The sequence below is a fragment of the Arthrobacter sp. 05T45 genome (assembly GCF_056395875.1).
This window is the reverse complement of sequence record NZ_JBFTKI010000004.1, coordinates 57,672-170,643: the sequence shown is the minus strand read 5'-3', so window position 1 is coordinate 170,643 and position 112,972 is coordinate 57,672. Positions and strand designations below refer to the sequence as shown.

Annotated in this window: 102 protein-coding genes and 5 pseudogenes (1 of these 107 running past the window's edge); 63 read left to right on the top strand and 44 right to left on the bottom strand. The window is 64.1% G+C overall.

The features are described from left to right. Nucleotides 1–267: 267 nt before the first annotated feature. The 3 genes from AC1DGD_RS06930 to AC1DGD_RS06920 all read left to right on the top strand — a co-directional run bounded on the left by AC1DGD_RS06930 (nt 268) and on the right by AC1DGD_RS06920 (nt 1,329). On the top strand, nt 268–432 hold the full coding sequence (locus AC1DGD_RS06930) for a hypothetical protein (protein WP_476851078.1): 165 nt from the start codon (nt 268–270) through the stop codon (nt 430–432). A 354-nt stretch (nt 433–786) separates the two neighbouring features. Next, nucleotides 787–948 (top strand): hypothetical protein, encoded by a 162-nt coding sequence (locus tag AC1DGD_RS06925; RefSeq protein WP_476851079.1) that lies wholly within the window; start codon nt 787–789, stop codon nt 946–948. 78 nt (nt 949–1,026) lie between these two features. Then, a complete protein-coding gene (locus AC1DGD_RS06920) occupies nt 1,027–1,329 on the top strand; it encodes a putative quinol monooxygenase (RefSeq protein ID WP_476851080.1) in 303 nt (100 codons plus the stop codon). Between the two features lie 103 nt (nt 1,330–1,432). Here the strand turns inward: AC1DGD_RS06920 and AC1DGD_RS06915 are convergent, their stop codons facing one another. Further along, nucleotides 1,433–2,044 carry an ANTAR domain-containing protein gene (locus AC1DGD_RS06915; RefSeq protein WP_476851110.1) on the bottom strand — a complete coding sequence of 204 codons (612 nt, stop codon included), beginning with the start codon at nt 2,042–2,044 and terminating at the stop codon, nt 1,433–1,435. After that, nucleotides 2,021–2,131, bottom strand: a pseudogene (locus tag AC1DGD_RS06910) (response regulator receiver protein); the annotation flags it as partial. The gene AC1DGD_RS06915 and the pseudogene AC1DGD_RS06910, both read right to left, overlap by 24 nt. 36 nt (nt 2,132–2,167) lie before the next feature. On the opposite strand from AC1DGD_RS06910, the gene AC1DGD_RS06905 reads away from it, so the two are divergent. The 5 genes and pseudogenes from AC1DGD_RS06905 (at nt 2,168) to AC1DGD_RS06885 (ending at nt 5,635) form a co-directional block, all read left to right on the top strand. Next, on the top strand, nt 2,168–2,710 hold the full coding sequence (locus AC1DGD_RS06905; RefSeq protein ID WP_476851081.1) for a hypothetical protein: 543 nt from the start codon (nt 2,168–2,170) through the stop codon (nt 2,708–2,710). A 219-nt stretch (nt 2,711–2,929) separates the two neighbouring features. Continuing rightward, a complete protein-coding gene (locus tag AC1DGD_RS06900) occupies nt 2,930–3,121 on the top strand; it encodes an ANTAR domain-containing protein (protein WP_476851111.1) in 192 nt (63 codons plus the stop codon). Nucleotides 3,122–3,392: 271 nt separating this feature from the next. Then, a pseudogene (locus AC1DGD_RS06895) lies at nt 3,393–3,476 on the top strand (recombinase family protein); the annotation flags it as partial. A 370-nt stretch (nt 3,477–3,846) separates the two neighbouring features. After that, a complete protein-coding gene (locus tag AC1DGD_RS06890; protein WP_476851082.1) occupies nt 3,847–4,695 on the top strand; it encodes a Rieske (2Fe-2S) protein in 849 nt (282 codons plus the stop codon). Nucleotides 4,696–4,885: 190 nt separating this feature from the next. Continuing rightward, on the top strand, nt 4,886–5,635 hold the full coding sequence (locus tag AC1DGD_RS06885; protein WP_476851083.1) for a GTP cyclohydrolase II: 750 nt from the start codon (nt 4,886–4,888) through the stop codon (nt 5,633–5,635). Nucleotides 5,636–5,772: 137 nt separating this feature from the next. On the opposite strand, the gene acs is transcribed toward AC1DGD_RS06885, so the two are convergent. Continuing rightward, nucleotides 5,773–7,752, bottom strand: coding sequence for an acetate--CoA ligase (gene acs / locus AC1DGD_RS06880; protein ID WP_476851084.1), 1,980 nt, complete (start codon nt 7,750–7,752; stop codon nt 5,773–5,775). Nucleotides 7,753–7,758: 6 nt separating this feature from the next. Further along, the gene (locus tag AC1DGD_RS06875) at nt 7,759–8,433 is read right to left on the bottom strand and encodes an acetate uptake transporter (protein WP_476851085.1); all 675 of its coding nucleotides are present in this window, start codon (nt 8,431–8,433) and stop codon (nt 7,759–7,761) included. A 296-nt stretch (nt 8,434–8,729) separates the two neighbouring features. On the opposite strand from AC1DGD_RS06875, the gene AC1DGD_RS06870 reads away from it, so the two are divergent. Next, on the top strand, nt 8,730–9,425 hold the full coding sequence (locus tag AC1DGD_RS06870) for a hypothetical protein (protein ID WP_441410677.1): 696 nt from the start codon (nt 8,730–8,732) through the stop codon (nt 9,423–9,425). A 272-nt stretch (nt 9,426–9,697) separates the two neighbouring features. After that, nucleotides 9,698–10,936, top strand: a complete 1,239-nt coding sequence (locus AC1DGD_RS06865) for an IS256 family transposase (RefSeq protein WP_476851112.1) — start codon at nt 9,698–9,700, stop codon at nt 10,934–10,936. Nucleotides 10,937–11,014: 78 nt separating this feature from the next. Here AC1DGD_RS06865 and AC1DGD_RS06860 read toward each other — a convergent pair whose 3' ends face one another. The 6 genes from AC1DGD_RS06860 to AC1DGD_RS06835 all read right to left on the bottom strand — a co-directional run bounded on the left by AC1DGD_RS06860 (nt 11,015) and on the right by AC1DGD_RS06835 (nt 18,483). Beyond that, nucleotides 11,015–12,781: a glycoside hydrolase family 15 protein gene (locus AC1DGD_RS06860; protein ID WP_476856337.1), complete on the bottom strand. Its 1,767-nt coding sequence runs from the start codon at nt 12,779–12,781 to the stop codon at nt 11,015–11,017. Between the two features lie 82 nt (nt 12,782–12,863). Continuing rightward, nucleotides 12,864–13,970, bottom strand: a complete 1,107-nt coding sequence (locus tag AC1DGD_RS06855; protein ID WP_476851087.1) for an enolase C-terminal domain-like protein — start codon at nt 13,968–13,970, stop codon at nt 12,864–12,866. Nucleotides 13,971–13,975: 5 nt separating this feature from the next. Further along, complete coding sequence (locus AC1DGD_RS06850) at nt 13,976–15,769, bottom strand: thiamine pyrophosphate-requiring protein (protein ID WP_476851088.1); 1,794 nt, start codon at nt 15,767–15,769, stop codon at nt 13,976–13,978. After that, the gene (locus AC1DGD_RS06845) at nt 15,747–17,408 is read right to left on the bottom strand and encodes a GMC family oxidoreductase (RefSeq protein ID WP_476851089.1); all 1,662 of its coding nucleotides are present in this window, start codon (nt 17,406–17,408) and stop codon (nt 15,747–15,749) included. Before AC1DGD_RS06845 ends, AC1DGD_RS06850 begins: the two co-directional genes overlap by 23 nt. After that, entirely contained in the window at nt 17,405–18,055 is a 651-nt protein-coding gene (locus tag AC1DGD_RS06840) for a gluconate 2-dehydrogenase subunit 3 family protein (RefSeq protein ID WP_441410672.1), read from the bottom strand. The genes AC1DGD_RS06845 and AC1DGD_RS06840 overlap by 4 nt, the downstream gene beginning before the upstream one ends. Then, nucleotides 18,052–18,483, bottom strand: a complete 432-nt coding sequence (locus tag AC1DGD_RS06835) for a hypothetical protein (protein ID WP_476856336.1) — start codon at nt 18,481–18,483, stop codon at nt 18,052–18,054. The genes AC1DGD_RS06840 and AC1DGD_RS06835 overlap by 4 nt, the downstream gene beginning before the upstream one ends. 108 nt (nt 18,484–18,591) lie before the next feature. On the opposite strand from AC1DGD_RS06835, the gene AC1DGD_RS06830 reads away from it, so the two are divergent. Further along, nucleotides 18,592–19,077, top strand: a complete 486-nt coding sequence (locus tag AC1DGD_RS06830) for a MarR family transcriptional regulator (RefSeq protein ID WP_476851091.1) — start codon at nt 18,592–18,594, stop codon at nt 19,075–19,077. 357 nt (nt 19,078–19,434) lie between these two features. Here AC1DGD_RS06830 and AC1DGD_RS06825 read toward each other — a convergent pair whose 3' ends face one another. Together AC1DGD_RS06825 and AC1DGD_RS06820 are read right to left on the bottom strand one after the other, a co-directional pair. Next, nucleotides 19,435–20,454, bottom strand: a complete 1,020-nt coding sequence (locus AC1DGD_RS06825; protein WP_476856335.1) for an SDR family oxidoreductase — start codon at nt 20,452–20,454, stop codon at nt 19,435–19,437. A 370-nt stretch (nt 20,455–20,824) separates the two neighbouring features. Next, nucleotides 20,825–20,970: pseudogene (locus AC1DGD_RS06820) on the bottom strand (IS110 family transposase); the annotation flags it as partial. A gap of 623 nt (nt 20,971–21,593) precedes the next feature. On the opposite strand from AC1DGD_RS06820, the gene AC1DGD_RS06815 reads away from it, so the two are divergent. From AC1DGD_RS06815 to AC1DGD_RS06800, 4 genes are all read left to right on the top strand, one after another. After that, nucleotides 21,594–22,208 carry a hypothetical protein gene (locus tag AC1DGD_RS06815; RefSeq protein WP_476851093.1) on the top strand — a complete coding sequence of 205 codons (615 nt, stop codon included), beginning with the start codon at nt 21,594–21,596 and terminating at the stop codon, nt 22,206–22,208. Between the two features lie 394 nt (nt 22,209–22,602). Further along, on the top strand, nt 22,603–22,995 hold the full coding sequence (locus AC1DGD_RS06810; RefSeq protein ID WP_476851094.1) for a GntR family transcriptional regulator: 393 nt from the start codon (nt 22,603–22,605) through the stop codon (nt 22,993–22,995). Next, nucleotides 22,992–23,150 (top strand): hypothetical protein, encoded by a 159-nt coding sequence (locus tag AC1DGD_RS06805; RefSeq protein WP_476851095.1) that lies wholly within the window; start codon nt 22,992–22,994, stop codon nt 23,148–23,150. Before AC1DGD_RS06810 ends, AC1DGD_RS06805 begins: the two co-directional genes overlap by 4 nt. Before the next feature lie 60 nt (nt 23,151–23,210). Further along, nucleotides 23,211–24,038: a DUF1648 domain-containing protein gene (locus AC1DGD_RS06800; protein WP_476851096.1), complete on the top strand. Its 828-nt coding sequence runs from the start codon at nt 23,211–23,213 to the stop codon at nt 24,036–24,038. Between the two features lie 346 nt (nt 24,039–24,384). Here the strand turns inward: AC1DGD_RS06800 and AC1DGD_RS06795 are convergent, their stop codons facing one another. Further along, entirely contained in the window at nt 24,385–24,789 is a 405-nt protein-coding gene (locus AC1DGD_RS06795; RefSeq protein WP_476851097.1) for a VOC family protein, read from the bottom strand. A 98-nt stretch (nt 24,790–24,887) separates the two neighbouring features. Here AC1DGD_RS06795 and AC1DGD_RS06790 point away from each other — a divergent pair, with 98 nt between their 5' ends. Then, nucleotides 24,888–26,075, top strand: a complete 1,188-nt coding sequence (locus AC1DGD_RS06790) for an FAD-dependent monooxygenase (protein ID WP_476851098.1) — start codon at nt 24,888–24,890, stop codon at nt 26,073–26,075. Nucleotides 26,076–26,181: 106 nt separating this feature from the next. Next, entirely contained in the window at nt 26,182–26,412 is a 231-nt protein-coding gene (locus tag AC1DGD_RS06785) for an SRPBCC domain-containing protein (protein WP_476851099.1), read from the top strand. Nucleotides 26,413–26,520: 108 nt separating this feature from the next. On the opposite strand, the gene AC1DGD_RS06780 is transcribed toward AC1DGD_RS06785, so the two are convergent. After that, nucleotides 26,521–27,498 (bottom strand): MIP/aquaporin family protein, encoded by a 978-nt coding sequence (locus AC1DGD_RS06780; protein WP_476851100.1) that lies wholly within the window; start codon nt 27,496–27,498, stop codon nt 26,521–26,523. A gap of 253 nt (nt 27,499–27,751) precedes the next feature. Between AC1DGD_RS06780 and AC1DGD_RS06775 the strand changes: the two genes are divergently transcribed. After that, complete coding sequence (locus AC1DGD_RS06775) at nt 27,752–28,180, top strand: hypothetical protein (protein WP_441410660.1); 429 nt, start codon at nt 27,752–27,754, stop codon at nt 28,178–28,180. A 969-nt stretch (nt 28,181–29,149) separates the two neighbouring features. Here AC1DGD_RS06775 and AC1DGD_RS06770 read toward each other — a convergent pair. Further along, entirely contained in the window at nt 29,150–30,037 is an 888-nt protein-coding gene (locus tag AC1DGD_RS06770) for a response regulator (RefSeq protein ID WP_476856334.1), read from the bottom strand. 25 nt (nt 30,038–30,062) lie between these two features. Then, nucleotides 30,063–30,491 carry a hypothetical protein gene (locus AC1DGD_RS06765; RefSeq protein WP_476851102.1) on the bottom strand — a complete coding sequence of 143 codons (429 nt, stop codon included), beginning with the start codon at nt 30,489–30,491 and terminating at the stop codon, nt 30,063–30,065. 486 nt (nt 30,492–30,977) lie between these two features. Between AC1DGD_RS06765 and AC1DGD_RS06760 the strand changes: the two genes are divergently transcribed. From AC1DGD_RS06760 to AC1DGD_RS06750, 3 genes are all read left to right on the top strand, one after another. Then, complete coding sequence (locus AC1DGD_RS06760) at nt 30,978–31,352, top strand: hypothetical protein (protein ID WP_476851103.1); 375 nt, start codon at nt 30,978–30,980, stop codon at nt 31,350–31,352. Between the two features lie 100 nt (nt 31,353–31,452). Continuing rightward, nucleotides 31,453–31,650: a hypothetical protein gene (locus AC1DGD_RS06755; protein ID WP_476851104.1), complete on the top strand. Its 198-nt coding sequence runs from the start codon at nt 31,453–31,455 to the stop codon at nt 31,648–31,650. A gap of 180 nt (nt 31,651–31,830) precedes the next feature. After that, complete coding sequence (locus AC1DGD_RS06750; RefSeq protein WP_476856333.1) at nt 31,831–31,977, top strand: lmo0937 family membrane protein; 147 nt, start codon at nt 31,831–31,833, stop codon at nt 31,975–31,977. Nucleotides 31,978–32,525: 548 nt separating this feature from the next. On the opposite strand, the gene AC1DGD_RS06745 is transcribed toward AC1DGD_RS06750, so the two are convergent. The 3 genes from AC1DGD_RS06745 to AC1DGD_RS06735 form a co-directional block, all read right to left on the bottom strand. Continuing rightward, on the bottom strand, nt 32,526–34,073 hold the full coding sequence (locus AC1DGD_RS06745; protein ID WP_476856332.1) for a glycoside hydrolase family 32 protein: 1,548 nt from the start codon (nt 34,071–34,073) through the stop codon (nt 32,526–32,528). Nucleotides 34,074–34,294: 221 nt separating this feature from the next. Then, nucleotides 34,295–35,362, bottom strand: a complete 1,068-nt coding sequence (locus AC1DGD_RS06740) for a LacI family DNA-binding transcriptional regulator (protein WP_476856331.1) — start codon at nt 35,360–35,362, stop codon at nt 34,295–34,297. Between the two features lie 11 nt (nt 35,363–35,373). Continuing rightward, on the bottom strand, nt 35,374–36,606 hold the full coding sequence (locus tag AC1DGD_RS06735) for a Gfo/Idh/MocA family protein (protein ID WP_476856330.1): 1,233 nt from the start codon (nt 36,604–36,606) through the stop codon (nt 35,374–35,376). A 155-nt stretch (nt 36,607–36,761) separates the two neighbouring features. On the opposite strand from AC1DGD_RS06735, the gene AC1DGD_RS06730 reads away from it, so the two are divergent. From AC1DGD_RS06730 to galE (AC1DGD_RS06685), 10 genes are all read left to right on the top strand, one after another. Continuing rightward, nucleotides 36,762–37,718: a carbohydrate ABC transporter permease gene (locus AC1DGD_RS06730; RefSeq protein WP_476856329.1), complete on the top strand. Its 957-nt coding sequence runs from the start codon at nt 36,762–36,764 to the stop codon at nt 37,716–37,718. An 11-nt stretch (nt 37,719–37,729) separates the two neighbouring features. Further along, entirely contained in the window at nt 37,730–38,653 is a 924-nt protein-coding gene (locus AC1DGD_RS06725) for a carbohydrate ABC transporter permease (RefSeq protein ID WP_476856328.1), read from the top strand. A gap of 84 nt (nt 38,654–38,737) precedes the next feature. Then, a complete protein-coding gene (locus AC1DGD_RS06720) occupies nt 38,738–40,084 on the top strand; it encodes an ABC transporter substrate-binding protein (RefSeq protein ID WP_476856327.1) in 1,347 nt (448 codons plus the stop codon). Nucleotides 40,085–40,169: 85 nt separating this feature from the next. After that, nucleotides 40,170–40,391: a hypothetical protein gene (locus AC1DGD_RS06715; RefSeq protein ID WP_476856326.1), complete on the top strand. Its 222-nt coding sequence runs from the start codon at nt 40,170–40,172 to the stop codon at nt 40,389–40,391. Nucleotides 40,392–40,493: 102 nt separating this feature from the next. Beyond that, nucleotides 40,494–42,284 carry an alpha-amylase family protein gene (locus tag AC1DGD_RS06710; RefSeq protein ID WP_476856325.1) on the top strand — a complete coding sequence of 597 codons (1,791 nt, stop codon included), beginning with the start codon at nt 40,494–40,496 and terminating at the stop codon, nt 42,282–42,284. Between the two features lie 265 nt (nt 42,285–42,549). Next, entirely contained in the window at nt 42,550–43,605 is a 1,056-nt protein-coding gene (mgrA, locus tag AC1DGD_RS06705) for an L-glyceraldehyde 3-phosphate reductase (RefSeq protein WP_476856398.1), read from the top strand. An 89-nt stretch (nt 43,606–43,694) separates the two neighbouring features. After that, nucleotides 43,695–45,902: an alpha-galactosidase gene (locus tag AC1DGD_RS06700; RefSeq protein ID WP_476856324.1), complete on the top strand. Its 2,208-nt coding sequence runs from the start codon at nt 43,695–43,697 to the stop codon at nt 45,900–45,902. Between the two features lie 19 nt (nt 45,903–45,921). Next, on the top strand, nt 45,922–47,079 hold the full coding sequence (galT, locus tag AC1DGD_RS06695) for a galactose-1-phosphate uridylyltransferase (protein ID WP_476856323.1): 1,158 nt from the start codon (nt 45,922–45,924) through the stop codon (nt 47,077–47,079). Continuing rightward, on the top strand, nt 47,076–48,248 hold the full coding sequence (gene galK, locus AC1DGD_RS06690; protein WP_476856322.1) for a galactokinase: 1,173 nt from the start codon (nt 47,076–47,078) through the stop codon (nt 48,246–48,248). The genes galT (AC1DGD_RS06695) and galK (AC1DGD_RS06690) overlap by 4 nt, the downstream gene beginning before the upstream one ends. Nucleotides 48,249–48,316: 68 nt before the next feature. Further along, nucleotides 48,317–49,330, top strand: coding sequence for a UDP-glucose 4-epimerase GalE (gene galE / locus AC1DGD_RS06685; RefSeq protein WP_476856321.1), 1,014 nt, complete (start codon nt 48,317–48,319; stop codon nt 49,328–49,330). Between the two features lie 353 nt (nt 49,331–49,683). Here the strand turns inward: galE (AC1DGD_RS06685) and AC1DGD_RS06680 are convergent, their stop codons facing one another. After that, nucleotides 49,684–50,295 carry a recombinase family protein gene (locus AC1DGD_RS06680; protein WP_476856397.1) on the bottom strand — a complete coding sequence of 204 codons (612 nt, stop codon included), beginning with the start codon at nt 50,293–50,295 and terminating at the stop codon, nt 49,684–49,686. 671 nt (nt 50,296–50,966) lie between these two features. On the opposite strand from AC1DGD_RS06680, the gene AC1DGD_RS06675 reads away from it, so the two are divergent. Both AC1DGD_RS06675 and AC1DGD_RS06670 read left to right on the top strand, forming a co-directional pair. Further along, complete coding sequence (locus AC1DGD_RS06675) at nt 50,967–51,410, top strand: hypothetical protein (RefSeq protein WP_476856320.1); 444 nt, start codon at nt 50,967–50,969, stop codon at nt 51,408–51,410. Nucleotides 51,411–51,851: 441 nt separating this feature from the next. Next, on the top strand, nt 51,852–52,334 hold the full coding sequence (locus tag AC1DGD_RS06670) for a bifunctional 4-hydroxy-2-oxoglutarate aldolase/2-dehydro-3-deoxy-phosphogluconate aldolase (protein ID WP_476856396.1): 483 nt from the start codon (nt 51,852–51,854) through the stop codon (nt 52,332–52,334). A 74-nt stretch (nt 52,335–52,408) separates the two neighbouring features. On the opposite strand, the gene AC1DGD_RS06665 is transcribed toward AC1DGD_RS06670, so the two are convergent. The 5 genes from AC1DGD_RS06665 to AC1DGD_RS06645 form a co-directional block, all read right to left on the bottom strand. Continuing rightward, entirely contained in the window at nt 52,409–52,771 is a 363-nt protein-coding gene (locus AC1DGD_RS06665) for a histone-like nucleoid-structuring protein Lsr2 (protein ID WP_476856319.1), read from the bottom strand. A gap of 514 nt (nt 52,772–53,285) precedes the next feature. Next, nucleotides 53,286–53,942 (bottom strand): ParB family protein, encoded by a 657-nt coding sequence (locus AC1DGD_RS06660; RefSeq protein WP_476856318.1) that lies wholly within the window; start codon nt 53,940–53,942, stop codon nt 53,286–53,288. Further along, a complete protein-coding gene (locus AC1DGD_RS06655; protein ID WP_441410633.1) occupies nt 53,939–54,763 on the bottom strand; it encodes a ParA family protein in 825 nt (274 codons plus the stop codon). Before AC1DGD_RS06655 ends, AC1DGD_RS06660 begins: the two co-directional genes overlap by 4 nt. 1,520 nt (nt 54,764–56,283) lie before the next feature. Beyond that, a complete protein-coding gene (locus AC1DGD_RS06650) occupies nt 56,284–58,134 on the bottom strand; it encodes a MarR family transcriptional regulator (protein WP_476856317.1) in 1,851 nt (616 codons plus the stop codon). 193 nt (nt 58,135–58,327) lie between these two features. Beyond that, entirely contained in the window at nt 58,328–58,561 is a 234-nt protein-coding gene (locus AC1DGD_RS06645; RefSeq protein WP_011689691.1) for a hypothetical protein, read from the bottom strand. 489 nt (nt 58,562–59,050) lie between these two features. Here AC1DGD_RS06645 and AC1DGD_RS06640 point away from each other — a divergent pair, with 489 nt between their 5' ends. From AC1DGD_RS06640 to AC1DGD_RS06625, 4 genes are all read left to right on the top strand, one after another. Next, on the top strand, nt 59,051–59,581 hold the full coding sequence (locus AC1DGD_RS06640) for a hypothetical protein (RefSeq protein ID WP_476856316.1): 531 nt from the start codon (nt 59,051–59,053) through the stop codon (nt 59,579–59,581). Beyond that, a complete protein-coding gene (locus AC1DGD_RS06635) occupies nt 59,581–60,567 on the top strand; it encodes a hypothetical protein (RefSeq protein ID WP_476856315.1) in 987 nt (328 codons plus the stop codon). Before AC1DGD_RS06640 ends, AC1DGD_RS06635 begins: the two co-directional genes overlap by 1 nt. 569 nt (nt 60,568–61,136) lie before the next feature. After that, on the top strand, nt 61,137–61,718 hold the full coding sequence (locus tag AC1DGD_RS06630) for an alpha/beta hydrolase family protein (protein ID WP_476856314.1): 582 nt from the start codon (nt 61,137–61,139) through the stop codon (nt 61,716–61,718). A gap of 80 nt (nt 61,719–61,798) precedes the next feature. Then, nucleotides 61,799–62,194, top strand: a complete 396-nt coding sequence (locus AC1DGD_RS06625; protein ID WP_441410628.1) for a hypothetical protein — start codon at nt 61,799–61,801, stop codon at nt 62,192–62,194. A 116-nt stretch (nt 62,195–62,310) separates the two neighbouring features. Here the strand turns inward: AC1DGD_RS06625 and AC1DGD_RS06620 are convergent, their stop codons facing one another. Beyond that, entirely contained in the window at nt 62,311–62,625 is a 315-nt protein-coding gene (locus tag AC1DGD_RS06620) for an ArsR/SmtB family transcription factor (protein WP_476856313.1), read from the bottom strand. Nucleotides 62,626–62,726: 101 nt separating this feature from the next. On the opposite strand from AC1DGD_RS06620, the gene AC1DGD_RS06615 reads away from it, so the two are divergent. The 11 genes from AC1DGD_RS06615 to AC1DGD_RS06565 are packed head-to-tail and all read left to right on the top strand — an operon-like array spanning nt 62,727 to nt 74,034. Further along, complete coding sequence (locus AC1DGD_RS06615) at nt 62,727–63,776, top strand: CHAP domain-containing protein (protein ID WP_476856312.1); 1,050 nt, start codon at nt 62,727–62,729, stop codon at nt 63,774–63,776. After that, on the top strand, nt 63,773–64,297 hold the full coding sequence (locus AC1DGD_RS06610) for a putative periplasmic lipoprotein (protein ID WP_476856311.1): 525 nt from the start codon (nt 63,773–63,775) through the stop codon (nt 64,295–64,297). The genes AC1DGD_RS06615 and AC1DGD_RS06610 overlap by 4 nt, the downstream gene beginning before the upstream one ends. Before the next feature lie 35 nt (nt 64,298–64,332). Next, nucleotides 64,333–65,769, top strand: a complete 1,437-nt coding sequence (locus AC1DGD_RS06605; RefSeq protein WP_476856310.1) for a MinD/ParA family ATP-binding protein — start codon at nt 64,333–64,335, stop codon at nt 65,767–65,769. A gap of 34 nt (nt 65,770–65,803) precedes the next feature. After that, nucleotides 65,804–66,415 carry a DUF6668 family protein gene (locus AC1DGD_RS06600; protein WP_476856309.1) on the top strand — a complete coding sequence of 204 codons (612 nt, stop codon included), beginning with the start codon at nt 65,804–65,806 and terminating at the stop codon, nt 66,413–66,415. Between the two features lie 11 nt (nt 66,416–66,426). Then, nucleotides 66,427–66,696, top strand: coding sequence for a hypothetical protein (locus AC1DGD_RS06595; RefSeq protein ID WP_476856308.1), 270 nt, complete (start codon nt 66,427–66,429; stop codon nt 66,694–66,696). Between the two features lie 27 nt (nt 66,697–66,723). Further along, on the top strand, nt 66,724–67,464 hold the full coding sequence (locus AC1DGD_RS06590) for a DUF8175 domain-containg protein (RefSeq protein WP_476856307.1): 741 nt from the start codon (nt 66,724–66,726) through the stop codon (nt 67,462–67,464). Further along, nucleotides 67,461–68,738 carry a TrbL/VirB6 family protein gene (locus AC1DGD_RS06585; protein WP_476856306.1) on the top strand — a complete coding sequence of 426 codons (1,278 nt, stop codon included), beginning with the start codon at nt 67,461–67,463 and terminating at the stop codon, nt 68,736–68,738. Before AC1DGD_RS06590 ends, AC1DGD_RS06585 begins: the two co-directional genes overlap by 4 nt. Then, nucleotides 68,725–70,233 carry an SCO6880 family protein gene (locus AC1DGD_RS06580; protein WP_476856305.1) on the top strand — a complete coding sequence of 503 codons (1,509 nt, stop codon included), beginning with the start codon at nt 68,725–68,727 and terminating at the stop codon, nt 70,231–70,233. Before AC1DGD_RS06585 ends, AC1DGD_RS06580 begins: the two co-directional genes overlap by 14 nt. After that, the gene (locus AC1DGD_RS06575) at nt 70,233–71,822 is read left to right on the top strand and encodes an ATP/GTP-binding protein (RefSeq protein ID WP_476856304.1); all 1,590 of its coding nucleotides are present in this window, start codon (nt 70,233–70,235) and stop codon (nt 71,820–71,822) included. Before AC1DGD_RS06580 ends, AC1DGD_RS06575 begins: the two co-directional genes overlap by 1 nt. Beyond that, nucleotides 71,819–73,591 (top strand): type IV secretory system conjugative DNA transfer family protein, encoded by a 1,773-nt coding sequence (locus AC1DGD_RS06570; protein ID WP_476856303.1) that lies wholly within the window; start codon nt 71,819–71,821, stop codon nt 73,589–73,591. Before AC1DGD_RS06575 ends, AC1DGD_RS06570 begins: the two co-directional genes overlap by 4 nt. Nucleotides 73,592–73,605: 14 nt before the next feature. Next, a complete protein-coding gene (locus AC1DGD_RS06565; RefSeq protein ID WP_476856302.1) occupies nt 73,606–74,034 on the top strand; it encodes a DUF4913 domain-containing protein in 429 nt (142 codons plus the stop codon). A gap of 280 nt (nt 74,035–74,314) precedes the next feature. Here AC1DGD_RS06565 and AC1DGD_RS06560 read toward each other — a convergent pair whose 3' ends face one another. Further along, nucleotides 74,315–75,139 (bottom strand): DeoR/GlpR family DNA-binding transcription regulator, encoded by an 825-nt coding sequence (locus AC1DGD_RS06560; RefSeq protein WP_476856301.1) that lies wholly within the window; start codon nt 75,137–75,139, stop codon nt 74,315–74,317. A gap of 171 nt (nt 75,140–75,310) precedes the next feature. Between AC1DGD_RS06560 and galT (AC1DGD_RS06555) the strand changes: the two genes are divergently transcribed. From galT (AC1DGD_RS06555) to AC1DGD_RS06535, 5 genes and pseudogenes are all read left to right on the top strand, one after another. Then, nucleotides 75,311–76,465, top strand: a complete 1,155-nt coding sequence (gene galT, locus AC1DGD_RS06555) for a galactose-1-phosphate uridylyltransferase (protein ID WP_476856300.1) — start codon at nt 75,311–75,313, stop codon at nt 76,463–76,465. Beyond that, a complete protein-coding gene (galK, locus tag AC1DGD_RS06550; protein WP_476856299.1) occupies nt 76,462–77,634 on the top strand; it encodes a galactokinase in 1,173 nt (390 codons plus the stop codon). The genes galT (AC1DGD_RS06555) and galK (AC1DGD_RS06550) overlap by 4 nt, the downstream gene beginning before the upstream one ends. Then, nucleotides 77,631–78,644: a UDP-glucose 4-epimerase GalE gene (galE, locus tag AC1DGD_RS06545; protein ID WP_476856298.1), complete on the top strand. Its 1,014-nt coding sequence runs from the start codon at nt 77,631–77,633 to the stop codon at nt 78,642–78,644. Before galK (AC1DGD_RS06550) ends, galE (AC1DGD_RS06545) begins: the two co-directional genes overlap by 4 nt. 13 nt (nt 78,645–78,657) lie before the next feature. Continuing rightward, a pseudogene (locus tag AC1DGD_RS06540) lies at nt 78,658–78,894 on the top strand (LacI family DNA-binding transcriptional regulator); the annotation flags it as partial. After that, the gene (locus AC1DGD_RS06535) at nt 78,880–79,434 is read left to right on the top strand and encodes a type II 3-dehydroquinate dehydratase (protein WP_476856395.1); all 555 of its coding nucleotides are present in this window, start codon (nt 78,880–78,882) and stop codon (nt 79,432–79,434) included. The pseudogene AC1DGD_RS06540 and the gene AC1DGD_RS06535, both read left to right, overlap by 15 nt. A gap of 462 nt (nt 79,435–79,896) precedes the next feature. On the opposite strand, the gene pyk is transcribed toward AC1DGD_RS06535, so the two are convergent. The 6 genes from pyk to AC1DGD_RS06505 form a co-directional block, all read right to left on the bottom strand. Then, nucleotides 79,897–81,402 carry a pyruvate kinase gene (gene pyk / locus AC1DGD_RS06530; RefSeq protein ID WP_476856297.1) on the bottom strand — a complete coding sequence of 502 codons (1,506 nt, stop codon included), beginning with the start codon at nt 81,400–81,402 and terminating at the stop codon, nt 79,897–79,899. Continuing rightward, nucleotides 81,389–81,730 (bottom strand): hypothetical protein, encoded by a 342-nt coding sequence (locus AC1DGD_RS06525; RefSeq protein WP_476856296.1) that lies wholly within the window; start codon nt 81,728–81,730, stop codon nt 81,389–81,391. The genes pyk and AC1DGD_RS06525 overlap by 14 nt, the downstream gene beginning before the upstream one ends. 105 nt (nt 81,731–81,835) lie before the next feature. Further along, a complete protein-coding gene (locus AC1DGD_RS06520) occupies nt 81,836–84,055 on the bottom strand; it encodes an alpha-galactosidase (RefSeq protein WP_476856295.1) in 2,220 nt (739 codons plus the stop codon). Nucleotides 84,056–84,148: 93 nt separating this feature from the next. Then, nucleotides 84,149–85,495, bottom strand: coding sequence for an ABC transporter substrate-binding protein (locus AC1DGD_RS06515; RefSeq protein WP_476856294.1), 1,347 nt, complete (start codon nt 85,493–85,495; stop codon nt 84,149–84,151). A gap of 75 nt (nt 85,496–85,570) precedes the next feature. Beyond that, complete coding sequence (locus tag AC1DGD_RS06510; protein ID WP_476856293.1) at nt 85,571–86,470, bottom strand: carbohydrate ABC transporter permease; 900 nt, start codon at nt 86,468–86,470, stop codon at nt 85,571–85,573. 12 nt (nt 86,471–86,482) lie between these two features. Then, on the bottom strand, nt 86,483–87,427 hold the full coding sequence (locus AC1DGD_RS06505) for a carbohydrate ABC transporter permease (protein WP_476856292.1): 945 nt from the start codon (nt 87,425–87,427) through the stop codon (nt 86,483–86,485). A gap of 189 nt (nt 87,428–87,616) precedes the next feature. On the opposite strand from AC1DGD_RS06505, the gene AC1DGD_RS06500 reads away from it, so the two are divergent. The 3 genes from AC1DGD_RS06500 to AC1DGD_RS06490 all read left to right on the top strand — a co-directional run bounded on the left by AC1DGD_RS06500 (nt 87,617) and on the right by AC1DGD_RS06490 (nt 90,316). After that, entirely contained in the window at nt 87,617–88,819 is a 1,203-nt protein-coding gene (locus tag AC1DGD_RS06500; RefSeq protein ID WP_476856291.1) for a Gfo/Idh/MocA family protein, read from the top strand. Between the two features lie 14 nt (nt 88,820–88,833). Further along, nucleotides 88,834–89,853: a LacI family DNA-binding transcriptional regulator gene (locus AC1DGD_RS06495; RefSeq protein WP_476856290.1), complete on the top strand. Its 1,020-nt coding sequence runs from the start codon at nt 88,834–88,836 to the stop codon at nt 89,851–89,853. A 265-nt stretch (nt 89,854–90,118) separates the two neighbouring features. After that, entirely contained in the window at nt 90,119–90,316 is a 198-nt protein-coding gene (locus AC1DGD_RS06490; RefSeq protein WP_476856394.1) for a DUF6480 family protein, read from the top strand. A 326-nt stretch (nt 90,317–90,642) separates the two neighbouring features. Here AC1DGD_RS06490 and AC1DGD_RS06485 read toward each other — a convergent pair whose 3' ends face one another. The 4 genes from AC1DGD_RS06485 to AC1DGD_RS06470 all read right to left on the bottom strand — a co-directional run bounded on the left by AC1DGD_RS06485 (nt 90,643) and on the right by AC1DGD_RS06470 (nt 97,784). Continuing rightward, a complete protein-coding gene (locus AC1DGD_RS06485; protein WP_476856289.1) occupies nt 90,643–91,737 on the bottom strand; it encodes an IS110 family RNA-guided transposase in 1,095 nt (364 codons plus the stop codon). Between the two features lie 372 nt (nt 91,738–92,109). Further along, a complete protein-coding gene (locus tag AC1DGD_RS06480) occupies nt 92,110–93,072 on the bottom strand; it encodes a D-2-hydroxyacid dehydrogenase family protein (RefSeq protein ID WP_476856288.1) in 963 nt (320 codons plus the stop codon). Between the two features lie 1,100 nt (nt 93,073–94,172). After that, complete coding sequence (locus AC1DGD_RS06475) at nt 94,173–96,149, bottom strand: APC family permease (protein ID WP_476856287.1); 1,977 nt, start codon at nt 96,147–96,149, stop codon at nt 94,173–94,175. 96 nt (nt 96,150–96,245) lie between these two features. Continuing rightward, on the bottom strand, nt 96,246–97,784 hold the full coding sequence (locus AC1DGD_RS06470; protein WP_476856286.1) for an APC family permease: 1,539 nt from the start codon (nt 97,782–97,784) through the stop codon (nt 96,246–96,248). Between the two features lie 1,011 nt (nt 97,785–98,795). On the opposite strand from AC1DGD_RS06470, the pseudogene AC1DGD_RS06465 reads away from it, so the two are divergent. Next, nucleotides 98,796–99,581, top strand: a pseudogene (locus AC1DGD_RS06465) (transposase); the annotation flags it as partial. A gap of 88 nt (nt 99,582–99,669) precedes the next feature. On the opposite strand, the gene AC1DGD_RS06460 reads toward AC1DGD_RS06465, so the two are convergent. The 4 genes from AC1DGD_RS06460 to AC1DGD_RS06445 form a co-directional block, all read right to left on the bottom strand. Then, nucleotides 99,670–100,218 (bottom strand): TetR/AcrR family transcriptional regulator, encoded by a 549-nt coding sequence (locus tag AC1DGD_RS06460; protein WP_476856285.1) that lies wholly within the window; start codon nt 100,216–100,218, stop codon nt 99,670–99,672. 1,057 nt (nt 100,219–101,275) lie between these two features. After that, complete coding sequence (locus AC1DGD_RS06455; protein ID WP_476856284.1) at nt 101,276–101,692, bottom strand: aldo/keto reductase; 417 nt, start codon at nt 101,690–101,692, stop codon at nt 101,276–101,278. Between the two features lie 243 nt (nt 101,693–101,935). After that, complete coding sequence (locus AC1DGD_RS06450; protein WP_476856283.1) at nt 101,936–102,322, bottom strand: nuclear transport factor 2 family protein; 387 nt, start codon at nt 102,320–102,322, stop codon at nt 101,936–101,938. 138 nt (nt 102,323–102,460) lie between these two features. After that, nucleotides 102,461–103,927 (bottom strand): aldehyde dehydrogenase family protein, encoded by a 1,467-nt coding sequence (locus AC1DGD_RS06445; protein WP_476856282.1) that lies wholly within the window; start codon nt 103,925–103,927, stop codon nt 102,461–102,463. 213 nt (nt 103,928–104,140) lie between these two features. Between AC1DGD_RS06445 and AC1DGD_RS06440 the strand changes: the two genes are divergently transcribed. Together AC1DGD_RS06440 and AC1DGD_RS06435 are read left to right on the top strand one after the other, a co-directional pair. Further along, nucleotides 104,141–104,554 carry a GFA family protein gene (locus AC1DGD_RS06440; protein ID WP_476856281.1) on the top strand — a complete coding sequence of 138 codons (414 nt, stop codon included), beginning with the start codon at nt 104,141–104,143 and terminating at the stop codon, nt 104,552–104,554. 139 nt (nt 104,555–104,693) lie between these two features. Continuing rightward, nucleotides 104,694–105,959, top strand: a complete 1,266-nt coding sequence (locus AC1DGD_RS06435) for a glutamate-cysteine ligase family protein (protein WP_476856280.1) — start codon at nt 104,694–104,696, stop codon at nt 105,957–105,959. A gap of 118 nt (nt 105,960–106,077) precedes the next feature. Here the strand turns inward: AC1DGD_RS06435 and AC1DGD_RS06430 are convergent, their stop codons facing one another. Continuing rightward, nucleotides 106,078–106,440 carry an ArsR/SmtB family transcription factor gene (locus tag AC1DGD_RS06430; RefSeq protein WP_476856279.1) on the bottom strand — a complete coding sequence of 121 codons (363 nt, stop codon included), beginning with the start codon at nt 106,438–106,440 and terminating at the stop codon, nt 106,078–106,080. 160 nt (nt 106,441–106,600) lie between these two features. On the opposite strand from AC1DGD_RS06430, the gene AC1DGD_RS06425 reads away from it, so the two are divergent. The 3 genes from AC1DGD_RS06425 (at nt 106,601) to AC1DGD_RS06415 (ending at nt 109,572) form a co-directional block, all read left to right on the top strand. Further along, complete coding sequence (locus tag AC1DGD_RS06425) at nt 106,601–107,710, top strand: NADH:flavin oxidoreductase/NADH oxidase (protein ID WP_476856278.1); 1,110 nt, start codon at nt 106,601–106,603, stop codon at nt 107,708–107,710. Nucleotides 107,711–107,719: 9 nt separating this feature from the next. Beyond that, nucleotides 107,720–108,463 (top strand): SDR family oxidoreductase, encoded by a 744-nt coding sequence (locus AC1DGD_RS06420; RefSeq protein ID WP_476856277.1) that lies wholly within the window; start codon nt 107,720–107,722, stop codon nt 108,461–108,463. 68 nt (nt 108,464–108,531) lie between these two features. After that, complete coding sequence (locus tag AC1DGD_RS06415) at nt 108,532–109,572, top strand: NAD(P)-dependent alcohol dehydrogenase (protein ID WP_476856276.1); 1,041 nt, start codon at nt 108,532–108,534, stop codon at nt 109,570–109,572. A gap of 815 nt (nt 109,573–110,387) precedes the next feature. Here AC1DGD_RS06415 and ahlD read toward each other — a convergent pair. Continuing rightward, nucleotides 110,388–111,206 (bottom strand): N-acyl homoserine lactonase AhlD, encoded by an 819-nt coding sequence (gene ahlD / locus AC1DGD_RS06410; RefSeq protein ID WP_476856275.1) that lies wholly within the window; start codon nt 111,204–111,206, stop codon nt 110,388–110,390. A 281-nt stretch (nt 111,207–111,487) separates the two neighbouring features. Between ahlD and AC1DGD_RS06405 the strand changes: the two genes are divergently transcribed. Further along, complete coding sequence (locus AC1DGD_RS06405) at nt 111,488–112,750, top strand: ABC transporter substrate-binding protein (RefSeq protein WP_476856274.1); 1,263 nt, start codon at nt 111,488–111,490, stop codon at nt 112,748–112,750. An 85-nt stretch (nt 112,751–112,835) separates the two neighbouring features. Here the strand turns inward: AC1DGD_RS06405 and AC1DGD_RS06400 are convergent, their stop codons facing one another. After that, nucleotides 112,836–112,972, bottom strand: partial view of a transposase gene (locus AC1DGD_RS06400; protein ID WP_476856273.1) — the 3' portion only. The gene runs 223 nt beyond the window's last position; the window shows 137 of its 360 coding nt (coding positions 224–360); the start codon falls outside the window, past its right edge; the stop codon is at nt 112,836–112,838.

Sequence of the window (112,972 nt, the reverse complement as noted above, 5' to 3'; positions counted from 1 at the left end):
ATGTCGCAGACACAGTCAGTGCCCGATTTGGACCGAGCCTGCGTCGGACACCATTGGAACCTCTAGCTGGCCGCGCCAGCAGAGGCCGTCACAGGTTGGAGCGCGGCGGAAACCACCATCTGAGTTCGGCGGGAGTGTCTTGGGTGGGCTTCTCGCAACCGAGTTGGGCCGCCTGACCCGACGTTCCCTCGCGCCAGGCGGCCATCTGCTGTCGGCTCAGTGCGCGCCCGGACCGGGATGGACCGCAGCTTTGCCTAGACTCGGTGAATGTCTGAGATCGCAAATCTGAAGGACAGCGCCGAACACCGCTGGCCGGCCGTAATCGGGCTGCTCATCGCGCTGGGCCTCTATGCCGCCCTTCCCAGCGCCTTCCTGCCGGCCATCCGCTACACGGTGGTGGGAATCGGACTCCTGATGCTGATCCCCCGCTGATCCTCAACCCCCGCCGCCTGCACAAAGAGACACGCTGGTCCAAACGATTAGCGACGAGCCAGGCACTCCTCCTCGTCGCCGCCAACGGCGTCGCCCTGGTGCAGCTCATCATTCTTCTGACCGACTCCGGCAGCGGCGACGGGCGGCGCACGCTCCTTCTGGCAGCACTGCAGATCTGGGTAACGAACATCATTGCGTTCGCCTTGGTTTCTGGGAAATGGACCGCGGCGGACCGGTCGCACGGCGCAATACCCACCGGGGCAACCTCCCGGCCGCGGACTTCCGGTTCCCCCAAGACGAAGACCACGACGCCGTCACGGAAGTTGCGACACGGTCCGCTGGGTCGCTTCTTTCGTGGATTACACCTACTTCTCCCTGTCCAACTCCATGGCCTTCAGCCCCACCGACACCATGCCCCCGTCGCCGCGGACCAAAATGATGATGGGACTCGAAGCCGCCGGAGGCTTCGTTCTCCTGGCCCTCGTGATCGCCCATGCCGTCCCCCTGCTGGGCTAAGCCTCGATCCGACGCATTCCGGGCGCTGCGGGAGGGGCGCAGCAGGCCATATCTGCAGCCTTCGATGAGTATGGACTCATGACACACGCACGTTTGGCGACTCTCGGCACCAAGCCGGGCGCGCGCGATGGCCTCATAGAACTCCTCACCAGGCGAGCCGACGGGCTTGCGGAACTGGGTTGCCTCCTCTACGAAGTAGGGGTAAACGACGACCAACCCGACACGGTGTTCGTTGCCGAGTTGTGGATATCCGAGAGCGCCCACAGGGCCTCCCTGGAACTAGACTCGGTCCGGAGCAGCATTGCCGAAGCGATGCCGCTGCTGTCGGGATCGATGAGCAGCCAGGGTTTCGAAGTCGTCGGATCTCCACTGCACGATTGAGGTTCGGATTTTTCGATACCGGTTCCTGATCAAAACGACGCTAGGCCACTTTCTGTGGTGCCTCGGCACAGCCTTGCGCGAAGGCTTCCCAATACGCACGCCGCTAAAAAGCCGGCCCGGAACTTCGGTGTTCCTGGCGACGCGGCTTTCGTGATCGTTCGAGGGTGTCGCGCCGGATGGCCCCCCGCTGGAGCGTGACTGCAGTGGTTGGCCCAGCGGCGGACCGCCCGGAATTTCCAGGTTCGATGACTCTGGGAACATGAGTTACCGGACGACTGTATTGGGGGATCCAGCCGCCCGGACTCACTTCAACGTTACTCCGTTTCGTCGGTGAATAGGGTGAAGTGGATCTGCCCACGTCGCTACCGTGCAGGCCCAGCAGGCAGGCGTCGCAGTACGGCCGGACTGTCGGGTCTTGTGAAAGAGAGGCGACCACTGATGCGGCGATGTCCCGGAGTTTGACGTATCTGGTGCTGGAAGCAATTTTTAGGATTTTTATGGCCGTGTCCTGACTGCAGCGGTTTTGCGCCATGATGGCGCCGGTTGCCAGGTCGATGATCGTCCGGGATTCTATGGCAGCGGTGGGGTTTGTTTTCGCCTCGGCCAGTTGGCTGATCCGGACCGCGAGGCGGAGTGCTTTGGACGCGTGGTATGAGTACGCTTCGACCGTGTCGATATCCTCATCGGTGAAGCCATGGGACCGGGTGGAATACAGGTTCAGGCCCGCTTCTGCTTCTCCCTCAAGGACCAGTGGTACAGACAGGCCGGATCCCACACCCGCCTCCAGCGCGGGCGCCGTGTAGGCGGCCCAGCGGTGCTCGTTGGTTAGGTCCGGAACATGTACGACGACTTGGTTGCGGGCGCTACCTGCGGCGTCTCATCGCAAACCGCCCGACGCCGGGTGGAACGGTTTCTCGCTTCCGGTTACATCACGCTGAGGTGCGACGCGTCCTCCGCAGCGAACCGGGGCCTCCGGGAGGTGACGTTGATGCTCAATGTCCCGGCGCAATACGTTGACGATGCCGGCCGTTACTTCGCCGCCCAAACAAATTGCCGGCTGAGCGCCCAGGTTCTCGGCGCACAGAACCTGGAGGTCACGCTGTGGGTCCGCGACTACTTGGAGGCGCCGGCGTTTGAACGGGAACTGGCCGAGCGCGCGCCCGGCAGCATAGTCATCTCACGTCAGGCTGTGGTCCGGGCGTACACGCGACTTGGCCATATCCTCGATGAATCCGGACGGAGCCTCAGCGTGGTGACGCCGCCGCCGTGGAGGCACGACACACCACAGAATGCCACTGGCTTGCCTCGGGCTGCACAAAAACATTGGGCTGCACGGCGGGAAGAGGAAGCGTCGGCGACCGGCCGTCGGCGGCGGGTTTGACCGCGGCTCACCATGGAGCGAGACGCTGATGGGCCGACGGCGGGGTCAGGTCTACGATTTTGAGAGCCGGCCGCACGTGGGTTGAGGTTGGACGTGCGGCCGGGGCCTGCAACGACGCCAGAGGGCCAGATCTACAGCGTCCAGATACTAATCTCCCCCCTCGGCCTGAGAACAGCCTGAAAGTCTTTGGGCGCGTAAACCAATCCCCCCACTGCAGCCATCGAATCCCGGACCATTATCGACCTGGCGACCGGCGCCATCATGGCGCAGAACCGCTGCAGCCAGGAGACCGCCATCAAGATCCTGAAAAACGCTTCCAACACGCGAAACGTCAAACTCCTGGACATCGCCGCCTCGGTCGTCGCTTCACTATCCCAGGACCCGAGAGTCCGGACGCACTTCGACGCGTAAGCACGTTGCTCAAAAGGCCGGAAGCGCACCGGTGCGGGAGGTAAAACAGCGGTATCGACAGTGCGGCGCGGCAACGCCGCACCTGCGGCTTCGATGTAGGTGGCGATAGGGTCTACAAGCCCGCGGGGAAACGTCCCCCGCGAGGGTGTCCCGCACCTGTCAGGCCCCCAGACCAAGGTCCCGCCCGCGAACACCGGCAAATCCTGAGGTCGGCATAGGACCCGCCCGAGAAAATGCCCGGTGGCTGGGGATAAACGGTACGGGCACGACCATGACCGGACTGCTGATCGGATATGCGCGCGTATCCACCAACGACCAAGACCTCACCGCCCAGAACAATACCCTGGCCGCTCTGACGACGCCGAGCTCCGCGGCTACTGGGAGAAACTCTCAGCACCGGCATGAGAGTTGCGGTCTCCAGTGACTCCTTCCTCGCCTCGGGACCCGACTCTGGACCTGAGTTCGGGCATCTGACTCCGCCAGGCGGGCGTCCGGCTGGGGCGGGCCATGACGTCGGCGCTTCGTGAGGATCGAAGACGTATCCACGCGGCTCACGTACGCCGCTCATTCACGCCCCGGCGGCTCGGACACCTTGTCACGACGGCCGTTTCGGTGGAAAGCTTTGACCATTCGCCACCCGGACTTCCGCCGCTTCAGTGAAGACCGGTTGTAGACACAGTCCTGAACACTCCAGATTCAAGAACTGACGAGACAGAGGAGCTGCCGTGAACCCGCTGAATTCCGTGGTCGCCGCCATAGAACATTCCGAGCGGCTTGACGGGGTGGCTTCAGCCGTTGCCGCCGCGGTCGGGCGGGCAGTGCGGGCGCGCACTGTTCGAAACATCGTCAGCGGCACCGCCCTGGGCCATCCGCTGCATCCGGTCCTCACGGATCTGCCCATCGGAGCGTGGACCATGGCAATGCTCCTTGACACGATAGGGGGCGTGGATTCCGCCCCCGCCGCCGACATCCTGGTGTGCGCGGGCATTGCCGCTGCTGTTCCCACTGCGGCAGCCGGGCTCAACGACTGGTCGGACACCCAGGGGAAGGCAAGGAGAACAGGGCTAGTTCACGCGGTCGCAAACAGCACAGCCCTCTGCCTCTACACAATCTCCGCTGTGGCCCGCGCGCGCGGACACCGCGGTGTCGGAAAGTCACTGGGCATGGCTGGGTTCGGGATCCTGATGTTCGGCGGTTTCCTCGGCGGACATCTCACCTATGCCAGCGCCGTGAACGTCAACAAGACCGCAGACAGGAACGGCCCTACGAAGTGGACACCTGCGCTCAGTGAGAATGACTTGCCCGACGGCGACCAGCGCAAGGTGGACATTGCCGGCGTCTCCCTGCTGCTGCACCGCGCAGGCACCCAGATTCACGCCCTGGACAGCATGTGCAGCCACATGGGCGGCCCACTGGATGAAGGGAAAATCGCCGACGGCTGTGTCACCTGCCCCTGGCACGGAAGCACCTTTCGCCTCAACGACGGGAGCGTCGTGCGCGGGCCAGCCAGCCACCCGCAGCCCGCATACGAAACGCGGCTCAACGACGGTCAAATCGAGGTCCGCCGACGATAGGGCCGGCACTACGCACGCCTCAACCCGCAGCGCTCCGGGGAGCGTGAGGGCCTGCGGACGTCGGTCCAGGCCTGAGGCCGCGCCACCTCGCGACGATGTGCGCGGACCAGGAGCGCAATCGAATTCACGACGGAAAGGTCATCGCCAAAAACCAGACGCCGCGATTCCAAATCCCAGAAGGAGGGGCTCAATGTCCACGGAACGACTCACTGCAACAGGACCGGGGGCTGGAATGGACGGTGTCGGCACGGCGTCCGCCGACTCAGCCTCGTTTGGATCCGCCGGACGGGAGCGCTCGGTTCCCCCTGGGGCCCTGGTGCGTACCCGGGTGCGTATCCCTCTCAGGTTCACCGACGGCTTCGCCACGACCGCAGATGCGTTCACTTTCCGGGATCTGGTGGACCGCAAGGAGCACCTGCTGCTGGGGCTCGGTGATTGGCACGGCGCCCTCGCCGCGGCTGCCGCCCCCTTGGTGCGCCCTCACAGCGAATGCCTCACCGGGGACGTCCTGGGATCGCAGAGGTGCGACTGCGGCCCACAGCTCCGCGAGGCGGCCGAGCGGATCGCCGGTGAGGGCGGCTTCCTGCTGTATCTGAGGCAGGAAGGCCGGGGCATCGGACTCTACGAGAAGCTCGACGCCTACTCCCTTCAGGACCGCGGGCTCGACACCTACGCCGCGAACGTCGCCCTCGGCCACGGTGAGGACGAGCGGGACTATCGTGCAGCGGCCCAGATGCTGCTCGCCGTCGGAGCGCACCGGATCCGGCTGCTGAGCAACAACCCCGACAAGGCCCTCCAGCTCGAGGCCAACGGCGTCGCTGTGGCCGAACGCGTGCCCACCCGGGTCCACCTCTCCTCCGCAAATGCCCGCTACCTGGCCACCAAACGCGACCACACCGCCCACACCATCGTCCTGGGACCGATCCCGACCGACATGTGAAGGAATTCCGTCGCCTCCGGCCACTACCAGTTCCTCAAGTTTGCCGGAGCGGACCTCCGAAGTATCCAGGTAAGCGAGGAAGTCATCCATGTCATCTCTCCCGTTGAAGGCCCCGGCTGAACGCCTCGACCTGGCAATTAGTGCGGGCCGGCGGCGCCGCCTGGCATGCCGGCTTTGATCAGATCCATCACTGAGGAGTCGGCCAGGGTGGTGACATCCCCGATCGGCCTGTCCTGCGCCACGTCTTTGAGGAGCCGTCGCATGATCTTCCCGGACCGGGTTTTAGGCAGCTCGGTGACCACCATGATCTGCCGGGGCCGGGCGATTTTGCCGATTTCCTTGGCTACATGGTCGCGCAGCTCCTGCACGACCTCCGGTCCGCCGTCGCCCGCATCGCTGCGCAGGATGACGAAGGCGACGATGGCCTGCCCGGTGGTGTCGTCGAGGGCGCCGACGACGGCGGCTTCGGCCACCTTCGGATGGGCGACGAGCGCCGATTCGATCTCCGTCGTCGAGAGCCGGTGTCCTGCCACGTTCATCACGTCGTCCACCCGGCCGAGAAGCCAAATATCCCCGTCCTCGTCCTTCTTCGCGCCGTCCCCGGCAAAGTAGAGCCCCGGGAACCGTGACCAATACGTCTCCACGTACCGGTCGTTGTCACCCCAGATGGTGCGCAACATGGATGGCCAGGGTTCCCTGAGGACCAGATAGCCGCCGGAGCCGTTGGCAACCGGTGCGCCCGCGTCATTGACGACGTCGGCCACGACCCCGGGCAACGTCCTCATGGCGGCGCCCGGTTTACCCGCTGTGACTCCCGGGAGCGGACTGATCATGATGGCTCCGGTCTCGGTCTGCCACCAGGTGTCCACCACGGGCGTGTGGTTGTGCCCGATGTTCTCGCGGTACCAGATGTAGGCCGCCGGGTTGATCGGTTCGCCCACGGTTCCGATCACGCGCAAACTCCTGAGACTGTACTTGGCCGGTATCTGGGCGCCCCATTTCATGAAGGTACGGATGGCGGTCGGGGCGCAGTAGAGAATCGAGACTTTGTACTTGTCGATGATTTCCCACCAGCGGCCCTGGTGCGGGGTATCCGGCGTGCCCTCGTACAGCACGGAGGTGGCACCGTTGGCCAAGGGACCGTACACGATGTAGCTGTGCCCGGTGACCCAGCCGATGTCCGCGGCTGTCCAGAAAATATCGGTCTCGGCCTTTAGGTCGAACACCGCCCAGTGGGTGTAGGCGCACGCCGTGAGGTAGCCCCCAGTGGTGTGCAGGATGCCCTTGGGCTTGCCCGTGGTGCCGGAGGTGTACATCACGTACAGGGGATGGTCAGCGTCGAAGGCCTCGGCGTCGTGATCGGCGGAAGCCAGCTCAACCGAGTCATGCCACCAAATATCACGGCCCGGTGTCCAGTCGACCTCCTGGGCTGTGCGGCGGACCACCAGGACGTTGCGAACGTCCGGACAGTCCAGCAGGGCCTCGTCGACGGCGGGCTTCAACCCATTGGCCTTGCCGCGGCGGTAGGCGCCGTCGGTCGTTATGACGATCCGCGCGTCGCAGTCGTGGATCCGCGTCCGGAGCGCGTCCGCGGAAAACCCGCCGAACACGACGGTGTGCGGTGCTCCAATTCGTGCGCAGGCCAGCATAGCCACGACGGTTTCCGGGATCATCGGCATGTAAATGGCAACCCGGTCTCCCGGCTTGACGCCCAGATCGGTCAGCGTGTTCGCCGCCTGGCAGACCATGTGGGTGAGCTGGGCATAGGTGATGGCACGGGTGTCCCCGGCTTCTCCTTCAAAGTAGTAGGCGACCTTGTCCCCGCGGCCGGCAGCTACATGCCGGTCAAGGCAGTTGTACGCGGCATTGAGCCTGCCCCCGACGAACCATTTGGCAAATGGCGGATTCGACCAGTCCAGGACCTCACTCCATTTTTGGGACCAGTCCAGCCGCTCCGCCTGCCGCGCCCAAAACGCCAGCCTGTCGCCGGCAGCTTCGTCATAGTCCGACGATGTAGCGTTGGCCTGCGCCGCAAAGCCGGCGTCCGGAGGAAAGCGCCGCTGCTCGTGCAACAGGTTTGCGAGGGTCTCATCCGATTCTGTTGGGTCTGCTGCCATGGCCTGTCACCGTCGTCCCACCGGAAGCACAGTCCGCTTGTAGGTGGAGTTCGCGACCACCGCGAGGGAGCAGTACCAGGCAATCAGCGCCGTCACGATGCCCAGCCAGCCGCCCAGCATCGACAGCCCGGCTGCCCCGAAGAAGGCGCCGAGAAACAGCGCAATGAAGGTCAGGGTCAAGAAGACAAAAACGGCAAAGACACCCATGCTGACGCGCCAAGCTGAAACGGTCATATAGGCGGTAAAGATTGCCCAGCCCAGAAGATAGAGGCCGACAGCTTTGCCGGCGTCCGCTGCCGGAAGACTGCCCGCGCTGAACTGGCTCAGGAACCAGAAGGACAGCCAGAAGGCTCCGTACGAGCAGAACGCCGTCGCGCCGAAAACGTTGCGGTTGGCAAATTCCCAGATTCCGGCGGCGAACTGCGCCATGCCGCCGTAGAACAGTGCCAGTCCCAGGACAACGGGTTCGACTGCTTTGGGGATCAGGCCGGCATTGATGACACTGAGGACAAACGTGGTCATTGCGAAAGCGCCCAGACCCAAAGCTGCCGGATCGGCAAAGGGTGGGCTGGTGCTCCCCTGTGGAGAAACAACTGCGTCTTGGGCTGGTACGGGATTTTCAGCCCTGCGACCACCTCCCGCCGGGACGGTCCCCGCCGCGGAGCTTGATTCGACACTCATGGCACGACTCCTTGGTCAACACCAGCACCATTGCTGGTGACGTATAACAGGCTACTCCTGAATGCGCAAGGAAATTGTCTGAATTTGTTGTGATTCAGGTCGCGCACCCTTGTGTCGCAGATCACATTGCTTGGCCCAGTGGTGAAGTGCCGGCAGGACCATGCCCCCTCTTGGCCTGAACCGTACCGCCTAGGGTCGAGCATGCGTGTACCGTTCGAACCGAACGGCGCCACGCCGGGCGGACCAAAAGTCGACTCTGCGGCTCCCGTCCCGGCCCAGGACCTACACTCCTGACCATGACCACCCACAATGAACGGCAGGCCCGGGCGGAACACCGTTGGCCTGCCGTCATCGGCCTTCTCATCGCACTGGCGCTATACGCCACGCTGCCCACGACGTTCCTTCCGGCGGTACGCTACTCCGTTGTTGTCGTCGGCCTGGCCCTGCTGATTCCGCTCATTATCCTGAATCCACGCAGGTTGGTCCGCGAAACCCGCTGGTCAAGGCATCTTTCCGTCGGCCAGGCGTTGTTGCTTGTCGTGGCCAACGAGGCAGCACTCGTCCAACTGGTCATTCTCCTCACGAACTCCGGAAACAGCAACGGGCCAACGCTGCTGCTCGCGGCCCTTCAGGTATGGGTGACAAACGTCATCGCGTTCGCCTTGGTCTACTGGGAACTGGACCGGGGCGGTCCGGTCACCCGGCGCCACGCCACGCGCCATGAGCTGCCCCGGGCAGACTTCCGGTTCCCCCAGGACGAAGACCACGACGCAGTGCAGGAAGTTGCCGCCCGGTCCTCCGTGAAGACGGACTGGACGGCTTCATTTGTCGACTACGTCTACTTCTCCCTTTCCAACTCGATGGCATTCAGCCCCACAGACACGATGCCCCTTTCGGCCCGGGCAAAATCCCTGATGGGACTGGAGGCCTTCGGAGGATTCGTGCTGCTCGCACTCGTCATCGCCCACGCCGTCTCCCTGCTTGGCCAGTAGGCCGCCGGGCAGCAAAGGGCCGGACACGAACGACAGCCGTTCCACGATCGAAGCGCCCTGCCCCTATATGTCACACACACCGGTTCACAACGAACAACTGCTCCCCGCCAGCCAATTTTCCGCAAGGTGACTTGCGGCTGGTCTCAGTTTTCGTCGAAATATCTCGGCCTCCGTATGGTCAGTGGCGGGGAGTGTCTGAATAACGGTGGATTCAGGGTTGGCCAGACACACCGGGCGATGCCTGGCGGGGAGGACTGATCATGAGCGGAACCATGGATCCCATGGCGACTGAATTGGATCAGCAAGAGTTAGCGCAGCAGCTCCTGGCCCAGGCCAAAGAGCAGGGTATCGATCTCGTCGGCCCGGACGGGCTGTTGAACCGGCTGACGAAAAACGTCCTGGAGACCGCTCTGGAAGCGGAGATGGACGAACACCTCGGATACGAAAAACACGACGTGTCCGGGCGCGGGAGCGGGAACTCCCGCAACGGCACCCGCACCAAGACCGTCATGACGGAGATCGGGCCGGTGGAGATCGACGTGCCGCGGGACACCGGTGCGACGTTCGATCCGCAGACCGTGAAGAAACGCCAGCGCCGGCTGACGGGAGTCGACGAGATCGTGTTGTCGCTGAGCGCGAAAGGGCTCACGACCGGAGAAATCGCAGCCCACTTCGCCGAGGTGTTCGGCGCCAGGGTCTCGAAGGACACGATCTCGAGGATCACCGAGAAGGTCATCGGCGAGATGACCGAGTGGCAGAACAGGCCGCTGGACCGCGTCTACCCGGTGGTGTTCATCGACGCTATCCACGTCAAGATTCGTGACGGGCAGGTCACGAACCGGCCGGTCTATGTCGCTATCGGTGTCAGCGTCAACGGTGAACGCGACATCCTCGGGCTATGGGCCGGGGACGGCGGCGAAGGCGCAAAGTTCTGGCTCTCGGTGCTGACCGAGATCAAGAACCGCGGCGTGGAGGACGTCTGCATCACGGTCTGCGACGGACTCAAAGGCCTGCCGGAGGCCATCAACACCGTGTGGGAACTCGCCGTCGTCCAGACCTGCATCGTGCATCTGATCCGGAACACCTTCCGGTATGCGGCCCGGCAGTACTGGGACGAGATGTCCCGTGATCTGCGCCCGGTCTACACGGCACCGTCCGAGGCCGCGGCCAAGGAAAGGTTCGTAGAGTTTTCGACCAAGTGGGGCCGGCAGTACCCGGCGGTGACCCGGCTGTGGGAGAACGCCTGGAGCGAGTTCGTGCCGTTCCTGGACTACGACGTCGAAATCCGGCGGGTCATCTGCAGCACCAACGCCATCGAATCCCTCAATGCCCGCTACCGGCGCGCGGTCCGGGCCAAGGGCCATTTCCCCACCGAGCAGGCGGCCCTGAAATGCCTGTACCTGGCGACCCGGGCACTGGACCCGACCGGCAAAGGCAGGGCACGATGGGCCTCACGGTGGAAGCCGGCCCTGAATGCCTTCGCCATCAGCTTCGACGGAAGAATCAACTAAATGCCAACGGTGAATCCACCGTTAAACGGACACTCCCCAGTGGCGGTGTCCTCCTGCAAGAGGGTGTGTTAACTGTCGTCATGGTGCCGCCGGCCGGGCGAGGCGGTGAGCTGTTTCGAGCATGGCGGCGTGGACGAACGCCTGGGGGAAGTTGCCGCGCAGCTGGCGCTGTTCGACGTCGTATTCTTCGGTGAACAGTCCCGGGGAACCGCAGGCGGCCCGGTTGCGTTCAAAGAGTCTGAATGCGTCTGTGGTGTTGCCCTGCTCATGTTCGGTCAGGGCCAAGAAGAAGCCGCACAGGAGGAAGGCGCCTTCGGCGTCCGCCAGGGGGCCTGGCCCGTGCCTGAACCTGTAAACGTATCCATCATCGAGGAGTTCTTTCCTCACGGCCGCTGCCGTGGCGAGGGAGCGGCCGTCGCCGGTGGGGACGGCTCCGCGGATGGCGGGAAGAAGCAGTGCCGCGTCGATCCTCTCGTCGTCGGCCGATCGTTGCCATCTGCCGCTGGGGTGCGTGCAGGTGTCGGCTGTATGTGCCAGAATCCTGTCTGCCAGTGGTCCCCAGGCAGAGGCCAGGGTGGCGGGGGCATACCGGGAGACGGCTTTGAGGCCGGCGACGCACATCAGCCGTGAATGGGTCCACCGTTCGTTCTCGAGTTCCCAGATGCCGGCATCCGGCTCGGCCCACTTCTCCTCTATGGCCGCCACCGCCTGCTCCACTGCGTGCCAGTGCCTGTTGTCGAGGTGGTCATGGCGGGCGGCGGTGGCGAAAAGCAGCAGGGCTTCGCCGAGACTGTCCAGCTGGAATTGCCCGTTTACCCAGTTGCCGACCTTGTCCGTCCCGCCCGGGTAACCCGGAAGGTCGAGTGTGTGCTCGTCCGGGACCCTGCCGCCGCGGACGGTGTAAGCGGGTTTGAGGCTGGTTCCGTCCGCCAGCAACCGTTCGCTGACGAAATGCACCGCACTGTCGAGGAGGCCGGTGGCTCCGCCGGCACCGGCGGCCTGGCCGGCAATGCATTGATCCCGGATCCAGGCGTAGCGGTAGTCGTAGTTGCGTTTTGCCTCGTCACGCTCCGGCAGGCCCATGGTGGCGGCTGCGGCCATGGCACCGGTTGCGCCCGTCATCCCGCGCATGACCGCGTAAGCCCGGCGGGCGTCGGCAGGGGCAACAGTCCCGTTCATTGCAGGTACCGTCGTGGCCCAGGCGCGCCCGGTGGCCGTCCAGAGATCCGCAGGGACGGGCGGCCGGGCCGGCAGCGGCCCGGTGGAAAGCTCCATCACGACGTGGTGTTCCTCCCCGGGCCTAAGCTGAACATCCTGTTGCAGCACGCCATCGTTCGCGTTTGCCCGGCCCATCCCGCTGACGCGAAGGTGCAGTCCGCCGCCCTCACCTGACCACACACCGTCCCCGCCGTTGGAAAGGTCCACCCGGCACCGGCCGAAGCCCGGCCGGGGGTGCAGGAGGACCCGGACCGGCGCGGTGCCCGAGATGACCCGGATATGACGCATCAGCACCGCCAGGGCGGGGTCCCCCGGCATCGCGAGGGCCTCGCGGCATTCGACGATGCCGTCCGTGGTGACCCAGCGACTGTTCCAGATCAGTGTGCCGTCGTCGTAGTGCCCTCCCCACACATAGCGCGGGTTCAGGGGTGTCACGGAAAATGCCCCGGCGCCGCCCACCAGGGACGAGAACACGGCGGGGTCATCCCATTGCGGGGCACACAGCCAGACAACGTCACCGCGCGGGCCGATCACCGCGCCCCGTTCACCGTCCGCCAGCAGGGCATAGTCGCGCAGAACCTGGGGCGGGAAGAAGACTTCCCCGCCATCGGGCTGGGCTGGTGTCATCAGGTGTCCGCCCGACCCGTACCGGCATGCGTGCGTCCCTGAAAAGCTGAGTGTTTCAAACTGGCTCCTTCTGGTCTATGGCCTAGATTCGGTAGGGTTCGGCGTCCAGGGCCCGGAAAATGAGTCCGTTGCCGGGCCGGTCGTCGCTGGGCCGAACGCTGCCTCCTTGTGGATCGGGCGTCCCGTCGAAGAACATCTCCTCGATCCGGACGTGGTCGTGGAACCACTCCAAGTGACGGAAATTGCGGGTGCTTGCAGCCGCGGGCACGGTCAGGTTCGGTGCACAGTGCCCGGAGACTTCCAGGCCGTGGGCCGCGGCTACCGCGGCGGCCCGGAACCACTCCGTGATTCCCCCGCAGCGGCTCACATCCACTTGAAGGCAGTCAACGGCGCCGGCGCCGCACATCTGCTGGAAATAGAACAGGGTCGTACCGTATTCGCCGGCTGCGACATCCGCCGTGACAGACTGCCGGACCTGGCGAAGCCCCTCAAGGTGATCGCTGGATACCGGTTCTTCGAACCACGTCAGATCCTGCTCTGCCGCGGCGTCGAAAACCCGAACGGCTTGCTTGGCCGTGTAAGCGCCGTTGGCGTCGACGAACAGCTGAACGTGCGGCCCGATGGTGTCCCGTGCCTGACGGATCCGGAGGAGGTCGCGGGCCGTGTTCGCGCCGCGGTCCTCGCCGATTTTGATCTTGACCCGCGGGATCTGTTGCTGGCCGGTCCAGCCCTCCAGCTGGCGTCGGAGCTGGGCCTCTGAATAGGTGGTGAACCCGCCGCTGCCGTAAATCTCCACCTCCGCCCGCGCCGCCCCGAGGAGCCGGTGCAGGGGAAGGCCGAGGATCCGTGCCTTGAGGTCCCAGAGCGCGCAGTCGACGGCGGAGATCGCGTAGCCGGCCAGTCCGGGGCGTGGAGTGTTGCGCACCGCCCGGGCCATGGCTTCGGCCGCTGCAGGAACGTCGAAAGGGTTGAGCCCGGTAACGGCCGGTTCCAGGGTCTCCTTGATCAGCGCCGCGCAGGCCCCCGGCGCGAAGGTCCAGCCGATGCCGGTCCAGCTGCCGGCCACGGCCTGGACCAGGACGATGGTGGTGGCGTCCCACGCCAAGGTTCCGTCGCCCTCCGGCGCGCTGGTCGGCACCGTGTAGGCCGAGACGTCAAGACGTCCCAGCTGAAGGCTTGAATCGATCATGACGGTCAATCCTTCTTGTGCGGGAGGAACTCCTGGGCCTTGGCTTTGACGCCTTCTTTGATGATGCCCCAGCCGCTGTCGTCGCCCTTCATGACCGCTTTTGCGCTGTTGAGTGCCTGTTCCAGGGTGGCGTGGGGCGGGATTGGCGGGATGTCCGGGTCTGTGCGCACATCCAGAACGGTCGGCCGGTCCGCTGCGAGTGCCTTCTCCCATGCGTCCCCGAGTTCGTCGGGGGACCCCACGCTGATGCCCTGCAGCCCGAGGCTGGACGTGAAAGCCGCGTAGTCGACGTCGGGAAGGGCTTGGGATTCACGGAACGCCGGGGCCCCTCCCATGGCCCGCATTTCCCAGGTCACCTGGTTCAGGTCATCGTTGTGCAGGATCGCAACGATGAGCCTGGGATCAGTCCACTCGCGCCAGTAGCGCTGGATGGTGATGAGCTCGGCCATGCCGTTCATCTGCATGGCACCGTCCCCGGCGAAGGCGATCACAGGACGTGCGGGGTGGGCGAATTTTGCTCCAATGGCGTAGGGCACCGCCGGTCCCATGGTGGCCAGGTTGCCGGACAAGGAGCCGCGGATGTGGCCATGAAACTTCAGTTGCCGGGCGTACCAGTTGGCCGCGGATCCGGAGTCTGCTGTGAGGATTGCGTCGTCAGGCAGCCGGTCGGAGAGCTCGGAGAAGAGCCGCATGGGGTTGATGGGGCTGGCTTCGACCATGGCCTCGGCGCGCATGGTCTCCCACCACCGGGTGATTTTCGTTTCCAGGTCTGCGCGCCAGGACTGGTTCTGTTTCCGCTGCAGATGCGGAATCAATGCCCGCAGGGCGGTGGCGGAATCGGCGACGATGTTGAATTCGTAGGGGTACCGCAGTCCGATCATGCCTGGGTCGATGTCGATCTGGACACCGCGCGCCTGCCCTTCTTCCGGCATGAACTGGGTGTAGGGGAAGCTTGATCCGATGGTCAGCAGGGTGTCGCAGTCGCGCATCATTTCGTAGCTGGGGCGGGTTCCGAGAAGGCCGATTGATCCGGTCACATAGGGAAGATCGTCGGGCAGGGAGTCCTTGCCGAGCAGCGCCTTGGCAACGCCTGCGCCCAGCAATTCCGCGACCTGGCGGACCTCCGCGGCCGCGCCACGGGCCCCCCGGCCAATGAGCATGGCCACTTTGCTTCCCTCGTTGAGCAGCTGGGCCGCGCCGCGAATCGCGTCGTCGTTGGGCTGGATTTCAGGCCAACGGATGCCGAGGCTGGAAGGAACCATCTTGAAGGCGTGCGTCGGTGGCGTGTACTCCAATTCCTGGACATCGGACGGGATGATGACCGCCGTCGGGGCCTTCCTTGCCAGGGCTATCCGTACGGCCCGGTCCAGGACGTTGGGGAGCTGCTCGGGGACCGTGACCATCTGGAGGTACTCGGAGGCCACGTCCTTGAAGAGGCTCAGCAGATCCACTTCTTGCTGGTAGGAGCCTCCCATCGCGCTGCGGGCTGTCTGGCCGACGATCGCCACCACCGGCACGTGGTCCAGTTTCGCGTCGTACAGCCCGTTGAGCAGGTGGATCGCGCCCGGGCCGGAGGTGGCCATGCAGACCCCGACCTTGCCGGAGAACTTGGCATAGCCGACGGCTTCGAAGGCACTCATTTCTTCGTGTCGGGCCTGAATGAATTTCGGTTCGTTGCCGGCTTTCCCAAAGGCAGCGAGCAACCCGTTGATGCCGTCCCCCGGAAAAGCAAAAACTTTGTCCACGCCCCATTCGCGGAGCCGGGCCAGCAAATAATCAGCAACTGTCTGTGATGCCATGATCAGTTTCCCTTCCAGTGCTCAGTCTTTCGGCGGCGCGGGCCGCCACCGCCATGATCGTCAGCGCCGGGTTCGCGCTTCCCTGTGTCGGCAACACGCTGCCGTCGGTGATGAACAGGTTCGGAACGGCGAAGCTGCGGCACATCTGGTCGACCACGCCATGGCGTTCGTCGGCAGCCATCCGCGCCCCGCCCACCAGATGGGCGAAGCGTTTGATGGTCATGACTTCGTCCGCGCCTGCAGCTTTCAGGATCTTCTCCATGACATCCTGCGCGGCGCCCATCAGTTGCCGGTCGTTCTCGCATTGGCTGTAGCTGAACTCGGCAACCGGCAGCCCGGTCCGGTCTTTTTCCTCCGCCAAGGTGACACGGTTTCCTTCCAGCGGAAGAAATTCGCACAGCGCGCCCAGGCAGGCCCAATGCGGAAAGTCGCTCATGTAGCGGCGCAAGTCCGCTCCCCAATGTCCCTGGGCGGAGACGTGCTCGGCCCAGGTGATGGGCAGCGGCGAAACGGTCTGAATGGAGAATCCGCGCTTGTAGGGCTTGGTGGGGTCCGTTTCATAGAAGTCCTCAGTGCTGACTTCCGGCGGCGGAGCCTTCCACATGCGTACCTCCGCGTCGAACCGGCCCGCCGTTTGCGGCGCGCCCTGGACCATCACGTACCGGCCGACCTGGTCGAAGTCGTTGCACATACCCTGCGGGAATCTCGCTGAGGTCGAATTCAGCAGGAGACGCGGTGTTTCGATCGAATATCCGGCGACGGCCACCATCCGCGCCCGCTGGAACCGTTCCCGCCCGTGCCGGGTGTAGTGGACACCGGTGGCCCTGCCGGTCCCTTCGTCGAAGCCGATGCGGGTCACCATCGAATCGGCCCGCACTTCGGCGCCGTGGGCGAGTGCGTCCGGAATGTGGGTTATCAGGGGCGAGGCCTTCGCGTTCACCTTGCAGCCTTGAAGGCAAAAGCCCCGGTAAATGCAGTGTGGCCGGTTGCCGAAGCGGCCGTTGGCGATCGCGACCGGACCGACCTTGGCCGTGATCCCGCAGGCGCGTGCACCGCGGAGGAAGAGCTCTCCGTTGCCCGAGACGGGGTGAGGCCGGTGCGGATACCGGTGCGGATCGCCCCACGGCCAGGGTTCTCCGGCCACCGGGAGTTCCCCTTCGATGTCCTCATAAAAGGGACGCAGATCCGCGTAGTCCAGGGGCCAGTCGGCGCCGACGCCGTCCGTGGTGAAGGTGCGGAAGTCGCTGGGGTGGAACCGGGGCGTGTATCCGGCGTAGTGCACCATGGAACCGCCCACCCCGCGGCCTGAGTTGTTCGATCCGAGGGGCACGGGGTCATCACCGCCGATCACGCGCGGATCGGTCCAATACAGTTGATGCGAGCCGGCCTCGTCACTCACCCAGTCACGCTCAGGGTCCCAGAACGGGCCAGCATCGAGGGCGACCGCCCGCCATCCCGCGCGGGCCAGCCGTTGCAGCATGGTTGAGCCGCCCGCTCCGCACCCCACGATAACGATGTCCACTTCGTCACGGTCATCGAACACGCGCATGTCATCGCGCAGCCGGTGGTTGCTGCCCGGGCCGGCCGGCAGCAGCCACGCGGATTCATTACGGCTCCGCACGCTCCGCACGTGGCTCACCTCCGGGTTCCACCGTCCAGCGCCACGGGGTCCTCCGTGGGTCTGGTATCGGCCACTTCGAACGGTTCCAGCCGGTTGAGTCCCACATTTTTATACCCGCGGGGGTACGCGGGCCCCCCGAATCCGATCTCGTCCCACGCCCACGGATGTGAGTAAAAGGCTGTGCACGCGTAGCGGGTCCACAGCCCCCACACGCGTCCGGCCGGCAGGCCCTGCCATGACGAAGCGCCCAGGTCCCTGACGGTCCGGAGCAGGTCGGCCTGCCGGTCGTCGTTGCAGCTGGCGAACGTCTGGTTGAACGCCTCTTCCGCCGCACGGTCCAGCGCCGACAGCGATGTCCGCCAGGCCTGTCCGTCTTCAGGCATGTCCTCGAAGCGCCAGCCGTCGGTCTGGTTCTCGGCCAGGCGCGCGTCGACGAAGTTAACGACCGGGACGCGGGGCTCGGCATGCTGGTCAAGGAGTTGGTCAAAGAGTGCCCTGGCAGTGGCCTCTTCGGCCGGGGTGAAGAAACGGATGTCGGCGGGTCGCGCCAGCCGGCCCAGGACCACGCCCGCGGTTGCCCGGTCCCAATGGCCCGACTGGGCGAGCGTGCTGAACCCCGGGTACCGGCCACCACCGGCGCCCCTATCCAGGGGAAGCCGGCTCATCGCTCCCGCCTGAGAACGGAAGCCAGCAGCCCCATACCGCCGACCAATGTCACCAGCAGCGGCGCCAGCAGCGGCGGTCCCATCTCCAGGTTGTAGCGCAGATTGGAGAATCCGCCCGGTTTTTGGGCTACTCCCCGGGCATGCAGATAGGTTCCCTGCAGCCCATTGGCCACTATCGCGGCACTGGCGATCGGCAATACAGTTTTGGCCATCCTGCGGCTGAAGACCCCGGCAAGCCCGGCCGCGGCGCCCACCGGACCAAGCGCCACGGGCAGCCACATCCATTTGTTCCCGAAGCTGGCCTTGTCATGTTCGAAGTAGATTTCTGCCGCTGTCACCAAGGCCCCCGCTGCGGTGAGCCCGGAAAGAGACCGTTCGAATCTGCCCGTTTTCACGTTGCGGACCAGGCGATCAACGAGGTGGGTCATTTCCCTTTCGGGTGCATGCTTCATGGTGCGCTCCTCCGCAATCAGGAAAAATACGTGCCGCTGGGCAAACTTTGCTGCTCCGCAAGCACCGGGGTAATACTGGGGTGCGTGGAAAGAAACAGCGACGAGCGCGCCGACGCCCAGATCGATGCGGTCCTTAGGGCCGCGAACGTGCTGCTGCGTGTCGTGGCCCAGTCAGTTGTCGAAGTCGAAGACATTGTCACCAGCCCCCAGCTGCGGGTGCTGGTAATGATTGCCTCGCGCGGACCGCAAAATCTCGGTGCGGTAGCCATGGAACTGGGGGTCCACCCGTCCAACGCCACCCGCACCTGCGACCGGCTGGTCAATGCCGGACTGATCGCGCGGCGCGATGACCCCGCGGACCGGCGGTACGTGGAGTTGTCCCTGACCCCTGAAGGCGCGTCGCTGGTCAACACCGTCCTGGAGCACCGGCGAAACGCCGTTGCCGCGGTGATGGGACGGATGACAAACGAGTTGCGCGGCGCCACGGCGCTGGGAATGGACGCGTTTGCCGCGGCGGACGGCGGCGAAGGCACCGAAGACGGCAGGTTCACCATCGACCTGCACGTGTGACCGGCGCCGCTGCCAGGCGCGCAAGCAACACCGCTGACGATGATCATCCGAACTCCCCCGCCGCGAAAACCAACGCAAGCGCCGCGCTGACTCCCGCAGACCTCCGATGACGGCTATCCAACACGGCGACCCCGGCCATACTCGCGGCGTGGACCACATCCACACTGCCTCCGACAAGGTGGGCAGAGCGCCCGCCGCGGACAGTCAGCACCGCCTGAACCAGGTGCCGTGCGCCCAGAATCCGGATCACCACGCGGGTCCTGCCATCCGGCATCTCACCCAGTAGCAGGCCGGAAACATAATCCGGTGCCAACGGCTCGCACATCCCGTACGCCGCCCGGACCAATTCCAGCGGCTTCACCGGTTCGCCGACCGCAAAAGCGCGCGGCCCGCGACGGCCACGGAGGCGAGGAGCCCGGCTGCGGCCGCGCCCACCGCTGCATAGTGCTGGGAGGCCCACAGCTGCGCGCTGCGGTTGGAGGCCCTGGAATCAAAAATACCGCGCGTCCCGAAATCCTTCCGTTTGTCGGCAGGTTCCCAGAGATTCTTGGGCTGGTCGGGATGGCGGGGTTCCGCGGTCTGCTGGGCGTTGAAGCCTGTCTTGGCCAGGTAGCGGTCGAGCAGGCCTGGGGCGACGGCGTTCGCGATGAGTGTCCCCGCAGTGCTGCCGCCGACCCAGTACTCCCGACGCTGTGGATGCTCCGCCGCGTACACGACCGCCCGGGCGGCCAGCTCCGGCTGGTAAATCGGCGGCACGGGCTGCGCCTGTCGCGGAAGGCGGGACAGGACCCAGGAAAACTGGGGCGTGTTGACCGCCGGCATTTGCACCATCGTGGTGTGGATCCCGCTCGACTCATGCAGCAGTTCACACCGCAGCGATTCATTGAAACCCTGGATAGCATGTTTCGCGCCGCAGTAGGCGGTTTGCAACGGGATGCCCCGGTAGGCCAGGGCCGAGCCGACCTGCACTATGACGCCGCGGTTTCGCGGCCGCATGCGCTTCAAGGCCGAGATGGTTCCGTAGACGTAACCGAGGTAGCTGACCTCGGTCACGCGTGCGAACTCAGCTGCGGAAATTTCCGAAAAGGGGGAGAAAACCGAAGTGAAGGCAACGTTGACCCAGACGTCGATGGGCCCCAACTCGCGCTCAATTCGCTCGGCGGCAGCATCCACAGCATCGGCGTCGGCGACATCGACGCTCAAAGTCCACGCGCGGCCGCCGGCGGCCTCCACCTCCTGCGCGGCCCCGGCCAGACCTGCCTCGCCACGGGCAAGCAAGGCAACGGTGGCGCCTTGACGGCCAAAGGCAACCGCCGATGCGCGCCCGATTCCGCCACTGGATCCGGTAATAGCGACGATACGCCGGGCCTTGTCCATGAGGGTGACTCCTTAGAGTGTCAGCAATCGCGTCAGCTTCCCGCCCTTCCTGCACGGGCGCCGAGCCGGGTCCCCCACTAAGTCTTCAATCTAACGGGAATCATTGCGTAACCGCAACAGTATGCAGGCTTATGGATCTCAGGAAAATACCTGACTGTGGCGGCCCTTGGGTCGTTCTGGTCGACATGGCCCTTCCGCATGCTGGCGACTCTGCACTATTGCAAAGCATGCGTCACGACCAGGAACCCCGGATCAACCGTTATCCAGATACTCCTGGAGAGGGTTCCGTGGACGACCGATTCGGCACGAGTGGAGCTCCGCAGGCCCGTGTCGTCAGGTGGCCATAGAGCCCGCCTGCGGGAACTCGGATGTAGGTGGTGCCGTCGCGGAGCACGGCCCAGAGAAGGTTGAGGCGGCGCCGGGCCAGGGAGAGCATGGTCTGGGTGTGGGTCTTGCCTTCGGCGCGCTTTCGGTCGTAGTAGGTCCGGGAGGCGGGCTGCTCTTCAGGGCCGAGAGATCCGACCTGTAGAAAACCCGCAGGAGCTGCCGGTCGTAGCCGCGGGGCGGTGGAGGTTGCCGGGGCTCCTGCCGGAGTCCCGCGGGGGTCCGGTGTTTGGTCCGGATCACGGCCGGTGTGAAGCGGGGCGGCCGGGCTCCAACGCCCCACCCGGTCGAACCACAAATCGGGAATTTCCTGTCTCCGGAGCAACGACCGTGGCCTGCACTCCGGCTCCCAAGCTCGGAGATCGCCGCGGCAACGGCTTCCGCCAAGGCAAAAAGACCCCGGCCCCTCGCGGACCCTTCGGACGACGGTCAACGCGAGAGAGTCTTGAGCGGTTCGTAACTTGCGGCGGTGATGGCGCGGAAGTGGTTATGGCATGAGTGTCAACGCCGACGACAAACCGACGGAATTGCGCCACGATAGACACACCTGCCCCTTGTCTCGTCCCCGTTTCGCGGATAACCAGGCCGCGTTCGGTCGGACCCAGTCCGGTAGAGGTGACTCGGAACAGCACCGTCCCAACCCCGCCGCACGGGCTTCCGGGTCAAGTTACCGGGCGGCGAGCAAGTACCGTCGATGCCCGCGGACGGGCAAATTCGAAGGGCAGTTGGACCCAACATGACAGAAAGGAACCCCCATGAGCCCCGACTCGCGCAACGCGGGCACACCCAAGACCGGGCCACTTAACACCGACCCCGTTGAACAGGCTCCGAGCGCCAAAGATCCGGCGGCGGATGAGAAGGTGCAGCTCCAGCTGGCCATTTTCGAAGTCACGCAGGTCGCCCGGGGCAAGAGCCTGGGTGAGATCCAGCAGATGCTCCTGGCTGCGTTCTCGCGCCGCGGGGTGGAACCCCCGCCCGGCATCTGGCTGGACTCGGTGGCTTCGGCGGCCTATTACGGTGAGCCCTACATCGTTGACCTCCCCGCCGCGGTGGCAGCGGACGGCGTAATGCCCGCTCCGAATGAGAAAGTGCGGCGCAGGCTTGCCTCACGTCGGCGTCTCCGACAGCAGAGGCTTCCGGCCGGTATCTTCCCCTCCTCTGCCGAATGGGAGGTGACGGACAACGAGGTCACAGGTGGCAGCACCGGCCAGCCCGCACACGGGTTTCCCCGTGCCGTCACCGGGCGGCTGGGTGGACCGGGCACGGCCTTGGCCGCGGCCGTGCTGATCGTGGCCGCCGTAGTTGCCGTGCGCGCCGTGAGCGCGGTTCGCCAGGAGCGTGCAGGCAGTCGGTCGGGCCGCCCCGGGTAACCGAGGGGCAACGACGCGGTCCTGACGAGAGCACCGAACAAGAAGAACGAACAAGCTTTTCAAGGATCTGCGGGGTGACAAAATAGCGCTGCGAAAAGACCGCCATTTATCGCTGCGAGTCACAAGCCAGCACCTGCACGGAACGTAGCGGCGCGTTCCTGGGCACGGTGATCGACCGGCATACGGACAGCTGGTTCAGGGAAAATGAAGGGGTTTATCCTCAGTCGATGGAGCGATTTGAGAAACGGTTGATAACAGTTCGCCAGGGGAATGTCCGCCCGACCGGCTCGTGGCTTTATGTGTGGGTTGATACTGCTGATGGCGCGATGGCGTACGTCGGCGCCACCGGCTTTGACCCTGAGCTGCGATAGAACAACCGTGGGAGGTGGGAAGGATGATCCTCAACGTCGACCTGGCCAGAGAGATACCGATCTATCAGCAGCTCCGGGACCAGATCGTGGAGGCGATCGCCGAAGGCGCGCTGACCGAGGGCAGCACCTTGCCGGCCACCAGGACGGTCGCGGCCGACTTCGGCATCAACTTCCACACCGTGAACAAGGCCTACGACCTCCTGCGCCAGGAAGGCCTGATCCGGCTCAACCGCAAGACCGGTGCGGTGGTGACCCCGACGGTCGCGGATCCGCCGTTCCCCGCAGAGTGGACCGCGAGGGCTCGGACCCTGCTTGCCGAGGCCTTGGCCAGAGGCCTGCCGGCCGACGAGGTTCTCGCGACCTGCCGGGCGATAGTCGAGTCATTTGATGCCAAGAAGCCAGAGGACACGCCATGACCGTTGCCATCATCCTGAGCTCCGCGGTGCTGGCACTCGCGCTCGTAATCGCCCTGGCGCTGCCCTCGATCACCAGCCCCGCCGTGCCCTTCGGGGTCCGGGTACCGCCCCAGCATGCCGGGGACCCGACGGTGGTCCGGCAGACCAGCATCTAACGCTGGCGGGTACTCCTCGGTGGAATCGCCACCGCCGCGGCCGGCGTGCTCATCTTCGCCGTGACCGGCGCAACGTTGGTGTTGCCGCTGTCGGTGCTGGTGCTCGAGGGCGTCTGGTACGGCTGCTTCTTCCTGGCCAACCACGAGATCCGGGCCGCCAAGGCCGCCGGGGGCTGGTACCGGGGCCTGCACCAGGGCATCGCGGTGGACACCGAACTGCGGACCAATCCACCGCGGTTTCCCTGGCTCTGGCTGGCCCCGGCACTGATCATCACGGCCGCCACGGTAGTGATCGGCGTGATCAGCTACCCATCGATGCCCGAAGTTCTCGCGGTCCACTACGACGCGAACGGGGTGCCCAACCGCGTGGTCGCCAAGTCGGTCGGCGCCGCCTTCTCACTGGTGTTCGTGCAGATCGGCATGACCGCGCTGCTCGCCGGTATAGCAGCGGCCATCGTCCGCAGCCGGCCCGATCTCAACCCGGCACACCCCGTTACCTCAGCGCGCTGGTACCGCCATTACATGTCACTGGGTGCCGAGGCCCTGCTCGGGCTGACCGCGATGATCGACCTGGGAATGCTGGGATCATCGCTGCTGATGTGGACCGGGACGGTCACACCGTGGGCGCCGCTGGTAATCGTCCTCCCGATCCTGACCGCCGCCGTGGTGGCCGTCGTCATCCTGGCCAGGAACAGCCGGGAGCGGAACGACGCCGAGGAAGACACCGGCCTGATCCACCGGGACGATGACAAGCACTGGCGCGGTGGCCTGTTCTACATCAACCGCGAAGACCATGCGCTGGTCGTTCCGCGCCGGTTCGGTCTGGGATGGACGCTAACTTCGGCAATCCCAGGGCAGCGATGCTTCTGGCCGGTGCGGCCGCGCTGATCGGCCTGGCGGTCAGCCTCCGTTTTGGCGGCTGACCCAGACCATAGCGTCGCGAGTGGACTTGCGTCCCTCCCCAATGTCTATCGGTAACGGCGAAAGCCCCTGCCTCGAGAGGCTTTCCCATGTGCCGGGTGTGCGGGCGGGGCGGCGTTCACAGGCCGCCTGACCAGGGTCCCGGCGCGCCCCCGGCGACCCTCATGGAGCCAACTGCCGTCTGCTCGCAGCAACGGTGGCGGACGTTCGGGACCCGTGTCCTGCATGCCCGGCGTACGCCTAAAGACTTGATGCCTCATTCCCTCCGGACGAAGGGCACGACTGTGACTGTGTGGGCCCACCGCCATTGGGATCAGGATGTCGCGAGCCGAGCCTCGGGAATCGTCGGTTCGAATAGTTCGATCGGATTGCCCGAGGGGTCTTCGATCAGTACCTGATTTCCGCCCATGCCCGTCACGATGTCATTGCGGAACTGCACGCCTGCGTCGCGGAGGGTCCGCACGGTTGCCGCGAGGTCAGACACCTCCAGCGCGAATCGATTCCACCCGCCCGGCGCGGGCCTGGTGCCGTCGGGCATGCTCTGCCCTCCTCCGCCCTGGCCGCTCGGAGCGCTGAGCAGCAGCCGCAAATCACCGCGCTCGAGCATGGCAAAAGGCGGGGCCGGATGCATGACGAGCGTGAATGCCAAATGTTCGCGGTAAAAATTGATGGATGTATCGACATCATCGACGATGTAGCGCACGCTTACGGTGGCCATAAGGAGACCTCCTTGCTCTGCACTCAGGAATACGCGCCACCTCGCGGCCTGTCAACGCGCCGAATATCAGACACGCCTACGATCGTTCGGGGCAGGACATGAAGGCAGTGGTTGTCGGGGCGGGCATAGCGGGCCTCGTCGCGGCCCGCCAGCTCGGCTTGGCCGGCTGGGACGTCGAGCTTCTCGAGAAATCGGCCGCTCCGCGTCCCGATGGCTACATGATGGACTTCTTCGGTCCGGGAGTCGAGGCTGCGGAAAGAATCGGCCTCTACCCGCGGCTCGCAGAGGTGGCCTACCATGTCGAGGCAGCCGAGTATGTGGACGCAGAAGGCCGCCCGACGTCCAGCCTCGACTACGACCAGTTCGCCCGGCTTGCCGGCGGGAAGGTCCTGAGCCTGCTGCGCCCCGACATGGAGTGCGCAGCCCTCGCCGCGCTCGACGACGTGGCCCCGGGCCGGGTGCAGGTCCGCTACGGGATGCCCGTTTCCCTGGTGTGGAATGATGAGGACGGCGTGCGGGTCGCCGTCGATGACTCGCCGGACGTGACGATCTCCGCGGACGTCCTCGTGGGCGCTGACGGCATCCATTCCGGAGTGCGCGCCCGGGTCTTCGGGCCCGAAGAGGAGTACTTGCGCCCCTTGGGCATGCGTGCTGCCGCATTCATCGTGACCGAACCGATCCTGAATGCAAGCTTCCGGAACAGGTTCGTCCTCAGCGACAGCATCGACCGGATGGTCGGGCTCTACAGCCTCCGCTCGGACGAGGTGGCGGCATTCATGGTCTACCGGGACGCCACAGGCGCACCACGGCACCTGCGGCCCGGGAGCCCGCGGGAGCGGCTGCGCCGCGAGTTCGCCGGACTCGGCCACGCGGTCGACCGGCTGCTGGACTTGTGCCCCGAGCATCCCTACGACGATGTCGTCGCACAGATCGCCATGCCGGGCTGGCAGAGGGAGCGGACCGTTCTCGTGGGGGACGCCTGCGGGGCCGTATCGCTCCTCGCGGGCCAGGGCGGCTCGCTCGCCATCGCCGGTGCCGCGCTACTGGGGGACATCCTTGGACCCGTGGCCTCACCCGAGGGGATCAGTTCGGCCCTCACCGAGTTCGAGCGACGCTGGCGACCCGTGGTCGAGGAGGCTCAAGCCGCCGGGAGACGCACCGCGTCATCGTTCCTCCCCGCGAACCGGACCCAGCGCCTCCTGCGCCGGTGGACCATACGGGCAACCCATCTGCCAGGAATCGACCGACTGGTGGCCCGCCAGATCGTGGGCAGAATTGCAAAATAAGCCCGACCCACGCCATCCCCAGTGACCATTAGTGGAAGCCGCATGAAAGACCCGCACAACACCCTGGGAATCCGAAGGACACCCTGGGAATCCGAAGGACACCCTGATGTCAGCAGGCAACGACCTGAACAGCGCGGTGACGTGGTCTCTGATTCTCGAAGGCGGCGGCACGCGGCTGATCCTCATTCACGAAGGGTTCGACCCGCAGGCGCATAGTCACGTGAGAGCTCACCGCCTCATGGCCGGCGGCTGGCGCGGACAGATACTCAAGAAGCTGACGGAAACGCTGCGCAGACCGAGGAGTGGGTATCCGCCAGTCCGGGGTAGTCGAACCTGACGACATGGCCTGCCATTGTGGTTATACGCCCGCCCGGGCCGAGCCGGCGCCTTTGAACCGGAGGAGCAAATCTCCCTGCGACGCCCATCTCTCAGAATCCTTAATCGCCTATGTTTCGGCCGTCCTTTTCGTTTCGGTCGCCGGAGGTGTCTCTCCGCCTGCCCGGCCCGGAGGCGTGGATTCCTGCAGCCTGATGCGCGCATGGAGGACGTCGCCGATGAACCAGTCGTAGAGCAGCACGCCGATCACTGCGCCGATGAAAGGCCCGACGATCGGCACCCAGAAATACCAGCTGAAGGCCCCGTCCACGGTGCCCGGCAGCGCCGTCTGCCCCCATCCGGCCAGCCAGGCAAACAGCCGTGGCCCGAAGTCACGGGCCGGGTTGATGGCATAGCCGGCGTTCGCGCCGATCGACATGCCGATGGCTGCAACGGCCAGCCCGATCATGAACGGACCCAGGTTCGCCTGGACCGCGGTATTGCGCATGTCGATGATGGCCACCACGAACATGAGGAGGAAGGCCGTGCCGACAATCTGGTCGACCAGCGGCCCCACGGGGCTGCCGTTGAAGTAGGGTGCGGGGAAGGTGGCGAAAATGGAGTAGCTGGCAAGCCCCTTCGGATCTGCACGCCCGGTCCCGACGGCCTGGTTATAGGCATCGATGGCGTCGTGATACAGCAGGTACACCATCGCGGCGCCGACGAAGGCGCCCAGAACCTGGGCGACGATATACGGACCCACTTTGCCCCAGGGAAATTTACGCCGGACTGCGAACGCCAGGGTCACTGCCGGATTGATGTGTGCGCCGCTGACGCCACCGGCAACGTAGATGGCCATCGTCACCGCCAGTGCCCATCCCCAGGTGATCAACAGCCAGTCCCCGGCGGCCAGGAAGATCGTCGTCGATGTAGCGGCCCGGCCGGATCCCGGCAAAGCGGCGACTGCCATGGCCACAACGCCGTCGCCGAAAGAGATCAGCACAAAAGTGCCGAGAAACTCTGCAAGAAGTTCACCCCAAGTGCCGCCCAACTGCTTAAGGCCGCTGCCATGACGGACTGCATTTCTGAGTGGACTGATATCGCTCATCGCGAGTGCCTCCTCGAGTCATCTGATCTACCTACCGAAATTGACAACCCCAGTAGATTTATGCTACGCCGATAGTGTCCGTAGGCAACGGTCTAAGATCTATCCGCCGTGGGCAGCACCTCGGGCCCGCCCCTCCCGTCCCGTCCCGGCAAGCCCCAGCAGGCCCGGAGGCGGATTCTGTCGGGGAGCGCGGCCCACGGTGGGCTTGGATTGCGCCGCAAAGACGCGGATTTCGTTTGGGAAAGGCACCACCATGTCCGACGACAGCAGCATTGAAGACACCCCCGATGAGGCAGGCCCGGAGAAGAAGCCGGAAGAACCAGACCTGCGCGGCCGGTACGTCGAAGGCAACTACGGCAAGGCCGGAGCGCAAAGCGGCCGCCATGCGGACGACGAGGAAGGCCAATACATCGAAGGGGACTACGGGGCGGCCGGCAGCGAAGGCGGACTGCCCGAACCCCTCGGAGACAAGGCAAAGGAATCGGGACGCTACGTGAAAGCCAACTTCGGCGACGCCGGGTCGACACCGGGCCGCACCGCTGAATCTGAAATCGGTCAGTATCCAGAGGGCAACTACGGAGCAAGCGGTTCCGTGGATCCCGTCCGCAAACCGCGCACCAAGACCGACACCGATACGGACACCGGCACCGGCACCGGCACCGGGACAGATAAACAGGAATAGTCCGGCACCTGCACCCCGCAGAACAGGCCGGGAGCGCCGTCGACCACCAGTAGTGAAACCCCCAGGCTGACGCAATATTCGGTGCCGCTGTAAACGGCACTGCTGGTCACTGACTACCCGGTCAGCAGCCCGGGTGAGAAGCCGGCCGACCGCTCACCCGAGGCGCGGCGCATTCTTTGCCTAGCCGATTCCAGAGGGAGGGCGTGGCCGGCAGCAACGCGTGACCCGCCGGTGCTTGAGTCAGCCACGAAATGAGGCACGCCTGCTCTTCCGGGGAGCGCGGGAGCTGACCTTTACCGTCCCTCACGGGCAGAATGAACGACATCGTTAATCCCGGCACGATAACGCAGAACCCTGCCCTCGAACGTGCCAGGGCGACACAGAACCGTGCAAACGACAGCTGACGCGCGCCTCCTAAACAACGCAGCCGGCGCCGCCCCAAACAAGGAACGAGCACACGGCGGGCAAGCCTCCCCCACACCCGTAGCTCCGTTGGCAGAGCAGTGAACTCTTAATCCTCGGGACGAGGGTTCAAAGCCCACAGGCGCACCCCAGGACCCCCACCGCATCACGCGCCCCCGGCGCGGAGGCAGCCCGGGCGAGTTCCAACGGCACCCGGGCCAACCATCACCGCACCCGCCTATCGGAGGGAACCCGCTGCGGCATATCAATACCTATGGCCGGGCAAGAGTAACGGTAAGAGTCCTATGGCCCTGAAACTACAAATGCCTGGCCAGCTTTCGGTCGGCCGCCCATGCCTTACCGGACCTTGGCATGCCTTCAGTCGCTTCGTTCATGTTCGCCACGGATAGCGGCCAGGCGGTGGTGACGGCCTTATCCGTCCATGTCCCCGTGCGCCCCTTCAGCGAGCCGCCGTTAAGCCTCGAACTTGGCGGCCGTCCCGGACACCACTGAGGCTCTCCGGGTCCATCAGGTTTGGAGAGCCCGCGGAATCTCCGCTCCGGACTCTTAAGTGCTGCTCTGTTGGGGACGCCTGACTCTCAGCCCGGTCCGGGCCGCAGTAAGGGCGGCGGCAAGCCGGGCGGCGTCCGTTGCCCGCTTCTGGTCCGTAGGTGGCACGGTGCCGGCCTCGCTGGTGCAATTCAACAGTGCTGCAGTGACTTCGGGGATCAGGTCCGGGAATTGGCTGGACCGGTAGCCTCCGTAGGAGGGGTTTTCGGAGTGGTCGAGGGTTGCGGTGACAAGCAGGGCGGCCTGCGTCCTGGTCGCGGTGCCGAGTTTCGTCAGGATGGTCGAGACCATGTTCTTCACGGTTTTTTCTGCCAGAAACATCTCCTTGCTGATTTGGCGGTTGCTCAGTCCTTTCCCCAGGCCGATCGCGGCAGTCATTTCCTGTTTCGTGAGGGTCAGGAGATTCTCATCCGGGCGCTGTGGCTGGAGCAGGAAGAACGGGGCCACGATCGCCGGATAAAACCGGCCGCTGTACGCGGTGTGCCCGGCCAGGGCCCGTCGGATGAGCCTGAGCTGTTCGCTGCCCTCATCGTCTTTGGACAGGCATCCCCACGCGCCGGCCAGAATGGCGTCGATCAGCACGGTCTCGCCGCCCTCCTCGGTCATCAGCACACACCGGATCCGCGGGTCCGCCACGGCAACGGCACGGCACACCTCGGCACCGGAACCGTCCGGAAGGTCATCATCAATAATGACCAGCTCCGGGCGAAGGGCAGGAATCCGCCGGACCGCTTCGCGCGCGGATCCGGATTCCCCGGCGATGCCGAGACCATCGAACTCCAGCAGCTGGCGCAACCCCCGCCTCACGACCTCGTGATCGTCCAGCAGGTATACGCCCCGACCGACAAAAGCGGTGCACGGACGGCGTTCCGGGTCAGCCATCATTGCTCCGTTCCCTAGCCCCAGGGTGTCAGTCGGGTATCTCCATTTGGAACCCGCAGCTGCAGCGCAGCACCCTGGTGCGCAGGTACACCTCCAGGGGGCCTTCACCGGTCAGTTCCGTTGAGAGCGTGGCATGGATGCTGCGCTGCTGGGATCCGGCCATTGTCATCGGTTCCCCGCAATGGAGGTAGTTGCCGCCGAACTGCAGCACCCCGGATCGTTGGCCCGGCCGGTTCAGGACCACAGCAACATCCCCCACCGAGGCGGTGTGGGCGTAAAAGAAGTCACATTCAACGCAGGTGTACGCGACGTCGACCAGCCCCATGCGCGGTGGCCGGAGGGTGTCGATGGATTCGATGATCAGGTACTCATCCGTCTGGCATTGAGCGCACCAGAGCCGCTGCCCCTGGGACCAGCTGGACGGCCCCGGTTTGCTCGGATGGGAAACGGTAGACATGACAGACTCCTTTGTCCGGGAAAGCTGGCCCACATCCAGCGGCCCCGCTTCACTCGTCGTGCCCCCGTGAATCAGGCTAACTCCCGGTCCTGACACTGACAAGGAACCGGCCAGCCGAGGGGGCCATCCCTGCACCGCCGCCCGCTGGGTCAGCCCACCCGTCCGGAACCGCGGGACGAGCCAGGCTCCGGGGCCCACTTGGAACCGTTGACCGATGCAAACCATTGCCCCCTGTAAATTCACCCACCGGACCAGGCCTTTGTCATTGCTTGCTGCCAGGTTCCAGGGACAAGGGAACGCCCTCAAGGCCCCTGCAGACACTCACGTCCGCTCCATGATGCGCCTCGAAGTCAAGGCGTATGCTCCGGTTGACAGTCGCAGCCCGGCATCTTAAATTTTCTATGTACCCGAAGCCGGGACGGTTTTGCTTCACCCCTTGATAGCTGTGCCAGTTGAGCGGCTACGCCGCGGACGCAGGAGGCCAAGATGTTGAAGTCACCGCTACACGAATTCGTCAATGACTGCATCGCCCGGAACCAGGACGCTGACGGACTCACCCAGGAAGAGCTGTACGGTCTATACCTCAGCTGGTGCTCCCTCCGGAGAACCACACCCGCTCCAGCCAGAAGTTTCAGAGCCGGGCTGCGCGCAGCGAACATCCAGCCCGACCACCCGGGCGGCCTGTGCACCGGGCTGGCGATGATTGGCCCCGCGGCCTGCGATTACATCGTCCACCGGGAACTTCCCCTCGCACCGCTCCCCCAGGGATTCCAAACCAAGGGTGCCGACGCCGACCGGACCACCCCGATCGGCCGGGGACCGGCGAAAGAAAACGGCCCGGCATCGGCTCCGGCTGCCTAGACCCCGGTCCGGTTCCTCGATCCGTGGGGGAACGCTTGCGCTCCCAGGCGTTGCAAAATTGTGCCTTTTGCCCAGAAAGATCGTGTGCGACGATGCGGTCATGAACGAACACACCGAACCCGGGCCGGCACAACGTGCCGCCGCGTGGACGCGCCGCGAGGACCTGACCACACACCAGATGCGCACCATCGGGCAACGGCGCGCTGCCGCTGAGGAAAAGCTCGCACGCCATCTCAAGGAAGCACACCACCTGGCCGGAGAACACCCTCCGGCCACGGAAAAATCTCCTGACGTATAACCGGCCACATCAGCTCCGCCCTACGCCGTGCTGGACCGGTCAGGCGCCGGGTGCGGGCGGCACGGGGACCCGAACCGAACCTGCCCGATCCCTTTAAGGGAACGCCTCGTGCCAAAATACGCAGACCAGCCAGGGCGCAGAATCAGCATTTCCATCCGCAGACAAACAAGGGAGACTCTCATGTTGCTTTGGATAGCCATCATTATCGCTGTTCTCTGGCTTCTCGGCCTGCTCGGAGGCATCGGCGGTGGGCTCATTCACCTGCTTCTGGTAATTGCCGTGGTCGTCCTGATCGTCCACTTCCTCCGCGGCAGGTCCCGCGTGTAGTCCCGCGTGTGAATAGGAACTATGTTCCCGCCGCCGCCGAGTTGTCGGACAGACCACAGGTGCCGGAAGAGCGTCCAGCGTCAACAACGGTCGTTTGACTAGTCGCCTTGAAGTGGCTTCCAAGGGCCTCTGACCGCCGAGGGAGTAAGCATGAGAACTCGGGTATCCGATCACAGCCGGCAACTCTCCCGTATTCTCTCAATCCCGAACAATTCGCTGTTGTGAGACCGCCTTTTGTTGGACGGCATTTCGAGACAGCGGCGGCCCTTGTGGTGCCGGGAACTCCTGAGGCCCTCTGCGAGCCGCCGCGTGTCTCATCAATCGATCCTTTGCTGAGATACCCCCGGGAGAAACAACGGGCATCTTCAGTTCCTAACCGGCGTCGGTCCCCTCAAGTATTGGTCATCGTGTCAGTTTCAGAAGTCGTCTGCACGGAATTTCAGAAGCCGTCTGCACTACTGCAATGACGTCCTTGTTTGGGGGGTGGGCCGACATCATCGAAGGCACACTCTGAGCCTTGGGAAGTCCTACTCATTGGTCGTTAGGGGCTACCGACTCAGGACCAATGGCTCTGCGTTTCGCATTGGTGGCGCCGCGGGTCGCGTCACTTTCAGGCTGGGGGCGCTGGCAGTCCCTCGTTTGGCGTAGAGGGACACGCGGGTGCTGTCCGGCCCGGGAAATATGAGGCCTGTCATGGTGACCTGGCCGTTTTGGGCGAAGACTTCCACTGAGCAGTGGTCGATGAAGAGGGTGAGAGTGTATGACCCGTCAGAGGCAGGTTTCAGTGGTGCCGTATCGGTGGAAGCAAAGGCGTCATGGAATTCCGTGTTGCCGGAGCTTGTCCGGTCCATGATGAGCCGGTTGTCGGAGGGGCGGATGCCGATGCGTGTGCCGTCGGTGCCGTTGCCTCGAATGATGAGTCCGAATTCCTCTGCGGACTCCGGGATGAAGGTCACCTCGATGATCTCTACCGGCGCTCCGGTGTGCAGGTGGCGCATCCCTTCATCTATTGCAAGATCAGACCAGGTGTTCACCGACAGTGCGTTGCCGGTTCGATATTCGTCGGCGACCCGTTGGGACAGTCGGGGCTGGCCTTGGTCTGTGACCAGGGACATTTCGCGTACGAGTGACATCGAACTGCGCCATGGCCAGGTTGGGATGTCGGCGCCGTATTGCCAGTTGTTCATCCAGCCGACCATAAGACGGCGCCCGCCGGGTGCGTTGTTGAAAGACACGGCCGCGTAGTAGTCGCGACCCCAATCGAACCAGTGGTAGGCATCGAGCTCGGCCGTTTGGCTGCTGCCCTCGGTGACGGTTGTTTCGGATGTGAAGGCCACGCCGTCGAAGTGGCCGACAAAGTATTGACCGCCTGACCCGCCATTGGGTCCACCGGGGTTGAGGTTCACGGTGAGAATCCACTTGGTCTGCTCTTCGTCGCCGTCCAGTGGCAAGGGGAAAAGGTCAGGGCACTCCCAGACGCCGCCGGTGGCGTTGGCGGGTCCGAAGCTGCTGAGATAGTGCCAGTCCCGAAGGTTATCGGAGCTATAGATGACGACGTTGTGCTCGTTGGCTTCAACGGCCACCATGACCCAATAGCTGCCCGGGGGCCCGTTGTAGCGGAACACCTTCGGATCGCGGAAGTCTGCGGAGTTCCTGTCAAGAACGGGGTTGCCCTGGTACTTCGTCCAGGTGTAGCCGCCGTCGGAGCTCCAGGCCAGGGACTGGGCCTGTGCGCCCCGGCGGGCTGAGCTGTCCTTGTAGGCGCTCGTGTAAATTGCCACCAGCGGGGCGGTCTGCCCGTTGCCGAGGCCGCTGGTGTTGTACTGGTCGATGACGATGCTGCCGGAGTAGATGTCCTCTTCGGCGTCGCAGAGGATGGCCACGGGCTGCTCGTCCCAGCTGATCAGATCCACCGAGGTGGCGTGGCCCCAGGACATGTTGCCCCAGACGTTCCCGAAGGGGTTGTTCTGGTAATAGAGGTGGTAGATGCCCTCGTGGTAGACGAGTCCGTTCGGGTCGTTCAGCCAGGTATTTTGGGCCGTGTAGTGGATGACGGGCCTGAAGATGTCATCCTCTTGGGCGGGAATTGCAGTCATGACGTTGGGTGCCTTAACGGGTAGTCGGTGGGTCGCCGGGGGTGGGTGGCAGCTGCGGCGGTTGCCGGGGTGACTTCCGGGCAGCAAGGAAACGCGATCGCCGGTGGCCGGTTGAGGACAGACGTCGGGCCCCGAGGAGCGGGGTCTCCCAGCGTTGGGGGATGCCGGCCCTCCACCGGCAGGTGATCGCCTTTAGCGCAGCCGGAGAGGCTGTGTTGGTGTCAGTGGCAGCCGCAGGAAGCGCGCAGCACCAGCTCGGTGGGGAAGATTTTCGTCTGCGTTTCCCCTCCGGGTCTGGGGGCCAGGAGGGCCTCCAAGGCGGTCTGCGCCAGGTCTTTTACGGGTTGGGCGACTGTGCTGAGCCGGGGCCAGGTGTATTCGGATTCGGGTGATCCGTCGAAGGCGAACACCGCGAGGTCCTCGGGCACCCGCAGGCCGCCCTCGTGGAGGGCGCAGAGCAGACCCACAGCCTGCTGGTCGGAGCTGACGAAGACGGCGGTGGGCCGCTCGCTGCGGGCCAGCAGTTCCTGTCCGGCACGGTACCCGCCCTCGCGGGTAAACGCTGTCCTGACGATGGGGCCCGCCGTAAGGCCGGCATCCTGGATCCCCTGATGCCATCCGACCTCGCGTGCGTCAAGGTCACCCCCGGCATTGCCGCCCATGACCAGCCCGATGCGTTCGTGGCCGTGGCTAATGAGGTGCTCGACCGCCATGCGCGCCCCGTCCTGGAAGGCCACTCCAACGGAATTGGAACCGTGGCCTCCCGCGCCGTGTTTCATGACGGCGGGACTGCCTGCCGTGGCGAGGTCGGTGCTGTGGTTCAGGAGCACGGCGGGGATGTCTGCCTGTTCAAGGTCCATCAGATCCGGCTCGAACAGCATGCTGCAGAGGAACAAACCGTCCACCCTCCGGGCGGCGAAGTTCTTGATGAGGCGGCGCTCTGTGCGGAGCGAGGCCTGGGAGTCCGCCAGCAGGAGGGTGTAGCCCCGCTCGGCCGCGGCGTTTTCAACGGCGCGGGCGAGCGAGGCGAAGAACGGGTTCATGGCATCGGAGACGATCATCCCGAGCATCTCACTGGAGCCCAGGGCAAGTGCCCGGGCTGCCGCGTTGGGCCGGTAGCCCAGCGCCCTGATTGCCTGCCGCACCTTGGCCTCGTTCGCCGGGGAGACAGCCCTGGGCCCGCCGTTGACCACGTAGCTGACGACGGCGGGGCTGACCCCTGCCATCCGGGCGACGTCGTCGCGTGTGGTGGGCTTGGCGTGTGAGGTCGGGTGCGGCATGGCAACCATGCTAACGGGGTTTACTTGGCGGATTCGCGGAGTGCCGGGCGGGGCAGCTCTGCGGGGGCGTCGCCGAAGTCGGGCACCGGCAGGCGTTCGCCGCCGCGCAGGGCGGAATGGTGGGCAACGATGCCGGGAAGCGTATAACGGGCCGCTTCCCAGGCGTTGACCGGAGGCAGGGTGCCGGTGTTCATGGCGGTGACGAAGTCGTCCACGAGGAAGTGGTGGCTGCCCTCGTGCCCGTTGGGCAGGCCGCGGAACTCTGCCGGCAGGCGTCCGGCGTCGTGCACGGATGCCATGCCGGAGATAAAGGCATCGCGCAGTGCGGGGGCGACGTCGGCCAGCATGGGGTCATCCGCGTCCATGGTGGCCTGGGTCTCGAGCTGGTCACTGATGTCGGTCACGGTGTGCTTGTCCTGCCAGACGCTGACCAGGGCGAGCTGTTCCATGCTTGCCTCGGTGCCGAAGTAGCGAAAGCGGCTCTCGCGCAGGTGGGAGGGGTAGCCCACCCTGCGGAACTCGTTGATGCGCATGGACCCGCCGCCGGCGAGTTCGAACAGGGCACTGGCGTTGGAGAAGTCGTTGTCGAACATGCTTACCTCGCGGTCGAAGACGCCGTCGCCGCGCTCATCCCGGACCCCGACGCAGCTGACGCTGACAGCGTGACCGCCGGTTGCTCCGAGCACTCCGCCCACGGAGTGGGTGGGGTAGAGCATGGGTGGGTAGCTGGCGGTGCTCTTCCAGTTTTCTCCGCCGCTGTACTGGTAGGCGTTGTAGAAGCCGAGGTCCATGTCGTGGACGTAGTCGCCCTCCGCGTAGAAGATCCGGCCGAAGGCGCCCTCGGCATTCTTCTTGCGGGCCAAGACGGTTGCCGGGTTGTAGTAGCTGGTCTCACCCATCATGTAGGTCAGCCCGGTCTCCCGGACTGCTTCGATGATTTCTGCGATCTCCGTTTCGGAGATCGCCATCGGCACGGCGGAGTAGACGTGCTTGCCGGCGCGCAGCGCCTGCACCACCAGGGGTCCGTGGGTCCAGCGCTGGGTGAAGATCGCAACGGCGTCGACGTCGCTTTCAAGCATTACCTCGAAGCTGTCGAACGTTCCTGCAGCCCCAACGCTGCTGGTTTGCGCCTCTGCACGCTCAGTGATGAGGTCGGTGAAGTAGATGTCTGAGATTCCGGGGTGGGCAGCGAAGAGCTTGGCGAATACGCCTGAGAACTGTCCTGCACCAACGATTCCAATTGAAGAAGTCATGGGAAAAACAATGGGCGAAAAATCTACGCGCGTCAAGCGGTTGTTTATTTTGCCCTCAACACTCGCTGATCTAGGGGAAATAGCTTGCATTAATTTACGCAACGCGCGTAGAGTAGCCGCCAAGTGTTACCTACCTCACAGGAGAGGGATCAACGATGACCACCACTGCCGCCAGCCGGGCCGCCAGAGTCGACACGGCGCTTCATGAACAACCAGGACGGGCCGGGAAGCCTTTTTGGCGCCGGAACCATGGGGACCTGCGGATTGCCCTGTTCTTCATCGCCCCGGCCCTGCTCGGTTTTGTCACCTTCTATGTGGTCCCCGCGGTCCGGGGCACCTACCTGAGCTTCACCGAGTACAGCCTGTTGGGTGAACCGGAGTGGGTTGGCGGGGCGAACTACGCCGCGATCGCGAAAGACCCGCTGTTCTGGAACGCACTGGCGGTGACGGGCGAATACGTACTGATCAACATGGTCCTCCAGACGGTTCTGGCCCTGGGCCTGGCGCTGCTGATGCACCGGGTCGCCAAGTCCACCCTCATCAGGGGAGCACTGCTGCTGCCGTATCTGATGGCGAACGTGATCGCGGCACTGCTCTGGTTCTGGCTCCTCGATTACCAGATCGGCATCGTCAACCACTTCATCGAAGCACTCGGGTTGCCGCGGGTGGCGTTCTTCGGCAGCGAGGCATGGGCCATCCCCACCCAGGCCCTGATCAACACCTGGCGCCACGTGGGCTACACCGCTTTGCTCCTCTTCGCCGGTCTCCAGGCCATTCCCCGGCAAATCTACGAGGTGGCCGACCTTGACGGTGCCTCCCCGTTCCAGACCCTGCGGCGCATCACCCTGCCGCTGCTGCGCCCGGTAATCGCGCTGGTGGTCATCGTCACCGCGATCGGATCGATCCAGATCTTTGACACCGTTGCCGTGACCACCCAGGGCGGGCCCGTCAACGCCAGCCGCGTCCTGCAGTTCTACATCTACCAAAAAGCCTTCACCGAGTCAGACTTCGGCTACGGTTCCGCCCTCGCCGTCATCCTCTTCGTCATCCTCGCCGTGGTGGCCTTCGTGCAGATGAAGTTCCTCCGCGGCAACGAGTCGGACCTGGACTAAGGAAACCAACCATGACCACCAACAACCACCCAGCCCGTCCCCGCCTGCAGCGGATCCGCAAACCCATGACCGTGCGCCGGGCACTGTCATGGGCCCTGATCATCTTTGCCGTGGCCGCCTCCGTGCTGCCCTTCTACTGGGTCATCAGGACCTCCCTGTCCACCAACGGTTCGTTGGCCAGCAACGCCACGAACCTGCTGCCGGCGGACTTCAACCTCGGCGCCTTCAAGCGCGTGTTCGGCCTCCAGTCAGCCGAAGAAGCAATGGCAGAGGGCGGCTCCGGGGCACACATCGACTTCTGGCTGTACCTGCGCAACTCGGTCCTGTTCGCCTCCATCACCACGGTCGGTGCACTGTTCTTCAGCGCGATGGCCGCCTACGCCTTCGCGCGGCTGCGCTGGAAAGGCCGGAACGCAGTCTTCAGTCTCTTCCTCGCCACCATGATGGTCCCAGGAATCTTCACCGCACTGCCCAACTTCCTGCTCATCAAAAACCTCGGACTGCTCAACACCCTGCTCGGCCTGGTCCTGCCCTACCTGTTCATGAGCCCGTTCGCGATCTTCTTCCTGCGGCAGTTCTTCCTGAACATGTCCCGGGAAGTCGAGGAGGCAGCGATGCTCGACGGCGCCAAACACCTGCGGATCTTTTTTCAGATCGTCCTTCCCAACGCCGCAGCACCCCTCGCCACCCTCGCGCTGCTGACCTTCATCGGCCAATGGAACGAATACTTCTGGCCGCTCCTGGTCGCCAACCAAGACGACCTGAGGGTCCTCACCGTCGGACTTGGCGTCTTCAAGGCGCAGGCCCCCCAAGGCGCCCCTGACTGGTCCGGCCTGATGGCCGCCACTCTCGTCTCGGCCCTGCCGATCCTCCTGCTGTTCATCGCCTTCGGCAAGAAAATCGTCAACTCCATCGGCTTCTCCGGCATCAAATAACCCTGCGGGACCAGCTCCCAAATCCGCCAAAAACCAGCGCAACCCCCTTCCGGTGCGCTCCACCCTGTCCTGAAAGGACCCACCATGAAAAAGAAAACAGCCAGCGCCATCGCCGTTGCGGCTGCCGCCGTCCTGGCCCTGTCCGCCTGCGGAAGCGGGGGAGGCACCTCATCCGAGGAAGCCAAGGGCGAGCTCAGCTACTGGCTCTGGGACCCGAGCCAGCGCCCGGCCTACCAGCAGTGCGCCGACGATTTCCACAAGGCCAACCCGGACATCACCGTCAAGGTCACCCAGCGCGGATGGGACGACTACTGGGCCACCCTCACCAACAGCTTCGTCGCCGGAAACGCCCCGGACATCTTCACCAACCACCTCACCAAGTACCCGGAACTGATCAAAACCAAGCAGCTGCTGCCCCTCGATGACGCCCTCAAGAAGGACTCCGTTGACCTCTCGATCTACAACGAAGGCCTGGCCGACCTCTGGGTCGGCGAAGACGGCAAGCGCTACGGGCTGCCGAAAGACTGGGACACGGTCGCGATCTTCTACAACAAGACAATGACCGCCAACGCAGGGATCGGCGAGGACCAGATCAAAAACCTCAGCTGGAACCCCGAGGACGGCGGCAGCTACGAGAAGACCATCGCCCACCTGACCGTGGACAAAAGCGGCAAACGCGGCGACGAACCCGGCTTCGACAAGAACAACGTCGCCGTCTACGGCCTGGGCCTCAACGGCGCAGGCGGCGGCCTGGGCCAGACGGAGTGGAGCTACCTCACCGGCACCACCGGCTGGACCCACACCGACAAGAACCCCTGGGGCGCCCACTTCAACTACGACGACCCCAAATTCCAGCAGACCATCGCCTGGTACGCCGGCCTGATCGACAAGGGCTACATGCCCAAGCTGGAAACCACGGTCGGAGCCAGCACCGCCGACATCTTCGCCGCCGGCAAGGCAGCGATCAACGTCAACGGTTCCTGGACGATCGGCCAGTACACCAGCTACAAAGACATCAACCTCGGCATCGCGCCCACCCCCACCGGGGTCAACGGCAAGCGGGCATCCATGCTGAACGGTCTCGGCGACACCATCTGGGCCGGCACGAAGAAGCCTGCCGCCGCCGCGAAGTTCGTCGAATACCTCGGATCCGCCGCCTGCCAGGACGTCGTCGCGTCCAAGGCAGTGGTCTTCCCCGCCGTCAAGACCTCCTCCGAAAAGGCCGCGGCGGCTTTCCAGGCCAAGGGCGTCGACGTCACGCCTTTCACCCAGCCCGTGAAGGACGGCGCCACGTTCCTCTTCCCCATCGCCGATAAGGCACCGAAGGTCGAAGGCATCATGAAACCCGCCGTTGACGCCGTCGTAGCAGGCAAAAACCCCGCCAGCTCGCTCACCCAGGCCAACGAACAAGTCAACGCCCTCTTCAAGTAACCATCCGACGCCGATGGAAGGGGCGGACCTTTTCGGTTCCGCCCCTTCCACCCGCGCGACAACGATCCACCCCTACAGGACCACCATGTACACCAATGCATCAAATGAAGACCTCCTCCACGTTCGGGTCCAGAAACGCAGCCAATTAGAGGACCAACTGGACAAAGCCGTGAACATCCTCGCCGAACGGGCCCCGCTCTGCGGCGGCAAAGGGATCCTCGTTGCCCGGCACTCCGCCCGGGACTTCACCGTCCAGCTCCACCCCGATATCCCGTACGGAACCATCCAGGAAAGGCAGGAATGGTAACCCGCAACGGGAACAGCCTCCCCTGGAAACCATGACCAGGAAACACCCATCCCACGGGATGAAACGCCGCCGGAAACCCCAACCCAACCCACGGAGAACCCCTTGACACTGGACCTGCATGCGAACAGCACACGTCCCTTCCTGGCCGCCGGGATGGAGATCTCGATCGACCCTGCGCGTCAGGTCCTCACCCTGGCCACCCCCGACGGCGCATCCCTGGCGCGCCTTCGCCTGCTTGCCAGCATCAACACGACCGCCGGCACTGACGAAATCCGTGTCACAGACGTCAACGTCAACGCCCCCGACGGGAACCTCACCCAGGTGGAAATCACGGCAACGAGCTCACTGTGGCAACACCACCACACCCAGCTGCGCGCCGAAGGCGACGCCCTCGAACTGACCACCACCGTCCAGGGCACAGGCCGCATCACATCCATCCGCCAGCTCGGCGCCCACGTGGCCGGCTCCGGCCTGCTGCCCAGTGACCTGCTGCACAGCGCCGTATTCTCCCCCAACCCGGACCGGCCATGGCAGGTCCTCCGCCACGCGGGGGAATCCGCAGCCCTGGGCGTAGTGGGAGACGGTGGTCAGCCCGGCGTCGGAAGATGGCTCTTCACCCCACCCCCTCTGTGCCTGGCCCTCTCCCCCGCGGACCCCGTCGCGTCCCCGGCATCGGGCAGGCCCTGCCTGATGATCGGTGTCGCAGCCAAGCGGCGCCCCTTCACCCAACTCACCTACGACGCCCTCACCCCGGGCTTCTCCCTCCGTTACGACTACGACGGACACACCTCAGTCGAGGGCCACTTCAGCACACCCACACTCCTGCTGTTCCTCGCCGATAACCCCTACGACGGGCTCAAACGCTACCGCGAGCTGCTCGACGCACGAGGTCTGCTGCCCGCCCGCACCCAGGCCCCGCCCTCACCAGCGTGGCTCGAACCGATGTTCTGCGGCTGGGGGGCCCAAAACGCCGACGCAATGGCCTCCATCGGCAATCAGCGCCCAGCAGTCGACCGGGCACGGCAGGCAGACTACGACCGCTATCTCAACACGCTCGCCACGCACGGAATCGTGCCCGGAACCATCGTCATCGACGACAAATGGCAGCAGGACTATGCCACCTGCCGGCCCGACACCGAAAAATGGCCGGACATGGCCGGATGGATCCGGGAACGGCATGACGCCGGCCAGCGGGTCCTGCTCTGGTACAAGGCCTGGGACACCGAGGGCGCACCACCGGAAGCCTGCGTCCGTGACCACACCGGTCAGCCGGTCGCCCTCGACCCCGAATCACCGGCCGGGCGCAAGCTGATCCAGCAAGCAGCACGGTCCATGATCGGCGAGCTCGGTGCCGACGGGATCAAAATAGACTTCACCGCCTCCACCCCCGCAGGCTCCGCCCTCACCCATGCCGGGCCGTCATGGGGAATCGACCTGCTCCACGAACTGCTCGCAGTCCTGTACCAGGCCATCAAGGACATCAACCCCGACGCCCTCGTGGTCACCCACACACCAGACCCCGGCTTCCGCGACGTGACCGACATGCTCCGCCTCAACGACGTGCTGATGCTCGACCAGCCAGGCGGCCACACCGAACCACCCACAACCACCCCCGGCACCGGCGTCGTCGACACCATGACCCACCGGGCCCGCGTCGCCACCTCTGCATGCCCGGAACTGCTTATCGACACCGACGGCTGGGCCCTGCCCAGCCAAGCCGCCTACCGGAGCTGGACCTCGGCGCAAGCCGGTCTCGGGGTCCCCAGTCTCTACTACACCGACCGCCTCGATGTACCCGACCCCAGCGAACAACCCATCCCGCCCGCGTCCCTGCACGCCACAGCGCAGCACTGGGCAGCCTACCGGGCCACGCTAACCGTCGGGGCTGAATAACGTACGAAAAAAACGGGGAGTGTGCAGCATCCGATGGCGGGAGCTGCACACCCGCCGCGAAACACAGCAGCTTGGGCTTCGCTCGAAGCATCCCAGTACTGTCCGCACCAAGGAGTCACTGCCACCCTGGCTTTGTTGCGGCCCTCACGTACCTGCCGACCTTCCTGGGTCGACCCTTTCCGGCCGGTTCATTCCTGCCTTTACCCTCCCTGACCCGTGCGCCGGCCCGCTTCTTCCAGCGGCAGGCAGAAAGGCACCGATGACGATGACTTATTCGGCTGCAACCAACCGCTATGAATCCATGCCCTACCGCCGCGTCGGACCCAGCGGCCTGAAACTTCCCGCCATCTCCCTGGGCCTGTGGCACAACTTCGGCGACGACAAGCGCTTCGATGAACAGCGCGCCATCCTCCGCCGCGCCTTCGACCTCGGCGTCACCCACTTTGACCTGGCCAACAACTACGGCCCGCAGGACGGCTCGGCCGAAACCAACTTCGGCCGCCACCTGCAGGACGACTTCAAGCGGTACCGGGATGAACTCGTCATCTCCACGAAGGCCGGCTACTACATGTGGCCGGGCCCGTACGGCGAGTGGGGATCCCGCAAGTCCCTGCTCTCCAGCCTGGACCAGTCGCTGGGCCGGATGGGCCTGGACTACGTGGACATCTTCTACAGCCACCGGCCGGACCCCGAGACGCCGATGGAAGAGACCATGGGTGCGCTGGACTACGCCGTGCGCTCCGGCAAGGCGCTGTACGCGGGCATCTCCTCCTACACTCCGGAACAGACCATCGAGGCGGCCCGGATCCTGAAGGGCCTCGGCACCCCGCTGCTCATCCACCAGCCCAGCTACTCCATGCTGAACCGCTGGACCGAAAACGGAACGCCGAACCTTTACGAGGCGCTGGAAGAGGTGGGCGCCGGTTCCATCGCGTTCTCCCCGCTGGCGCAGGGCATGCTGACGGACCGCTATCTGGTCGGCATCCCGGCCGATTCACGTGCGGCCAAACAACGGTTCCTGTCCAAATCTGCCCTGACCGAGGACAAACTGGACCGTGTCCGCGGGCTCAACAGGATCGCCGCCGGCCGCGGGCAATCACTGGCGCAGATGGCCATCGCCTGGATCCTCCGCGACCAGCCCAAGGGATCACCCGTCACCTCCGCCCTGGTGGGTGCATCCAGCGTCCAGCAACTGGAAGACACGCTATGCGCCATAAACAACCTCGCATTTACCGGCGAGGAACTCGCGGCCATCGACGAATTCGCAGCCGAATCAGACATCACCCAAGCCAATGAACAGGTCAACGCCCTCTCCAAATAGCGACCCAATACCTATTGCGCGCCGCGGGCGTCGTCTTCCCCCGGCGCGCAGCCTTACCCGTTCACTCCCACTCAGAAGGACAGCATTTTATGGAACCCCTCCACCTCCGTTCCGCCGGCACCAGCCTGGTGATCAGCTTCGACAGCGGGGAAGCCGAGGTCATCCACTGGGGCAGGGACCTTGGCAGCACCCTGCCGGACCTCGCTATCCTCAAGGCGGCCATCCCGCCGTCGTCCGCCGACGCCACCGTTCCCGCGGGCCTGCTGCCGCAGGCCTCATCCAGCTGGCGGGGCCGGCCCGCTCTGCGAGGTCACCGCATTGCCGACGGCGTTCCCGGCTACGACTTCTCCGTACGGCTCCGCGTGGCTGAGGTGGTATCGGACGGCGCTGGCGCCGTCGTCATCATCCAGGCAGACGCCGACGCCGGGATCCGCATATCGTCTGTCCTGACCCTGCATGACGGCGGCCTGCTGGAACTACGCCACACCGTCACAAACACCGGAACCACGCCTTACCAGCTCGACGAGTTGGCCACTGTTCTCCCGGTGGCACCCGCCGCCGTCGAACTCCTTGACCTGACCGGACGCTGGTGCCGGGAACGCCACCCGCAGCGGCGCCCCATCCAGCAGGGTACCTGGGTCCGCGCCGGCCGACACGGCCGGACCGGGCACGACTCCTCACTGCTCTTCGCAGCCGGGACCGCCGGTTTCGGCAACCGCCACGGAAAGGTCTGGGCCACGCACCTCGCCTGGAGCGGCAACCACGAACAGTTCGCCGACAGCATCGGCGATGGCCGCACCATGATCGGCGGCTCCGAGCTCCTCGGCCCGGCCGAAGTCATCCTCGCACCCGGTGCCAGCTACACCACCCCTGCGCTGTTCGCCGCCTACTCCGGCCGCGGCCTGGACGGGATCAGCGAGGCCTTCTACAGCTGGTTCCGCAACCGACCGCACCACGTGCTGCCCGCTGCCGCTACCGGCCTGCCCGCCGGAAAGCCGCGCCCGGTGGTGCTGAACACATGGGAAGCTGTCTACTTCGACCACAACATCGACACGCTGATCGAACTGGCCGAGTCCGCCTCGGATCTTGGCGTCGAGCGTTTTGTGCTCGACGACGGCTGGTTCCGTGGCCGCCGCGACGACCACGCCGGCCTCGGCGACTGGTACGTCGACGAAACCCTCTGGCCCAACGGGCTCACACCGCTCATCGACGCCGTCACCTCCCGCGGGATGGAATTCGGGCTCTGGGTGGAACCCGAAATGGTCAACTTGGACTCCGACATTGTCCGCGCGCACCCCGACTGGATCGTTGGTCCTTCCGTCCAGAGCTACAAGGACGGCGGCCGCCTGCCGATCGAATGGCGGAACCAGCAGGTGATCGACCTTGTAAACCCGGACGCGTGGCAGTACATTTTCGACCGCGTCGACGCCCTGCTGCGCGAGAACAACATCAGCTACCTGAAGTGGGACCAAAACAGGGACCAGCTGGAGCACGGCCATGCCGGCCGCTCCTCGGTCCACGAACAAACCCTGGCCGCCTACCGGCTCTTTGACGAACTCAAGAAGGCCCATCCCGGTGTCGAGATTGAAAGCTGCTCCTCCGGCGGGGCCCGTGTGGACCTGGGCATCCTGGAACGCACGGACCGCATCTGGGCCTCGGACTGCAACGATGCCCTGGAACGGCAGACCATCCAGCGCTGGACCGGGCTGGTGGTCCCGCCCGAACTCGTGGGCGGGCACGTCGGCCCCACCACCTCGCACACCACGGCCCGCACGCACGATCTATCGTTCCGTGCCATCACGGCTTTGTTTGGCCACTTCGGCATGGAATGGGATGTCCGCGGGGTCCAGGGCGCCGAGCGTGAGGAACTCAAACGCTTCATCGCCCTCTACAAGGAACACCGCGGCCTGATTCACTCCGGGCGCATGGTCCGCTCGGACGTGCCCGGCGATTCCCTGATGCTGCACGGCGTCGTGGCCAGCGGTGCCTCCCAGGCCACCGTTTACCCGGGCTCGACGGCGGCGCTGTTCGCCCTGGTCCGCACAGGCACCGCCCTCGCCGAACAACCGGGGCGGATCTCCATCCCCGGCTTGGATCCGGACCGGGAGTACCGTGTGGAGCCTGTCTTCCCGGCTCCCGGTGACGCCGACTATTCGCATACGTTCACGCAGGTCAAGCCCCCAGCTTGGATGGCGGACGGCGCGGTTGCGGACGGCCGTTTCCTGGCCGAGGTGGGACTGCCCATGCCCGCCCTCAACCCCGAACACGCACTTCTGCTCAAATTCACCGCACTCTAGCAACGGGAAAGGTACAAATGTGAAAACGACATGCATCGCCACGAACTTTCTGGCCGACGGCCGGGAGATCCTCTACTTTGACGACGCCGGGTCGACCGAGCGGCCCGCCTCCTCCCTGATGGACGACCGTGAGCTTCCCGTCCGCCCCGAGCCCGGCCAGCTGCGCTTTGACGCGCTCAGCCGCGAGTGGGTGGCCGTCGCCGCGCACCGGCAGTCGCGGACCCACCTGCCGCCGGCGGACCAGTGCCCGATATGCCCGACGACGCCGGACAACCAGACCGAGATCCCGGCGCCGGACTACGACGTGGCCGTCTTTGAAAACCGCTTCCCCTCGCTCGGCCCCGATGCCCACGGGATTCCCGCCGCGCCGGGCTGGGGGACCACCGCGCCCGCCGTCGGCCGCTGCGAAGTGGTGGCGTTCACCCCGCAGCACACCGGGTCCTTTGCCGAACTGGGCTGGCGCCGCACCCGCACGGTGATCGACGCCTGGGCCCACCGGACCGAGGCACTCAGCGCGCTGCCCGGCATCCAGCAGGTCTTTCCGTTCGAAAACCGGGGCGCCGACATCGGCGTCACCCTGCATCACCCGCACGGGCAGATCTATGCCTACCCCTACGTGACGCCACGCGCCGCGGTGCTGGCTGCCGCCGCCGGTGAGTTCGCCGCCATGACGGAGGGCACGGCAACGCTCACCTCCTCCCTGCTCCGATCCGAACGCAGCGACGGCAGCCGCATGGTCCTGGAGGGCGAACACTTCAGCGCCTACGTCCCGTTCGCGGCGCGCTGGCCGCTGGAAGTCCACCTCGTCCCGCACCGCCAGGTCCCGGACCTCGCCGCCCTGAACGGCGCCGAGCGCGACGAGCTGGCCGAGCTTTACCCCGAACTCCTCAAGCGCTTTGACGCCCTGTATCCGACGCCGACCCCCTACATCGCAGCCTKGCACCAGGCTCCGCTGGAGCCCGCCATGCGGCGGGCCGGTCAATTGCACCTGCAATTGACCTCGCCCCGCCGCGCCGCCGACAAGCTGAAGTACCTCGCCGGCTCCGAAGCCGCCATGGGCGCCTTCATCAACGACACCACCCCCGAATCCGTCGCGGCCCGGCTGCGCGAAGTGGCCGCCCAGCCGGCCGGACTCGCAACCCGCACCACATTGACCACGGAAGGCGCCCCCGCATGAAAACAACAGCACGCACCGACGCCGGGACCGGCGCCCTGACACAGCGCTTCGAGGCCACCTTCGGCGCAGCACCGCACGGCGTCTGGGCCGCCCCCGGCCGGGTAAACCTGATCGGCGAGCACACCGACTACAACCAGGGCTTCGTCCTGCCCTTCGCGATCGACAAGCGGGCCAGAACCGCCGTCCGGCTCCGCGACGACTCCACCGTCCGGCTGCTGTCCACGATTGGAGACCAAGGGCTCGTCGAGACCGAAGCCGCCACCCTGGCGCCGGGCGCCATCACCGGCTGGGCCAAGTATCCCCTCGGAGTGGTCTGGGCGCTGCAGCAGCACGGCATCAAGGTCCCCGGCTTCGACCTCCTCCTTGAATCCGACGTCCCGCTCGGCGCAGGGCTTTCCTCCTCGCACGCCATTGAATGCGCCGTCATCACCGCCCTCAACGAACTCACCGGAGCCGGGCTCTCGGCCCAGGAAATGGTTATGCTGACCCAGCACGCGGAAAACGCCTTCGTAGGAGCTCCGACCGGCATCATGGACCAGTCCGCGTCGCTGCGCGGCGCCAGCGGTAAGGCCGTCTTCCTTGACTGCCGCGACCAGTCCGTGGAACTCGTGCCGTTCCAGGCACGGGAAGCCGGACTCGTCCTGCTGGTCATCGACACGAAAGTGGCACACTCGCACGCCGACGGCGGCTACGCCTCCCGCCGCGCATCGTGCGAGCTCGGCGCCGAAGCCTTGGGCGTCAAGGCCCTGCGGGACCTCGCCGTCCGGGACCTCGAGGAGGCCAGCGGACTCCTCGATGCCACCACGTTCCGGCGCACCCGCCACATCGTCACCGAAAACGACCGCGTGCTGCAGACCGTGGACGTCCTTCGGACCCAGGGCCCGGCCCACATCGGCCTCCTCCTCGATGCCAGCCACGCCTCCATGCGGGACGACTTCGAGATCTCCTGCCCGGAACTGGACCTCGCCGTCGACACGGCACGGACCCACGGCGCCATCGGTGCCCGCATGACCGGTGGCGGCTTCGGCGGCTCGGCGATCGCCCTTACCCCGGTGCAGGACGAGCAGCAGGTCCGCGACGCCGTCATCCGCGCCTTCGCGGAGGCGGGATTCACCCGGCCGGAAATCTTCACCGTCTCCCCCTCGGCCGGGGCCGCACGCATCTCCTGACCCGCGTCCGCCGCGGCGGCCCCACGAACACACGGCAAACCAGTCCTAATCCCCCAGGAAGGGCCCCAATGAGAATTCTGGTCACCGGAGGCGCCGGCTACATCGGCTCCCACACCGTTTTGTCCCTGCAGGAAGCCGGCCATGAAGTGGTGGTGATCGACAACCTGGTCAACTCCAGCGAGGAGTCGCTGCGCCGGGTCGCCGAGCTCAGCGGCACGCCCGTTGCCTTCCACCCGGTGGATCTGGTGGACGAGCCGGCCGTGGACGCCGTCTTCACCGAGCAGCCGATCGACGCGGTCATCCACTTCGCCGGCCTCAAAGCCGTCGGGGAATCCGTCCGGGAGCCCCTGATGTACTACTACAACAACCTCGTGGGCACACTGAACCTGCTCCGGGCGATGGACCGGCACGACGTGCGCTCAATCGTCTTCAGCTCCTCCGCCACGGTCTATGGGGAACACAACCCGATCCCCTACGTGGAGAAGATGGAGATCGGCGCCAACAACCCATACGGCCGGACCAAAGAACAGATCGAGGACATCCTCGCCGACCTCGGAGCGGCGGACGACCGCTGGCACATCGCCCTCCTGAGGTACTTCAACCCTGTCGGCGCACACCCCTCAGGCCGGATCGGCGAGGACCCGCAGGGCATCCCCAACAACCTCGTGCCCTTCATCGCACAAGTCGCCGTCGGCCGGCGCGAGAAGCTGATGGTGTTCGGCGCCGACTACAACACCCCGGACGGCACCTGCCTGCGCGACTACATCCACGTCGTGGACCTGGCCCAAGGCCACGTCGCCGCGCTCAACCACGTGGCGGCCCGGACCGGCGTCTTCCGCTGGAACCTCGGCTCGGGCAAGGGATCCTCCGTGCTCGAGGTACTGCATTCTTTCGAGAAAGCCGTGGGCCGTCCGATCCCCTACGAGCTCACCGGACGCCGTGCCGGAGACCTCCCCGCGTTCTGGGCCGACGCGAGCTCGGCCCTAGCCGACCTGAGCTGGTCAACCACCAAGACTGTGGACCAGATGTGCGAGGACCACTGGCGCTGGCAAAACAACAACCCGCACGGCTACAACGCCTAGAGATCGGCCTCCTCCCTTTCAACAACCGTCACAGAGTGAATTTGTCATCCGGTCAGGTGAATACGCTGCCGCCGTCTCGATGCAGGCGGCCACATCGCGCCGAGCACCAACACAGTAGCCGCCTTCCGACCGTTCGACTTCAGAGTCGTGAGCCCGGATACCGGGGACTATTGCCCTGGGCGAATCGGATCCGCGAGGGCGGCTACACCTTTCTGTGCAGACCACTTCGGAGATTGACGCAGCTGCCTACCGTCTCAGTTCCTAAGAAGTTTGAACACCCAGGACCGTTGACTCGAGAAGTGGCAACCCGCCACAAGTCATCATCAACAACTATTGGCTAAAGCCGGCCGAGGCTAACGGGAAAGTAGCTTCTCACCGTCTGGACGCAGCTCCCCGGCGGGCGACACATGCCTGTACAGGGTCTGGCGGGTAACGCCGAGTTCAGCGCAAAGATCGCTGACCTTCGTGTTGGGTTGGCCCATTGATACCAGAGCGAGACGAAGTTTCGCGGGAGTCATCTTGTAGGGCCGTCCGCCTTTACGGCCACGTGCCCGTGCCGAGGCCAGTCCGGCGAGAGTGCGCTCGGAGATGAGTTCGCGTTCGAACTCAGCCAATGCGGCGAAGATCCCGAAGACGAGCTTTCCGGAGGCTGTGGTGGTGTCGATCGCCGCACCCTGCCCCGTGAGGACCTTCAGCCCGATGCCGCGTTCGGTCAGGTCGTGGACGATGTTAACCAGGTGCCGCAGGTCCCGGCCCAGCCTGTCGAGCTTCCACACAACCAGAGTGTCGCCGTGGCGCAGTGCCTTGAGACACGCTGCCAACTCGGGTCTATCGTCCTTCTTTCCTGAGGCCTTGTCTTCGTAGAGGGAATCCACGTCGATGCCGGCGGCCAGGAGCGCGTCCCGCTGCAGGTCCGTGGTTTGGGATCCGTCCGTCTTTGAGACGCGAATATATCCGACAAGCACAGGAGTTCCCTCCGTCATTTATACGTTCGTTTAAGTGACGATGTGACTCGGAATCCGGCTGGCATCGAAACATGTCATTTAACCCGTGATTTATTCTAAGTCATGCAAAGGGTCCCTGATTCTCTGTTTGTGACAGAAAGTCGAGGGGTATCTCAAGTTCGGCGAAGGTTCATCCGATGTTATGTCGGGCGCTGACGGTGCAGACGACTCTTGACCATGGTTCATGGCTAGTGCAGGCGACTTCTGAAGAAAATGCCGGCAGTGGAGATGACTTCTGACAAACGGATGTCAACAGTCCTGTGCACCGGAGCCATACTTCCGTATGACGTGGTGCAGACGACTTCTGAAAACGACAATTCTTGAAGATCCTGACGGCCCCGGGAAGCGGCCAGCCTGTCTCATTTATCGATCGTATTTGAGGTGCAAGGCAGACAACCCCAATCGACTGCCGGTCGGTCCAGCCTCCGAAGTTACCGTGCGGGGTCTCTGACCGACAGCGATGCGAAAATCCGGCGACAGAAACTCCTGAAAAGTCTACAGAGCAGTCTCAAGGTTTCTCATTCCGCCGGCTAAGCGTCAGAACCGGCGAGGCGCTCAGGTTCCGCACGATCGCACGCCTGTGTTACGGGAGTGACTGGTATTCCAGACAGCGAGGCGACCACAATGAGGTTATGGACCCGATCGATCCACATCTGGCGCTGGCCTTCGCCAGCGCCGCGGCCGTCGGTTCGTCGATGACCCGCGCCTTCCGCATCGACGACGCGAAAGCCTGCACGCGGCTTTGCCGCAGAATCCTTCTCTTCGCAGCCGCTCCCCCGCCCTCAGACCTGGCCGGGATCGTCCGTGCACTTACCGGCCTGGACAACATCCTTGCCGCCGTGGGCCTCCTGACCCGCCGCCTGGCCCCGCTCGGGACCGCGGACGCCATACACCTGCGCAACGCCGATGCAGCCCTCACGTCGCTCCGCGACGTTCTGGGCCCAGGATCGGCTGCCGGCCTTCACCCCGCTTGCACACCGGCCGGCCCCCGTCGGCACCTCACGGGAACCCGCCCATCAGCTGCAGCGGCACGGCCGGGACGCCCTGGCACCGGCAGAACTGCCCGGCCATCGTGAACGCGGGCCGCTCATAGCAGGACGCAAAATGCCCCCGTACCGGTTGGGGGATCGGCACGGGGGCATTAACGGCTGGCCACGCCGCCACTTGGGGGGAGGTGCGGCGGGACTTATAAACCATAAATCCGGAGAAGTGCAAGTCAAAAACCATGGCCGGGTATTACGAAGGACGGACGGCACATCGGCGGGAATGCGGCCCGAGGCAGCCATTCCGCGGTCCACGGCGTTCACCCCCGGGTGCGCCTCAGGGGCCCGAACCATGCACGGTCCGGATCGCCAGGCCGCTGACGCCGAAGCCTCTCCGGAGGACGACGTACACCGGGCAGGCAGCACGAATCAGCGACCGCAGGGTCCGCCTCAGCAACCGAGTGCCCTGCTTGCTGGTGGGGAAAGGGCCGCTGTTTCCGCAGCTCACCCCCGTCAAGGCGGGCATCACGACACATTCGGACATACCGCCAAGAATTCACTTCAGGAGACCTGACGGCCCTGGTCACGGCAGGACGCGACAACGGCCATGAGGCCGGCACGGGGACCGTACTCACCGTGGAACAGCTGAATGCGGTCAAGGCCGCTGGGGCAAGCTTCATCGTCACACCCGGATTCGACAAGGAGATCGTCTCCCACGCGATCGAACTCGGGATGGCTCCCTTGCCGGGCGTGGCGACTACAACAGAAGTCGGTCAGGCCCACGGCCTCGGGCTGACCTGGCTGAAGGCATTCCCTGCCGTAAACCTCGGCAGCACATGGATCCGACAGATGCACGGACCTTTTCCTTCGGTCCGCTTCGTCGCAACAGGCGGAATGAACCTCCACAACGCACAGGACTTTATCGCCGCCGGCGCCCGAGGCATCGCCATCGGCAGCGCCGTCGAAGAACTCTCCAGGCTTGGAAAGCCCGCACCGTCACCGGCACAGATGGCATAGAAACGAACGAAGGACACTGACGGGGCAGCCATCGGTTCCAAGGGCGTTGCCCGCTCGGCCCGCGGCTGGCGGGCCTATCGCTTAGGAATGTGCATCGTCGTAGGCATTCTTGATGTCCTGGCTGATTCGTCCCGGGAGCTGGGACTGTACCCATTGGCCATGGCCCACTCCCGGATCTTCTGAGTCTCTTCCCTGCCGGTCGATCCGGTCCTGTCGCGCCGGCTTCCCGCCCCCGCGCCGCGGACGCGCCGGCCGTTGGACACGAACCGCGCCATAGCCCCGCGCAGTTCGGCCGCGTTCCCGGCTGACAGGTCGATTTCGTAGTCAGCTCCGTCGAGGGAGAACCGGACGGTTTCCTGTGCATCTTCGCCGGAAAGGTCATCGATCAGCTGGACATGGATTTTGCGGGCCAGCAGGGGCCTTCGTTCGTGGTTCATGCTGGCGCCTCCCCCAAAGCCAACGTCAGCCTTGTCCTCAACACTATTTCAATTCCAGCACCATCGAGACCGCGGAACAATCGTTAGGTGCTGTCGGCGGGCTCGCCGGCGGCGAGTGTCAGGGTGACCCCATAAACCCAGCCGGCAAGATGTCAGGATATGCCCCAACAGACCCTAATCTGGCGCGGTTGCCGGTATTCAGCTGACGTCAGTTAGAGGTATACCCCAACCGGACGGCCTTTCTGCTAGAGGAGCGCCATCGATCGTCAGTCACTCTGCGCGCGAAGCGGGGAATTCACTCCGGGGACTTACCGGACGGACTCAAGCGAGGCCGTCTTCCATAGTGCCGATTGACTCCGCTGAGGCGCCGGACCTGGCACCCGCTCCCCCAACCAAGTACCCAATTTCGGCTGCCTGCCACGGCAGCCGAGGAGGCCCACTCGATGCCGACGGACTTCATGAACCACCACGGGCATGACGAGCTGATGCACTCCCCGGCCGCGACCGGTAGCGCCTAAGTCTCCAGGGGCCTGCCTCGGGGAACACTGCCTGGGTCTGCGGTGAACAAGTTCCCTTCGTTGTACTGGCGCTCCAAAGCCTCGACCTCACGCTCCACGGCGGCGAGGATGAAGTCCGAGAGTGTTCTGGATCCGGTCAAGTGACGGGTCGCCATGTACGCAGATCGCATCCGGGCGCCCGACTCCTTCGACTGGAAGAAGCTGGTCTTCCGGTACTTCTTCTTTTCCGGCTCCGCCGGTTCGGGAGCCGGTTGCTGCAGAAGGGCTTGGACCTGCTGCGGAGCGTGCTGCACCGGCTGGACCGGCGGCATGTAAGTGACAGGTTGTGGCTGCTGAACCGGCGCCTGTTGCGCGGTGACCTGCTGGACTACCGGCGCCTCGACTACGGGAGCGTGCTGAACCGGCGCTGCCTCAATCGACGCCGGTGCAGGTGCAGCTGCGGCGGAGGTGGGTGTCTGCTCGGGGTCTGCCGCGGAGGTCGGCACGGAGTGCAGTGTCGCCGGCTGTGGATCCGCAGCCGGCTCATCTGCCATGCGCGTCATGTCGGCGATGACGCTGGTGTTGCGTGCCTTGCTCAGTCCGCCGCGTTTCCGTACGGCGTCCAGGGCGCTGGGGGTGCCTCCGCGTTCCGGGGCGGGTCCTGGGCGGTTCATGACTCTGCACCTTTCCAGATCTGCGTGGCCAGCTGGACCAGGTCGGCCCGATGCGGGGCGGCTTCGGAGCCCCACGCCCGCAGCGGCTGCGAGGCGGCCTGCGCCTTGGCGAACACTTCGCGGTCCTGAAGCATCGGTTCGAAGACGAGGTCACCGAAGTTGGCGTTGATCTTCTCAATCCAGTGCATCTGGTCAGCGCGCTTCTTCTGCTTGTTGACGATGACACCCAGAAGCTCGATGTTCTCGTTCAGGTTCTCCTGTACTTCGCCGATGGTCGTAACGATTTCGGACAGCCCCTCTACTGAGGCGACCCGGGGCTCGGTTATCAGAAGGGCATGCGTGGCTGCCGTCAGGGCGTTGACGGTCAGAAGCCCCAGCGAGGGTGCGCAGTCGATCAGGACGATGTCGTACTCGTCCGCGACACCCTTCAGGGCGATCCGCAGTCGGTGTTCGCGGGCCATCATGGAGTCGCGTTCGCGGGATGCCAGGTTGCGTTCGGCCGCGATCAGGTCGAGTCTCGGGAAAGATTCATTCTTGTCGACCTTTGGTTGCCAGGCCTCCCCCGCCGGCATGATGGCGTCGCCCGCGACCCCCGGCATGATCTTCTGGTTGTTCGACTCGTCGCCGTAGAGGACATCGTTGAGGGTGAACTCCGGTTCCGTCACGCCCAGGGCGGACGTCACGTTGTACTGCGGGTCCGCGTCGATGACTAGGACCTTCTTACCGAGCGTTCTGGAAAAGACCTCTGCCAGGCCGGTCACGAGGGTCGTCTTGCCGACGCCACCCTTTTGGTTGCAAACCGCGATGATTTTTGCCGACATGTCTGGGGTACCTTCCGTTGCACTGCTGGTAGAAAAACGGTGCGGCAGAAGGCCCACGTGTGGCGGGAACTCATCGGGCCGGCAACCGATGAGACCAGACTAGCGGTGCTCCTGGGGTCTGCCCGGACGCCACGCGGGAGTGTTGGCGCAAATGGTTCTTTTCACGCGTATCCCTCCTTTGGAGCAAATGGCACCATAAGAGGCATTTGCGGAAACGACGCATATGCCTCACTTTGCGTGTACTGCACCATGCCACCATTTGCGCATATGCCGCAAAGGACTAAAGCGTGACGGGCCATGCGCAAAAAGAACCATTTGCGCCAGAATCGACGAGACCCGATTAGTGGGTGCCCGGGGACAGGTTCCCGCATAATGCTCCCTTTTGCCCATGTCGCGTGTCGTAGCACGGGGCTGTTAAATAGGGGGACTGTAGAGAACCCCGGCCTGACAGCGATTCGCAAATGGTTCTATTTGAGCAAGCGGCGTCTCGCCGGCAACCACGTCAACCGTTTCGCATATGGTGGCATTTTCTCAACGGGAGGACCGCAAGGAGCTGCAACGTTCGAACGCAAATGGAGGCATTTGCGTTCGGGCCGCCAAGGCCCTATTCAGGGACTTATGGTGGGATTTGCGCTTAATGAGGTATTGCCGCATATGCCACCGCATACGCATCTGGTACTACTTGCTCAAATAGAGGGATTTCAGGTAATCCCACATCTGCCGCAAAGGGTGCCTTATGCGCATATGGTGACATATGTACCGGCAGCCCTTGCGGCCAGCTCCACGGACACCGAGCCGGGCCAGGGGCGGTCCGTTTCCCGGACCACTCCAGCACTGGCGCGCAGTCACTCGGCTTGCCCCTGGCCACTTCACTGCCGACTAGACATGGCACCAGGGCACTCCCCGAGCGGTGGATCCTTCCCTGCCGACGACGTTTCCTGACGACGTTTTCCCCCGAAACCCGGACCGGTGCATCCCACTTGGGTGTGCTCGCGAGCAAATGGTTCCATTTGTGCCTGGAGCAATTGGGTCTTTTTCTGTCGGCTGGCATCTGGCTGACGCGGGGGAGTGAGGTCCGGAGGCGGGATGAGCGCAAAAGGGGGTATTTGCGAATATGGGTCAATGGTGGCATTTGCTCATGATTACGATTTAGGGGATGGTGCCGGACCGTCTCCTAGGCACGTAGTTGCTTACCCTGTGTCGGCGGACGGCCGGGCGCGCCGGCCGGGGGGAGAGTACTCGTACCGGAGGGTAGCCGTCGCTCCAGGCGGGGGGGCGTTATCCCAGACCACGCTGGAACCGGTCACCCAGAATCGCGGCAGCGAGGGGGAGCGGGCGTTGGCGCCACGTTTTCGCAAATGGCACTATTTGCGCATCCCTGCCTCGGTTTGATCCGGCCGGCGGCACAGTCGTGACGCCGGGAGAGTGGGATTCGACGCACGGCCAGGAGCCTATCTGCCAAACCGCCCGCGGAATGGCAGGGGAGAAGGGCGTCAGGAATAGGATCGGGGTGAACGAATTTAGCCGGCCCTAGTGAACGCCATGTCCGCCAGGGCCCACTCGTCCGGTGGACCCTCAAATGCCTCCCATGGATAGTCCTCACCGGGGGAGAGGAGCTCGGCGACGGTGTTGACGTTCTTAGACAGCCATTCCTTCCACAGGATCCGTTCGATCCGGTAGCGCTGCAGCTGCGCCGCCACAGCTTCCATGACCCCGAAGTGCTCGGCGAGGTCTTTCAGTGACGTCGATGCCACCACCGACCAGGCCCGTTCGTTGTTCCGGGCGATCATGTTCCAGGCGGCCATTACCTCAAGCGCCTCACTGACAGCTGTCCTCGAGAGCTTGGTCAGCTTTACGATCTCGGATGTTGACAGGCCGGGGGAGTGTTCCAGTGCCTCGTACACGAAGGCCGCCGGCAGTCCCAGTTCCCTGAAAACTGGCCGAAGTGCGTGGATTTTCCCCTTCCGCCAAGTCAGGTCTTCAGCCGCCGTCTTCACCTCCTCCGGCACGGTCAGCATGTAGAGGTCTCCCTTGGTACCGCGGCCCTGTTCAACGAGGGTCACCAACGGGTCCTTCTCGTTGCGCAGGGCTCTGAGGTGTGATCCGACCGTGGTGTGATCCAGGCCGGTGGCCACCGCGATGGACCGGTCACCGAATTCAATGAACCTGGATGCCGTCATGTGTGCTGCCTCCCCCAGCGACCTCAGCATCATTCTCCTGGCCAGCCCGGTCCTTGAATCGGTGTAGGCATGTTCCTTCAACCGCAGTGCATTTCGCCAGGTCCGGATGAACCGATGCTCCACATCGGGATTCGATGAAATCGGATTCCCTTGTATTACGGGGGGCTGTGTAGTTGGCTGGCTTGTGGGGGATATACGGGCATTGTTCTTTCTGTCCCTGGACCCGGGGTTTTTGCTCAGATACGTAACCGCATTCAGCCAGTCCCTGCGCAATGCCGGGACACGGTGGCGGGAGGCATAGCGGGCATAGAAAGAGGCCAGTCCGGGCCAGGTCCCCTGCAGCATCCGGCGTTCGACGTCGACGAGTTCTATGCCGGCGGCCGCGGCCCCTGTGACAATGGCCTGTCGTGCATCCGAATCGGAGGCGTACCGGTTGGTGTCGTATAGCCCCGTCTGGGCCATCAGCTGCATGGTCCGGGACATCCGCCCGGCTGGGTGCTGGATTCGGGGCGTCTCGGTGGTGGCCGGTGTGATCGTGCCTTCGAGACGGAGTGCCTTGACCGCTGCGATCTCCTCTGCAAGGTCGGCGTTCATGGCTGCCCAGGTGGTGGCCGAGTTGGGCCGCCGGGCAACGTCGTAGGCCATCGACAATGACATGGCGAGTTCCTGGTGTCCGCCGCGCTTGTGCGGGGATCCGGGTGTGCGCATGCAGCCATGCAGGAGGTTCTGGTGCGGGGTCTTGTCCAGGCTCCGGTAGCGGGTGCCCAGCGCCTCGACAAGATCGCGCGCTTCAGAAAAGGTGACCCGCTGCTCGAGCGGGATGTAGACGTGCCGGCCGCCGTTGGGGGAGTAATCCTCAATCCAGCGGGCACCGACCGAGTGCAGCCACGTCTGGACGGCACGGACGTCGGCCTCGACCCAGTCAATACCGGCGACGGACGAGTCAAAGTCAAGGAAAATCGCAGCGCACGTGCCGTCCTTGCCAAAAATCCGGACCGCCGCAGGGAACGTGGGCAGGGTCTCAGTGAGAGTGCGCTCATGCTTTTGCGGGTAGGTCTTACCTGCGTCCCGGGAGAGGCGAACTCGGGGCTGACCTGCGAGGATAGGCGCCAACGCAGCCCACGCCTGAGCGGGGCTGTGTGTAGAGGATGGCCCGCGCGACACGCCAGCGCCGTATATGGCTGGCAGCACGCGGGTGTGCTGTTGTACGATGATGCTGTTCCTGTCGAGGGAATGAGTAAGGGCCGATCTTCCAGGATCGGTTTTGCAACACAAATGAAGCCCTGTGAAGGTCTTCCATCCGATCTACGATCTGTTCGCCGGCAAGCTTCCCGGATCGTGGATCTTCAGCTTCGAAGGCCCGCCTAGTGCGGGCCTTCTTCTGTTATGAGGCTATGCGGATCGGCAGTTCCTCCTGATGCGCGAAATGATCCAGCAATGCCAGGTCTTCGCGCAGGGACCGGTCGACGGCAGAGGAAACGTAATCAGTGACAGTCATGCCTTTAGCGGCAGCGATCATCTGAACGTCTTCCGCGGTCTTAGCCTGCGTGCGGAAGCCAATGTATTTGCGTAGGCCCTTGCTAGGCCGTCCGCCTCCACGATTGATTACTGCGCTCATGGTCATGTCCTTTGAATCTCGCACAACTTGCGGTTGTGACTGCTTCATCGCTGGTGCTACCTGGAGTCGACCACTTTGAGGTTTCTGTTTACAGCTATCGACTGAGTCGAAATTAGCACTGCTTGCGGCGGCATCCGGGGATTTGTTTACAGAAAACGACTCCGCGTGTCGCATCGCACTTTTCTTGGGCTTCGCAGACCTGCGCTGAAACTCTATCTTCCTGGCGGGATGGCGGCCCGCCCTGCCGATGTGAGTCACCCCTGCAGCGACCCTGCCGAGCTGGAAGTTGGACGGTGGAGGGGCTGAATTCGGACACGTCATGGGTACCTGCGGTGTCGGGGCGGTGGCCATGCTCATCCTTCCTTCCCCAGCAATAACGATGACTTCTAAGATCCGGTTGATATGGTTGGGCCCGTTCTGCCCGGGATATGTTGAACCTTGATTCAGACTAAGACATGTTTGAAACATGTTTCAACCTAGCCTATCCCTATGAAGCTATTGAAGGGTCATGTTGTTGTGACGCAAGCTCTGCGTTCCCTGTCTGTAACTACGTCTGAACAGGCTTTCCGCGATGCATCCGGTGCATTCGCAGCATTGGAACTGCCAGGCGGCCTGACTCTGAGTCTGCTTTTGAGCGTCATTGAAGACATCCGCGGCAAGCGGATCCGGATTCGTGCCACCGAGAAGTTGGTCGGCACATCCATCTGTGGTCTGTGGCTGCCGGGGGCGAAGATCGAGTGGGTGTTTCATCCCCCGACGCCCTGGGAGCTACAGCGCCAGCAGTTTATTCTTCACGAACTTGCTCACATGGTCCTGGGCCACGACACAACACCCGGTGCGGGCACCGTCCTGAAGAGCAGCTTTCGTGGCCTGTCTCCGGAGATTGTGCGCAGGGCCCTCATGCGAACCGAGTTCCGGACCTTGGAAGAGGCCACGGCCGAGTACCTTGCCGATCTCATGGCTGAGGCGTTGAGGGCAGGGCCTGGTGAACCGGGCGCCTTCGAGGACGTCTTCGGCTGATGGAGATCATCGCAGCGGGGCTGATGGTCAGCCTGACGCTCATCGTCATCGCGTCACGCGGCCAAGGTAAAGACACCAGCATCCTATGGGCCTCGGTGCTGATTTCCGTGTCCATGGTCCTCAATATTAACCCTGTTTACCTGCTCGCAGATGGGTGGGTCGGCGGGAGGAACTATGCGGACCTTGGAGCGAACCTTCTCCTGTTGACGGGTGTCTATTTTCTCGCCCGGGCCATTCATCGGGCTACACAGCCGGCATCCTACGGCAGGAAATCCTCGTACGACGTGGCGGCCAAAGCAGGACTTGTGGGCACGGCGATATCGGCAACCATCCTGTTCATTCTGATCGACGCTCCTGTTACGTCGACGTCGTTCATGCGGGATTACGGAGGGCAGTGGGCGGCGGGTCTGTATTCGGCCGGGCAGTATCTCTACATAGGCGCGGTTATGGCCGCCGCAGGCTGGACCTGCGTGCGCTTTCGGAAGGCTTGGACCACCGGAATCTATACCGTAGCGTTCGCGCTCGTTGGCTTGGGGTGCCTGTCCGCCGTTCTGTTCGTCGTTGATGTGCTCGTACTCGACGCACTTCACGTGCTCGGTATGGTTGAGGCGCTCTCCGCCTTGTCCGGAATATATGCGGTGTTGAATTCGGCTACGTTCCTTTTTCTTTGCACCGGTATGGCTTTGCCTCCCGCCAGCCGCAAAGTCACTGCCATCTACGAAACGGCGCGAACCAGCTCGGTGCTTGCGGGCCTGGAACCTGTCTGGGGACAGGCAGTAGCCGGGAATGCCGGGCTGACGCTGGACCTTGGTGTGGTTCCGAAACGCCCGGACCGCCGGCGCAGCGAGCTGCACCGCATGATTGTGGAGATCCAGGACTCCTTGGCCCGGGATCCCGAAGTAAGAGACAGAATTGGCGCCGAAGGCCTCGGAAAACTGGCCAGCGCCTCCGACCACCTCGAACGGCTGTCGTGGCGTCCTCGCTGAAGGCTGTTGCCTGGGCCGGGTTACTTGGTGCTGCGGGCGCCATTGCAGGTGCGGCATGGGCAGCCCGTCAGGCGACTTCAGCGACGTATAGGCGCCGCTATGGCATCGTCCCTCTGGCAATTTCCGATAACGAGATCGAGCTCCCAGCCACGAGACACACGCTGGCGCCTGGGCAGTTCGGCCTGCAGCTCTCGGCAGGCGGCCCTCCGGCCGTCATCGGTTCGGTCATATCCACCTGTGACGGCAAAGTCACACGGCGCCTCCTTCATCGGCCCGCGGGCCTGTCTCTGGAGTCCAGGGGACGGTGGAGTGGCATCGTATCGGTCGATCCATCGTCCGTTGCAGCTAACGTGGTCGAGACTTTTGTCGAGACAGCTCTCGGCCCAGCCCCTGCGTGGATAATCGACCGCGCAACTGACCGCTGGGCCATTCATGTCCATGGGCAAGGAAGTGCCAGGGCACAGACGCTGCGTGGGGTTGAGAGTGCATCGCGTATGGGACTCAGCTCATTAGTCATCTCATATCGGAATGATGGCGAGGGCCCTCGCTCGGGGGACGCTAGATCGCATTTGGGCGAATCGGAATGGCGCGATCTAGAAGCAGCTCTTCGGTTTGTTGCGGAGCGCGGCGGAACTGAATGTGTGGTGTTCGGCTGGTCACTCGGGGCAACGATGGCTCTAAATACCGTGCAGCGGTCGTCGTTGGCAGAGATGATCAAGGGCCTCGTTATGGTCTCGCCGGTATTGGTCTGGGAGGACGTTCTGCGTGCCAACGCCCGCCATCAGCGCTGTCCACAACTCCTTGGCTCACTCATAGCCCGGCTCTTGGCGCTCAGCGGATTCAGCAGACTGGCCGGCCTCGAGGAGCCGTTGGAGGTGCGCGGTGCTGACCGGGCCAGATTCCAGGGCGCCCTGAGTATCCCGGTCCTGATCCTCCACAATAGGAATGACTGGTCCGTTCCTTTTGAAACTTCCGCTCGCTTCGCGCAAACACACAAAGACCGGATAGAACTCGTGGAGTTCGACTGTTCCGGACACACACATGAATGGAATTCCGACCCGGTAGGGTGGAATCTAGCTGTCCGCCGCTGGTACGAATATTGGTTCCCGCCGGGCCCGGCCGGAGAACAAGCTGCGGCAAACAGCGAATGAAATTGGATGGGGTTGAATTTATGGTTGGCGGTGACAGTCCCCGCGATCGGCTAGAGCGGGCGGAGACCCTTGCTCGCAAGGTGAACCTCCTCCTGGACGTCGTGGTGGCCGAAGGCGGAGAACCCTATGAGTTCGCCGACATCCAGGCAGGCGTGCGCGAAAACGGGTACGAGCTTTCTCGAACGCGCTGGTGGCGAATTCGCTCTGGTGAGTCACCCGATACTGTCCCCAAAGAAGCCCTGGTCGCGATGGCCAAATTCTTCAAAGTGGAACCGGCATACCTGACCGATGAATCCGGTGAACTCCCGGAACGGATTGAGCGGGAGCTGCAGCTCCTGAAGAAGATGCGCCGGAACAAGTTGAAGAACATTGCGGCCCGAACTCTCGGCGACATCGACACTAAGACCCTCGAGGCGATCAACGCACTTCTGGACGACGTGGACACCTACGAAAGCAACGATCCCGAACGCGATTGAATCATGGTTGAAACATGTTTCAATCCTGCTATCGTGGACATGTGCCCACCGCGATAAGTTGTACGTCCCCCCACCGAGCACCGGCGTACCGCCGGAACGCCCCGGGACAGTCGCGGTCACATGCCTTCGACATAGCTGGCGTACTCCTGGGTCAGCTCTCGAACCCGAGCGGATTGAACGATATAGACGACATCCTTGCCGTGGCGCATACCTGCCGGGGGGTCGGTCTGCACCAGACCCGCCTTGGCGAGAAAATCGAGGTGTCGGTTCAGGCTTGGTCGGCTGATATCCACCGCAGCCTGCAGACGCCCAATGGTCGACGGGCCGAGCATCGACAGGCGGCGCAGGATATCTACCCGGGCACGGTTGCCCATAAGACTGATTGCCACCTCAACTTCGGGCGGCATTTTTGGTCGAATCAAGCTTGGCATGGATCCATCTTGCCTGACGCAATGACGAACCAATGCCGCTCTTGCCGACTCACTCTATTACTAAGCAATAGTGTTTGTAACGGCCTGAGTCTGTGGCCCGCATGAAGCCGACGGGACTGCTGATCGGCGCCGCGGTTATCGTGCCGGCGATCTTCCTGGGTCTGGTCCTGTCGATCGTGCTCTTCGGGTCGAATCCGGCCGCGGCCGATTGCGTCCCCGCGGCTTCCGTCTCGATCAGCTCTGACACCAAGATCGACGGGTACTCAGCTGAGCAGCTGAGGAACGCTGCAGCGATCATGAATGCGGGCAAGTCCCTGAACCTTTCGGCCAAGGGCCAGATGGTCAGTGTGATGGTGGCCCTCGGGGAGTCGGGTCTGCGGGTTCTCGACATCGGCGACGGTGCTGGACCGGATTCCCGAGGTCTGTTTCAGCAGAGGGATAACGGTGCCTGGGGTTCCTACGCGGACCGGATGAACCCGTCCGTCAGCGCGGTCAACTTCGTCAGGGCCCTGCAGAAGGTCGAGGGCTGGGAGCTGCTGGAACCGACGATCGCCGCGAACCTCGTCCAGCGCAACGCGGACCCCTATCACTACCAGCGGTACTGGGACCCGGCAGTGAAGATCGTCCAGGCGCTCTCGGACGCGAATTTTTCCATCAGCGGCACCGGCTGTCCGGTTCCCGGCGCTTCCGGCGCGGGCGATGATCTGCCGTGGGCCACCGCCGCCATCTACCAGCCGAGCGCGCTGGGAATGTTCAACCGTGAGTGCGTGGACTTCGCGCTGTGGCGCGTGAACCAGCAGCTCGGCAGCACCAATACCCCGTACAAGGTCCTCAACAGCACTTTCCGCCCCGACGGCGTGAATCTCGGCTCGGCACTGTCGTGGCGGGACGGCTGGAACGCCCGCGGCTGGCCCACCGGCTCCGCACCGCGGGTCGGCGCGGTCGTCTGGTACGCGCCCGGCGCCGGGGGAGCGGACCCCACCTACGGCCACGTCGCCGCGGTGAAGGCCGTCAACGCAGACGGGACCTATCTGGAGGAGGGCTACAACGGCAACCCCGTCCCGGAAGACCACAAGTACTACACCCGCACCGTGAACAACGATCTGCCCAGTGCGTTCCTGTACGTGCCGGGCTCGGAGGAGCCGAAGTGAAACGCACCCTGACAGCGCTGGCCGCCGTGCTCCTATGCACGGCGTGCGCCCCGCCGTCCACCGGCGGCGGCCCGGAACGCCAGCCCGTCCCCACGTCCCCCGCAGTGACTTCAGTAGCTCCCTCCCTGAGTACCGGGGGCAGGTCCCAGGCCCCGGGAGGGACCGTCCCGCCCACGTCGGGCATTGCCTGGGATGACGAGAGCAAGACCAAAGCGGTCGCGGTCGCGACCCGGGCCATGGCCGACTACGCCCGCCCCGGCACCGACGCCGCCCTGTGGGCAAATGACTTCGCCCGCTGGCTCACCCCGCAGGCCACGGCCGACTACTCCACGGTTGATCCGGCCAACATTCCCGTCACACGGGTGACCGGGCCGGCGACGCTGGCCGTGGATGAAGCCAACGGCTACGGCGTCACCGTCACGGTCCCCACCGACATTGGCCCCTACGCACTCCAGCTGCTGCGCACCTCCAAAGACTCCACTTGGAAGGTCAACCGGCTCACCCCGCCGGACGACCACTAACCCCAACCGCCCCGCTCGAGAAAAGGAAGAAGCCCATGGGTCGCAACCCGACAGAAGTATTGGCATTCCCCAAGATCCAGGCCATCGTCCGTGACAACGGCACCGCCGAAGTCGTCGTGGCCGGGAACTCCCGCACCGTCACGCCGGGCGGATCCCTGCAGCAGCTCCGCGAGAACGCCCTGGCCCTCGTGGTCGGGGAAGCACGGACACTGAACCGGGCCGTACGGGTGGCCATTGATGACCCCGAAGGCCACGGCGAACTCATCGTCAGTCCCAACGGCAGCAAGGAATCCGTCAGCTACACGCCCAAGCCCGCCAGGCGCCGGGCCGAGGCCCCCACGACCACCGCCGCGCCCGTGGCGGGGGCGCTCACCGAGACGACCCCGATCGAACCAGTCCGGCCCCAGGCCGCACCGGCCGACACCACGCCCAAGGGTGAGGCCACGGCACGCCTTGGAACCTCAGCAACGCAAGGAACGACGATGACGCCCATCCCCGCCGCGGCGGAAGCCCCTACGCACCGAAGCCTGAAAGAGACCTCCTTCCTGGTCAGCGCCCCGGTCCTGGAACCAGCCACGCAGGGCTGGCGCGGAACCCTGACACGGCTGGGGTTCCGGATGGATCCCTCGGCGGAGGAGATGGCCGAACGCGAGGACATCCGCACCGTCAGCCAACACTGGCCCGGCCCCCGCACGATCGCGGTAGTGAACCGCAAGGGCGGGGCGAACAAGACCCCCACCGTAGTGATGCTCTCGGCCATCCTCGCCCGCTACAGCGGGGCCGCCACGGTCGCGTGGGATAACAACGAGTCCCAGGGCACCCTCGGGTGGCGGACGGAAAAGGGCTCCCACGACGGGAGCGTCCTGGACCTGATCGATGCCTCCACCGAATTGCTCTCCCCGTCCACGAACGCGGCAGAGATTGCCAAGTTCGTTCACCACCAGACGGCCGACAAGTTCGATGTCCTGCGCTCGGATGAAAACGAAGAGGGCGATCACGAAGTGACCGCCGAGGAAGTGGACATCGCCCACCAGGTCCTCACCCGGTACTACCGGCTCGTCGTGATGGACTCCGGCAACACCGCCCGGGCCGCGAACTGGCGGCGGATGATCGATCACACTAACCAGCTCGTCGTCCCGGTGACAGCCATTGAGGACCGCGCAGAAGCTGCTCGGCTGACGCTGCAGACGCTGGAATCCCGGGGCGGGCACGACGCGGAGCTGGCACGCAACGCCGTCGTGATCGTCTCGGAGTCCACCGACGCCAAGCGCAGCATGAGCGGGGATGCTCTGAAGCGGGCCAAGGACGAGGCCCGGCGGATCGCGGACGGCTTCGCCCCGTTCGTCCGGGCCGTTGTTCGGATTCCTTACGATCCTGCCCTGGTCAGTGGCCCCATCCGTTATGAAGCCCTCCAGCCCGCAACCCAGCGGGCATGGCTCGCGGCTGCGGCCGCCGTTGCCGCCGGCTTCTAAACCACCCACCAACGGACTTTGAAAGGAGGAAATCGTGCAACAGTCCCTGAACCCCTGGATCACCCACCCGGCTCCGGCCGACGGCGCGGACATGTCAGCCTCGGATGCGTATTTGCCGCCGGCGGCTGTGATCAGTGCGCCGCTGCGGGGAATGGTCGCACCGGACGCCGCAGACCGTCGGGCCTGCCGCACGGTCTCAGGCTCCGCAGCGCTGTGGGTCACCGGAGCCCATGGGGGATCCGGTGAAAGTCGCATCGCTGATCTGATCGGCGGTGCGCGGGTCACCGGTCACTGCTGGCCCGTTCTCCAGGACGGCGGCAAGCCTCGGGTGCTGCTGGTCTGCCGTGCAGATATTTGCGGGCTGACAGCCGCCCGGAGCGCACTGACCCAGTGGGCCTCGGGCGCGGCGCCGGAGCTTGATCTGCTCGGCCTCGCCGTCCTGGCGGATGCACCGGGCAAGACTCCCAAGGCTCTCCGGGACTTCGCCGCCATCGTCGGCGGGGGAGCGCCGCGGCTCTGGATCCTGCCCTGGGTCGAGGCCTGGCGGCACGGGGACTCCACCACCCCGCCGCCGGCCCGCGAATACCAACGCTTCATCACTGACTTAGCCGCCCTGGCTACCGACACCACACCCACCACCAACTGAAAGGTCTCACTATGAACTCCTTCGCTGTACTTGACGGAAGCGTTATCCCCAACCCCACCCCGGTCGTCCCGGCACAGGCAGGTGGACTGCTCACGATCCTGAACTGGGCCTCCGGCATCGGCCTGGTCCTGGGCGTCCTGGGCGTGATCATTGTCGGCATCGGCATGGTCATCCAGCTCCAGCGCGGCGAGGGAGCCCAAGCCATCGGCAAGCTCGGCTGGGTCCTGATGGGCTGCATCATCATCACCGGCGCCTCGGGCATCGTCCGCGCCTTCGTCTAAGCCAGCACCAACAACGGGAGGTTCAGCATGAGCCAGTCAACAGAGAGCACCACCGAAAGCAATCCGTTCACCAAACCCGGTTTCATCATTGCTGCCGCGCTGGTGGTCGCGCTGATTGCAGCAGCCGTCGTCATCTTCCTGCTCCCCAAAGGACAGGAGAGCGCCCAGCCGGCACCGGCTCCGGCCGAATCCAGCAACTCAGCTACAGCCAGCCCCAGCGCTTCGGCGACAGCAGGACAGAGTATCTGTGGCCTGCCCTCCTCGTCGGAGTCATCGCTGGGAGCGGCCCCCAAGACGAAGTGGGAACTCGTCGGAACAATGGCCGCACCAACCGACCCGAAAATAGGCCCGGGAAAGACGGACGATCAGGGCATCCGGTCCTGCTTCGCTCACACTCCGACAGGGGCGCTTTATGCGGCGGTGAACCTTTGGGCTCTGGGCATCGACCCCTCCAAGGAACGAGCTATCGCAGAGCAGCTTGCAGCCAAAGGCCCTGGCCGTGACGCAGGGATGAAGACACCCACGACCGCGGTCCCAGCCTCGGCCGTGAAAGTCCAGATAGCGGGCTTCAATGTCTCATACACGGCGAACCAAACCGTTGTGGAACTGGCATTCAAGGCGGACAACGGAGCGCTTGCTTCGGTGCGGACGACTCTGCTTTGGCAGGACGGGGATTGGAAGGGCGTGGTTGCCGACAACGGCGCACCCTTGGAGGAACCCCGGCAAGTCCGTGACCTTTCCGGATTCATCCTCTGGAGCGGAGCATGAGGCCTTCCTGGAACCCCGTAGGGGACTGGATTTCAGGCCTCGCTGATGACGCCATGGGCAACATGGCGAAGGCCATCATGGAGGGCATGAGCCAGATGGTGACGACCCTGTCGACTTTCTGGGTGTCCATGCCCACGGTGAACCTGGCCAGCGAGGACGGTGCAACGCCAAGCCCCGTCGTCTCCATGGTGAACAGCGAATTGATGGTCTGGACTCTGACGCTTGCGGTCCTCGCCGTCATTCTCGGTGGCAGCCGGATGATCTGGGAACAGCGCGGGGCACCGCTAAAAGACCTGCTGCGGTCCCTCGTCACGCTCACACTTGTCAGTGGCTTGGGCCTGGGTGTCATCTCGATTCTGGTAGTCGCCGCGGATGCGTTCTCTGCCGCCATCATTGAGCGTTCCACGGACGGAAAGGGCTTTGCCGAGTCGATGAACCTCCTGATCGTGACCGGCCAGACGGGGGTGGGCGTGTTCATCCTTATCGTTCTGGGATTGATTGGTCTGATTGCCTCCCTCGTCCAGATCGTTCTGATGGTGGTCCGCAGCGGCATGTTGGTGATCCTGGCGGGCATCCTGCCCACCACCGCGGCCTTCACGAATACGGAGATGGGAAAGCAGTGGTTCCAAAAAGCAGTTGGCTGGACCATCGCATTCATCCTCTACAAACCAGCTGCGGCGATCGTCTACTCCGTCGCATTCCTCCTCATGGGGCACAACAGCGGGAAGGACGGCCTGATCGGGTCCATCACGGGTTTCACGTTGATGGTTGTCGCCCTGTTCGCTTTGCCGGCGCTGATGCGCTTCGTGACGCCCATGGTTGGTGCCGTCGCCTCCGGCGGGGGAGCGGGGGCCGGGGCTGCCGTTGGGGCCATGGCCACAGGCGCCGTTTCCATGGGCCGCAGCGGCAGCGGTAAAGCCAACGCCGCCCCGACCCCGGCGAGTACACAAAGCAACCAGTCGGGCGCATCTCCGAAGGGCAGCAACGGAACACCTGGCCCGAAGGGAAGCGGCGGCCAGCCGACACCGGGGGCTACCGGTCCGGGTGGGGCGGCCGGCGCCGCAACCGCGGGGACAGCAGGCAGCACCGGGGCAGGAGCAGCCGCCGGCAGCGCAGGCGCCGCGTCGGGTGCGGCGAAGGCCGCAGGTCCGGCTGGCATGGCCGTCGCCGTAGGAGCACAAGCAGCGTCCAGGGTTTCTCAGGCCGCACAACAGACCGCGCAGGATTCAACCGGCCAATCAGAAACAGCGGAGGGCCCCAGTGGCAGCAGCTAATACCGAATACAAGGAACCGTCCTACGGCAACTGGCGCGTCCCGCGTTCTGCCGGGTTGGGCAACCTCGGAGCGATCGGCACCGGCATTGTCATGGCCGGGTTGCTGGCCGGGATCGTCAGCTTCGCCATTTGGGGCCTGTTCCCGGGCCTTGCTGTCCTGGCTGTGGCCGGGGCCAGCGCGCTGCTGCTGACGGTCAAGGACAAGCATGGCCAGTCCGTTGTTGACCGTTTCGGAACACGGATGAGCTTCCGGCTCTCCAGGTCCTCCGGGACGAACTTCTACCGTTCCGGCCCCCTCGGGGTGACGGCCTGGGGCATGTACCAGTTGCCCGGCCTGGCCGCGAAGTCGACCCTGTACGAGTTCACCGACTCCTACAAGCGCCCGTTCGCGCTGCTGCACGTGCCGGCCACCAGCCACTACACCGTGATCTTCTCCACCGAGCCCGACGGTGCGTCCCTGGTGGACCCGGAGCAGGTCGATGCGTGGGTGGCGAACTGGGGCGGCTGGCTCGCCGGCCTCGGGGACGAAGCGGGCCTGGACGCCGCAGCGGTGACGGTCGAGACCGCACCGGATTCCGGCTACCGGCTCCGCAATGAGGTCATGATGAACATCGACCCGAACGCCCCGGATTTTGCCAGGAACGTGCTCAACGAGGTCGTACAGACCTACCCGGAAGGCTCGGCCACGGTCCGGGCCTGGGTGTCCCTGTCCTTCAACGCCTCCCTGCGGACGGGATCGAAGAAGCGCACACCCGAAGATGTGGCCCGAGACCTCGCGTCCCGGATCCCCGGCCTGTCGGCCCGGCTGCAGTCCACCGGTGCCGGCATCGCCAGGCCGATGTCCGCGCAGGAACTCTGCGAGGTCGTCCGGATCGCCTACGATCCGCCCGCGGCCCTGATCATTGATCAAGCCCACGCCGCCGGCTCCCCGGTGTCCCTGACCTGGGGCGAGGTCGGACCCTCCGCGACGCAGGCGGCCTGGGATGACTACCGGCATGACGGCGCGTTCTCAGTCTCCTGGACCATGACCGGTGCCCCGCGCGGGTCGGTGAACTCCTCGGTCCTGTCCCGGTTGCTGGCCCCGCACGGGGACATTGACCGCAAACGGATCTCACTGCTGTACCGCCCGATGGACTCGGCCCGGGCCGCCGCCGTGGTGGAGCGGGACCAGAACAACGCCAACGTCCGCATCACCTCCGGGACCCGGCCCTCCGCCCGCGCCCTGGTCGATGCCCGCTCCGCCGTGCAGACCGCGGCCGAGGAAGCCCAGGGCGCCGGGCTGGTGAACTTCGGCATGGTCGTCACAGCCACCGTGACCGACAAGGAACGCCTCCCCGATGCCGTGGCCGCCGTGGAACAGACCTCCGGCACCGCCCGGGTGCTGCTGCGCCGCGCCTACGGCACCCAGGACACCGCATTCGCCGCGTCCCTGCCCCTGGGTCTGGTCCTTCCCAAGCACAGCCTCCTGCCGTCCGAAATCAAGGACGCCCTCTAATGGCTCTCAAGGACTTTTTGACGTCAAAGACAGTAAAGCCAGTAAAGGCTGCGCCGAAGAAGAAGGCTGAGAAGGAACCGCGTCAGGCCGGCCCGGGTGCCCGGGGCTGGACGGGGCGCGGCGGCGGCATGGCCGCGCTCGTCCCGTCGGTGAAGGAATACCGGGGAACCACGGTCCAGGTCTGCGGGCTGTGGCCGTTTTCCTCCGGGGCGTCCTCGCCCATGATCGGCGTCCCGCTCGGACGCCACGAGGAAACCCAGGCCACGGTCTGCTGTGACCCGATCAGCTGGTTCCAGCGGGCACGCCTGATTTCCAATCCGTCTGCGTTCATCCTGGGCAAGCCCGGGCTGGGAAAGTCCACGGTGGTGCGCCGGATGTTCATCGGTCTCTCCGCCCAAGGCGTCCACCCTCTGATCCTGGGGGACCTCAAAGGCGAACACGTCAAAGCGGTCCAGGCACTCGGCGGACAGGTCATCAGGCTCGGCCGCGGCGTCGGGTACCTGAACATCCTCGATCCCGGCCAGGCCGTCGAAGCGGCGCAGCTGCTCGAAGCCAGCGGCCACCACGAGGACGCCGCCCGGGTCCGCGCCGACGCTCACGGCCGGCGCCTGACAATGGTTGTCTCCCTGATCACGATCAGCCGGAACAACCCTCCCACCGATCAGGAACAGACAATACTGGACCGGGCCCTGCGGGTCCTCGATGACCGGTTCGACGGTGTTCCTGTCCTGAAAGACCTGTTGGACGTGATCATCTCCGCACCCGACGAACTGCGACAAGTCGCGCTGGACCGCGGCGACATGACCGTCTACCTGCAGGAAACCCGGGCCTTGGAAGCAACCCTGCTGGGCCTGACCGGTGGCGGGAAGCTGGGAGAAATCTTCTCCCGGCACACCACCAACCCGATGCGGCGCGACCGCGCCGTGGTCTTCGACGTCTCCAGCATTGACGAGACTGAAACCGACCTCCAAGCAGCAATCTTGCTCGCGTGCTGGTCCTACGGTTTCGGGACCGTCAACGTCGCCAACGCCCTCGCCGACGCCGGCCTGGAACCGCGCCGGAACTACTTCGTGGTCCTGGATGAGCTGTGGCGGGCGCTGCGCGCCGGTAAAGGCATGGTGGACCGGGTGGACGCCCTGACCCGTTTGAACCGCTCCGTGGGGGTCGGGCAGATCATGATTTCCCACACCATGTCCGACCTGCTGGCACTGCCGGCGGAAGAAGACCGGATGAAGGCCCGCGGCTTCGTGGAACGCTCCGGCATGGTGATCTGCGGTGGCCTCCCGGCCTCGGAGATGCCGTTGCTGACCTCGGCCATTCCGTTATCCCGCCAGGAGCAGCAGAAGCTCATCTCCTGGCAGGACCCGCCTGCCTGGGACTCCCGCGGGCTCGACATCGAACCTCCCGGACGCGGGAAGTTCCTGATCAAGGTCGGTGGCCGGCCCGGGATCCCGGTCCTGGTGGGACTGACATCGCTTGAGCAAGGCCCGGACGGGGTCAACGACACCGAGGCTAAGTGGAGAGAGATCCCGGAAACCCTCCTCGAGCCCATGACCCCTGACCTACCCCTTGAAGGAGGCACGCTGTGAGTGCACCGAACCGTAAAGGAATGGGCCTCGGCGATGCCCTGCTGGTCTGGCTCGCCATCGGCTTCATCGTCATCTTCGGCGGAGGGACCTACGCGGCCGCCCACTTTGGCTCCTGGATGGCCGGCATCAAAGCACCGCCCGCGGACCCGATTGATCTTATCGCCGGACTCATCAAGGGCCGGGTGCCCTGGCCCGTCCAGTCCACCGTCGCGGCCGCTCTCATGGCCGGCGTAGTCCTGGTCCTGGCCATCGTCGTGCTCGTGGCCTGGAAGAAGGGTGCATCCAAGCGTGCCCGCGTCGATAAGGCGGCACGGTATCTGGGTCGCGGGAAGTCCTTGGCTGCGTTCTCCGAGAAGGGCGCGAAGGCGACGGCGGATCGGCTGAGAGTGACAGGCACGCCGGGCATCGTGGTCGGCAAGGTGGTCTCCACCGGTCAGACGTTCATTCAGTCCTGGGAAGACCTCAGCCTCGATATCTGGGGTCCCCGGACCGGTAAGTCGACCTCGCGGGTCATGCCCGCGATCCTGGACGCACCGGGCGCTGTGGTGTCGACCTCGAACAAACGCGACGTGGTGGACGGCACCCGGGGCGTCCGCGAGCTCACGGCCCCGGTGTGGGTGTTTGATCCGCAGAAGATCGCTCAGGAGGAACCGGAGTGGTGGTGGAACCCGATCTCTTACGTCACCGACGAGGAGAAGGCGTACAAGCTCACGCAGCACTTTTCTGTTGGTTCCCGGGTCCCGGGGTCCAAGCCGGATGCCTACTTCGATCCCAAAGCCGAAGACATCCTGTCCTCGTACTTCCTCGCGGCCGCGCTCGGTGAGCTTCCCATCACGCAGGTCTACCTGTGGGTGACGGAGCAGGTGAACCGGGAACCGATCAACATCCTGAAAGAGCATGACTACGAGCTGCAGTACAAGGGCCTGGAGTCGACGCTGCAGCTGGCCGACAAGCAGCGCGACGGGATCTTCGGCACCGCAGAGAAGATGATTCAGTGCCTCAAGAGCAGGAACACGCTGCGCTGGGTCGCCCCGATGGGCGGCGCGACGGTAGCTACGGACTCCCGCCGGCAGTTCAACCCGCACGCTTTCGCCGCCTCTCAGGAGACGATCTACATCCTCTCCAAGGAAGGGGCCGGCTCAGCGTCCCCGCTCACCACGGCGTTGACGGTGGCCATTGCCGAGGCGATGGAGGAACGGGCCGAACGCAGCGGCGGCCGCCTGCCCAAACCTGCACTGTTCGCCCTCGATGAGTTGGCCAACGTCGTCCGCTGGGCAGCCCTGCCGGACCAGTTCAGCCACTACGGCTCCAAGGGCCTGATCGTCATGGGCATCCTGCAGTCCTGGTCACAGGGCGTCGAGCTGTGGGGCGAGGCGAACATGCGGAAAATCTGGTCGGCCGCGAACGTCAAGGTCTACGGTGGCGGCGTCGCCGAAGAAGGCTTCCTCCGGGCACTCTCGGACCTGATCGGGGACTACAGCTACACCAACGTCTCCGTCTCCTCCGGCAAGTCCGGCTCCAGCCGTTCCCGGCAGGAAGGCAAGGAACGCATCTTCGACGTCTCCAACCTCGCCGAGCTGGACCGCGGCCGCGCCGTGGTCCTCGCATCAGGAGCACCCGCCACGCTGGTCCGGACGATGCCCTGGTACACCGGCCGGCACAAGGAAGCCGTGGAGGCGTCCATCAAGAAGTACAGCCCCCGCCCGGAGGAACCGGCGGCCTCCCTGGTGCCCTCCGCTCCGGTCGCTAATCCCTGGGTCACCGGGTAAGGAAGCAATCAGCCATGGCAGATGATTTCGGATTGTTCGATACGGACACACCCGCCCCCAACCCCGGCACAGGCGAAGACGGCAAACCCGAGAAGCCACCGGAGCTCGTCTACGGTACGGCCGAAGAATTCCTTCACGAGCAACTGCTGCCCACCTACGTCCGCAGCGTCACCGGAAAGACCGCGAAGTGGTGCATCGAGTGGTACTTCCACCCCGAAGCCGTCTCCCGCGTAGCGGCCTTGTGGCGTTCCTGGGAGCACCTGCGCCTCGACCCGGCCACCGGCATGAGCGTCTGGTGGCGGGATCACGCAGACCACCACATGGGCGTCCTGCTGAATCCACAAGGGCCGTTCTACAACTGCGACATGAAAGAACACCGCGAGCCCGAACATCTTGAACCGAAGAAAGCACCCGTTGGATGGTTCCCCGACGTGCGGACCTAGCCAACGTAATAGACCAGCGGACCGAAGAGGGAGGCCGCCAACGGGCAGCCTTCCTCTCCTTTCTTGTGGCGCCGCAGTGTAAGCTTGAGTTGGAGCGAACTTGTCCTGTCATACTGACAACCTTGCATAATCACGGCTATCATCACTGTGGAAGCGAACTCACAGACTCCGGTAGTGACAACTTTGCAGCCCTATGACCGCCGTCATGCGCGACGACGTCAGCCCCTCCGCGACTGTTGCGGTCTTGCCCCAACTCCGGCTACCGCGGAAAGCGCCTGTCTTAGGGGCTCGAGAGCGAGCCGGCGGCGGTGCCGGCAGCCGCGGTCGCCGGGGTGCGTGTGGCCGCCAAGCGCAACCGCCCCACACGCTGACCGAGGATCCGCCGGGCTTCGCCGGGCAGTCCCTCGTCACTGATGAGCTCGTCCGCCTCCTCCAGGCCAGCGATGGTGCTGATGCCGAAGGTTCCCCACTTTGTGTTGTCGGCCAGCACCACGACCCGGCGCGCTGCGGCCACGAAGGCCCGATCCGTCTCGGCTTCCAGCAGGTTCGGCGTGGTGAACCCGGCGTCGGCATCAACGCCATGGACGCCTAGGAAGAGCACATCGAGATGCAGCTGTTTCAGTGCGGAAGTGGCCAGCGGACCCACCAACGCGTCCGAGGGCGTGCGTTCACCGCCGGTCAGGATCACCGTGGACTGGGAGGAGCCCTGATGGAAAACGTCCGCGATCCGCACCGAGTTGGTGACCACCGTGATCTGGGGCCCGGCCGAGAGCAGCTGGGCCAGGGCCCAGGTGGTGGTGCCCGCGCTGAGCCCCACCGCCATGCCCTCCCGCACGCGGGTGGCCGCCTCCTGCGCAATCGCCATTTTTTCCTCCTGCAGCTGCGTGACTTTCAGCTCGAAGCCCGGTTCGTGTGTGCTTACGCTGCCGGGCAGTTTGGCCCCGCCGTGCACCTTCTGCAGCGCGCCGGCAGCATCCAACGCGTCGATGTCGCGCCGGACGGTCATGGGGGACACTCCGAGCATCCGGGCGAGGGCCGCGACGCGGACGATCCGTTCGCGCTGGACCTCAGCAATGATGGCGGAGTGGCGGGCTGCGGCGAGCATTCAGCATCCTTTGTGTGTGCGGCGAACAGGAGGCTGGGCGCGGTATCCGACGGCGACTGCGCCGGCTTCCTCTCCGCCATCCTAGTCTTCTACGGGCATACGACGACAGCGGCCAGTGGTTATTAATGTTCTCTATTGTTTGAAATTGTTTTATTGTGTAAGAATTGAACCATGACACGAGCGACGATGACACAGCTGGCTGATGGCCGGGAGATCCTCTACTTTGATGATGTCGGGTCGGCCGCGCGATCGCCGGAATCCCTGGTAGATGGCAGGGATCTGCCCTTACGCCCCGAGCCAGGCCAGTTGCGCTTCGATGCGCTGAGCCGGGAATGGGTGGCCGTAGCCGCGCACCGGCAGACGCGCACGCACCTGCCGCCGGCGGATCAGTGCCCGATCTGTCCGACGACGCCGGCCAACCAAACAGAAATTCCGGCTCCGGACTACGACGTGGCCGTTTTTGAAAACCGCTTTCCCTCCCTGGGCCCGGACACGAGCGAGATGCCATCCACACCGGCCTGGGGGTCCATGACCCCCGCGGTGGGCCGTTGCGAAGTCGTTGCCTTCACCCCTGAGCACACCGGATCCTTCGCCGGCCTGGGTTGGCGCCGCACCCGGACGGTGATCGATGCCTGGGCCCACCGGACAGAGGCCCTCAGCGCACTGCCCGGCATCCAGCAGGTCTTCCCGTTCGAAAACCGGGGCGCGGACATTGGCGTCACCCTGCACCACCCGCACGGGCAGATCTATGCCTACCCCTACGTCACGCCGCGCGCCGCTGCCCTGGCCGCCGCGGCCGGCAAGTTCACCGACACGATGCACGGTACGGCAACACTAACGGCCTCTCTGCTGCAGGCCGAGCGCAGCGACGGCAGCCGCATGGTCCTCGAGGGCGAACACTTCAGCGCCTACGTCCCCTTCGCGGCGCGCTGGCCCCTGGAAGTCCATCTCGTCCCGCACCGCCAGGTTCCGGACCTCGCCGCCCTTGACGGTGCCGAGCGCGACGAGCTGGCGGAGCTGTACCCCGAGCTCCTCAAACGCTTTGACGCCCTGTATCCGACGCCGACCCCCTACATCGCGGCCTGGCACCAGGCTCCGCTGGAGCCCGCCATGCGCCGGGCCGGCCACCTGCACCTGCAGCTGACCTCGCCGCGCCGCGCCGCTGACAAGCTCAAGTACCTGGCCGGCTCCGAGGCGGCCATGGGCGCATTCATCAACGACACCACGCCCGAATCCGTCGCGGCCCGGCTGCGGGACGTCGCCGTCGTCGTGACCGGTGCTGTCCAAGACACGACCACCCTCACCCCGGAAGGCGCGCCCGCATGAACACCGTCGCACGCACTAACACCCAGATCGGCGACCTGACGGCCCGGTTCAAGGAGACCTTCGGAGCGGCCCCGGACGGAATATGGGCCGCCCCCGGCCGGGTCAACCTGATCGGCGAGCACACCGACTACAACGAGGGCTTTGTCCTGCCCTTCGCCATCGACAAGAGGGCCACTACGGCGCTCCGTCTCCGCGACGACTCCACCGTGCGGCTGCTGTCCACCGTCGGCGGCCAGGAGATCGTGACGGCCGATGCGGCCTCACTGGTTCCCGGCAACGTTTCCGGGTGGGCCACATACCCCCTAGGCGTGGTCTGGGCCTTGCAGCAGCTCGGCATCGAGGTTTCCGGCTTTGATCTCCTGCTCGACTCCGACGTGCCGCCCGGCGCCGGACTCTCGTCCTCGCACGCGATCGAGTGCGCCGCCATCACCGCGCTCAACGACCTCACCGGCGCTGGACTTGGGGCCGAGGAGATGGTCCTTCTGACCCAGCACGCGGAAAACGCCTTCGTAGGAGCTCCGACCGGCATCATGGACCAGTCGGCGTCCCTGCGCGGCGCCATCGGGCAGGCCGTCTTCCTCGACTGCAGAAACCAGGCCGTGCAACTGGTCCCGTTCGCAGCCCAGGAGGCCGGACTGGTCCTGCTCGTCATCGACACGAAGGTCGCGCATTCCCACGCCGACGGCGGCTACGCCTCCCGCCGCGCTTCCTGCGAGCTCGGCGCCGAAGTCCTCGGCGTCAAGGCGCTCCGCGACGTCGCCGTCGCCGATCTTGAGCAGGCCCGCAGGCTGCTCGATCCGGTAACGTTCAGGCGGGTCCGGCACATCGTCACCGAGAACGCGCGCGTGGTGCAAACCGTAGACACCCTCCGGAGCCAAGGCCCGGCCCACATCGGCGGCCTGCTTGATGCCAGCCACGCGTCCATGCGGGACGACTTCCAGATCTCCTGCCCGGAACTCGACCTTGCCGTGGACACGGCCTGGGGCCACGGCGCCATCGGCGCGCGCATGACCGGCGGCGGCTTCGGCGGCTCGGCCATCGCCCTGATTCCCGTCGCGCGCGAGCAGCAGGTCCGCGACGCCATCGTCCGCGCCTTCGCCGAGGCAGGATTCACCCGGCCAGACATCTTCACCGTCACGCCCGCCGCGGGAGCAGAACGCATCCGATGAGAATTCTGGTTACCGGCGGGACCGGGTACATCGGCTCACACACGGTGCTGTCCCTGCACGAGGCCGGCCATGACGTGGTGGTGATCGACAACCTCGTGAACTCCAACGAGGAGTCGCTGCGCCGGGTAGCAGAGCTCAGCGGGAAGACCGCCGAATTCCACAACGTTGATCTGGTGGACGAGGCCGCGGTGGAAGTGGTGTTCGCCACCGGCGCGATCGACGCGGTCATCCACTTCGCCGGCCTGAAGGCAGTGGGGGAATCGGTCCGCGAACCCCTGAAGTACTACTACAACAACCTGGTGGGCACCCTGAACCTCATCCGGGTCATGGACCGGCACGACGTCCGGTCGCTCGTGTTCAGCTCATCAGCCACCGTCTACGGGGAGCACAATCCCATCCCCTACGTCGAGAAGATGGAAATCGGCGCCAACAACCCCTACGGCCGGACCAAGGAACAGATCGAGGACATCCTCTCAGATCTGGGTGACGCCGATCCCCGCTGGCACATTGCCCTGCTGCGCTACTTCAACCCGGTCGGTGCGCACCCGTCAGGCCGCATCGGCGAAGACCCGCAAGGCATCCCCAACAACCTGGTTCCCTTCATCGCCCAGGTTGCCGTGGGACGCCGCGAGAGGCTCATGGTCTTCGGCGGCGACTACAACACCGCGGACGGCACATGCCTGCGGGACTACATCCACGTGGTGGACCTCGCCGAAGGACACGTCGCGGCCCTGGACCACATTGCTGCTCGGGCCGGGGTGCGGCGCTGGAACCTCGGCTCCGGCCGGGGCTCGTCGGTGCTGGAAATCCTGCACGCCTTCGAGAAGGCCGCCGGCAAACCGATTCCCTATGAGATCACGGCCCGCCGGCCCGGGGACCTGCCCGCTTTCTGGGCCGATGCCTCCTCGGCCCTGGCCGATCTGGGCTGGTCCACCACCAGGACCGTGGACCAGATGTGTGAGGACCACTGGCGCTGGCAGAAAACCAACCCCCACGGCTACAACGGCTAGGACGGAGAGCCTCATGACCAACCCGGGCAGCCACCCGGCCGGGGCATCGGCAGCGCATTCGGGCCAGTCCCTCCAGGCCACAGGCATCCGGGACGTCGCGGCCGCCGCCGGGGTGTCGACCGCCACCGTCTCGCGGGCCCTGCGCGGGCTTCCCCGCGTCTCACCATCGACCCGACAAAGGATTCTGACCGCCGCAGCCGACCTTGGCTATGTCGCTTCCTCCGCAGCATCGGAGCTGGCACGCGCACGGGGCACCCGGAAGGCCACGCTCCCTGAGCAGCGGCAGCGGGTTGAGCCTCCTACCTCGAACACCGTAAGCCGCCCCCTGACGGGGCCCTTCGATATTTCCGATCACCCGGCGTCACCCGGCCGCGGGACCATCCTCGTTGTCAACGGGCCCCTGACGGGCCCGGGCAAACCCGAGGAGCGCCGGGCGCCCACCCGGGCGGAGATTGAGCAACTCGTCGAGTCGGCTGCGTCTTCACACGGCTTCACCGTCTGCCTGGAGTTTTGCAATGAGGTCCGCCTGGTAGACACTATTCGGGCCGCTACGGGCTCGGTCATCGGGATTGTCATCAACACAGCCAGTCTCAACCCTGCTTCGACAGAACTGCAGTACGCACTGGCCTCGGCACACGTTCCCACTGTCGAAATCGATATCACCAACATCTGCTATCGACAGCAGAGCATCGATACCTCCTCGCCATTCTCCGCGTGTGCCGTCCTGATCTCTGGCGCAGGCATTTACGGCTACAAACTGGCCATCGACTATCTGAGCACAGCCGTGTGACCGCGAAGGGTCATAAGCGGCTCCATCAAGTGACGCCACCGGCCACCGCAGAGCCCGCAGTCGTCATTCCGTTCGTTGAATAGAGAAAGAGAGTTATCAAAAATGGCCATTCAACACCGCATCAGAGAGGTGCAAATTTCAAGCCGCAACCAGCTCGAGGAGCTTCTGAACGCCGCAGAGAGGGATCTGCGGGCGGCCGCCATCTCCACCGGAACACATGGCATCCTGGTAACACGGCGCCGGCCCGATCTTTACGAGCTAGAACTCAGCGATCACGTCCCATACGGTCTCACGCATGAAAGAGAGTCCGGGCACTAGGGGTGACAGGGCATAGGTCCAGGGGCGAGATACGTCCGGGCATCGCTGCCGCAAGCAGCGGAACGCCAAACAAGCGAACCCCGTGAAGGGAGGATCCCCGCCAGCCGGCGGGGATCCTCCCTTTTTGCCCTCAAGCGCTAAGAACTAGGGCTGGACCCGGTTCTTCTTCTTCTTCTTTTCCGGCCACGGGCCGAGCTTGTCCTTGGTCACGGTGGCTGCACCGTGACTGCCGGCGTCGGCGAGGTCGCCCACCTTGTGGACCTTCAGCAGGTTCGTGGAACCGGCCTTTCCGGGAGGCGAACCGGCGGCGATAACCACCATGTCCCCGTCCTCCACCAGATCCATTTCCAGCAGGCTGCGGTCAACCTGGGCGGTCATCTCGTCGGTGTGGCCCACCATGGGGACCAGGACCGGCTGGATGCCCCAGGTCAGCGCGAGCTGGTTCCAGACGTGCTCCACAGGGGTGAAGGCGAAAACCGGCCCGATCGGGCGCAGCCGCGAGAGGCGGCGGGCCGAGTCACCGGACTGGGTGAAGGTACAGATGTACTTCGCTTCCAGCTGGTCGGCGATCTCCACGGCGGCACGGGTGATGGCGCCGCCGCGGGTCTTGGGCTTGGTGCCCAGCGGGGGGACGCGCTCGAGGCCGTGGACCTCGGTGGACTCGATGATCCGGGCCATGACCTTGACCGTCTCGATCGGGTACTTGCCCACGCTGGTCTCACCGGAGAGCATCACCGCGTCGGCACCGTCGAGCACCGCGTTGGCGCAGTCGGAAGCCTCGGCGCGGGTCGGGCGCGGGTTGTCGATCATGGATTCCAGGACCTGTGTGGCCACGATGACCGGCTTGGCCCAACGGCGGGCCAGTTCAACGGCGCGCTTCTGGACAATCGGCACTTCCTCCAACGGAAGCTCAACGCCAAGGTCGCCACGGGCCACCATGATGGCGTCGAAGGCGTCGATGATCTCGGGCAGCTGCTCCACGGCCTGCGGCTTCTCGATCTTGGCGATCACCGGCACGCGGCGACCTTCCTCGTCCATGATCTCGTGCACGCGCTTGATGTCCGAGGCATCCCGGACGAAGGAGAGGGCAACCATGTCCACGCCGCGGCGCATGGCCCAGCGCAGATCGTCCTCATCCTTCTCGCTCAGCGCCGGCACGTTGACGGCCACGCCGGGCAGGTTAATGCCCTTGTTGTTCGACACCCAGCCGCCGACGATCACCTGGGCGACCACCTTGATGGCGTCGACCTCGATGGCGCGCAGGGCGACCTTGCCGTCGTCGATCAGCAGGGCGTCGCCCGCCTGGACGTCTTCAGTGAGGCTCTTGAGCGTCGTGGAGCAGATGTCCTTGGTGCCCGGAACGTCCTCGGTAGTGATCGTGAACCTGTCACCGACCTCCAGAAGGTGCGGTCCGTCGACAAAGCGGCCCAGCCGGATCTTCGGCCCCTGCAAGTCAGCCATGATGGCCACGGCCTTGCCGAGCTGCCCGGCAGCCTTGCGGACGTTCTCGTAAGTGTTGTCGTGCACAGAGTAATCACCGTGGCTCATGTTCATGCGTGCCACGTCGACGCCGGCTTCCAGCACGGCAAGCGTGTTCTCGAAGCTTGCGATTGCCGGTCCGAACGTGGCCACGATTTTAGCGCGTCTCATATACCTGTCCCTGTCTTGCATGGTTGGGGTTGTAGCGGATGCCGAGGGGTGCCACTGAGGATTCGGCTCTCACGACCCGCGAGTAGGGCGGATTTGGCGGGGATGAATGCGAAGGCCGGTTCGCCGAGGCCAGGGCCTTCAGGTCCAGCAGCTGCGCCGCCCTGCCGCCCGAGACCGATTTCCGATTGCGGATGAGAGCCGGAATGGCGGCCGTCGTCGTTCTTCCAGTGCCGTGCGCCAGGTTGTCGATCACCACCACGTGGTGGCCGGCCTCGTGCCAGGACAGCGCGGTGTGCGAGCCGGCGTACCAGGTCGCGCCGGTAAGCAAATTCTCATCTGTCCTCCTCTGCCCGGGCAGAGACTGCCCCGACGTCCCGTCCAGTCCTGGAGCCGGGAAACGCCGGGGCAGTCTGCGATTTGGTTTTGTCGACGGCTAGAGCGCCGTGAACTTCAGCAACAGGGCGTGTTCCGGGTTGAGGACCGGCATGGGGAGTCCGACCTCGGCAAGGAAGCTGCCGCTGGTTTCGGCTCCCGAGGCCAGCCATGCCGGCGGCTGGGCCTGCGTGAAGGTGTGCGCGTAATCGGCGTCGCCGAGTGCCGGGAAGATCGCCTCAACCCGGTAGGTACGCCCGCCCTCCAGGCCAGGGACTGTGATCCGGCCGGGCTGTTCGGCGGATGATGTCCGCGTGCACACGAGGGCGAACAGTGCCGCCGTCGCACCGGATGCAACGGTGCCGGCTGAGACGTTGTCTCCCGCGGAGGTGTCGGCAACAACACCGTGCAGCATCAGCGATTCGTCGGGGACATCCGCGCGGACCATCCGGCCGCTGTGGATGAGCTCCCGGTGTTCCTTGTAGAGGCCGATGAAGCGTTTGAGTTCCTCACGCTCGGCGCCCTTCAGCTGCCGGACGTCCCATTCCATCCCGAAGTGGCCGAACAGCGCTGTGATGGCGCGGAAGGACAGATCGTGCGTGCGGGCGGTGGTGTGGGAGGTCGTGGGGCCGACGTGGCCGCCCACGAGTTCCGGCGGAACCACCAGACCGGTCCAGCGTTGAATGGTCTGGCGTTCCAGGGCGTCGTTGCAGTCTGAGGCCCAGATCCGGTCGGTGCGTTCCAGAATGCCAAGGTCCACCCGGGCGCCTCCCGAGGAGCAGCTTTCAATCTCAACGCCGGGATGGGCCTTGCGGAGTTCATCGAACAGCCGGTAGGCGGCCAAGGTCTGCCCGTGCACCGAGGAGCGGCCGGCGTGCCCGTGCTCCAGCAGGTCCCGGTTTTGGTCCCATTTAAGGTAGCTGATGTTATTTTCGCGCAGCAGGGCATCCATGCGGTCGTAGATGTACTGCCAGGCATCGGGGTTGACGAGGTCGATGATCTGTTGGTTCCGCCACTCCAGCGGCAGGCGTCCTCCGTCCTTGTAGTTCTGGACTGAGGGGCCCACGATCCAGTCCGGGTGCGCCCGGACGATGTCCGAATCGAGGTTGATCATTTCGGGTTCCACCCACAGCCCGAATTCCATGCCGCGGGAGGTAACGGCCTCGATCAGCGGCGTGAGCCCGTCGGGCCAGAGTGTTTCGTCCACGTACCAGTCGCCCAGGCCGGCGTGGTCGTCGCGGCGGCCGCGGAACCAGCCGTCATCCAGGACGAAGCGCTCTACGCCCAATTCGGCCGCGGAATCGGCCAGTTCGATCAGGGTGGGCAGGTCGTGGTCGAAGTAGACGGCCTCCCACGTGTTGAGGACCACGGGGCGCGGCTTTCCGGCGGGCAGGCCGGTGGCTGCGGCCGGCAGCACGTGGTGCGGACGGGACCGGAACCAGCTGTAGAACGCCTCGCTGATGCCGTCCAGGCCGCGTCCTGAGTAGGCGGAGAAGAGCGCCGGCGTGGTGTAGCTGGCGCCGGGTGCGAGGATGACTTCGGCGGGACCGAGGAGCTCGGAGCCGCCGATCATGGTGCGGCCGTCGCCGATGCTGTCCGCGAACTGCTCGTGGTTGCCGCTCCAGGCCAGGTGCGTCGCCCAGACCTGCCCGTGGCGGTTGCCGAAGCCGGCAGTGCCGGCGGCGAAAAGCAGCGAGGAGTCGTGCCCGGTGCGGCCGTGCCGGCCGGTGCGGACCCAGGTGCCCTGCTGGATGGGGCGGCGCTGCGGGTGGCGTTCCCGGCACCAGCGCCCGGTCAGGTCAAGGAGTTCGACGGCGGCCGGGGCCACAGGAAGCACAGTGGCCAGTTCGTCGAGCTGATAAGGCGTGGTGCCGTCATTGGTGACGGTGTGGCGCAGCTCCAGCAGACCGCCGTCATGCAGCGTCAGGGCGGAGGAGACGGTGAGGCCGGCGTCGGGATCAGACTGGACGATGGCAGCCGAGTTCTCCCCGGTGCTCGCTGCGGCGACCCGGAGGCGGGCTGAGAAGTCCAGGCCGGAGACGCCGTCGGCAATCCGGTGTCCGCGCAGCGCAGGCCGGCCGCGCCAGGCGGACGAGGCCTGTGGCAGCAGGCCTGCGGGAACGATGGTGTCGATCGACGACGGCGGGATAGCGGCTGTGAGGATAGCGAGGTCCGGCAGCGTGCTGCCAAGATCCGCGCCCCAGTGGACGACCTCAGCTTCCCCGCTGTCGAAGCTGATCACCAGGCTGGTTCCGGCGGAACGGAGGTGGAGCGGGTCCATAAATAGTGTCCTTCTGGGGTGTGGAAGTAAGGGGTTGGGCTGCGCGCCGCGGGAAGATGACGCCCGCGGCGCGCAGGGGGTATAGCGGAGCGCCTACTTGAAGAGGGCGTTGACCTTGTCGTTGGCCTCGCTCAGGGTGCTGGCGTCCTTCTTGCCGGACAGCACAGCGTCCATGGCGGGGCCCATGAGTCCGTCGACCTTCGCCGCGTTCTCCGTAATGGGGAAGAGGAAGGTCGTGTTGTCTTTGACCTGAGTGGTGAAGGCGCTGACGTCGATGCCCTTGGCCTTGAATGCTGCCGCGGCCTTCTCGGAAGAGGACTTGATGGCGGGGAAGACGACGGCCTTGGAGGCCACGACGTCCTGGCAGGCGCTGGAGGCCAGGTACTCGACCCACTTCAACGAGGCCGCCGGGTTCTTGGTGCCGGCGTAGACGGAGTCGGCCAGGCCGTTGAACATGCTGGCGCGCTTGCCGTCGGGTCCCGTGGGGGTGGGGGCGATGCCGGTTTCGATGCCCTTGTAGCTGGTGTACTGACCGATCATCCAGGAGCCGTTGGTGTTGATGGCGGCCTTCCCTGCGCCGAAGGCATCAGCAACGCTGGCGCCCACGGTGGTCTCAAGCTTTGGCATGTAGCCCTTGTCGGCCAGCCCCTTCCACCACTGGATGGTCTCCTGGAACTTGGGATCGTCGTAGTTGAACTTGGTTCCCCACGGGTTCTTGTCCGTGTGGGTCCAGCCGGTGGTGCCGGTGAGGAAGCTCCACTGGGTCTGGCCCTGGCCGTTGCCGGAATTTTCCAGGCCCAGCCCGTAGACGGCAACGTTGTTCTTGTCGAAGCCGGGCTCGTCGCCGCGCTTGCCGCTCTTATCCACGGTCAGGTGGGCGATGGCCTTCTCGTAGCTGCCGCCGTCCTGGGGGTTCCAATCCAGCTTTCCGAGCTGTTCCTCCGTGTAGCCGGCATCCTTGACGAGCTTCTTGTTATAGAACATGGCCACGGTGTCCCAGTCCTTGGGAAGGCCGTAGCGCTTACCGTCCTGGCCCACCCAGAGATCAGCGAGTCCGTTGTTGTACACGTCCAGTTTGACCCCGTCTTTCTTGACGGCGTCATCGAGGGATAGGAGCTGCTTCTTGGCGGCGAATTCGGGGTACTTGGACAGGTGGTCGGCGAAGACGTCCGGGGCGTTTCCGGCCACGAAGCCGTTGGTCAGGGTGGTCCAGTAGTCGCCCCAGCCGCGCTGGGTGATTTTGACTTTGATGTCCGGGTTGGCCTTGGTGAAGTCCGCGGCGCACTGCTGGTACGCGGGGAGCTGATTGGCGTCCCACATCCAATAGTTGATTTCGCCCTTGGCCTCACCGGCGGTGGCGGAGGTGGATCCGCCGCCGCAGGCGGAGAGGGAGATGGCGATGGCTGCGGCGGCAGCAACGGCGCCGAGGGTTTTCTTCATGATGGACCTTTCGGATAGGGCATGAGGTTTGCCCGGAGTGGAGTGGAGGGAGGGGTAAGTGGCTGGGGGAGCGGTCTATTTGATGCCGGAGAATCCGATGGAGTTGACCACTTTTTTGCCGAAGGCAAGGAACAGGATGAGGATGGGCACTGCCGCAACGATGGTGGCGGCCATGAGTCCGGACCAGTCCGGGGCGCCTTGGGGGGACTGGGATTTGAAGACGCTCAGGCCCACGGTGAGGACGCGGACGTTTTCGTCATTGCCGACCAGCAGTGGCCAGAAGTATTCGTTCCATTGGCCGATGAAGGTCAGCAGCGCGAGGGTGGCCATGGGTGCGGCAGCGTTGGGCAGGACGATCTGGAAGAAGATGCGCAGGTGCTTGGCTCCGTCGAGCATGGCTGCCTCTTCCACCTCACGGGACATACTCAGGAAGAACTGCCGCAGGAAGAAGATGGCGAACGCGGACATGAACAGAAAGGGCAGTGTTAGTCCGGCGAACGTGTTCAGCAGTCCCAGGTTCTTGATGAGGAGGAAGTTGGGCAGGGCGGTGAAGATCCCCGGAATCATCATGGTGGCCAGGAACACGGAGAAGACCTTGTCCCGTCCGGGCCAGCGGAGCCGGGCGAAGGCATAGGCGGCAAGTGCGCTGAAAAAGACCTGGGCTGCGGTAGTGACGGTGGAAAAAATTATCGAGTTTCGCAGGTACAGCCAGAAATCTATGGCGGCACCGGAACCTCCGTCGGCGAGGGCCTCCTCGGTGGACTGCATTCCAAAAACACGCTTGAACGCGCCCCAGGAGAAGTCTGCCGGCAGGAGATTCCCGGAGTTTGAGGCCAGCGAGTGGTTGCTGGAGAGGGCCGTGCGGAGCATCCAGAGGAACGGGAAGATGGTGACGGCCAGCGCGAGGGCGATGATGGCCCACGCGCCGATGCGGTGCCAGTTGAGGGCTTTGCGGGTGGGTGTATGAGTGGTCATGGCAGGGGTTCCTTAGTCCAGATCCGTTTCGCTGCCCTTGAGGAACTTCATCTGGATGAAGGCCACGAGTGCGAGGATCACGAAGAGAATGACGGACAGGGCGGAGGCATACCCGAAGTCCGATTCGCCGAAGGCTTTTTGGTAGATGTACATCTGGATGACGCGGGTGGCGTTGACCGGACCGCCGCCGGTGGTGACCGCGACGGTGTCGAAGACCTGGAAGGATCCGATGACGGTGACCACCAGAACAAGTGCCAGGACCGGGCGCAGCAGCGGCATGGTGATGCTCCAGAACGTCCTGGTGGGCGACGCTCCGTCCAGGGCGGCCACTTCGTAGACATGGTGGGGTATGGCCTGGAGGCCGGCGAAGATGAGCAGGGCGGTGTAGCCCATGTGGCGCCAGACGTTGACGAAGGCGATGGTGGGGATGGCCCACTGTTCACTGCCGAAGAAGGCGATTCGGGGGAGTCCCATCCAGCTGATGATCTCGTTGACGATGCCGATCTGGTAGTCGAGCATCCAGAACCACAACAGGGCGACAATCACGTTGGCCACCAGGAACGGGAGCAGCAGGGCTCCGCGGATGAACGTGGATTTGGCCACCCGGTGCATCAGCAGCGCCAGGCCGAGGGCGATGACGGTCTGGAAGACGATGTTGATGGCGACGTACTGGACGGTCACCGCCAGAGCGTTCCAGAACAGCTCGTCCTGGAAGATCGCCGTGTAGTTCTTGATTCCGATCCACTCGGGCTCACCCAGGAGGCTGTACTCGGTGAAGCTCAGGTAGACGCCGCGGATAGTCGGGACCAGACAAAAGACAATGAGGCCGATCATCGCCGGGAGGATGAACAGCAGCGCGACTCTCAGGTCGCGCAGTTTGGCCATGCCACGGACCCGGCTGGGTCGCTGCGGCGCTTTATGCGCTGCGGCGGGTGGGTGCTTGGTAAGGGTGGTCATCGTCGACCCTTCCTGAAGATGTGATGTGACTAACAATCGCCACTGAATCTACACGGGTAGAAGTCGACTGGCAACCCCGCCTCCTAATATTTAAAGCAAAGTTCGTGCTGTCGATGCTGGATATTGACGCGAGTAGATATCTGCGGGAAGATCTCAAGAACAGCTGAATCCGTGTAGAGAAGAGAAACAATGACGTTTTCCATTGGAGTAGTGGGTGCCGGTCAGTTCGGTGGCCAGTTCGCGCACCTGTTCAATCTGCACCCGGGGGTGAGCGAAGTTTTCGTCGTGGACGAGCGGCCCGAGCGGGCCGCCGAAGTGATCGAGCGGCATGGCCTTGCCGGGGCGAAAGACAGTTTCGAGGACCTCTTGGAGTCAGACGTCGACGCCGTCGCCATCTTCACCCAACGGTGGACCCACGGCCCCCTCGTCGTGCAGGCCCTCCGGGCCGGTAAGCACGTCTACTCGGCGGTGCCCATGGCGGTCTCCGAGGACGAAATTGCCCGCATCATCAATGCTGTCCGGGAAACCCGGAACGTCTACATGATGGGGGAGACCAGCTATTACAATCCCGCCACCGTATATGCCCGGAAGCAGCATGCCGCCGGCAAATTCGGCCGGGTCTTCTACGCCGAGGGTGACTATGTCCACGACATGGATCTCGGCTTCTACGACGCCTATCAGCACAGCGGAGGTGAGCGCTGGAAGGAAACAGCGAGCTACCCTCCCATGCTTTACCCGACCCATGCGATCGGCGGAGTCCTTGGCGCCATCCCCGCCCACGCAATCAGCGTCAGCTGCGTCGGGGTGAAGGACGACCGCAACGACGGCGTCTTCGACAAGGACATCAGCATGTTCGACAACGACTTTTCCAACGCCACGGCCCTCTTCGAACTGAATGACGGCGGCGCGATGCGGACCAACGAGATGCGCCGCGTGGGTTACCCGTCCCACATCAGGGAGTCCCGATTCAGGTTCTTTGGCACAGAGGCCAGCTTTGAACAGCTGGCCACGGTCACCGTGTGGCAGGACAAGGCCAACGTCCACGACATTTCGGCACAGATGGAGTCCAGCCCCAGCATGTCCGTCGATGACCCCTCACTGGCAAACGTGGCGCCCGAGCTCCGCGACGCCTTCGTGTCTGGCCTTGCGCCCGTCCACGACAGCAGCCGTCTCCCGGAGGAATTCCGGGGAGCCCCGAACGGGCACGAGGGCAGCCACCACTTCCTCGTTGACGACTTCGTCACTGCGGTCAATGACCGCGCGCTTCCGGCGGTCAACGCCTGGACCGCGGCGCGGTTCACCCTGCCCGGAATCGTGGCCCACGAATCGGCCCTCAACAACGGTGAACGCCTGCCCATTCGGGACTTCGGCGATGCCCCGGCCTCCCTCTAGCTAGCATGGACCTCATGACTACCTCCGCAGTGCCCGCCCCGCGTACCCAGGTGACCCGCAAGGACGTCGCCCGGTTCGCCGGGGTGAGCACCGCCGTCGTCAGCTATGTCGTCAACAAAGGTCCCAAAAAGGTCGCCCCAGCCACGGAAGCCAAGGTTCAGGAAGCCATCCGCCTCCTGGGGTACCGGCCCAACGCCGCAGCGCGGGCGTTGAAGCTGGGCTCGACCGAGACGATCGGCCTCATCATCCCGGACAACAGCAACCCGTTCTTCGCTTCCCTGGCCCGCGCCGTGGAGGACGCGGCGGCAGAACTCGGCTACGCCCTGCTCCTGACGAACTCTGACGGGAACCTCACCAAGGAACGACGGAATATCCGCAACCTCGCCGCGCGCCAGGTGGACGGCGTGATCTTGTCCAGCGTCCTGTTCGAGCCAGATCTCGCGGAGCTGGAATCGGACGAAATCCCTGCAGTGCTGCTGGACCACGATGCCGAAACACCCGGTTTCAACAGCATGGGCGTGGACAGGGTGGCGGCAGCAAAATCCGCCGTGGACCATCTCATCGGCCACGGGCATACGAACATCGCCTTGGCCATGGGCACGAACACCGGTAATTTTCTTGACGGACGTGAACAGGGCTGGCTGCAGGCCCTTGCCGAGGCTGGGCTGCCAGAAGGACCCATCGTACGCAGCTTTTTCACTCGCGACGGCGGCTACATCGCCGGCCAGCGGCTGCTGGCCTCTGCCAATAGGCCGACCGCAATCTTCGCCAGCTCGGACATGCAGGCCATTGGCATCCTTCGTGCACTCCGGGAAGCCGGCCTATCAGTGCCCGAGGACATGGCCCTGGCCTCATTCGACGGTTCCGCGGAGGCTGAGTACAGCTGGCCGGCACTGACCACCGTGGAACAACCAGCGCGGGCCATGGCCGAAGCCGCCGTCGCAGCACTTATCGGAGCCCGACGCGGAGAGAAGCCGGAACACCGGACCTTCCCCACCCACCTGCGCATCCGAAACTCCTGCGGCTGCCACTGACGCATACCGCGATCGGAGGACACAGCTTGACGTAATCACGGCTATCGGCGGCGTGAGCGGACTCCAGATGAGCAGGGCGGTGAATGAGCTGATCTGGCTAAGGATCAGCAAATCAGGTCCCGGGGTGGGCGAGGACCAAGCCCAGAATCGAGGCCCGCGCAGCCTGGGCCAGACCACCGCCGCCCGTTACCCTGATCAAAGCATCAGGACTGCGACCAAGGGAGTGAACGTGTCAGGAAGCAATCCCGACCCGTATTAGGACAAGATCACTGGTTTGGAGCCGGGAGGCGGAGTGCCACCAGGCGAGACCCCTCTGGGCGAAGCCTCGACGGCCGGGCCGCAGGGTCACGATGAGAACGGCACGACGAAGGGTACCCAGATTCTCTGGATGGCCGGGATCGCGGCAGTGGTCCTGTTGTCGCTGCTGTACTTTGTCGGTTACATCGTGGGATTGCTCGACTGATATGTAGTGATCGTTTGTCAAGGGCGTGGGGAAGCGGTCCCGGGTTGGGTTGCCCGGGACCGCTTCTCATTTTGCTTGCCGGTGTGTCTGGCGGGGGTGGTCAGCGTGTCAATGGCGACGGCGCGGTCAGACTGATATGCGCGGGTTGGTTACCGCAGGACGAAGTGTTCGGCTGGAGGTTACCGCTGGTCTAGCTATGTCGGGCATGGCCGTTTCCGGCTGCCCATAGTCGAATCGCGGGTTTACTCCACGCGCTGCAAGAAACCGCTCCGCAGGGACGTTCCGGCAGTCCGTGCCCGGGCTGGCCGAGCGCGGAATCTAGTTGGTTATTGGCTGGGCTGGTCCGTTCTGGAAGCCAGAGACCAGCACCAGCCGGCGAGCTCCCGGGCGATGGCGACGTTCGCGATGACGGGTCGTTTGCGGCGTTCGAGATAACTGATCCAGCGGTTGTGGAGGCGCCGGTTGCCGGCATGACCCCGGGCCCTGGCATCCGGGCTGGCCATTTCCCATCGGGACCGCATCAGGTGGGATGGATGGTCGTATGGTCTGCGGTGGTGCCAGGCCGCCTCGACGAGGAGCCGGCGCGCGTGGGTGTTGCCGGTTTTCGTGATCGAGCCTTGGGACCGGGATGCCCCGGAGGAATGCTCGGTCGGGACCAGGCCCAGATATGCGCCGATCGTGGAGCCGGTGAACCGGTTCCAGTCGCCTATTTCCAAGGCGAGACCGAACGCGGTCAGGGTCGAGATCCCGCGCAGGCACTCCAGCGACCGGACGACGGGCGTGTATTCGCTCCGGTAGGCCATTGTTGTGATGGCCTCGTCGAGGCGGTCGCGCCGGTCCAGGATCTCGTGCATTGCCTCCAGAGAGGATGCGTAGGTCAGTTGCAGGGCCGGGGCATCGAAGCGTTGTTGGGCCAGCCAGAGTTCGTGGGTGCCGGTCCAAGCCCTCCCTCCGGAATACACGATGCCCTGACGCAACAGGAGCTTGGAGATCCGGTGCCGGGAACGCATCAGATCCCCGCGGGCATCTTCCCGGGCCCGGACCAGGTCCCGGGCCGCCTCCTGATCCGCAGCGGGGACCCTGATCGCGGTGATCTCGCCCAGTTTCAGCAGCCGGGCCAGATGCAGCGCATCCTTCGCGTCCGTCTTAACCCGGTCACCGGACGGACGCTGGAGTTTCGACGGGGCCGCGACGAGCGTGTCGATCCCGGCGGCCAGCAGAAACCGGGCCAGCCCGAAACCCGTCGGGCCGGCCTCGTAGACGACCCGCACCGGGGCCGGAAGAGACACGATCCAGGCAAGAATCTCAGCATAATCCGGAGTCAACCGGTGCGGAATGATCTCGCCGGTCTGCGCGTCCAGAGCGCATCCGGCAACAGAACGGGCATGGACATCCAGGCCGACGCTTGTACGCTCGAACATAGCTGGAACCTCCAATTTCAAATGTGGCTCTACCTGTCCGCCAAGTCTGGCAGGCAACCCACGTCCCGCTTTGAAAAGGAGGTTCCAGCCCGAAAAACCCGGCTACCTCATATCGTCTAGCGCGCCCTCGTGGCTGCCGGATCGATCCCGGACAGATCACCCCAGCACCTTGAAAACGCCGATAATGGACCTTTCGTCTGCCACATGGAGGCAGTGGAGAGTCCAGAGAGGCATCTTTAGCCGCTATCAGCAGTCTCTGCCTGTGGGGGAGTGGCGCGCCGGACAGCTCGTGGTGCGGACAACGGGCAATTTGCGCGCCGAGACTCTTACCCGTACTCACCCGTCATGGGTTACGTCACACCTACGTCAGCGCTACCTGTTTAGTGTCCTGATCGGCGCGTCCGCCAACCACGCCTTCACGTCCTCGAAGGCCCCTCCGTAGAACTGCCGGTAGCTTTCGTGCGTGACGTAGCCGATGTGCGGCGAGAGCAGGGCCCGCGGTGAATGCAGCAAGGCGTGCCCGGCGGGAAGGGGCTCCTGGTCGAACACATCCAACGCGGCACCCCGGATCCAGCCCTCCTCCAGCGCGCGGATGAGCGTCGCTTCGTCTACTAGCGGACCGCGCGCGGTATTGACCAGCACGCCGTCGGGACCAAGAAGCCTGAGTTCGTCCTCGCCGACAGTCCCCTCGGTCCGCTCGGATAGCCGCAAATGCAGGGTGACGACGTCGGACTCCCGGAACAGCTCGTCCTTGCTGACCTTTCGCGCGCCGGCAGCTGCGGCCGCCTCTGCCGTGAGGTTCTGGCTCCACGCCAGGATGTCCATGCCGAAGGCCTTGGCGTAGCCCGCGATCCGCTGCCCGATCTTGCCGAGGCCGACGATTCCTAGTGTCTTGCCTTCTAGTTCAAATCCGACGGCGGTCTGCCAGTCGCCTGCCCTCAGCGAGTTCTCCTCCACAACTAGGTTGCGGGCAAAGGCCAGAAGCAACGCCCACGTCAGCTCGGGTGCGGCAGCCGGCGAGCCGCCCGTTCCGCACACCAACACGCCGCGCTCAGAAGCTGCCTCAATATCGATGGCTGCATTCGCAGCACCCGTGGTGACCAGGAGCTTCAGGTTCGGCAGCAATTTCAGGACCCGCCGCGGGAACCGTGTGCGTTCGCGCATGGCCACCACGATGTCGAAGGATGCCAGCGCCGCCGCCGCCTGCTCCTCCGACACGAACGGTGCGCTGAACACCGAGACCTTCACCCCGTCGTCGAGCAGTGAATCCCACGGGGCGTAAGCCCCGGAGATCTGCTGGTAGTCGTCAAGGATGGCCAAACGGAATCGAGTCACGTCATTCCCTTCCCAGGAAGTCTCGCTGCCGGTACTCAAAGGCTCAATGCCTGTTCGTAGGCGTGCAGCTTTACAAAACAATGGCACAAGACTTGCCGACACATCGAACCCAAGTACAGCCGATCCGGGCCGCCCGAGGGGAATGTCTTCGGGGGTCCATAGAATAGGGATCGTTTCAGCAGCGGATGCCCTGCACGAGTGGTGTGGGGTATCCGCCCTGAGACTGCTTGGCCAATTTTTCGCAGGCGACGCCGTCTTTGTCGCCGGCGGCCTTGGCCGCGGCGCAGTTGGCGTAGTAGGCGGCGGCTGGTGCTGCAGTGCGCGAGCGGGTGCAGCAGGTGGCGGGGCAGCGGGGGCCGGGGCAGCGGGGGCCGGGGCAGGAACCACTCTGCCTGCACCGGGGCGGCCGGGGCAGGGTCCGCCACGGCTACCTGAGCGGTTTCGGGCCTGGCCGGTGCCTTTTCGTTGGTGGGGGCGGTCTGGCCGGGGCAGTGGCCCAGGTGCAGAGGGCATAATTCCCTGTCCTGCCGCCGTGAATATCGGCCGACCCGAGTGTAAATTGTTTCGCAGGCTGAGGGGACAAAGATTTACGACGCCCTGCCGTCTTGAAACCTGTGTTGCAGGCCGTCGGACGATGGGTGTCGTCACTGTCTGTTACCCAGGGATATTCCGTCTCGTCTGACTGATGATCAAGTGGGGCCCTATCCCGTGCCCTATCTGCCGGTCTCTTGGGTTTCACCGAATGGCACGCTCGGGTCAATCGCAGCTGTGTACGAACCATCGTTGTGGCGAGTGACGAGAATGCCCCATTTATGCTCCATGGCGATGTGGACCAGGTTGTTGACTGCGTCGGTGAGCCTCCCTTGTAGCTGGGAAGCGTCAGAAATCTCGATCTGGACGGCGTGAGCGTGGTTAGTTATCGACATGAGTTACTCCGAGAAGTTCTATAGAGGGCATGAGAGTTATGGTCTTCTGCCGCAGTGATCAGTTTGAATGCCTTACGAAGGAACCAGCAGCTGTGGTTTACAGGCTGTTGGTGGGTGGTCATAGCGCTTGCTTGCCTGAGAAACGGCGCTCCGCTCCGGACAACGTTCAGCCCGTCAGCCAACATGCACCCAGGGTCGTTGGGTGACGTCAGGCTCGGCTTCGCGCAGCACCTCGCGGGTGACCGGTGCGATTTCGCCTTCTCCCAGGAACAGAAAGCGCAGCAGGTTCGTAAGGGGGTTGCCTTCAGTCCAGCGGAAGTAGATGTGCGGCATCAGCCCTGTCATGTCACGGATGTGCAGCAGTACCGAAGCGATCGTGTTAGGCACAACTGGCCCATGGACTTCCAAGATCCGGTAGCCGTGCCGGATCACACCCCGGACCTCCAGGTCCGTCTCAAAGTCAGATGAATCATCCACGATCACTTCCAGAAACACGGTCTCGTAGTCCACCGGCAGATGGCTGACCTCGGCCGCGGAGGTTAGTTTGTCCCGATACGCGTTCGCGCTCAGGCGCAGCGGTTCATGGGAAATGATCGCCAGTGGTCCGCCCCTCGCCTCAGACAGGAACTCCTGCGCCTGCCTGTCCATGTGGACGTGTGTCGCGTGCAGTTCGAAGGAACGTCGGACCCGAGAGAGGAACGAGATCACGATGATCCCCAGGATGAACACGGCGGCGATCCTGATGCCTTCGGGGCGCTCGAAGATGTTCGCGATCGTAGTGTAGATGAACACCACAGCGATAACCCCGAAGCCGACGGTGCGTTTACGCTGGCCTTGTCGACGGGCAGACAAGGTCACGGCAACCGCAGCAGACGTCATCAGGACCAGTACACCGGTTGCATACGCACCGCCCTGCGCGTCTACATCGGCCCCGAAGAGGAATGTGATCAGGAACCCGATTAGAGTGAATACGAGCACCAGAGGCCGGACTGCCCTGGCCCATCCCGGAGCCATGCCGTATCGGGGCAGGTACCTCGGGACCAGGTTCAGCAGTCCGGCCATGGCGGAGGCTCCGGCGAACCAGAGGATGGCGATAGTGCTCAAGTCGTAGACGGTACCGAATCCGTTTCCCAAATATTCATGGGCAAGGAACGCCAGAGCGCGCCCGTTGGCCTGGCCGCCGGGTTGGAACTCCTGAGCCGGGATGAGAACTACGGTGATGAAGCTGGTGGTGATTAGGAACGCACTCATGATCACAGCGGCAGTTGTGAGCAGCCTGCGGGCGCCTTTGATTCGGCACGCGGGGTTGTCTTCGGTGTCGCTTTCGTGGCCTTGAATCTGGGGCATGACCGCTACTCCGGTTTCGAAGCCTGAAAGGCCCAGTGCCAGTTTGGGAAAGACCAACAGGGCGATGCCGGCTGCCATGAGCGGGTCGCCTTGGGATGTGGACAGAATGCGCCACCAATCGCCCACTGCCACTGGGTGGGTGAACACCTCAATGAGTGTCGCGACCACCACCACGACGTTCAGACAGAGGTACAGGGCTACTATGACGACTGCTAAGCCGATGGCTTCCTCGAAGCCGCGCAGGAACACTGCGGCCAAGAGGGCGAGCATGAACAGTGTGATGGATACTTCCTGGCCCTGGAGCCAGCCGGCAGCCATTGGGTTTTGAATCATGTGCGCTGTCGCGTCCGCGGCAGAGAGCGTCATGGTGATCATGAAGTCAGTCGCGGCGAAGCCGAGCAGGATCAGGACGAAGAGTTTGCCGCCCCAGCGCGGCATCAGGCGCTCGAGCATGGCAATGGAGCCTTCACCTCGAGGGCTTTCCCCGGCGACCCGGCGGTACACAGGCAGCGCCCCCAGCAGTGTGACGGCCACCAGCACCAGCGTGGCAAGGGGGGCGATCGCCCCGGCAGCCAAGGCGGCGATCGCCGGCTGATAACCCAGGGTCGAAAAGTAGTCGACACCGGTCAGGCACATCACCTGCCACCAGGAGTGCTTCTTCAAATGTGCTGAAGTGACAGCTCCAGGCCCCTGATGGGAACCTTTGCTGTCCTGCAAACCAAACAGCATCCAGTTCCGCAGGGCCTCATTGCCTCCCGGTTTGCGTTCCGCTGGCTCTGCCCGCGGCCTGCTCAACGTAGTCATGTATCCCTTTCCCGCGCGGCACACCGCACCGCTATCAAGCGTGACAGGGTCGTGGAGCCCTGGCAGGCAGCATCGGAGTGCTCGCCGGAGGTTGCTCTATGCGTCGTCGGCGGTCGTTGACAGCACGCGTCCGAGTCCCTCGTACGCTGCTGGGCGGTTGGACCGCAGCCAGAAGGCGATGAGGAGGCTGAAGACGAACCAGCCGATGCAGAACCAGGGGATGAGGCTGACCCAGATGATGTCGCCGCCGAGAGTGCTGAGATTTGACCACAGCAGGTACAGGGCGCCGGTCAGTCCGACGGCTCCGATGCCGGGGGCAACCATGGTGCGCCACCAGTGGGCGTGCTCACGGTGTGCCGGCAGGCTGTGGTAACGGATTGTGGCGATGGAGCAGAGGATCTGGTTGAGCATGACCCAGAAGGTGCAGGCGATGGCGAACCAGCCGAACACCTCAGAATATGCCGCCGTGTTGAAGTTGTTTCCTGCGAATTCCTGGGCTGAGGGGGCTGCAAAGTAGAAGGCAGTGAAGAGTCCCAGGATCAACGCTGCGCCGAGGAAGGTGGCAACGGCCGCATGGTGCGGGCTTCCGTGGCGGGAATGGGTGTGACCGAGCTTGCTAGGAAAAAGTACGCCTTCGCGTGCGATGGCATAGATGTAGCGTGAGACTGTCTGATGCAAGGCAAGGATTGATGCGAAGCACCCGGTGATAACGAGTACGTTGATGCAGTCGGCGGCCCACGCTCCCACATAGGTGTGGGCGAGGGAGATGTAGGACTGGCCCAACTGTCCGGTGGTTTCCTCGACAACACGGCCCATGCCGAATCCGGTGATTGTTGCCCATGCCGTGATGAACAGAATGAGGCCGATGCCGAGCACCGCCAGGTAGGTTGCCAGCGGTACGAGCTTTTTGGGGTTCTTGGCCTCCTCGGCATAGTTGGGGACTACTTCGAACCCGAGCCAGGACCAGAAGGCGAAGAAGATCCCGATGCCCGGGGCGATGCCGCCGAAGGCGTTCACGGGATTGACCGGCTCGAGGCTGACTCCTTCGGGGCCGCCGTTGATGAATATCGCACCGTTGACAATGGCGAGGATGGCGATTTCGAAGACGAAGAGTACGCCGAGGACTTTCGCGGAGAGCTCCACCCCGAAGTAGGACGCGACGGCGGCGAGCACAAGTGCTAGGCCTGCGATCACGAGCCACGGGATTTTGATCCCCACGGCCTGCTCAAGTGCAACAGCCCCGAAGTAACCGATCGCACCCAGCACGGCCACCTGGACGCACAGGTACCCGAGCATCAAGGACAGTCCCGAGGCGAGGCCGAGGGGCTTGTTCAAACCATTGCTGATGAAGCTATAAAAGCCGCCTGTGGCGCTCAGCCGCCTGGTCATGGCTACGTAGCCGACGGCGAAGCAAAGGAGCACAACCATTGCGACGATGAACCCTGCGGGAGCGCCGACGCCGTTGCCAAACGCGACGGCAAGGGGGATGTTTCCCAGGCAGCCCACCAGGGGGGCGGCGCTGGAGAAGGCCAGCAAGAGAATGCCGACGAGTCCGAGGGAGCCAGGTTTGAGGCGATGTACCTCTTTAGGCTCAGATTTCTCCGTGGTGAGGATGGGCGTGCTGGGGGTTTCCATGAGCGGTCCTTCGAGGCAATTCCGGTCTGCCGTGGGGCTAAACCGAAGGTCGTTGAGGTTTGCAACCAACTCGATCCGGCGGGAAGTGTCGATTGGTCGTTGAGTTAGCGCCGGAGGGTACCGGTAGCGTCTCCTCGTATCGATAGGGTTCCTGGCCGTTGTCGGCAGGAAGTATCTAAGAACAAGTGAAACAAGTTCTAGTTTCGTATTTGTGAGTATGAGGTATCGATCACGTTTCGGCAATAGGCTGGCCCGGCCGCCTCGAAGCGCCCGCGAGAGTTACCGGAGTGTGGCGTAACACACAGTTATATTGACGAAAGCTGAATAATTTTCAGGTTTGTGGGGCTAGTATTCTTTGGGCTAGCTCCCTGCACGTCGGAGGCCGCTTGCGTGGGGCCGTCGACCAAATGACCATGGCCAGCAACTCCCCATCGATGCTTCAACGATCTTCGACGCGAATCAGGATGAGCCGCAGGGCTTAGGCAGGGAGGTTTCGCGGCCATGCGCCTCCCACCTTCGTTCTCGGCCGTCTGGTGCTCATCCCGGACGGCTGTTGGGTTCAGTGATGGTCAGGAAGCGTGCAATCATTTGCTCGCTCGGTCCGCGTGCGCGCTGGAGGACAGAGCACGCAACATCTGGGTGAGGGCATCGATCAGGCGCAGCAGTCCCAGCGATTTCGGCGTTTCCGGTCCCGGCCGGGGATTGGTCGTAGTAGCTGTCCTTGCCTGCCCGGAACTTCTGGGTGTCGCCGGAGGATTCGGCACGCCGTATCCCCCCGGGCGTTTCACGAGTCGCGCGTACTAACAACTGTCGCTGCCGCCATGTGCTTCAAATGCGCTGAGCACACTTCTTGGAACTTTCGGACTTCACGGGTGTCGGGGTGAGAACTTCCGGGCCCCGATGGGGAACGGTGACGACGGGCACTTCGGATTCCTACTGCCTACGGCCGATTCCCGGCTGAACTTGGACGGGGAGCCGGCCAGGCTCGGGAGCGGTCGCCTGCAGAGTGGTGCCAAGAAGCGCCGTGGCGTGGGCAAGTCCGATGCCCTGGACGCCCACCGGATCGCCATGGCCGTGCTGCCCTTGCCGGTGGAGAAGCTGCGCCGACCACGCCTTCATGACGGGGTCCGCCAGGGCGTGCGGATCCTCGTCACGGCGCGGGGATCCATGAGCAAGGACCGGACCCGGTCGGTCAACGCGCTCAACGCACTGGTGCACGGCAATGACCTGGGCATCAATGCCCGCCAGAAGCTCACAGGCGCCCAGATCAGCGAGGTCTCAAAGTGGCGTTCCCGCGAGGAAGAGCTTTCCTTGTCCATTGCCCGTGCTGAGGCCGTGCGGCTGGCCAAACACGTCCTGGCGCTGGATGAGCAACTCACGGCCAACGAGAACCAGCTGGACGAGCTGGTGAAGGTCAGCGAGGCCTCACCGTTACTGGAGGAGACGGGGTTCAGGGCGATCAGCGCCGCGAAGTGTCTCGCCGCGTGGTCGCACGAGGGCAGGGTCCGTAACGAGGCAGCATTTGCCTCCCTGGCCCGGGTAAATCCGATCCCCGCGTCCTCCGGGAACACTGTCCGGCACCGGTTGAACCGGGGCGGTGACCGGTCCCTGAACAGTGCCTTGCACATGGTCGCGGTCGTCAGGATGACCCATGACGGCGAAACCCGCGGGTACGTGGAGAAGCGCCGCGCCGACGGTCGTACGGACAGGGAAATTCGTCGTTGCATCAAACGCTACCTGGCCCGCCGCATCTACCGCACGCTCAACGCGGCGGCCATAGCGATGAACGCGGCTTGACAGACATAGAAGAGTCGACCGCTAGAATCCGCCATACCCCGACCGGGCATTTCTTTCGTACGCCGGGATGAAGCCCGGCGCGAACGTCCTAAGGAAGATAGGTGGCCAGATATTCGATGCTTGATCGTTTCATTTCTTCCAGCAGGGCTTCGTTACCGTGCTCGGGAGATTCCCTGTAGGCAAGGTCAAAGCCCTTGTCGAGCATGCCAACAAAAATCTGGGTTACGACGTCCAATGGAACCTGAGGTGCTGCCGGCCTGACGTCCGTAATGCTCCGAGCCAGATAGGCAGCCAGTTCATTGTCGTGCATACGGTTCGCACGGATCATTCGGCCCGTAAACTCCGTAGAGAACCAGATGGCGCGGAAGGCCGGGGTCTCGTTGAAGAAATCGATATGAGCATCAACGCCAGCCTCGGCTTTCTTCCTCCACTCAGGGCCACTCAGCTCAAACTGCACTTGCTCCAGACGGCTGTCAAGACCTTGGAGGCAGGACACCAGGATCTCTTCCAGAAGAGCCTCCCGACCGTCGAAGAAGTTGTATAGCCAACCGACCGACACTCCCGCGCGCGCGGCAACATTCGTCGTGGTGACGGCCTCGGGACCGCCTTCAACTAGAAGGTCGGTGGCTGCGGCCATAACGTTCTCCATTTTGGACCGGCTACGCCGTTGAACGGCTGTTCGGTGGGCGCCCACTGTAGCTGATGCTCCTGTCATGAGCTCTGACAGTGAATGCGGCGTGCTTGCAGGCGCCAAGGATAGATCCCTGTCTGGGATTGGGGCGGGGTGCTGTTTGTCCGCCTTTCGCTCCGCAGCTTGGCTCATTGTGGCGTCCCCTCCAGACAGCTTCGTATTCGCGGGACCGTCGGGCCCCTGCGTTTAGGCCAGTCTAAGGGGTTCGCTCGGAGTCCGGCGGCACTTCCGAAATTGCCTATTGCCTGAAGCATGCCCGATACCCCAACTCACAGAATCAAAAGATGAATATGTTTCAGTCCTTTGTATCACCGATGGACGCAACGGTGCCGCGGTGACAACACTGCTCTGCCAACTTCCGCTGAGGCGACCCTGCGCGGAAGTTGGCCTGGAGGATGCGCGAGCCCCGTCACGGGTCAATGCACATTGACCCAACCCGTTCATCGACCCAACCGCGTCTCCGCCAATGGCCTGCGGCCTGCTGCGCGGGCAGGTCGCTGATGGCAGTAGAGGGCATGTCGCGTAGTAGCTGTCCTTGGCCCCCAGCCGCTGCTGGGCGTCCCCGGAGGCTTCGGCACGTCGAGTCCTCTCGATGCGTGGCACGAGTTGCGGCAGATGCTCATCCGTTCAGTGGGCAAAACGAGAGTGTGGCTGCGCCCTGGAAGCGGGGATCTTCTGCCCGGTACACCGCGTGGCCGAAGCCCATGAGCCGTTCCAATGGTCGGCGCGGTGAAACACACCCTATGCCGCCCATTCTTTCAGAAGGGTTTTTTGGAGGCGCCCATTGAGTCCGGCGGGGGCGCAGTCGAGGTCCCACTCCAAGCCTTCTGGCTACGGACTTGGCGCCCCGGGCGGTCTCACACAACGCCACCGCGGCCTTGCGCTGTTCCTCCGATATCGAAACGCTGTCCTGCACAAAAACTGCTCCCCGAGAGTCAGAACTGATATTGCAGTCCAATTTTCGGGGAGCAGTTCATCGGCTGGGCCGGGGCTCGCTGGCGAATCAGGGGCGTTCGAGGAAGGATTCGACCTTGGCCGGGTCACGTTCCACGACCTGACCCAGAATGTCGTCGGCTTTTGCCAGCAGTTGCGTATCGAGACTCACGTCGGCGGCCCTGGCATTATCGATGAGCTGCTCGGGCCGAGAGGCTCCGACAATCGCAGCAGAGACGTTGCTGTTCTGCAGCACCCAAGCCACTGCAAACGCAGCCATACTGAGGCCGGCGTCATCGGCAAGGGGACGCAGTTCCTGGACGCGGGAGAGGGTCTTGTCTGACATGAACTTGTGCTCTGTCTTGAGTTTGCCGTCCTCGTCGGTGAACCGGGATGCCGTCGGGCCGGACTTCATGTACCCTGTCACGATCCACTGGAGTCCCGAGAGGCCGCCTCCGAGACCCTCACTGATGTCCGTGAGGGTCACATTGACGATCTGAGCATCCAGGGCGATGACGAAGAACCCCCAGCATGGCGACCGCGAGCGAGGCCACCGGCCGGGCCGTAGAACGAGTGTGGCCTTCGGTCGTGACGATCACTGTGCCGCCTGAGGGGAAGAATTCTACGGGTCTGGCCGAGTTGCCCGCACTGGCACCCACGAGTGGTCAGCTCATGCGTGCCAAGGAAGGGAGGCCCTCGCAGAGCCGGCCTCCCTTCCGCTTCAGCGTGCCTAGGCCTCGTACTGGTGGTAGACCTTGGCGATGATCTTCCACTCGCCGTCCTGCTTGAGCAACGTGTGGAAGTCGGTGTAGTCGGCGCCGATTGCATCGTTTTCCATGTCGACCTTGACGACTGCAGTGGTCTGGGTGATGCCGATGATGTCCACCCGCGTCTTGACGTCGGGGGCGGTTCCGTTCTCGGCGACGAAGTCGTAGAGGTTTCGGATGGTGCCGCCCAGGAGCTGGCCGTTGGTGAAGCCGTACATGGTGGCTTCTGCATGGAATGCTTCGGCCACTCCTTCGGGGCTGCCGGTTCGCAGGCCTTCAACATATTTCTGGACGGTGGCAACGATCTGGTCGTATTCCTCGGTGGGAACGACCTTGAGGTTTTTCGGCATGGTTTCTCCTTGGCTGACCGGGTGTCGGGACGACATCCCGGAGGGTGTTTTTTGGTGCTGCGGGTTCAGCTACTTCTCACGGGTCGGGACAGCCCCCGTCCAGAGGAACAGCGGCCATCCCTCGCGCGATCGAGCGCGCTAGCGCTTTCGGATCACGACCGTCTTGTTGTTGGTGTGGGACGCGAGTCCTTCGTCACCGTGCTCTACGCTCAGGCCGGACTGCTTGTGTCCGCCGAACGGCGCATGATCCGGGTGGCTTTGTCCCTGGTTGATCCATACATTGCCCGACTCGATCCTGTCGGCCACCTCGAGGGCGCGGACCTTGTCACGACCCCATAGGGTGGCGCCCAATCCGAATACGGTGGCATTGGCACGCTCAATAACGTCGTCCACGTCGTCGTACACGAGGACTGGTACGATCGGGCCGAAAGGCTCCTCTTGGACGATTCGGCTGTCTTCGGGAGGGTTGTTGACGATCGTCACGGGGACGAAGTTGCCTTCCAGGGACTCGTCGATGGTTCCACCGAGCGGAACGTCGTATCCGTTGCGGCGGGTGTCGTCGAAGAGATCGCGAAGCTTGTCATACTGCATGCGGTTGTTGATGGGGCCGAGATCACTGGCGGGATCCATTCCGTCGCCGACCTTCTGCGTCTTTGCGTAGTCCACGAACGCCTGGACGAAGTCTTCGTGGAAGGAGCGGTGGACGTAAATGCGTTTGGCCGCGATGCACCACTGGCCGGAGTTTCCAAAGGCCGCAGCGAAGACCTGCGGCACGGCCTCCTGCCAGTCTGCGTCCGGCAGGAGGATGGCGGGGTCGTTTCCGCCGAGCTCCAGGGTCACCCGCTTGATGGTGCCGGCGGCCGATGCCATGATTTTGGTGCCAGTTGCCGTTGAACCCGTGAAGGTAATCATTCCGACGTCCGGGCTTTCGGTCAGGATCTGCCCAAGCTCGTTGCCGCCTGTCACGATGTTGAAGACGCCGGGCGGGAAGACCTGCGCAGCCAACTCGCCTATCCGCAGTGCACAAAGCGGAGTGTATGGGGACGGCTTAAGGACAACCGTGTTGCCCGTGATAAGCGCCGGGACGGTCTTCCAGAGGACGTGCAGGTAAGGATAGTTCCACGGGATGATGGCGCCCACGACGCCGAGGGGGGAGCGGCGAAGCTCGACGCGGCGCTCGTCATCTTCTTCAAGAACCTTGTTCTCAAGCCTCGACTTGGCAGTATTCGGAATCCAGGGGTTGGCAAGGTTCACCTCAAACGTGGCCTGGTTGTGGCGGGGTTTCCCCTGCTCAAGCGAGAGCAGGGTGATGAACTCATCCTTCTGCGCCCCCAGTGCTTCGAAGAAGTCAACAATGATCTCTTCGCGCTGGTCAGCCGTCAGGGCGGACCAGGCCGGGAAAGCCCGCTTTGCCGCCCCAATGGCCCGCTCCATGTGCTCCCGGGTGCCTTGGGGCGCACTCGCGAGGACTGTGTTGTTGGCTGGATTGAGGACGTCGAAGCCCTCTGCCGTCGAGACGATTTCGCCGTCAATGAGCAGTCCGTATGGTCCGTTGAAGTCTGAGGGCTTGATCGCACTCTTACCTTCCGCGATGGATACTCCCATGTGCTCTCTCCTGTCGTGCTGCGTGTCTTGTCGAATTCTGGAAGAATCTGAAACAGATTCATGTTTCACTTTAGGGCGCGCCCGGGGTGAGATCAAGACCTTTTTGAGAATTATGAAATACGATATTGTTTCATATTAGGATGTGATCGACGCCACGCAGGCTCGGCGGCCAGACTCCACCAACTCCCCTCCAACGACGAACAAGGAGCACACATGAAACTCGACGGACAATGCCTCTGCGGCGAGGTAACCTACACCATCGCCAGCGAACCGAAGTTCACAGCGGTCTGCCACTGCACCGATTGCCAGCGCCAGACCGGCGGTGCATACTCCCTCGTCATCGGCGTAGATGACGACAAGCTAACGATCACCGGCGACGCGGTGAAGACCTTCATCACGGTCGGCGCTGAGCACAAGACCAACACCAACCGTTCGTTCTGCTCGGAATGCGGTTCGCCGATCGTCGGCCGCATCGACGCCATGCCGGGTCTGGCTTTCGTCAAAGCAGGGACCCTGAACGACACCTCGTGGCTCAAGCCAACGGTCGAGGTCTGGTGCCAGTCCGCCCAGCCGTGGGTTACCCCGCTCCCCGGCGCGGAGCGCTACGACGGCGACATCCCCGCCTGACCAGGCCCGCGTGCCGCATGCGCGCGCTATTGGGGGGTTGGGTGCGCCGGCACATAGTTGCGGCCCACCCAACCCTTTCTTGAGAGGAAACCCAACCCGTGACTTCCAACGAGATCCGCCGCTCAGAACGCACAACCTCATGAGTCAGCAGGAACAGCCCTTGACGGTCTGTGACGCCGAGGACTGGATCCAGAGCACATGCTTCACACCCGGCCCCACAGGGCGCATCGGACTTGAACTCGAACTCCTCGTGGGCCGCGCCGGAGATCCATCCCTGGAGCTTCCGTTCCCTGAAGACAATTACCGGCGGCTGTTCTCGGAGTTGAGGAACGTGGAAGTTGCTGGCAGCCTGACCCTGGAACCCGGCGGGCAGCTTGAGCTCAGCTCGCACCCGGAAGCCGGCCTCCCACAGATCATTCAATCCGTGCACCGGAGCTTGGGTGCGCTGCGACAGCGGGCTGCAGAACTTGGAGCTTCCCTGATTGGCGAGGGCGTGGATCCTTTCCGGGAACCGAAGCGGATCACGCAAGCACCCCGCTACGCGGCCATGGAGCAGTATTTTCAGCCCTGGGCGCCGGCAGGCTCGACCATGATGTGCTCCACTGCATCACTGCAGGTAAACATCGAAGCAGGCACGAGTGATGCCGAAATCCGTGAGCGCTGGAATCTCCTCTATGCGATCGGTCCGGCCCTGGCCGCAACGTTCGCCAACTCCGCCTGGATCGGTGGCCGACGAAGCGGCTGGAAGAGCACACGACTTGCCGCATGGCTCGCCCTGGACCCTTCCCGGACAGGCGTCCCACATTCCACAACACAGGATAATCCGGCTGAAGCGTATGCCCAGTGGGCCTTGGACGCCCCTCTGATGATGATTCGTCGAGCGGAAGGCCATTGGCGAGCTCCGGCCGGGCTCACATTCCGTGAATGGCTGCTCATGGGGACGTCGGCAGTTCCTGACCGCCCCCCGGCCGACCTCAAGGATCTGCAACAGCATCTCAGCACGCTGTTCCCACATGTTCGGCCCCGGGGCTACTTTGAAGTCAGATACCTGGACGCTCAGCCTGGCTGCTGGTGGGCGGTGCCCGCTGCCGTGATCGCCGCGCTGATATCCGATACTAATACCGCCGGCAAGGCGCGAGACATCTGCGAGGGTTCATCCGCGTGGGAAGACGCTGCACAAAAGGGCCTCGAAAACCCCTCCACCATCGTTGCGGCCGTTAAGTTGCTCTCTCTGGCCGCCGAGCGACTTCGGACTGATGCAACGACAACACTCCACGCCGCACAGATCGAGAACTACCTGGAGCGCTGGACAATCCGTGGGCGCTCTCCCGCAGATGATCATCCGACGGAATGGGGAAAACACAGACAAGCCTGTGCCATGGAAGGCTGCATCGTCGCTGCCTGAAACCAAGGCGCATCAGGCTATGCCGGCGTGATGACCGCACCTTCCCGGCAGCCAAAGGCCTTTTGGATCCGAGTCTTCTGCGCGACGACCCACACGACTTGATAGCCCGTTCTGAGTGTCACGTTTGGGCCGGGGCTGCCCCAGGTTGCGGCGTACGACCTGCCGCTTGCAGCACGGCGGCCAGTAATCCAGGGAACAGGGAATCGAGGTCGTTGTGGCGCAGCCGGCTGACACGGGAAGTGCCGTAACAATGCTGCCTGATGATGCCCGCTTCGCGGAGCACGCGGAAGTGGTGCGTGGCTGTCGATTTGCTGACTGGAAGTCCGAAGGCAACGCAGGCCATGTCCTCGTGCCTGTCGGCCAGCTCCCGTACGATGCGCAGCCGGATGGGGTCGGACAGTGCGTGAAGCACGTTCTCAATGCGAATCTCTTCGGGCTTCGGGTGAGTCAGTAAGCGCCCCGTCCCGGCGATTTCTTCCACGTGCTGCATGGTCTTTGCCCTCTCTTCGGTTCCCATCATTCAAAGTACGGCGATCATCGTAGTTTGACAACCTCCATACTACGAGGATTATCGTATTACGGTAGTCCGGTGCACAACGCCGGCGCTCGTCCTCCATCAGTCCAAGAGAAGGAGAATTCCCTTGAGCAATCTTTTCGCGCCGTTGAAACTTAGGGATCTGGAGATTCCGAATCGAGTCTGGATGGCCCCGATGTGCATGTATTCCGCGGCTTCTGAGGGCCCCGAAACAGGCGTGCCCACCGACTTCCACGTGGCGCACCTAGCCAGCCGCGCCGCCGGTGGTGCCGGCCTGGTGATGGTTGAGGCAACTGGTGTCCGTCCTGACGGGCGTATCAGTCCGTGGGACTTGGGCCTGTGGAACGAACGCCAGCAGGAGTCTTTCGCCCGCGTTGCCGCCGCCATCCGTTCCTACGGTGCAGTCCCGGCAATCCAGCTGGCCCATGCAGGGCGAAAGGCTTCGGTGGACAAGCCCTGGATCTCCGACAGCTACTTGGCCGAGGGTGTTGGCGGCTGGCAGGCTGTCGCTCCCAGCCCGGAGCCCTTCAACGGGCTGCCCACTCCGCAGGAGCTTTCCATCGAAGAGATCGCACAACTCGTCACCGATTTCGCTGAGTCTGCCAGGCTAGCGGCGAAGGCAGGCTTCGACGTCGTCGAGATCCACGGAGCTCACGGTTACCTGATCAACTCGTTCCTGTCACCTGTCTCTAACCACCGCACTGACGCCTATGGAGGCAGCTTTGAAAACCGGATGCGGTTTGCGCTGGAAGTCGTGGACGCCGTCAGGGCAGTCTGGCCCGAGAAGCTTCCGGTATTCTTCCGCACATCAGCCACCGATTGGCTGACGGAGAACGACGACGACTCTCGCGAAGGCTGGACGAGCGAGGACACGGTACGCCTCGCCAAGGAACTTCACGCCCATGGCGTTGACTTCCTTGACGTTTCCACCGGTGGCATGGTCCGTGACGCCAAGATCCCGGCAGGTCCCAACTACCAGGTTCCCTTCGCCTCCCAGGCCCGTGACCAGGCCGGCATCCCCACCAGCGCCGTCGGCCTGATTACCGACGCAAATCAGGCGGAGGAGATCCTCAGTGAGGGACAGGCAGACGCCGTCTTCCTCGGTCGTGAGCTCCTGCGCAACCCGTACTGGCCGCAGCAGGCCGCCCAGGCCCTTGGCCTGGATCCCCAATGGCCCGAACAGTACGGCTACGCCGTACAGCGGCGCAAGCACTAGGAGTTCGCCATGAACCACTTGCAAGACAAAGTCGTGATCATCACGGGCGCATCCTCAGGCATCGGTGCCGCGGCCGCCAAGGCCTTGGCCGCAGAGGGGGCGAAGCTGGTCCTCGGGGCCCGAACCGAAGCCCGCCTCAGTGCGCTGGTTGCAGAGATCCACGAGGCTGGCGGCACCGCCACCTCGCGGGTCACCGACGTTACAAATGCCGCTGACATGCAGCAGTTGGCTGCCTACACCATCGAGACTTTCGGCCGGCTGGACATCCTGGTAAACAACGCAGGACTCATGCTGTTCTCCGCATGGAAGGATCTGGCCGTTGACGACTGGGGCCGGATGATTGACACCAACATCCGCGGGTACCTCAACGGCATCCAGGCCGTCCTGCCATCCATGCTGGACCAGAACTCCGGCTACATCCTCAACATGGCCTCCGTCGCCGGTCATCAGATCGGAGAGTCTGCAGGCGTCTACAGCGCCACCAAATTCTTCGTCCATGCCATTACGGAGAGCATGCGAAAGGAACTCGGCGTTCATCACGGAATCCGGTCCAGCACTATCAGCCCCGGCGTCATCGATACGGGCTGGGCGGAGAAAGTGGACGATCCTGCGGGACGCGAGGCAGCCAGGGAGCTCAACGCACTGGCCATCACGCCTGAGGCCGTGGCCGCCGCCGTGGTTTACGCCCTCAACCAACCAGCCAACACCACCGTCAACGATCTGATCATTTCCCCTACCCGCCAAAACTGGTAAACCCCGTTGTTCGGGTCGAACATCACCAGCCACGCCTGTCTCGTCTGACCGGCCACACCAGGAGAATCATGCCAACCGTCACCGCATACGCTGCCCCATCCGCATCCGGGGACCTTGTTCCCACCCAGATCACTCGCCGGGCGGTCGGTCCGCGCGACGTCCTCATCGAGATCAAATACGCCGGGATCTGCCATTCCGATATCCACACCGTCCGCGGCGACTGGGGACCGCAACAGTACCCCCTCGCACCCGGTCACGAGATTGCCGGCATCGTCACGGAAGTCGGCACAGAAGTGAGCCGCCACAAAATCGGAGACCGTGTCGGCGTCGGTTGCATGGTCAATTCCTGCCGCGAGTGCGTCAACTGCCTGAAGGGTGAGGAGCAGTACTGCCTCGCCGGGAACACCGGCACTTATGGTGCGGTGGACCGTGACGGCTCCATCACACAGGGCGGCTACTCCAGCCACGTGGTAGTGGCCGAGGACTTCGTCGTGCGGATCCCGGATGCCCTGGAACTCGATGCCGCCGCGCCCCTGCTGTGTGCGGGGATCACCACTTACTCCCCGCTGCGCCACTGGGAAGCCGGGCCGGGCAAGAAGGTCGCCGTCGTCGGTCTGGGTGGACTCGGACACATGGCCGTCAAGATCGCCCACGCCATGGGTGCCGAGGTCACGGTACTGTCCCAGTCCCTGAAGAAGATGGAAGACGGCCTGCGCCTGGGGGCCGACCACTACTACGCCACGAGCGACCCCACGACGTTTGAGGCCCTCGCGGGCTCTTTCGACCTGATCATTAACACGGTCAGCGCGTCTATCGATATCAGCGCCTACCTGCAGTTGCTGGGCCTCGACGGCGTCCTGGTCAATGTCGGGGCGCCGGCCGAGCCGCTGCCCGTCAACGCGTTTTCGCTCATCACCGGCCGCCGGTCCTTCGCCGGGTCCATGATCGGCGGCATCCGCGAAACCCAGGAAATGCTCGACTTCTGCGCCGAGCACGGGCTGGGTTCTGAGATCGAAGTCATTCCGGCCAGCAAGATCAATGAGGCCTACGAACGTGTCCTGGCCTCCGACGTCCGCTACCGCTTCGTCATCGACAACTCCACGCTCTAGCCGGATGGAGTAATGACCCGCGAGGAAGTCCCTCGCGGGTCATTACTGGCTAAGAGTTGGGCGTGTTCATGCTTCTGTCGACGGAGGCAGCAACCGCCGGGTCGATGACGAATCCAAAGACGACTACTCGAGGCTGGGATCGAGGCCGATCGCCGCTGCGCCGATCGGGACCAACGTGACGTTCAGGCACCGATAGCGACATTACCGGCCGCGAAACGCCGCCGGCCACGGCGGATGCGCGCCGATGCTGGCCGCCGCAATTGATGGCAGGAGGAGCCCGCGCCGGCTCAGGCCGCCGTCGCCGTACCCTGCTGAGAAGTGAGGACCACGCCAGCAAGACCGGCCAGGAACCTGAGAAAGCACTAACGATGACCCGGGCAGGATTGCTGCCGTGGACGAGCCGTTCGATTCTTAGGTTTCCAGCCTCGTCGCTGACGAAGCTTGTGTAGCCTGGGCTATGGACGTGGCAAGATCGTCTCCCACCCTTAGCGGGTTGAGGGCAAAGATTCCCTCGTGAGCGAGAACAGGCCGGTTGTCGCCGGCCAACTCCGGGTACTTGGCCTCAAGCTTTTCCCGCTGTTCGATGGCCTTCTGCCACCCTCGAACCGTTTCGGGGTCTCCCTTGTTCACCTGCTCCCAACTGCGTGGACGTTCCGCCTGGGACGGGCCCGGGTCGGCCCGTCCGTGAAGCCGAATGGCGGTGGGCCGCCGCTGGGTGGGTGTTTGGCAGGCCGGGCAGACGGGGTTTTCTGCATGCATTGATGCGAGCCCTGCTTCGAAGCGGTGACCTTCGGCGCAAAGGAAATCGTAAAGAATCACTGGTAAAGACCCGTCGGTGCGAGCCGCAGCTGGCTAAGCTGCCCGGAGTCGTGCCCAAAGATCACTTCGGCATTGGTTTTCTCAGCGATCCGGCGGATTTTTTCCACAGACTCAAGCCACTGGAGATTGTTCCAGACGATGGCTGCGCCCACCGCAGGGGGACCAAAGGAATCCCGGAGGTAGACGGCATCCGAAGTGAAGATTTTCATGCCGTCTTCGGGCAGATCAACCATAAGGGACATGGTTCCCCAGGTGTGACCCGGAGTGTCTATGACACTGACTCCGGGGACAATACTCGTGTCGCCGTCGATTGCTTCGATGTTCAGGCCCTCGAAGTCGACCTTCAGGTGGCCGCCGAGGGAATCCCCGGTAATTCCGCTGACGCCTTCGAGCTCCTTTCGGTTCGCCAGAATCCGCGTCTTGCCATTGTCGAACAGCCGGGCGTTTCCGGCGTGGTCGAAATGGAGATGCGATAAGACCACGATGTCGATGTCGTCGGGGGCAAGCCCCAGCTGGGCGAGCGAGGAGTCGAGGTAGTCAGGCTCTCCGGAGGCGTCGTCCTTGACCGGAAAATAGTCAACAAACCCGCTGGGTTCCCAGCGTTTTTCCCAGTCCCGTGGGACGCCTGTGTCCCACAGGATCTTTCCCTCAGGATGGTCGATCAGCACCGCATGCGTCGGAATGTCGCCCCATTCGCGTTTCATTTCCTTGTCGTGGCGGTCGGCGATGATGCGGCCGGGCTTAAGGAGGAGCCACGTCATGTCCGCTTCCATGGTCCCGGTTTCAAGAACATGGACCTTCATGTGATCTGCCATCAAATACTCCGTCGTCGTCGGCGTGCCTCCGCAATATCCATGTAGTGGCAGAATGTCAGACGATCGTAGAATATACAAGGACGACGTCAAGGCTACGGAAACGCCGCTTAGGGTTCCAAAACTGTTGCATGTGGGCTGCGCCGCTCCTATAATCATCGCATCGGCTCGTTATGATTGTCGTACATTCGTCACTAATACACACCGAGCCGGCATGCATTCTCCGTTGTGCGGGTGACTCCTCTGTCTCCCGTCCAGATCGGACTATCAAAAGGAGTAGCAGAATGGTCAATGAAGACCAGGCCCGTACACCACGACGTCGGGTGAAGAGCCCCGGAAGGCGGTCGCTGGCGGGATGGGCGTTGGCTATCAGCGGCATGTTGGCCCTCACGGCTTGCGGCGGCGGAAACGACTTTGCCGGGGCAGGGTCCTCGGCCAGTGCTGGTACGGCTTCCCAAAGCGCCTTGTCCACGCTTCCAGCGGATGCGCAGAAGGCGTACGCAAATGCAGACGCGCTGACGGGCCCGACGCCGTATGTCGATGGCTGGCAGCCAAAAGGGCCCCCGCCGTGGACTATCGGGTACGCCAGTCCGTACGCGGGCAACTCATGGCAGACGACGGCAATGGACCACCTCATGAATGACATCGTGCCGCGGTATAAGAAGGCGGGGCTGATCAAGGAGGTCATCGTCGCCCAGTCGGGTGGAGACGACACTGTCCAGAACCAGCAGATCCGGCAGCTCGTCGACCAAGGTGTAGACATTCTGATCGCCTGCTGCTCGGCCAAAACGGCCCTCAACCAGTCAATTCAGTATGCAAACGACAAAGGCGTTCCCTTTGTCGCTTGGAGTGGGCACGTTGATTCGCCTTACAGTGTGAGTGCGGTCACGAACTACCGGGATGCCGGGAAGGTGTTCGCCAAGTCCGTGTTCGACAAGATCGGCGGCAAGGGCAACGTTCTCGACGTCCAGGGAGTGCCCGGGGCAACGAATGCCATTGACTTTGAGTCCGGAGTCCAGGACGCGTTGAAGGAGTATCCAGGAATCAAGCTGGTGGGTTCGGTCAACGGTATGTGGTCGGCTCCGGTCACCAAGACGGAGGTCCAGAAGTTCCTCGCTACCCACCCTGGCCAGCTGGACGGCATTGTCGCGCAGCCGGCGTCGGCCACAGGAGCCTTGCAGGCGCTCCAGCAGTCGGGGCGGCCCGTTGTCCCCATCAACATCGGCGGCGAGACGGGTGCGGCCTGCTACTGGGTCAACCATCCTGAATTCGCAACCACGGGCTACAACATTTGGCCTCCCAAGGGCGAGATGGAACTGGGTGTCGAAACAGCGGTGCGCATCCTGCAGCAGCAGGGACCAAAGATCCAGTCCATCGTGCTCAGTGTGTCGCCGATCAGCTATGACGAAGTGAAAAAGACACTCGGAACGGACTGCGACCCCAACGCCGATGGCTGGCTCGAGCCCGCCGATGGGTGGTTGACCGGAAAGAAGCTTGACGCATTCTTTACCCACCCCAGTGACCCGTTCACTTGGAAGAAGCCATAAAGCCATTCGCCATTCAGAGATGCGGCTGAAGCCCCGGACAGGGGATTGAACTGGTCCCCGGAGGTTGGACTGGTCGAGTAAGGGCCTAAGCCGCGAGGGCCTGAGCACGGTATTGCACCGGGCTCAGGCCCTTGAGCTTTGTCGAGATCCGTTCGGTGTTGTACCAGCGGATGTATTCGTTCAGCTGGGCCGCCAGTTCGTCGGTGCTGAGGAACCGGACGC

Excerpts from the sequence above, each read along its gene's own strand:
- AC1DGD_RS06720 (WP_476856327.1), top strand. The coding sequence starts at position 38,738 with ATGAAAAAGAAAACAGCCAGCGCCATCGCCGTTGCGGCTGCCGCCGTC.
- AC1DGD_RS06700 (WP_476856324.1), top strand. The coding sequence starts at position 43,695 with ATGGAACCCCTCCACCTCCGTTCCGCCGGCACCAGCCTGGTGATCAGC.
- AC1DGD_RS06655 (WP_441410633.1), bottom strand. The coding sequence starts at position 54,763 with ATGTCGGCAAAAATCATCGCGGTTTGCAACCAAAAGGGTGGCGTCGGC.
- AC1DGD_RS06660 (WP_476856318.1), bottom strand. The coding sequence starts at position 53,942 with ATGAACCGCCCAGGACCCGCCCCGGAACGCGGAGGCACCCCCAGCGCC.
- AC1DGD_RS06760 (WP_476851103.1), top strand. The coding sequence starts at position 30,978 with ATGTTGAAGTCACCGCTACACGAATTCGTCAATGACTGCATCGCCCGG.
- AC1DGD_RS06505 (WP_476856292.1), bottom strand. The coding sequence starts at position 87,427 with ATGACCACCCTTACCAAGCACCCACCCGCCGCAGCGCATAAAGCGCCG.
- AC1DGD_RS06675 (WP_476856320.1), top strand. The coding sequence starts at position 50,967 with ATGGACCCGATCGATCCACATCTGGCGCTGGCCTTCGCCAGCGCCGCG.
- AC1DGD_RS06785 (WP_476851099.1), top strand. The coding sequence starts at position 26,182 with ATGTCAGCAGGCAACGACCTGAACAGCGCGGTGACGTGGTCTCTGATT.
- galK (WP_476856322.1), top strand. The coding sequence starts at position 47,076 with ATGAAAACAACAGCACGCACCGACGCCGGGACCGGCGCCCTGACACAG.
- AC1DGD_RS06715 (WP_476856326.1), top strand. The coding sequence starts at position 40,170 with ATGTACACCAATGCATCAAATGAAGACCTCCTCCACGTTCGGGTCCAG.
- galT (WP_476856300.1), top strand. The coding sequence starts at position 75,311 with ATGACACGAGCGACGATGACACAGCTGGCTGATGGCCGGGAGATCCTC.
- AC1DGD_RS06510 (WP_476856293.1), bottom strand. The coding sequence starts at position 86,470 with ATGACCACTCATACACCCACCCGCAAAGCCCTCAACTGGCACCGCATC.
- AC1DGD_RS06770 (WP_476856334.1), bottom strand. The coding sequence starts at position 30,037 with ATGATGGCTGACCCGGAACGCCGTCCGTGCACCGCTTTTGTCGGTCGG.
- AC1DGD_RS06575 (WP_476856304.1), top strand. The coding sequence starts at position 70,233 with ATGGCTCTCAAGGACTTTTTGACGTCAAAGACAGTAAAGCCAGTAAAG.
- AC1DGD_RS06870 (WP_441410677.1), top strand. The coding sequence starts at position 8,730 with ATGACCACCCACAATGAACGGCAGGCCCGGGCGGAACACCGTTGGCCT.
- AC1DGD_RS06450 (WP_476856283.1), bottom strand. The coding sequence starts at position 102,322 with ATGCCGAAAAACCTCAAGGTCGTTCCCACCGAGGAATACGACCAGATC.
- AC1DGD_RS06790 (WP_476851098.1), top strand. The coding sequence starts at position 24,888 with ATGAAGGCAGTGGTTGTCGGGGCGGGCATAGCGGGCCTCGTCGCGGCC.
- AC1DGD_RS06810 (WP_476851094.1), top strand. The coding sequence starts at position 22,603 with ATGATCCTCAACGTCGACCTGGCCAGAGAGATACCGATCTATCAGCAG.
- AC1DGD_RS06560 (WP_476856301.1), bottom strand. The coding sequence starts at position 75,139 with ATGCTCGCCGCAGCCCGCCACTCCGCCATCATTGCTGAGGTCCAGCGC.
- AC1DGD_RS06640 (WP_476856316.1), top strand. The coding sequence starts at position 59,051 with ATGAAGCTATTGAAGGGTCATGTTGTTGTGACGCAAGCTCTGCGTTCC.
- AC1DGD_RS06515 (WP_476856294.1), bottom strand. The coding sequence starts at position 85,495 with ATGAAGAAAACCCTCGGCGCCGTTGCTGCCGCCGCAGCCATCGCCATC.
- galK (WP_476856299.1), top strand. The coding sequence starts at position 76,462 with ATGAACACCGTCGCACGCACTAACACCCAGATCGGCGACCTGACGGCC.
- AC1DGD_RS06905 (WP_476851081.1), top strand. The coding sequence starts at position 2,168 with ATGTACGACGACTTGGTTGCGGGCGCTACCTGCGGCGTCTCATCGCAA.
- AC1DGD_RS06780 (WP_476851100.1), bottom strand. The coding sequence starts at position 27,498 with ATGAGCGATATCAGTCCACTCAGAAATGCAGTCCGTCATGGCAGCGGC.
- AC1DGD_RS06840 (WP_441410672.1), bottom strand. The coding sequence starts at position 18,055 with ATGAGCCGGCTTCCCCTGGATAGGGGCGCCGGTGGTGGCCGGTACCCG.
- AC1DGD_RS06420 (WP_476856277.1), top strand. The coding sequence starts at position 107,720 with ATGAACCACTTGCAAGACAAAGTCGTGATCATCACGGGCGCATCCTCA.
- AC1DGD_RS06920 (WP_476851080.1), top strand. The coding sequence starts at position 1,027 with ATGACACACGCACGTTTGGCGACTCTCGGCACCAAGCCGGGCGCGCGC.
- AC1DGD_RS06460 (WP_476856285.1), bottom strand. The coding sequence starts at position 100,218 with ATGGCCGCAGCCACCGACCTTCTAGTTGAAGGCGGTCCCGAGGCCGTC.
- AC1DGD_RS06730 (WP_476856329.1), top strand. The coding sequence starts at position 36,762 with ATGACCACCACTGCCGCCAGCCGGGCCGCCAGAGTCGACACGGCGCTT.
- AC1DGD_RS06620 (WP_476856313.1), bottom strand. The coding sequence starts at position 62,625 with ATGCCAAGCTTGATTCGACCAAAAATGCCGCCCGAAGTTGAGGTGGCA.
- AC1DGD_RS06740 (WP_476856331.1), bottom strand. The coding sequence starts at position 35,362 with ATGGTTGCCATGCCGCACCCGACCTCACACGCCAAGCCCACCACACGC.
- AC1DGD_RS06805 (WP_476851095.1), top strand. The coding sequence starts at position 22,992 with ATGACCGTTGCCATCATCCTGAGCTCCGCGGTGCTGGCACTCGCGCTC.
- AC1DGD_RS06645 (WP_011689691.1), bottom strand. The coding sequence starts at position 58,561 with ATGAGCGCAGTAATCAATCGTGGAGGCGGACGGCCTAGCAAGGGCCTA.
- AC1DGD_RS06735 (WP_476856330.1), bottom strand. The coding sequence starts at position 36,606 with ATGACTTCTTCAATTGGAATCGTTGGTGCAGGACAGTTCTCAGGCGTA.
- AC1DGD_RS06745 (WP_476856332.1), bottom strand. The coding sequence starts at position 34,073 with ATGACTGCAATTCCCGCCCAAGAGGATGACATCTTCAGGCCCGTCATC.
- AC1DGD_RS06850 (WP_476851088.1), bottom strand. The coding sequence starts at position 15,769 with ATGGCATCACAGACAGTTGCTGATTATTTGCTGGCCCGGCTCCGCGAA.
- galE (WP_476856298.1), top strand. The coding sequence starts at position 77,631 with ATGAGAATTCTGGTTACCGGCGGGACCGGGTACATCGGCTCACACACG.
- AC1DGD_RS06825 (WP_476856335.1), bottom strand. The coding sequence starts at position 20,454 with ATGGACAAGGCCCGGCGTATCGTCGCTATTACCGGATCCAGTGGCGGA.
- mgrA (WP_476856398.1), top strand. The coding sequence starts at position 42,550 with ATGACTTATTCGGCTGCAACCAACCGCTATGAATCCATGCCCTACCGC.
- AC1DGD_RS06585 (WP_476856306.1), top strand. The coding sequence starts at position 67,461 with ATGAGGCCTTCCTGGAACCCCGTAGGGGACTGGATTTCAGGCCTCGCT.
- AC1DGD_RS06875 (WP_476851085.1), bottom strand. The coding sequence starts at position 8,433 with ATGAGTGTCGAATCAAGCTCCGCGGCGGGGACCGTCCCGGCGGGAGGT.
- AC1DGD_RS06930 (WP_476851078.1), top strand. The coding sequence starts at position 268 with ATGTCTGAGATCGCAAATCTGAAGGACAGCGCCGAACACCGCTGGCCG.
- AC1DGD_RS06635 (WP_476856315.1), top strand. The coding sequence starts at position 59,581 with ATGGAGATCATCGCAGCGGGGCTGATGGTCAGCCTGACGCTCATCGTC.
- AC1DGD_RS06485 (WP_476856289.1), bottom strand. The coding sequence starts at position 91,737 with ATGTTCGAGCGTACAAGCGTCGGCCTGGATGTCCATGCCCGTTCTGTT.
- AC1DGD_RS06445 (WP_476856282.1), bottom strand. The coding sequence starts at position 103,927 with ATGGGAGTATCCATCGCGGAAGGTAAGAGTGCGATCAAGCCCTCAGAC.
- AC1DGD_RS06435 (WP_476856280.1), top strand. The coding sequence starts at position 104,694 with ATGAGTCAGCAGGAACAGCCCTTGACGGTCTGTGACGCCGAGGACTGG.
- ahlD (WP_476856275.1), bottom strand. The coding sequence starts at position 111,206 with ATGGCAGATCACATGAAGGTCCATGTTCTTGAAACCGGGACCATGGAA.
- AC1DGD_RS06765 (WP_476851102.1), bottom strand. The coding sequence starts at position 30,491 with ATGTCTACCGTTTCCCATCCGAGCAAACCGGGGCCGTCCAGCTGGTCC.
- AC1DGD_RS06835 (WP_476856336.1), bottom strand. The coding sequence starts at position 18,483 with ATGACCCACCTCGTTGATCGCCTGGTCCGCAACGTGAAAACGGGCAGA.
- AC1DGD_RS06775 (WP_441410660.1), top strand. The coding sequence starts at position 27,752 with ATGTCCGACGACAGCAGCATTGAAGACACCCCCGATGAGGCAGGCCCG.
- AC1DGD_RS06750 (WP_476856333.1), top strand. The coding sequence starts at position 31,831 with ATGTTGCTTTGGATAGCCATCATTATCGCTGTTCTCTGGCTTCTCGGC.
- AC1DGD_RS06440 (WP_476856281.1), top strand. The coding sequence starts at position 104,141 with ATGAAACTCGACGGACAATGCCTCTGCGGCGAGGTAACCTACACCATC.
- AC1DGD_RS06860 (WP_476856337.1), bottom strand. The coding sequence starts at position 12,781 with ATGACACCAGCCCAGCCCGATGGCGGGGAAGTCTTCTTCCCGCCCCAG.
- pyk (WP_476856297.1), bottom strand. The coding sequence starts at position 81,402 with ATGAGACGCGCTAAAATCGTGGCCACGTTCGGACCGGCAATCGCAAGC.
- AC1DGD_RS06615 (WP_476856312.1), top strand. The coding sequence starts at position 62,727 with ATGAAGCCGACGGGACTGCTGATCGGCGCCGCGGTTATCGTGCCGGCG.
- AC1DGD_RS06475 (WP_476856287.1), bottom strand. The coding sequence starts at position 96,149 with ATGACTACGTTGAGCAGGCCGCGGGCAGAGCCAGCGGAACGCAAACCG.
- AC1DGD_RS06795 (WP_476851097.1), bottom strand. The coding sequence starts at position 24,789 with ATGGCCACCGTAAGCGTGCGCTACATCGTCGATGATGTCGATACATCC.
- AC1DGD_RS06470 (WP_476856286.1), bottom strand. The coding sequence starts at position 97,784 with ATGGAAACCCCCAGCACGCCCATCCTCACCACGGAGAAATCTGAGCCT.
- acs (WP_476851084.1), bottom strand. The coding sequence starts at position 7,752 with ATGGCAGCAGACCCAACAGAATCGGATGAGACCCTCGCAAACCTGTTG.
- AC1DGD_RS06605 (WP_476856310.1), top strand. The coding sequence starts at position 64,333 with ATGGGTCGCAACCCGACAGAAGTATTGGCATTCCCCAAGATCCAGGCC.
- AC1DGD_RS06885 (WP_476851083.1), top strand. The coding sequence starts at position 4,886 with ATGTCCACGGAACGACTCACTGCAACAGGACCGGGGGCTGGAATGGAC.
- AC1DGD_RS06565 (WP_476856302.1), top strand. The coding sequence starts at position 73,606 with ATGGCAGATGATTTCGGATTGTTCGATACGGACACACCCGCCCCCAAC.
- AC1DGD_RS06855 (WP_476851087.1), bottom strand. The coding sequence starts at position 13,970 with ATGATCGATTCAAGCCTTCAGCTGGGACGTCTTGACGTCTCGGCCTAC.
- AC1DGD_RS06520 (WP_476856295.1), bottom strand. The coding sequence starts at position 84,055 with ATGGACCCGCTCCACCTCCGTTCCGCCGGAACCAGCCTGGTGATCAGC.
- AC1DGD_RS06405 (WP_476856274.1), top strand. The coding sequence starts at position 111,488 with ATGGTCAATGAAGACCAGGCCCGTACACCACGACGTCGGGTGAAGAGC.
- AC1DGD_RS06865 (WP_476851112.1), top strand. The coding sequence starts at position 9,698 with ATGGATCCCATGGCGACTGAATTGGATCAGCAAGAGTTAGCGCAGCAG.
- AC1DGD_RS06665 (WP_476856319.1), bottom strand. The coding sequence starts at position 52,771 with ATGAACCACGAACGAAGGCCCCTGCTGGCCCGCAAAATCCATGTCCAG.
- AC1DGD_RS06815 (WP_476851093.1), top strand. The coding sequence starts at position 21,594 with ATGAGCCCCGACTCGCGCAACGCGGGCACACCCAAGACCGGGCCACTT.
- AC1DGD_RS06725 (WP_476856328.1), top strand. The coding sequence starts at position 37,730 with ATGACCACCAACAACCACCCAGCCCGTCCCCGCCTGCAGCGGATCCGC.
- AC1DGD_RS06500 (WP_476856291.1), top strand. The coding sequence starts at position 87,617 with ATGACGTTTTCCATTGGAGTAGTGGGTGCCGGTCAGTTCGGTGGCCAG.
- AC1DGD_RS06755 (WP_476851104.1), top strand. The coding sequence starts at position 31,453 with ATGAACGAACACACCGAACCCGGGCCGGCACAACGTGCCGCCGCGTGG.
- AC1DGD_RS06595 (WP_476856308.1), top strand. The coding sequence starts at position 66,427 with ATGAACTCCTTCGCTGTACTTGACGGAAGCGTTATCCCCAACCCCACC.
- AC1DGD_RS06415 (WP_476856276.1), top strand. The coding sequence starts at position 108,532 with ATGCCAACCGTCACCGCATACGCTGCCCCATCCGCATCCGGGGACCTT.
- AC1DGD_RS06495 (WP_476856290.1), top strand. The coding sequence starts at position 88,834 with ATGACTACCTCCGCAGTGCCCGCCCCGCGTACCCAGGTGACCCGCAAG.
- galE (WP_476856321.1), top strand. The coding sequence starts at position 48,317 with ATGAGAATTCTGGTCACCGGAGGCGCCGGCTACATCGGCTCCCACACC.
- AC1DGD_RS06590 (WP_476856307.1), top strand. The coding sequence starts at position 66,724 with ATGAGCCAGTCAACAGAGAGCACCACCGAAAGCAATCCGTTCACCAAA.